The organism is Erwinia sp. 009765445 (genome assembly GCF_058137865.1).
The window spans coordinates 1-107,095 of the sequence record NZ_JBYUWC010000019.1 but is presented as its reverse complement, the minus strand read 5'-3'; the positions used below and the strand labels follow the sequence as shown (position 1 = coordinate 107,095).

Genomic DNA, 107,095 nt, shown 5'->3' with positions numbered 1-107,095 from the left:
AACTGACGAGAATTATCTGGCGTGTGCTGACAGATGGGGTTGATTTTAATATGCAGAAGGCCGTTGCGATGAATTAGCTAAAAACAGCAATTTACAGAAACTTATTTAACTGAGTTTGCAGGCACTGATGAGAAAACGGCTACCGTCCCTGTAACAGCCTGAAGTTGACCTGGGTAATCATATACCGGTGTAGTGATAAGGAAACAGGGCTCGGATAACATCATGGCGCGGGTAAATTAACCCACTAACGACGCCGGATATATGGTCGCAAACCGTATCGAACCAGTACTTGTAACACCCGGGGCGTCCATATATGGTCGGACTGTTCGCGCCACTGGTGGGTGGCCTGCTTGCCTGCTGGATGCTCAGCGCCAGCGGGCGCGCCAGCTTCCGTTTTTTCTCCATCTGGGTGATCTCCGAAGGCATCGGCATGCTGGCACTGGGTCCGGTCTGCCTGCTGTGGCAGCGGGACTATCTGCGTAAAGCCATCAACCAGAATCAGCTGTTTGAAACCCTGCTGACGCTGCTGAGCACGGTGGTGTGTTACTGCGTACTGCGCTATCTACCCTTGCCTTTCACCTTTGTGATGGTCGTCCTGTTCTACAGCGCAGTCCGGCTGCCGCGTCTTGAGGCGTTTATTGTCTTCCTCGCCACGCTCTCCATGATGATGCTGATGCTGGCGTTGAATCTGCTGGATATGAGTTCTGAAAATGGCGGCGTGGTCACTAATATCCCCTGGCTGCCGTTTCTGCTGGCAATTATCCCCAGCCATATGATGAGGAAATTGATGAAGTCAGTTTCCGCGCCGGACTGCACGATGACGATCTGATGGCCGCACTGGATCGCAAACTGGTGGTGGAGTTCTTCCAGCAATACGCTGCTGGTGTGATCGGCAAAGAACTGACTGTGATCCTGACACTCTCTGCTGCCGGTTTGCACGATGAGAGTTTTATTGCTGAAACGACAGCACTAAGCGGGCGCCAACCTGCCAGGGAAATGGTTGTATTTCTCGCTGCCGTCAGAGGCCCTGCTGAATGCGGATGAACAGACGCGACGAAACGTTGAGCACCTGCGGGAAAGTGGCTGTGGCATTGTGCTGAACAACTTTGGCCGCAATCTGGATGCCTTTAACCAGCTCCCCGTCGAACTGATTGACTATCTGATCCTGAGTCACGACCTGATTGCCAACGTCCACTGCAACCTGATGGATGAAATGATGGTGTCCATCCTGCAGGGTCACGCTCAGCGCCTGAATATCGCCACACTGGCTGGCCCGACCGAACTCCCTGTGGCGCTGACCACCCTCTCCACCATTGGCGTGGACAGCGTCTGGGGCGGAGCAATCGCCGACAGGCAGCCGCTCAGCGCGCTGCTGAACAACAGTTACTTTGCGATAAAATAGCGCAAGGTTCTTGCTCTCTTTTCGGGCCTGGGCTAAAGTCGCCCCCTTTTTTTCATAGCCAGTTGAGGGGGACGAATGTTTATCGGCTTTGATTACGGTACGGCAAACTGCTCGGTAGCCATTATGAGCGAAGGCATGCCAGCACTGCTGCCGCTGGAAAACGGTTCCACATTACTGCCCTCTATGCTGTGTGCTCCGACCCGCGATTCGGTCAGCGAGTGGCTGTTCCGTCACCACCAGGTGCCCACGCCGGATGCGGATACCCAGGCGATCCTACGTCGGGCCATCACACTCAACCGGGAAGAAGATATTGAAGTCATGCCAGCCAGCGTGCAGTTCGGTCTGGCCTCACTGGCTCACTATATGGCCGATCCGGAAGACGTCTGGTTCGTCAAATCCCCGAAATCCTTTCTCGGTGCCAGCGGCCTGAAGCCGCAGCAGGTGGCGTTTTTTGAGGATCTGGTCTGCGCGATGATGTTGCATATCCGCCAGACAGCAGAACAGCAGTTAAATGACAGCATCACCCAGGCGGTGATTGGCCGCCCAATCAACTTCCAGGGGCTGGGTGGCGATGAAGCCAACCGCCAGGCGCAGGGCATCCTGGCCCGCGCGGCCAGCCGTGCAGGATTTAAAGAAGTGGCGTTCCAGTTTGAACCGGTTGCTGCCGGACTGGATTATGAAGCGACCCTGCAGGCGGAGACGCGCGTGCTGGTTGTGGATATCGGCGGGGGAACCACCGACTGCTCGATGCTGCTGATGGGCCCGCAATGGCAGGATAAATCTGACCGCAACGGCAGCCTGTTGGGGCACAGCGGCTGCCGCGTGGGCGGAAACGATCTGGATATTATGCTGGCCTTTAAAGAGCTTATGCCGCTGCTGGGCCTGGGTGGCGCAACGGAGAAAGGTATCGCCCTGCCCGCGCTGCCTTGGTGGAACGCCGTGGCGATCAACGACGTTCCGGCACAGAGCGACTTCTACGCGACCACCAGCCGCAAGCTGATTCAGGATTTGATCCGCGACGCGCAGGAGCCGGAGAAGGTGAAGCGCCTGCTGAAAGTCTGGCAGCAGCGCCTGAGCTATCGTCTGGTCCGTGCGGCGGAAGAGAGCAAGATTGCGCTGTCTGAACAGCCGCAGACGCTTTCCTCGCTGAACTTTATTGAGCAGTCGCTGGCAACGGAAATCACCGTGGATACGCTGAAAGCCGCAATTGCGCAGCCGCTGGAAAGAATTCAGGAGCAGGTAAAACTGGCGCTGGACGAGAGTGGCACCCGGCCGGATGTGATCTATCTGACTGGCGGCAGCGCCCGCTCGCCGGTTCTGCGACAGGCGCTGCAACAGCAGTTGCCTGATATCCCGCTGACCAGTGGCGATGACTTTGGTTCCGTCACCGCCGGTCTGGCCCGCTGGGCTCAGGTGATGTTCCGCTGATAAAGCCCTTATTCAGCGGCTGACCCACTGAAGTTAGCCTGATTCAGTAACTACTGGCTTCCGACAGCTCGCGGATGTCATCATCACTGAGCTTCAGCGTGGCGGCTTTAGTCAGCTCATCGAGCTGCACCAGTGAAGTCACGCTGACGATAGGTGCGGTGATGCTCGGGCGGGCAATCTGCCAGGCCAGCGCAACCTGTGTTGGCGTGGCGTTATTCGCCTGAGCAACCTGATCAAGCGCTTCCAGAATACTCAGCCCACGCTTGTTCAGGTACTTCTGCACCACGCCGTCACCCCGCTTACTTTTGCTGGCATCTTCCGGCTTGCGGTATTTACCGCTGAGAAAGCCACTGGCAAGAGAGTAGTAGTTAATCACCGCCAGACCGTTATCGTGCGCAACTTTCTCCAGGCCGCTTTCATACTCTTCGCGGTCATAGAGATTGTATTCCGGCTGCAGGGTTTCATAGCGGGCAATCCCGTTGTCTTTGCTGACCTTCAGCGCTTCAGCCAGACGGCTGGCGGAATAGTTGGAAGCGCCAACCGCCCGCACCTTGCCTTCTTTAATCAGCGCATCAAAAGTCTTCAGCGTATCCTGCAGCGGTGTGTCACTGTCATCGCGGTGCGCCTGATATAAATCGATGTAATCGGTCTGCAGACGACGCAGCGAATCTTCCACTGACTGGCGGATGTAAGCCGGTGCCAGACCGGTTTTCCCCTCGCCCATATCCATACCGACTTTGGTTGCCAGCACTATCTGGTCGCGCTTGCCGCTCTGCTTCAGCCAGTTACCGATAATGGTCTCAGACTCGCCGCCTTTATTACCCGGTGCCCAGCGTGAGTACACATCAGCGGTATCGATGAAATACAACCCCTTCTCCACCAGCGCATCCAGCAGCGAGAAAGACGTTTTCTGATCGACTGTCCAGCCAAATACGTTGCCGCCAAAGGTCAGGGTGGGAACTTTGATGCCGCTGCGGCCCAGTGAACGGTGTTCTGATTGACTCATAATCACTCTCCTGAGTTGAATGGTTTCGTGCGTGACTACAGCGTAGCAAACCTGGGACAAACCGCTTCGTTGATTTGTGGCAAAAGATTTTCAGGTTGTGAATACTTACACGGACTGAACAGTTATCCTTATTTCCTTCAATTTTGAAGCCGTTAAACTCGCTAAACTAAAAAGCTTAGGGGTCGCCCTTTGCAGACCCTCGTGGATATCCAGACTTGCTACCGGAGAGCTAACAACAACTATGAACAGCAAAAGCCGTTCCCGTAAAATTTTACCGATCCTTGTGGTGGCCGCTGTCGCCGCCGGTGGCTGGTACTGGTGGCACAGCCACAATGCAACAGCGCCGGAAAGCAGTAAAGGGGCAGGACATCAACGGGCTGGCGGAGTTAAAGCGGACGGTGGCAGACGCGGCGGAACCGGCGCACTGGCCCCGGTACAGGCGGCTGAAGCCGTTCGTCAGAGCGTTCCTCAGTATCTTTCCGGTCTGGGCACCGTGACGGCAGCCAATACCGTCACCCTCCGCAGCCGCGTGGACGGCGACCTGATGGCGCTGCACTTTACGGAAGGGCAGGAAGTAAAAGCCGGGCAACTGCTGGCAGAAATAGATCCCCGTCCATATCAGGTCGCGCTGACTCAGGCGCAGGGGCAGCTGGCAAAAGATCAGGCCACGCTGGCTAATGCCCGCCGCGATCTCGTCCGCTATGAGAAGCTGGCAAAAACCAATCTTGTCTCACAGCAGGAAATGGATACCCAGCGTTCGCTGGTTAACGAAACGCTGGGCACCATTAAAGCCGATGAAGGCAGCGTCGCCAGCGCCCAGTTGAATCTGGCCTACAGCCGTGTCACTTCCCCAATCTCTGGCCGTGTCGGCCTGAAGCAGGTTGATATCGGCAATTACATCACCAGCGGCGACACCAACGGCATTGTGGTGATCACCCAGACTCACCCGATCGATCTGGTGTTCAGCCTACCGGAAAATGAAATCGGTACCATTCTGACCGCGCAGAAAACCGGCGAGCCCATTCCGGTGGAAGCCTGGGACCGCAGCAATAAAACCCTGCTGACCAGCGGCACGCTGCTGAGCATGGACAACCAGATTGATGCCACCACCGGCACGGTAAAACTGAAAGCCCGCTTCACCAATACCGACGACATGCTGTTCCCTAATCAGTTCGTCAATGCCCGCCTGAAGGTCAGCACCCTGCAGGATGCCATTGTCATCCCGGCTGCGGCGCTGCAGATGGGTAACGAAGGCAACTTCGTCTGGGTGGTGAACGAAGAGAACAAGGTCAGCAAGAAGCTGGTGACCACCGGGTTGCAGGACAGTCAGAAAGTGGTGATTAAAGCCGGTCTGGATGCCGGAGATAAAGTTGTCACCGACGGCATCGACCGCCTGACCGAAGGTGCGAAAGTCGAAGTGGTTGCGCCACAGTCCACTCCGCTGACTTCCGGTAAGATCGCCCAGCCTGCCAAAGGAGCCAGCTCCTGATGCAGGTCATGCCACCCAGCTCCAGCGGCGGGCCTTCCCGCCAGTTTATTCTTCGCCCGGTTGCCACCACCCTGTTGATGGTGGCGATCCTGCTTGCCGGGATCATCGGCTACCGCGCCCTGCCCGTTTCAGCCCTGCCGGAAGTGGACTATCCGACTATTCAGGTGGTCACGCTCTATCCCGGTGCCAGTCCGGATGTGGTGACCTCTTCGATTACCGCCCCGCTGGAGCGTCAGTTCGGCCAGATGTCAGGCCTGAAGCAGATGTCCTCGCAAAGCTCCGGGGGAGCCTCGGTGGTGACGCTGCAGTTCCAACTGACGCTTTCACTCGATGTCGCTGAGCAGGAAGTGCAGGCAGCGATCAACGCGGCCACCAACCTGCTGCCTTCCGACCTGCCCAACCCGCCGGTCTACAACAAAGTTAATCCGGCAGATCCGCCGATCATGACTCTGGCCGTTACCACCACCAGCATGCCGCTCACCCAGGTGCAGGATATGGTGGAGACGCGGGTGGCACAGAAAATCTCACAGGTTTCCGGCGTCGGCCTGGTCACCCTTTCAGGCGGTCAGCGTCCGGCCGTGCGGGTGAAACTGAATGCGCAGGCACTGGCCGCGCTGGGGCTGGACAGTGAGACCGTCCGCACCGCTATCAGCAATGCCAACGTCAACTCGGCGAAAGGCAGCCTTGACGGTCCGGAACGTTCGATCACCCTTTCCGCCAACGACCAGATGAAATCTGCCGAAGATTACCGCCAGCTGATCGTCTCTTATCAGAACGGTTCTCCGGTGCGGCTGCGCGATGTGGCAACCGTAGAACAGGGCGCGGAAAACAGCTGGCTGGGCGCATGGGCTAACCGCCAGCCTGCCATCGTGCTGAACGTTCAACGCCAGCCCGGCGCGAACATCATTACCACCGCCGACAGTATCCGCCAGATGCTGCCGGGACTCACCGCCACGCTGCCAAAATCCGTCGACGTAAAAGTACTGACCGATCGCACCACCAATATTCGCGCCTCGGTACATGACGTGCAGTTCGAGCTGATGCTGGCAATTGCGCTGGTGGTGATGATTATCTACCTGTTCCTGCGCAACGTCCCGGCCACCATTATTCCTGCCATGGCCGTGCCCCTGTCGCTGGTCGGCACCTTTGCAGCGATCTACTTCCTGGGTTTCTCGGTTAATAACCTGACGCTAATGGCGCTGACCATCGCCACCGGATTCGTGGTCGATGACGCGATAGTGGTGATCGAAAACATCTCCCGCTACATCGAAAAAGGCGAAAAGCCCATGGCCGCCGCACTGAAGGGTGCCGGGGAAATCGGCTTCACCATTATCTCCCTGACCTTCTCGCTGATTGCGGTACTGATCCCGCTGCTGTTTATGGGCGATATTGTCGGCAGGCTGTTCCGCGAGTTTGCCGTTACTCTGGCAGTCTCCATTCTGATTTCGGCCGTGGTCTCGCTGACGCTGACGCCAATGATGTGCGCCAGAATGCTCAGCGCTGAGTCGCTGCGTAAACAGAACCGCTTCTCGCGCGCCAGTGAGGCGATGTTTGACCGTGTGATTGCCGTATATGGCCATTGGCTTCGCCGGGTGCTGAACCACCCGTGGCTGACGCTCGGCGTGGCGCTGGGTACGCTGGCGATCACCGTGCTGCTGTGGATCACCATCCCGAAAGGCTTCTTTCCGGTACAGGATAACGGCATCATCCAGGGCACAGTGCAGGCTCCTCAGTCGATCTCTTACGCCAAAATGGCCCAGCGGCAGCAGGAAGTGGCCTCAATCATCATGAAAGATCCGGCGGTACAAAGCCTGACTTCATTCGTCGGCGTGGACGGGACCAACCCGGCGCTGAACAGCGGCAGGCTGCAGATCAATCTCAAGCCGCTTGATGAACGTGATGACCGGATCCCGGAAGTGATTAAGCGTTTGCAGGATGAGGTGTCACGGCTTCCGGGCATCAATTTGTACCTGCAGCCGGTGCAGGATCTGACGATCGATACCACCGCCAGCCGCACCCAGTACCAGTTCACGCTGCAGGCCGGATCGCTGGAGTCGTTGAGCCTGTGGGTACCGCAGCTGACCAGTGAACTGGCGAAACTGCCTGAACTGCAGGATGTCAGCAGCGACTGGCAGGATCAGGGGCTGGAAGCCTTTATCCGCGTCGACCGCGATAACGCCAGCCGCCTGGAGATCACCATGGCGGATGTGGATAACGCCCTGTATAACGCCTTCGGTCAGCGCCTGATTTCTACCATCTATACCCAGGCTAATCAGTATCGCGTGGTGCTGGAGGACGACACCACCGCCACGCCGGGGCTGGCTTCGCTGGATGCCATTCGCCTGAACAGCAGCACGGGTAGCGTGGTGCCACTCAGCGCAATTGCAAAAGTGGAACAACGTCACGGCGCATTGAGTATCAACCATCTCGACCAGTTCCCGTCCACCACCTTCTCGTTCAACGTCAGCGACGGCTATTCGCTGGAGCAGGCGGTCAACGCTATCATCAAGGCCGAGAAAGATCTGGCGATGCCGTCGGAAATCATGACCCAGTTCCAGGGCAGCACGTTGGCCTTCCAGGCCGCGCTCTCCAGTACCGTCTGGCTGATTGTGGCGGCAGTGGTGGCGATGTATATCGTGCTGGGCGTGCTGTATGAGAGCTTTATCCACCCGATCACCATTCTCTCCACGCTGCCCACTGCGGGCGTGGGGGCGCTGCTGGCGCTGATGATCGCTGGCTGCGAGCTGGATGTCATCGCAATAATCGGCATTATCCTGCTGATCGGCATCGTGAAGAAAAACGCCATCATGATGATCGACTTTGCACTAGCTGCGGAGCGGGAACAGGGCATGGCACCTTATGAAGCGATTTATCAGGCCTGCCTGCTCCGCTTCCGTCCAATTCTGATGACCACGCTGGCGGCCCTGCTCGGCGCGCTGCCGCTGATGCTGAGTAGCGGCGTCGGGGCCGAACTGCGTCGTCCGCTGGGCATCGCCATGGTGGGTGGCCTGGTGGTCAGCCAGGTGCTGACGCTGTTCACCACGCCGGTGATCTATCTGCTGTTTGACCGTCTGGCGCACGCGACCCGCCGCCGCTTTAAGCGGGAGGAAGCGCAGTGAAATTTTTTGCGCTGTTTATTCACCGCCCGGTAGCGACCATCCTGCTTACCATCGCCATTGCGCTGGCGGGTATTCTCGGCTTCAGGCTGCTGCCAGTGGCCCCGCTGCCGCAGGTCGATTTCCCGGTGATCATGATTTCGGCTTCGCTGCCGGGGGCTTCGCCGGAAACCATGGCCTCGTCAGTTGCCACTCCGCTTGAACGCTCGCTGGGCCGGATCGCTGGCGTGACGGAGATGACCTCCACCAGCTCACTCGGCAGCACGCGCATTATCCTGGTGTTTGATTACGACCGTGACATCAACGGCGCTGCCCGTGACGTGCAGGGTGCGATCAACGCGGCACAGAGCTTGTTGCCAAGCGGCATGCCGAGCCGTCCGACCTATCGCAAGGCCAATCCTTCCGATGCGCCGATCATGATCATGACGCTGACTTCGGACACTTATTCCCAGGGGCAGCTGTATGACTACGCCTCCACCCAGCTGGCGCAGAAATTGTCGCAAATTGACGGGGTCGGCGACGTCACCATCGGCGGCAGCTCGCTGCCTGCGGTGCGGGTGGAGCTGAATCCGCAGGCACTGTTTAATCAGGGCGTGTCACTGGATGCCGTACGACAGGCCATCTCCAACGCCAACCAGCGCCGTCCGCAGGGCGCGATTGAAGATCTCAACCAGCGCTGGCAGTTAAAAACCAACGATGAGCTGCAAACCGCCGCAGACTATCAGCCGCTGGTGGTGCACTACAGCAACGGCTCGGCGGTGCGCCTGCAGGATGTGGCAAACGTCACTGACTCGGTGCAGGACGTCCGCAACGCCGGTATGGCCAACGCGAAACCGGCCATCCTGGTGCTGATCCGCAAGCTGCCTGAAGCGAACATCATCGACACCGTGGACAGGATCCGCGCGGAAGTGCCGGAGCTGAGTAAAGTCATTCCGGCATCGATCCATATGAATGTGGCGCAGGATCGTTCGCCCACCATCCGCGCCTCACTGGCTGAGGTGGAACAGTCTCTGGTGATCTCCGTCGGATTGGTGATCCTGGTTGTGTTCCTGTTCCTGCGTTCCGGTCGCGCCACGCTGATCCCGGCGGTTGCCGTTCCCGTCTCGCTGATTGGCACTTTTGCAGCCATGTACCTGTGCGGCTTCAGCCTGAATAACCTGTCGCTGATGGCGCTGACCGTGGCTACCGGCTTTGTGGTGGATGATGCCATCGTGGTGCTGGAGAATATCTCCCGTCATGTGGAAGCCGGAATGAAGCCGCTGCAGGCTTCGTTGCAGGGCGTGCGTGAAGTGGGCTTTACCGTGCTGTCGATGAGCCTGTCGCTGATTGCGGTATTCCTGCCGCTGCTGATGCTGGGCGGCCTGATCGGGCGCTTCTTCAAAGAGTTCGCCCTCACCCTCTCGGTCTCTATCGCCATTTCGCTGGTGATCTCTATCACGCTGACGCCAATGATGTGCGCCCGTCTGCTGAAGGCACATCCACAGAAACGCGAGCAGCCGCGGCTGAAGGGCTTCGGCAAGCTTCTGGTGAAATTGCAGCAGGGCTATGGCCGCTCGCTGAACTGGGTACTGAACCACGCGCGCTGGACGCTGCTGGTGTTTATCGCCACTATCGGCCTGACAATGTACCTGTACGTTTCCATTCCGAAAACATTTATGCCCGAGCAGGACACCGGGCGGCTGATGGGCTTTATCCAGGCCGATCAGAGCATCTCGTTCCAGGCGATGCGCGGCAAGCTGGAAGACTTTATGAAAATCGTTCGCGATGACCCGGCGGTGGAAAGCGTGGTGGGCTTTACCGGGGGATCGCGCACCAACAGCGGCTCGATGTTTATCTCGCTGAAGCCGCTGACCGAGCGCAGTGAGAACGCCCAGGAAGTGATCGCCCGGTTGCGCACCAAGCTGGCGAAAGAGCCGGGAGCCAACCTCTATCTGCAGGCGGTGCAGGATCTGCGCGTGGGAGGACGAGAATCCAATGCCGGTTATCAGTACACGCTGTTGTCAGACAGCCTGGACGATTTGCGCCTCTGGGAGCCAAAAATCCGCCAGGCCTTCGCCGCGCTGCCGGAGCTGGCAGACGTTAACTCCGATCAGCAGGACAAAGGCTCGGAAATGGCGCTGACCTATGACCGCGAAAGCATGGCGCGGCTGGGAATTGACGTGTCTGACGCTAACAGCCTGCTGAATAACGCCTTCGGCCAGCGGCAGATCTCAACCATCTACCAGCCGCTGAACCAGTACAAAGTGGTGATGGAAGTGGATCCGCGCTACACCCAGGACATCAGCTCGCTGGATTTGATGTACGTGATTAACAATGACGGCAAGGCCATTCCGCTGTCGTACTTCGCGAAGTGGCAACCGGCCAACTCCCCGCTGTCGGTCAACCATCAGGGGCTGTCGGCGGCGTCCACCATCTCCTTTAACCTGCCGGAAGGCGTCTCGCTCTCTGAGGCTTCCGATGCCATTGACCGCAGCATGACTTCGCTGGGCGTGCCGAACAGCGTGCGCGGCAGCTTTGCCGGGACCGCGCAGGTGTTCCAGCAGACGCAGAGCAGCCAGCTGTGGCTGATTCTGGCCGCCATTGCCACGGTGTATATCGTGCTGGGGATACTTTATGAGAGTTACGTTCATCCGCTGACCATCCTCTCCACCCTGCCCTCGGCAGGCGTGGGAGCGCTGCTGGCGCTGGAGCTGTTTAATGCCCCGTTCAGTCTGATTGCGCTGATCGGTATTCTGCTGCTGATCGGCATCGTGAAGAAGAACGCCATCATGATGGTGGATTTTGCGCTGGACGCCCAGCGTAACGGCGATCTCACCGCCCGGGACGCAATATTCCAGGCCAGCCTGCTGCGTTTCCGGCCAATTATGATGACCACGCTGGCCGCGCTGTTTGGTGCCCTGCCGCTGGTGCTGACCTCCGGAGACGGTGCGGAGCTGCGCCAGCCGCTGGGGATCACCATCGTCGGCGGCCTGGTAATGAGCCAGCTGTTAACGCTGTACACCACGCCGGTGGTTTATCTCTACATGGACAAATTGCGGCGGAAGCCCGCACCCGAACTGGCGAGCGCAGAATAATCCGTGCCCAATAACTCAGGAATGCTTTAAAAAATGAATACGCTTCCCCCAACCGCGCGCTGGCAGCTGTGGATTGTGGCCTTTGGCTTTTTTATGCAGTCGCTGGATACCACCATCGTCAACACTGCCCTGCCCTCAATGGCGGTGAGCCTGAGCGAAAACCCGCTACATATGCATTCGGTAGTGGTCTCCTATGTGCTGACCGTGGCGGTGATGCTGCCGGTCAGCGGCTGGCTGGCGGACCGGTTCGGGGTTCGTAACATCTTCTTCAGCGCCATTATCCTGTTCAGCCCCGGGTCGCTGTTCTGCGCGATGGCGACCACGCTGGACCAGCTGATGGCGGCCCGCGTGCTGCAGGGGATTGGCGGGGCGATGATGGTGCCGGTCGGGCGACTGACGGTAATGAAGCTGGTACCGCGCGAGCAGTATATGGCGGCGATGACCTTCGTCACCCTGCCCGGCCAGGTTGGCCCGCTGCTCGGCCCAGCGCTGGGCGGTATTCTGGTGCAGTATGCCAGCTGGCACTGGATCTTCCTGATTAATCTGCCGGTCGGCCTGATTGGCGCGATAGCCACCCTGACGCTGATGCCCAACCTCAAACTGCCCCCCAGGCGGTTCGACTTTATCGGCTTTGTGCTGCTGGCCGCGGGAATGGTCACGCTGACTCTCGCCCTCGACGGACAGAGAGGGTTGGGCATTTCGCCTCTGATGCTCTGTCTGTTCATCCTGATTGGGGTCTTCGCCCTGCTGTTCTACCTGATGCATGCCCGCGGCAACGACCACGCGCTGTTCAGCCTGAAACTGTTTGATAACCGCATCTACTCCATCGGCCTGCTGGGCAGCTTCACCGGCCGTATCGGCAGCGGTATGCTGCCGTTTATGGCACCGATTTTCCTGCAGGTCGGCATGGGCTTCACTCCGTTCCACGCCGGGCTGATGATGATCCCGATGGTACTGGGGAATATGGGAATGAAGCGCATCGTGGTGCAAATCGTTAACCGCTTTGGCTACCGCAACGTGCTGGTCGGCTCAACGGTCAGCCTGAGCCTGGTGGTGCTGCTGTTCCCGGCGGTGGCGCTGATGGGTTGGGAGTGGCTGTTGCCGGTGGTGTTGTTCCTGCTGGGTATGGTTAACGCCATCCGCTTCTCTTCAATGAATACCCTGACGCTGAAAGAGCTGCCGGACGATCTGGCCAGCAGTGGCAACAGCCTACTGTCGATGATTATGCAGCTGTCGATGAGTATCGGCGTGACGCTGGCCGGGCTGCTGCTCGGCACCTTCGGCCATCAGGCCGTGGCCGACAGCCCTGCGGTGCACCAGGCCTTTATCTATACCTATTTGTGTATGGCGTTGATCATTATTCTGCCCGCGCTGGTGTTCTGGCGCGTGCCGACTGACGTCAGTAAAAACGTGGTTCTGAGCCGCCGCCGGAGGAGCTCCTGATGTTTGCAAAGTTGCGTATCGGCATTACCGTTAAGCTGTTTGCGGCGATCTTTTCCACCTGCATGCTGGTGCTGATCACCATGCACTGGGGCGTGCGCCTGAGTTTTGAGCATGGCTTTATCGACTACATCAAAAAAGGCAACGAACAGCGGCTGGTGATGCTCAGCGATGCGCTGGCCGACCAGTACGAACAGCACGGCAACTGGGAGTTTCTGCGCAATAACAACCGGCTGGTGTTTCAGATCCTGCGCTCGCTGGAGCAGAATCCCGATGCCAGCAACCAGCTGCCGCCGCATGGCTGGCGCACCCAGTTCTGGATTATCGACCAGCAGTATCACGTGATGATTGGTCCGCGCGCACCGGTGCCGCCGGAAGGCAACCGCCGCAATATCACCACCAGCGACGGGCATATCGTCGGCTGGGTAATTGGTTCACCACCGGAGCGGCTGACCCGCAGCGCGGATATCAACTTCGACAAACAGCAGGAGCGTACCAGCTGGATCATCGTGGGCCTGACCATGCTGCTGGCAGCAACGGTGACCTGGCTGATGTCGCGCGGCCTGCTGGCACCGGTTAAGCGCCTGGTGGAAGGTACCCATCACCTGGCCGCCGGGGATTTCACCAGCCGGGTGGAAGCCAACAACCGTGATGAGCTGGGACGCCTGGCGCAGGACTTTAACCGCCTTGCCAGCACGCTGGAGAAGAATGAAAGTATGCGCCGGGCGTTTATGGCTGATATCTCTCATGAGCTGAGAACACCACTGGCGATCCTGCGCGGCGAGCTGGAAGCCATTCAGGATGGGGTGCGCAAACTGACGCCGGAATCCATCGTTTCGCTGCAGGGTGAAGTCAGCACGCTGACCAAACTGGTAGATGACGTGCACCAGCTGTCGCTCTCCGATGAGGGTGCCCTCGCCTATCGCAAAAGCAATACCGACCTGGTACCGCTGCTGGAGGTGGTGGCAGCCAATTTCATCAACCGCTATCAGCAGCGTAACCTGAAGCTGACTCTGCTCCTGCCGGATCGGGCACCGCTGTTTGGCGATCCGGACCGCCTGATGCAGCTGTTCACCAATCTGATGGAAAACAGCCTGCGCTATACTGACGCGGGCGGCGGCCTGACTGTCACACTGGTGTCCCAGCCTGAACAGCAAATTCTCTTTTTCGACGATACCTCTCCCGGCATTACCGACGAGCAGCGCGGGCAAATTTTCGAACGATTTTTCCGCGCGGAAAGTTCGCGTAACCGGGCCAGCGGCGGCTCCGGGCTTGGCCTGGCGATCTGTCAGAACATTGTTGAAGCGCACGACGGCAGCATTAAAGCGGATCACTCCGATGCCGGAGGCCTGAGAATTACGGTACACTTACCCTGCAAAACCAATTGATGGAGGGGATTTCCCCTTTAAGCTGCGCAGGGAGTGTCATGACCCAGGAAACGTATGCCCCACTGATCTTAGTGGTTGAAGATGAACCCAAACTCGGCCAGCTGCTGGTGGATTATCTGCAGGCCGCCAATTATCGCACCCACCACCTGCTGCGGGGCGATGAGGTGCTGGAGTACGTTAAGCAGACCCCGCCGGATCTGATCCTGCTGGACCTGATGCTGCCGGGTCTGGATGGCCTGTCGGTCAGCCGCGAAATCCGCCGTTTCTCCGAGCTGCCGATCATTATGGTTACCGCCAAAACCGAAGAGATTGACCGCCTGCTGGGACTGGAAATCGGTGCCGATGACTATATCTGCAAGCCGTTCAGTCCGCGTGAAGTGGTAGCGCGCGTTAAGACGATCCTGAAGCGCTGTCAGCGCACGCCGGAAGAGGCCCAGAAAGCCTCGTCGCTGGTGGTGGATGAAGGCCGTTTCCAGGCCAGCTGGGAAGAGTCAATTCTGGACCTGACGCCTGCCGAATTCCGCCTGCTGAAAACGCTGGCGCAGGAACCGGGCAAGGTCTTCTCCCGCGAGATGCTGCTGAACCACCTTTATGACGATTACCGCGTGGTAACCGACCGGACTATCGACAGCCATATCAAGAACCTGCGTCGCAAGCTGGAGTCGCTGGATGCCGACCAGCCCTTTATCCGCGCGGTCTACGGCATGGGCTACCGCTGGGAAGCAGATGTCTGCAGATTGATCTAGCGCAATTTACATTCCCCCCGCCAGCTTTTACAATCCCCCACAATCTGCAAGGCCGCCTTTTCGGTGGCCTTTCTCGCAATATCTGACCTGACATCAGACAAAAATCGGAAACCCCCATGTTTAAACCGGAACTGCTTTCCCCTGCCGGCACCCTGAAAAACATGCGCTTCGCCTTCGCCTATGGCGCAGACGCCGTGTATGCCGGACAGCCCCGCTACAGCCTGCGCGTGCGCAATAATGAATTCAACCACCAGAACCTTGCTATCGGCATCAATGAAGCCCATGCACTGGGGAAAAAATTCTACGTGGTGGTCAATATAGCCCCGCATAACGCCAAGCTGAAAACCTTTATCCGCGATCTGGAGCCGGTGGTGGCGATGGGGCCGGACGCGCTGATCATGTCCGACCCTGGTCTGATTATGATGGTGCGGGAAGCGTTTCCGGAAATGGATGTGCACCTCTCCGTACAGGCCAACGCGGTGAACTGGGCAACAGTGAAGTTCTGGCAGCAGATGGGGCTGACCCGGGTGATCCTCTCCCGGGAGCTGTCGCTGGACGAGATTGCCGAAATCCGCCAGCAAGTGCCAGAGATGGAGCTGGAAATCTTTGTCCACGGCGCATTATGCATGGCCTATTCCGGTCGCTGCCTGCTCTCCGGGTATATTAACAAGCGCGATCCGAACCAGGGAACCTGCACCAACGCCTGCCGCTGGGAGTATAAGGTACAGGAAGGCAAGCAGGATGAGCTGGGGCAGATTGTGCATCAGTATCAGCCGATCCCGGTGAAGAACGTCGAGCCAACATTGGGCGAAGGCCAGCCGACCGATAAAGTGTTTATGATCGAGGAGTCAATGCGGCCGGGCGAGTATATGACCGCTTTTGAAGATGAACACGGCACCTACATCATGAACTCCAAAGACCTGCGCGCCGTGGCGCACGTCGGTCGCCTGACGCAGATGGGCGTGCACTCGCTGAAGATTGAAGGCCGTACCAAGTCGCACTATTACTGCGCCCGCACCGCCCAGGTTTATCGCCGCGCCATCGACGATGCCGCTGTCGGTAAACCGTTTGATGAATCGCTGCTGGAAACGCTGGAAGGCCTGGCCCATCGCGGCTACACCGAAGGCTTCCTGCGCCGCCACACCCACGACAGCTACCAGAACTACGAACACAGCTTCTCCGCTTCCGATCGTCAGCAGTTTGTTGGCGAGTTTACCGGCGAGCGCCGTGGAGAAATGGTCATGGTTGAGGTGAAGAACAAGTTCAGCGTCGGCGACAGCCTGGAGCTGATGACCCCGGCAGGCAACATCAATTTCCGACTGGAGAGAATGGAAAATCTGAAACTTCAGCCTGCAGAAGTGGCACCCGGTAACGGCCACTTTGTCTGGATCCCAATTCCGGAAGAGATTGACCTCAATTACGCCCTGCTGATGCGGAATTTCCCTGATGCACCGGTGAGCGCAGTGGAGACTGATTCGGCTGAGGTTAACAACTGAACCCTGCAGTGGAGGGTCGACAGTGACAATAAGTTCCAAACTGTACCGAAAACTGGAATCATTTCGTGCTGTAATTAGAATCCGATCACATAACCCTGTGCAATTCCCGGCTATGATGCGCAGGCTCAAAATGACTAATTCGAAACAGCAGTTTTTTCCTGAACCACCTCCTTGGCCCGCCCGGCTCCCCCGGTCGGGCTTTTCTTTTGCCACCACTTTCCCCCCGCGCCCCCTGCCGTTGGCAAAATGTGCTATAAATGAAGCAGTTTTGTATTTGAGTCCGTTCTGACAGGAAAAAAATCATGGACAAACATTCGCTTACGCTGGCGATCCTCAACGGTAAGGGGGCAGGCAACGAAGCCCTGCGCGCAGCCATTATGACGCTGCGCAAAGAAGGTGTGCCAGTTGAGGTTCGTGTCACATGGGAACACGGTGACGGAGAGCGTTACGTCAGGGAAGCCATGGCGCTGGGCGCGACTACCGTTGTCGCCGGTGGCGGCGATGGCACCATCAATGAGATTGCGACCGCGCTGGCAGGCCTTGAAGCGGCAGGTCGCCCGGTGCTGGGGATTATTCCGCTGGGGACCGCCAATGACTTCGCCACCAGCGCCGGGATCCCGGAAGAGATGGAGAATGCGCTGCGACTGGCTATCGTCGGCAAAGCCACGCCGGTCGATATCGCCAGAGTGAATCAGGATCGCTACTTCATCAATATGGCCACCGGCGGATTTGGCACCCGTATCACCACTGAAACCCCGGAAAAACTGAAGTCCGCACTGGGCGGTGTCTCCTATTTTATTCATGGGCTGATGCGCATGGATCAGCTTAAGGCAGACAGCTGTGAATTGCGCGGACCGGGCTTCAGCTGGCAGGGTGATGCACTGGTGATCGGTATTGGCAACGGACGTCAGGCCGGAGGTGGGCAGCGCCTCTGCCCGTATGCATTGATCAACGACGGCAAGCTGGAGTTGAGCATCGTCACCTCGAAAGAGATCCTGCCGACGCTGCTGAACTCAATGATTGGCGGTGACGATGATAACCCGAATATCATCCGCGCTTCCCTGCCGTGGCTGGAAATCCACGCCCCGCACGAGATGACGTTTAATCTCGACGGCGAGCCGCTGAGCGGCAAAATGTTCCGGATTGAGGTGATGCCGGATGCCCTCTCGTGCCGCTTGCCACCTTCGTGTGAACTACTGGCCTGATCCGCTGAAACTGGCACCGCGGTGACTTCCGCGTTGCCAGAAACTTTCCATTCAACCTCGTCTGCCTCCTCCTTACCACCATCGACATTCCCTCACACCGTTTTAATTCACAAAAAATTAACAGTTAAGACTGTGATCGCTCTCGCAGGTGAGCTCACCAACAACTTGTATGGTAGTAATCAAACCGGATATTTCCTTTCCAACACCAACAAGGGCTGCCAATGAGCGACACTCCAGTAACCTCTACTGCCGAAGAAAAGGCAGGCAATACTTCGCTGATCCGCCGGGTGGCGAGCGCATCCGCCATTGGTACCGCAGCGGAATATTATGATTTTTTTGCTTATGGCACCGCTGCCGTACTGTTTTTTGGCCATCTGTTCTTCCCCAGCAGCGATCCGCTGATCAGCACGCTGGCCGCGTTTGCCACCTACGCGGTGGGCTTTCTGGCCCGGCCGCTGGGCGGTATTGTTTTCGGCCATATTGGCGATAAAGTCGGCCGCAAAAAAGCGCTGGTCTTCACTATCCTGCTGGTCGGCCTTGGGACTTTCTGCATCGGCCTGCTGCCAACCTATGAAAAAATCGGCATCTGGGCACCGGTATTGCTGATCTTTATCCGCGTGTTGCAGGGATTTGGCGTCGGAGGAGAACAGGCCGGTGCGGTATTAATGACCGCTGAATATGCCGAACCTCGTCGTCGTGGCTTTTTCGCCAGCTGGGTGCAGATTGGCGCTCCGGTAGGCTTTCTGCTGCCGCTGGCACTGTTTGCCATCCTGACCGCCACGCTCTCTCCGGAGAAAATGATGGACTGGGGCTGGCGCATCCCTTTCCTGCTCAGCGCCCTGCTGGTGATTGTGGGCATGTTTATCCGCCTGCGCATTGATGAATCGCCAGTGTTTGCCCGCATTCGCGAAACGAAAGCCGCTGAATCCCGTCCGGTGATGGAAGTGCTGCGCGACTATCCCGGCATCATCGTGCACGGCGTGGCTGCCAAACTGATCGAAGCCTGTGCCTTTGCACTGTTCACGGTGATTATTCTGGCATGGGGCAAAGCCAACCATCTCAGCGATACCCTGCTGATGGAAACAATGATCGTGGCGGTGGTGCTGGAAATCATCGCCATTCCGCTGATGGGCCGCCTTTCGGATCGGATTGGCCGTAAACCGGTCTATATGATCGGTGCCCTGCTGATCACGCTGACCATCGTACCGTTCTTTATCGCCATGAGTCAGAACACCTTCTGGCTGGCGCAACTGGCGATGATTGTGGTACTGACGCTGGGCCACAGCATGTGCTATGCCCCACAGGCCGCCTGGTTCCCGGAACTGTTCCCCACGCATATTCGCTGCAGCGGGATCGCGCTGATCTGGCAAATCGGCTCGCTGATTGGCAGCGGCGTGTTGGGGCTGGTCGCGGTGAAGATATTACAGATGACGGGTGGCCATTATTACGGGCTGGCCATTTATGTGGTGGTGCTGGGCTTGCTGTCGCTCTATGGTCTTTCACGCCTGCCTGAGACGGCACCCGGCAAACGCGGCGCAGAGTTTCACTCCTGGGAAAAACATTAAAACGCCAGAATCACGCTTAAGGCTTAAAATGAGTCAGCAAGAGGGGTGTCGCCAGTCGCCCCTCTCCCACCTTCGAATACACCATTCCCGAAGCAATCCATTAACACCATGCTCAACTGTGATCCCCGTCGAAGATTCATGACAATCAGCTTGTATGGTAGTACGTCAATGCGTATTTTTTCATCATCGCACGATCAAAAAGGCCACCAGGATGAAAATTGTAAAAGCAGAAGTCTTCGTAACCTGCCCGGGCAGGAACTTTGTTACCGTCAAAATCACTACCGATGAAGGGCTGACCGGCATTGGTGACGCCACCCTGAATGGTCGCGAGCTGCCGGTCGCGTCATATCTTAAAGACCACGTCTGCCCACAGCTGATCGGTCGCAACGCTCACCAAATCGAGGACATCTGGCAGTACTTCTATAAAGGTGCCTACTGGCGTCGCGGTCCCGTCACCATGTCAGCAATCTCCGCCGTCGATCAGGCATTGTGGGATATCAAAGGCAAAGCGGCCAACATGCCGGTTTACCAGCTGCTGGGCGGCGCATCGCGCACTGGCGTAATGGTTTACTGCCACACTACCGGCCACAGCATCGACGAAGTGATGGACGACTACACGAAGCATAAAGAACTGGGCTTTAAAGCCATCCGCGCCCAGTGTGGCGTGCCGGGTATGAAAACCACCTATGGCATGGCGAAAGGTAAAGGGCAGGCCTACGAACCCGCCACTAAAGGCGACTGGCCGGAAGAGCAGCTGTGGTCGACCGAAAAATATCTCGACTTCACGCCAAAGCTGTTTGAAGCCATTCGTGACAAATTTGGCTTTAACGAACATCTGCTGCACGACATGCACCACCGCCTGACGCCAATCGAGGCAGCCCGCTTCGGTAAAAGCGTGGAAGATTACCGCCTGTTCTGGATGGAGGACCCGACACCTGCCGAGAACCAGGAGAGTTTCCGTCTGATCCGCCAGCACACCGTCACGCCAATCGCAGTGGGCGAAGTGTTCAACAGCATCTGGGATTGTAAACAGCTGATTGAAGAGCAGCTGATAGACTACATCCGTACCACCATCACTCACGCGGGCGGCATCACCGGCATGCGTCGTATTGCTGATTTCGCTTCGCTGTATCAGGTGCGCACCGGTTCACACGGACCGTCGGATCTGTCGCCAATCTGCATGGCTGCGGCACTGCACTTCGACCTGTGGGTACCAAACTTTGGCGTGCAGGAATATATGGGCTACTCCGAGCAGATGATGGAAGTGTTCAAACCTAACTGGACCTTCGAAAACGGCTATATGCATCCGGGCGACCTGCCGGGCTTAGGCATTGAGTTTGATGAAAAAGTGGCGGCACGCTACCCGTATGAACCGGCGTACCTGCCCGTTGCGCGTCTGGAAGACGGCACCCTGTGGAACTGGTAAGGAGACGAAAATGAAAAGTGTGGTAATCGAACGCCCCGGCGAGCTGGTACTGCAACAGCGCCCTGAACTGACGCCAGAGAAAGGCGAAGTCAGGGTTAAAGTCCAGTACGCCAGCATCTGCGGTTCCGATGTGCATATCTGGCACGGCCACAACCCTTTCGCCCGTTATCCACGGGTGATCGGCCATGAGTTTTTTGGCGTAATTGATGCGGTTGGCGTGGGTGTGGACAGCTCCCGCATTGGCGAGCGCGTGGCCGTCGATCCGGTGGTCAGCTGTGGCCACTGCTACCCTTGTTCAGTAGGACGCCCTAACGTCTGTAGCGAACTGCAGGTGATTGGTGTGCATCGCGACGGTGGCTTCAGCGAGTATGCCGTGGCTCCTTCATCCAATGCGTATCACCTGCCGGAAAGCATTCCCGACAAACTCGCCAGCCTGGTGGAACCGTTTACCATCGCCGCCAACATCACAGCCTTTCTCCAGCCTCAACCGAACGATGTGGCGCTGGTGTTCGGTGCCGGTCCGATGGGCCTGACCGCAATTCAGGTGCTGAAAGGCGTGTATAAGGTGCGCAAAGTGATCGTGGCCGACCGCCTGCCGGAACGTCTGGCGATGGCTACGGAAAACGGCGCGGATGTGGTACTGAATAACAGTGAAATCCCGCTGGCTGCCCAGCTTGAAGGCGAAAAACCCACACTGATCATTGATGCAGCCTGCCACCCGTCCATTCTGGCAGAAGCGGCAGCGCTGGCCTCACCTGCCGGACGGATTGGCCTGCTTGGCTTCTCCGGCGAGCCGTGCACGGTGACCCAGCAAAGCCTGACCAGTAAAGAGCTGTCGCTGTTTACCTCGCGTCTCAACAGTCATCGCTTCCCGCTGGTGATTGACTGGATGGAACAGGGGCTGATCCAGCCAGAAAAACTGGTGACGCACTACTTCCCGCTGAGCGAGATTGAACAGGCGATGACCCTGTTTGAGAAAGATCCCAAGAGCTGCTGCAAAGTCATTTTAGCTGTATGACACCAGACAGCCGGTTGGCGGCAGACTGAACCTGCCCCGACCGGTACAAACTACCCTGCGACTATAAATATAATGGAGTGACCATGTTTAAGAACCTCCGCTGGACTATCGTACTGTTGCTGTTCATGGTCTACATGATCAATTACCTCGATCGCGTGGCCCTCTCACTGACCGTGCCGATGATTGAAAAAGATCTGATGCTGAATGCCGAACAGTTCGGCCTGATTTTCGGCAGCTTCTTCTTCGGTTACGCGCTATTTAACTTTATTGGTGGCCTCGCCACCGACAAATTCGGCCCTACGCTGGTAATGGGCGCGGCCGTTGGCATGTGGTCGCTGTTCTGTGGCCTGACGGCCGTTGCCACCGGCTTCTGGTCCATGCTGATCCTGCGTGTGCTGTTTGGCATGGCGGAAGGCCCGATCTGCGCCTCAGCTAACAAAGCCATTAACGGCTGGTTCCCCAAAAAACAGGCGGCCACTGCGATGGGCTTACTCAGCGCCGGTTCGCCACTGGGCGGTGCAGTGGCTGGCCCGATCATCGGCTATCTGGCACTGGCTTTTGGCTGGCGTCCGGCCTTCGTGATCATCTGCTCCATCGGTATTGTGTGGATGGTGGTGTGGTTCCTGATTGCCGCCGATAATCCGCTGAAAAGCCGCCGCGTCAGCGAAGATGAGCGCCTGCTGGTGACGAAGCTGAAAGAGGAGCAGACCACCCCGGACGAAGAGCTGGCTCAGGCCGCGCACGGTCTTGGATACTATCTGCGCCAGCCGATTATCCTGGTCACCGCTTTTGCCTTCTTTTGCTATAACTACATTCTGTTCTTCTTCCTGAGCTGGTTCCCGGCCTATCTGGTGCAGGCGCATAACCTCGATATCAAATCGATGAGTATGACCACCATGATCCCGTGGATTGTCGGCTTTGTCGGTCTGGCGCTCGGCGGCTGGATCTCAGATAAGATCTTCAACATCACCGGTAAGCTGCTGCTTTCACGAAAAATTGTGCTGGTGGTCTCGCTGTTGGCCGCTGCTGTTTGCGTGGGTCTGGCAGGTTCTGTAAAAGGGGTTTACCCGGCAGTGATCCTGATGTCCGTGTCGATTTTCTTCCTGTATATCACGGGCGCTATTTACTGGGCGATTATTCAGGACGTGGTGCACAAGAGCCGCGTGGGCGGGATCAGTGGCTTTATCCACCTGATCGGCAGCATCTCCGGTATTATCGGCCCGATTGTCACCGGCTACATCGTGCATCACACCGGTAAATTCGACAGCGCCTTTATCCTTGCCGGCGTGGTAGCTGCCCTGGGCGCGATGCTGGTGCTGTTTGTGATTAAAAGTCCGAAAACGCAGAATAAAGCGGTTTCTGTTTGAAATAAGGTGCGCGGACAACCGCGCACTGACAAAGCGAAAGGATACTCTATGCTTTCCCCTGAACATCTGGCTGCGGGCGTTGCACGTCCGGAGTATGACCGCAAAAAATTACGCACCCGCATGGTTCATATCGGTTTTGGCGCTTTCCACCGCGCTCATCAGGCCGTCTGCTCCGACCGGCTGGCGAACGAGCACGGCAGCGACTGGGGCTACTGCGAGGTAAACCTCAACAGCGGGGAGCTGATCCAGGCACTGAAAAAGCAGGATTGCTGCTATACCGTAGCAGAGATGGCCGGTGATGACATGGCGCTGCGGGTGATCGGAGTGGTCACCTCGGCCCTGCACGGCAAGTCCGACGGCATCAACGCCGTGATTGATGCGCTCTGCCAGCCGGATGTGGCGATCGTCTCCATGACCGTGACGGAAAAAGGCTACTGCTATGAGCCGTCCAGCGGCAAACTGGATCTCGCCCACCCTTCAATCGTTCACGATATTGCTAACCCACAGGCACCGATCTCGCTGCCTGGCCTGATCCTCGCCGGGATTACCCACCGTCGCGAGCTGGGTCTGCCGCCGTTCAGCGTGATGTCGTGCGATAACATGCCGGAAAACGGACATGTGACGCGCAACGTGATTGTCGGGCTGGCGGAGAAACATAGCGCTGAGCTGGCCGAATGGATTGGCAAAAACCTCACCTTCCCTTCCACCATGGTGGATCGCATCGTACCGGCAATGACCGAAGAAACCCACGCCACACTGCGCGAAAAACTGGGCTGTGATGATCCGGTCAGCGTGGCCTGCGAACCATTCCTGCAGTGGGTGATTGAGGACAACTTCGTCAGCGGCCGCCCGCAGTGGGAAAAAGCCGGTGCAGAGCTGGTCAGCAATGTACTGCCTTATGAAGAGATGAAGCTGCGCATGCTGAACGGCAGCCACTCCTTCCTGGCTTATCTTGGTTACCTTGCTGGTTATCAGCACATCAGCGACTGCATGGCCGATATGCATTTCCGCCAGGCTGCCCGCCAGCTGATGATGGATGAACAGGCTCCCACTCTGCATACCAAAGGCGTTGACCTGGGTGCCTATGCCGATTCTCTGATTGCCCGATATGAGAATCTGGCGATCAAACACCGCACCGCGCAGATAGCTAACGATGGTACGCAGAAGCTGCCGCAGCGCTGGCTGGACAGCATCCGCTGGCACCTGAACAACGGCAGTGATTTTGATCTGCTGGCGCTGGGCGTGGCCGGATGGATACGCTATATGGGGGGCGTGAATGAGCAAGGCGAGCAGATTGAGATCCGCGACCCAATGCGCGACCTGTTGGCACAGCGTGTGGCAGAAACCGCTGAAGGCGAAGCCCGCGTAGCCGCACTGCTGTCGATCAAAGCAGTGTTTGGTGAGGATTTAGCCACCCGCACGCAGTTTGTCTCGCGAGTGAACCATTTCTATCAGCTTCTGCTGACAAAAGGTGCCAAAGAAGCGGTAAAACAGACGGTTGCCAGGGCTTAAACCAATAAGCGCTGGCGCAAAGCCAGCGCGCTGTTTTAGACTCAGGCTTTAACGCAGCGGGCCTTCAGCCCATCGCTATACGGATATTGCCGAATGTCTATTGCCTATACCATTACCGCCAGCGAGCCGGTGAATCAGCAGATTTATCGCTTTCTGCGTCAGGACATTGTGACCTGTGCAATCCCGCCCGGGTCGCTGCTGTCTGAAAAAGAAGTGTCTGCCCGCTTCAGCGTCTCCCGGCAGCCGGTGCGGGAAGCCTTTATCAAACTTGCCGAAGCTGGTCTGGTTCAGGTCTTGCCTCAGCGAGGCACCTTTGTCCGGAAAATCTCCGCCCAGCGCGTGGCCGATGGCCGCTTTATCCGCGAAGCGGTGGAAGTGGCGGTGATCCGCCGGGCAGCAGTGGAAGCTTCAGCGGAATCGCTGGCGCTGTTGCAGCACAATCTTCAGCTACAAAGGATCTCGGCAGAGCGTCATGACAGCCAGGGTTTTCTGCTGCTCGATGATGAATTTCACCGGCTGATTGCGCAGAGCATCAACTGCGAGCTGGCGTGGGAAACGGTAGAAAATATCAAAGCGGCAATGGATCGGGTCCGCTTCCTGACGCTGAGCAAAGTATCGCCACCGGAAAGTTTGATCCAGCAACACGAAGAGATTTACCAGGCGCTGGTCGCACGCGATGCGGGCGAAGCGGAGAAAGCGCTGCGCCGCCATCTGCAGGAGATGATCTTCTCCATCACCCCTATCGCCGAGCAGAACAGCGAGTGGTTTGAGAAACCGTAATTATCCCTGAAAACCGGCGTGTAAAGCGCCGGTCTTATTTGCCAAAGGTATCCCCCTTTTAGACCCTGCATTACGCCACCTGCGGTTCAGGCCAGCGCTGCGAGGGATAAAGCGCCATGCGGATATTGAACAGATAAAAAAGCGGCCGGAACAGCGCCATATCGCTGCGGCACTGCCCTTCCGTTCTGACCAGCAGCAGATCCAGTTCATCCAGCAGGGACTGTGGTGGCTCAATATAGATATTCTTCAGACGCTGTTTGAAATACTTGTTAATCTCAAACATCAGCGCACCGGACTCCAGCGCGTGCTCCCGGAGCAGCGCTTCATGGCGGGCGTAAAAGTCATAGCAGTTCACCCCCAACCAGATCTCAGTAATCAGGTTACCACCCAGCGCCACGCCAGGCGTCGGGTCAATTTTGTTACGGGGCAGAATGATATTGATCTTATCAATCTGGCTGGCAACGAACTGCTGGCGCGCCCGCAGTGAAGCGGTATTAATGTTGATCTCGCCGGTAAACTGCAGCAACTCTTTAATCCCCTTCCGCAACACGCGGCGGGCAGACCATGACGGCCTTTTGTTACGGATAATCGCCGTCACCACCGCCGCCAGCACGATGCCTGTAATGGTCGAAATCGAGGCGTTAATAATCGACAGTAAATCGGGCTTCAGGTCGTGAGACATCCCGATAAAACTCGGGATTTGCGTGGCAATAATCAGCCCGATAAAGTTGGTTGATGGGTTCGCGATCACCAGTCCCAGCGCCAGAAGGCCGGGGGCCAGGCAGATAATCAACGCTTCATAGCTGACCGCCAACGGGATAATCAGCCCGACGTACAGAATACTGATCAGAATGGCCATCAGCACCCCTTTCAGAAAGACCTGCATGGAGGCAACCGGGCTGTCGAGAGAGGCGAAAAATGAACAGACCACGGCGGCAATCATCGGTGCTGTTCCGCCATCCACCCAGCCGGTACCAATCCAGAACAGACAGCCGATCATGGTGGCGAAGAAGGCGGTAAAGCAGGACAGCAGGATCAACCCCTTGTCGCGGTGCTTTCTGATCAGCTTCAGCTTGCTGGGTTTCTTTTCGGTACCCAGCTGGCTGACGCGCGCTCTGGCGTTGAAATAGGACTCCGAGATGCGGATAAAGTTAAGCAGGCGCTCCATCAGACCGATAAATAACAGACCTTCTTCCGCCGTCATTTCTCCCTGGCTGTAAAGCGTTTTTATTCGCTCCTGCGAAGCCAGAATATCCTCCTGGATCGCCTGCGCCTGGCCGCTCTGCTCCGGGCTGTTCAGCCATACCAGGAAGTGGCTGAAGGATTCAGCCACAAAGTCGGGGAACACAATACCCTGCTCTGCCAGCAGGCTGAGACGCTTCTCAATCGCGGTCAGGGTCGGGATCAGATACGAGAGGTGTTGATACTGGGCACTGACCAGACGGATTAGCCTGCGCGCCTCATCCCCTTCATAGACGCAGTGGGTGATCAGCGTTTCGACGGATATCGGGTAGTTCGCCATCTGCACCAGGATCTGATCGCGTTCCGGCGTGCTCTGTTTCGATTCGCTGGTCAGCAGTTCGTTGCAGACATTTTTGGCGCTCTCAAACCAGTTGCTGACGCTGTTTTCCAGCATGTTGCGCATGGTCACCGGGAACACCAGCATATGCACCAGGCTGGAGCAGACAATGGCGACGGTAATCTCTTCAATACGGGAGATAACGGTATAGGTTATCGACAGCGGCGTGGTGACATCGGCAAAGCCCATGATCGCGGCACTGTAGCCCGCCAGCATAAAGATGTAGCTTTTCGGCGTCCGGTCATGCAGCGAGAGGTACAGGCAAAATGCCACCCACAGCGAAACGCTGAGGCTGAACAGGATCGGCGTGGTGACGGTCAGCGGATAGATTAAAAAGATAAAGATGCCGCCCAGCACGGTGCCGAGAAAGCGGAACATCGCTTTCGACAGCGTGGAAGCGGAATAGAGCTGTGAGATAACGTAAACCGACACCATTGCCCAGGCTGGTTTATCAAGGTTCAGTTTCAGGGCGATGTACAAAGCTAAAAATGCCGCGATGCAGGTTTTGATAGCGAACATCAGCGCATTTTTGGATAACCACTTCATTGCAGACTCAACAGCTCACCAGAAAGTAAAACGCTATTTTAGCTATTTCACTGCGGGGCGACAGCGTTTTGCTGATAGATAGTTTGTAACAAAATAATCACACTACGGGAAAGTATGCTCGCTAGCTATGACTCATGTCTGAATTTGTGCCGCGATTTCTTGACGGATTGATGAAAGGACAGTTGCTGGTATTTCATCCTGAATTGATTCTTCTCAGTGACTCAATTATTAACCACATGTACATTTCAGCAGAGCAAAAGCGCCGTTAAATTGGAAAGCTGTTGCCTTTTTTCTGAGACGCACCAGAAAGCCCATCATATCAGGAGGATAAGATGTTCAGACTTTTTGAAGTCAGCTACGATGAACTGAAAAACACAAATCCAGAAAACTTGTATAAGCTTAGAAAGAAAGTTTTTTATGACCGACTCGGCTGGGAGGTAATCTGCCAGAATGATATGGAATTTGATGAATATGACAAATCTGGCGCACGCTATATTATTGGCGTTTGTAACCGTAAGCTGATCTGCAGTGTTCACTTTGTCATGCTGGATTAACCTAATATGATTACACATACGTTCAAAAAATGTTTCAACAATGTTGATCTGCCAGCTAAAGGCATAGAATCAAGTCGTTTTTTTGTTGATAAACACCTTTCCAGACAATACCTGGGGTTTCACTACCCTGTCAGCGACGCCCTTTTTCTTGCCATGATTAATTTCTCGCGCCATTGGGATACTAATGGAATTTATACAATTATCAGTCACGCTATGCTTAAAATTATTGAGCGTTCTGGATGGAAAATCAGATTAATAAAAGAAGCGCAACTATCCTGTAATGAGAAAATCTATCTTGTCTTTCTTCCATCAGACGAAGCTAGCCAGATAAATATGTCAAAAAGGTTACAAGGGAAATTGAAAGTATCATGCTTGTCGCTATTAGAATGGCCAATGCGTTTACCAATCAATGAATTGACTTGACTTGACTTGACTTGACTTGACTTGACTTGATTAAATTCGGCTCAACGCTCAGTCCAATAGCCTGCCGGGCGTTGGTAACGCCCAATTTATTAACGCTATTCTTCACATGAAACTTTACTGTACTTAATGACACCCCAATAATGCTGGCTATATCTGCATAACTCTTACCTTTACTTATCCAATACATTACCTCATTTTCACGAGTTGTGAAAATGCTTTGTGAAGATTCATTACGTTTTTTTTCACCGCCTGAAAGCACGGCTTCACTCAAGTTATGCATTTGTTCATTTATTTCTATCAGCAACATCTGGAGTGAATTCCTCTCAGCTTTTAGGTATTTTTCACATTCACTTCGTTTATGATCGATAATTATAGAAAGAAGTGCAAGGTTATTCAAATGATCATGCAATACAAAGGTATAGCCGTTAACAATATTGTATTTCCTCGATAGCTGAGAAATTTTGTTAAATTTAATATCAGATATTAATGTTATGTTATCGTCCCATGCAAAAGGAGATGCTCGTCGGTATGCCGTAAATATCACCGGATCAACATTTTGAAAGTTATTCTCTTTATATAGCTTCACCCACTCATCCGGATAACTGGACACAATCAGTATTTTTGATGGATCTTTTTTATTTAATACGGTATATGCATACTCCAGATCTTTATAAGGCTCGAGTTTTCGACCAACAAAGCACTTAAATGTTTCCAGTAAAACTTCATTATTCATCAAAACAGAAAACATGTTAACTCCATTTAATCTTAGACTGCATTTAAGTACAGGAATCGCTGCACTTAAGTACAGTCTGATAAGTACTTATGTTTAATTGAATCAGGTAATGAATACTAATATTGTCATTTACAGAAAATCATAAATTAGAGGCAAGCGTAAAATACTTTAATTCATTTATAAAAAGTCCCTTCACATAAAAAGGAAGATAAAAAAAGCCTCAAGAAAAATATCAAACCAAAGATAACGACTGGCATCGTGCTGATATTATTTCTTCGATCAAAAAAACGGGTACCTCTTTGTCGGCGTTATCAAGAGAGCATGACCTGTCATCCTCAACACTTACCAATGCCCTTTACCGGAAATGGCCACGTGGTGAAAAAATCATCTCGGAGCACCTTAATGTTCCGCCCTGGGAAATCTGGCCCTCTCGTTATAAGATCATTAACCGCGGCCAGTGAATATGTCCGCTATCGAATTGAGTGGCTGTTTTGCTTAACAGCTATAACCAGTAAAAATTGTGTGGGATATTCTGATGATGACTGAGAATACGAATCAAGGTCATCCTTTGCCCTGGGGGCAGATTAAGCTCTTTCATTATTTTCCTGGTCCGGACCTCGCTTTAATCTGCTGCAAAAAAACTTCCTTATCCCAGGGTTCTGGCATACCGCTGCCGATCCCCTCAGCCAGCAAATCACGCAATGCCTGAAGCCGTGATTCTGCCTGCTTTTCACGTAACAACTACAGGGCATCGCGCAATACTTCACTCTGCGTTCTGTAATCGCCAGACGGAACCAGAGAGTCAATGAACTCACGAAGTTCATCACCAACATCAATAATCATGGTGCGAGCCATAAAGGCAGGGAGTCAGTTGCTCTCCCTGCCTTTTCACTCAGAAAGCAATTAAGCAATAGTTACATCTTTCGCCAGGTACACATCCTGCACAGAGTTGATCAGCGCCACGCCATCCTTCATTGATTTCTTGAAGGCTTTACGGCCAAGGATCAGCCCCATGCCACCAGCACGCTTGTTGATAACCGCTGTGCGCACGGATTCTGCCGTATCGGTTTCACCTGCAGCCGCACCGCCAGAGTTAATCAGCCCCGCGCGACCCATATAACAGTTCGCCAGCTGGTAACGCACCAGATCGATTGGGTTATCGCTGGTCAACTTGCTGTAGACGCGGTCATCAGTGGAACCGAATTTTACCGCAGTGTAGCCGCCGTTATTTTCTGCCATCTTCTGCTTGACGATATCCGCCCCGATGGTGGCTGCCAGGTGGTTAGCCTGCCCGGTCAGATCGGCGCTGGCATGGTAATCCACCCCGTCTTTTTTGAAGTCGTTATTACGCAGATACGCCCACAGCACGGTGACCATGCCCAGCTCATGCGCACGTTCAAACGCCACGGAGATCTCTTCCAGCTGGCGACGTGACTGTTCAGAACCAAAGTAGATGGTTGCGCCAACCGCAATCGCGCCCAGGTTAAACGCCTGCTCCACGCTGGCATACAGCGTCTGGTCATACTGCGTCGGGTAGCTCAGCGTTTCGTTATGGTTCAGTTTGACCATAAAAGGGATCCGGTGCGCATAGCGGCGCGAAACCGAAGCCAGCACGCCATAGGTCGAGGCCACACAGTTACAGCCTGACTCTATCGCCAGCTCAACGATATTTTTCGGATCGAAGTACAGTGGGTTCGCCGCGAAGGATGCGCCCGCGGAGTGCTCAACGCCCTGATCCACCGGCAGGATGGAAAGGTAGCCGGTGCCCGCCAGACGCCCTGTGTTGTACAGCGTCTGCATGTTGCGCAGCACCGCAGGAGAACGATTGTTATCGATCATCACGCGATCAACATAATCCGCGCCCGGTAAATAGAGGCTGTCCGCTGGAATGGTCATGCAGCGATGTTGCAGAAGAGTGTCCGCTTCTTTGCCCAATAACTGTACGATGTCCGTCATGATAACTCCTGTCTTAAGGTGGGAGGGCAGGCTAATCCCTGCCCCACTCATGTGAAAATCTGACCCCAAACAGCGTGGACCCATCACCCCACTTAACGCAAATTGCTGACTCCATTTTTCAGAACGATCCCTGTGAAAAATTTATAAAAAATCGCCTACCACCAACGATGAAAATGGTGCACCGGACCGTGTCCGCCGCCCACTTCCAGCGAATCAGCCTGTTCGAGCGCGTCCTGCAGCCACTGCTTCGCTTCCTGCAAGGTTGAGAACCAGTTATCGTGCCGTGGCCGCAGCGCCGCCAGAGCAGCAGAAAGCGTACAGCCCGTGCCATGAGTGTTTTTGGTGGCTATGCGGGGGGCCGTAAAACGTTCCTGATGGTCGCGGGTGAACAGCCAGTCCGGGCTCTCTTTATCGCTCAGATGGCCGCCTTTCATCAGTACCGCCTGGCATCCCATTTTCAGCAGCTTCTCTCCCTGCTGGCGCATCTCTTTCTCATCGCGAGCGACAGCACATTCCAGCAGTGCTGCGGCTTCCGGCAAATTTGGCGTGATAAGAGAGACCTGCGGCAATAGTCGCTCACGCAGCGTGGCAACAGCCCGGGGAGAAAGTAGCGGATCGCCGCTTTTTGCCAGCATCACCGTGTCCAGCACCACCCATGGGATAGCGGCTGAGATCAGTCCATCCGCCACCACTTCCACAATATCGCTCTCGCTGAGCATGCCGATTTTAACGCTGTCGGTACGCACATCACTGAGTACGGATGAGAGTTGCGCAGCCACGAAATCTGGCTCAACCCGACAGACCGACTGCACGCCACGGGTATTTTGTGCCACCAGCGCGGTAATCACGCTGGTGCCGTAAGCACCCAGCGCGGAAAATGTTTTGAGGTCGGCCTGAATCCCTGCTCCGCCGCTTGGATCGGTTCCGGCAATGGTCAGTGCATTAATCCGCTTCATACCATCACCTCCGCATCCAGGCCATACAGCGCGTCGAGGAACAGCGGTTCAAAGCTGCCAGGCCCCGCAGCAGCAGAGGCCGCCCTTTCTCCGGCCAGGCTCATCACACGACATGCGCTGGCAATGTGCGTCAGCCTGTCACCCGGCAGCGCGGAGAAACCAGCCACTACCGCCGATAATGCACAGCCGGTTCCCACCACGCGCGTCATCAGAGCTGAGCCTCCGGGGATTTCCAGCAGCCGTTGTCCGTCAGTGACGTAATCCACCTCCCCCGTCACTGCCACAATTGCACCACAGGTTTGCGCCAGCAGGCGGGCAGCCTCCAGCGCAGCGGCAGAACTGTGCAGGCTGTCAACACCGCGCCCTGCCACAGCCTGGCGTGCCAGCGCCATAATTTCTGAAGCGTTACCGCGAATGGCCGCCGGACGATGTTCCAGCAAACGCTGGCAGAAATCAGTCCGGAAAGTTAGTGCGCCCACCGCGACCGGATCCAGCGTCCAGGGATGGCCCACTTTATTCGCGGCCTTAACGGCAATCAGCATCGCTTCGCTGCGCGCGGCAGTTAAGGTGCCGACATTGATCAGCACACCATCAGCAATGGCGCTGAATTCAGCGGCTTCCTGCGGCTCAATAACCATCGCCGGAGAAGCCCCCAGCGCCAGCAAAACATTGGCGGTAAAAGTCTGCACCACATCATTGGTCAGGCAATGCACCAACGGCGCGGTGTGGCGGAAAAGAGTAAGTGAAGCAGCGGCCTGAGGGGCAGTGAAGAGATGAGGTTGGATCATGGTAACACTCCCAACCGGCGATCAAGAAGGCGATGCACTCCGGCATCTGACTTCCCTCCGCTGGCATTATCCAGTTCAGGTTCGACGGGTTTTTCTCAGCCCTTTCTTTGGAAAGAAACGGCACCCCGAGTCATTGATAAATCAGTAAATTTTTGATTATTCCACTTACCAAGTTAGATAAAGCATAAGTGACTTGATCCCACTTTGTAAACCACTTTTGATCCCACTTGTGATCCCATTTTTGAATCAGATTTCAGGCATAAAAAAGCCACCCTGAAGGTGGCTTATCATCGGCTTATTTATTCAACATCGAACTGCCCATATCAAATGTCAGGTTATCAATCCCGTTGTTATAAACTTCACTGGCAGTTGCCGATACAGCACTGCTGAATGCAGTTCCATCCGGCACAACACTGACCTGAATCCCCAAGTTGTTAGTAATAGGCGGGACTGCCATTTGTGCATTGGCAAACATGTTGCTCGCCTGAGGCTGCGCCTGTGCCATTGTCGCAATCTGGGATGACCCACCAGTTAAGAAGTTATAGGCCTGCTGAGCTTTCTCTACACCGTAACCGATTGGGGAGTCTGTGTAGTATGCTCCATTCTCCGAAAGATGCTGTTTTGTCCCGAATAGTTCAGTATTCATCCGGTTAGCCCATCCAGCTAATGCAGTTGACCATTCCAGCAGCTTCGCGGTTGTCTCCCCCGCCATGCTCCCCAGGCCTTCGATTAGCGGTTTAGCTGCTACAAAGGCGTCATCCAAACTTTTGGTCGATGCCCCGGCTGATTCTAGGGATTTTGCAAAACTCGCAGCGAAGGTGTCCTGCAATGAGTCTCCAACCTGATCCGCTTTTTGCCCAAGATTATTCAGAAAATCAACGTTTTTCTGTTGAGAAGCGTTTAGAATCTGGCCTGTGCTAACAAGATTATCAAGAGTATCGATAACGTTCTCACCATTATAACTAACTGATTTTGTAACATAAGAGAAGTCATTGACCACCTCTGACAGAGCGGTGAATTCTGACTCTGTAAGAGTCGCGGATTTTCTAAGTCCTTGCAAGAGCACCGCTAATTCCACAGGACCTTTTACTCCACGTAAAGTAGAACCAGCTCCTTCTCTACTGAAGCCACCACGTGTGGTCATTATTTTCAGCCAGTCAGACATTTCACCACCACCACTGAAGGCCCAAGATCCGTCTTTGGCTTGCTTCCATTGCCCTTGACTTAACTGCCCGATCTTGTCCTGGGTGTCCCTGGCAATATCAGAAATTTTTTCATAGGACAGTGAGAAATGATGTGGCCTTCACAACTCAGGTGCGCCATCAGCGCAAACTGCAGCAGGAAGGCGCTAACGACTGGTTGCTGGCTGGCGGCATTAATATTAACTTTTAATCCTCACATGCGCCGGGCAGACCTCCCCGCCCGGTGCGCTCAAGATCCAGGCTATCCAGAACATCCAGACGCCAGATTTCATGCATCGCCACAAACAGCAGACAGATCGTCTTGATCATCTTCAGCAACCCCGCAATACCCTAAGCGGCGGCCATGTCAGTTTTGTCTTTATTGACACTGGCCTGCCTTCCTGAAACCGTCAACTCAGATCCGGGAATGTTTGCCGTTCCTGCCCTTTTTGCTACAGTCCGGCTATAGATTACTTTGGGGCGACAGCTCGCCCACCGCACAGGCCACAATAAAACGAATTATGATCAGACCGCTTAATGAACAATATGGCATCAGCGTGGCGGCACTCAAAATGCTGCAATATCTGAAACAGATTTCACGCGGAGATCGCGGGTTTTCCATTCTTGATACCGCGCTGAACCACCGCTGCAACGTGACGCCACCCGATAATTTCAGGCTGCTCGATGAGCTTTTTGAGGCCGGCAAAATTGATTACGATTACTGCGGCACCGGACTGGATGGCGAGCGGCATGTTAAGCCGGTCTGGTAAGTCGCCGCAGATCGACAACCACCTGGTACCGCGTTAACCCGACTTTGCTAAAGAGATGACTATGGCCATACGCCCCTTCACCGAAGCCGATCGCCCCTTTTTACGCACGCTGTTTCTCGCTTCACGCAAGGCAAACTGGCACTGGCTGGACGGCAAAGAGTGGCGGCTGGAAGATTTTGATCGTGTGACACTGGGTGAGCGGGTTCTGGTCGCGGAAGACGATGGGCATCGCACCGGTTTTGCCGCCGTTCTGCCCAATGATAATTTCCTGCACAGCCTGTTTGTTGACCCCGCCTGGCAGGGTCGCGGCGTGGGTAGCGAACTGTTGAAAGCGGTGCAAGCTGGGTTTACCTCAACGGGTGCGCTGAAATGCCTGAAAGCCAATGTCAGGGCGCAGGCATTTTATCTGAAACACGGCTGGAAAGTGATCGGCAGCGGAGAAAGTGAACAGGGTGAATACCTGCTGATGCATTACGTGCTTTAAGTGCTTAATACCTTAGATTTGTGGGTTTTTTGGGTTTTTGGGTTTTTGGTTTTTTGGTTTTTTGGTTTTTTTAAGCAGACGATGCAGAAGCTTAAGGCGTGGGGAAGGCTGGCCGGGAATAAAGCGTCTCAGGCCAGGGACGGCCTGAGTCGGGCTGCCAGGGACGGCGCCTTTTGCGTCTTTATGAGCGGCCAACCTTCCCCTCGCAGGCACTGAATTTGCCTTTTTTAGTGCGACCTGCGTACCATTCGGGTACTTCAGAAACCTGCCTTACACTGCGCGGAACGCGATATCTTCGGGAATAACTTCCCCTTCCCAGTAAAGCTGCGCAGCCACCAGTCCTGCCAGTTGACGGTACATCATCGTGAACTCGCTCTCAGGACGGCGCACTACCGTTGGCTGACCGTCATCCAGATCTTCACGCAGGGTGATATGCAGCGGCAACTGGCTCAACAGACGGGTGTGATACTGCTCCGCCAGCTTTTCTGCCCCACCAGTGCCAAAAATCGGCTCATGATGACCACAGTTGCTGCAGATATGCATGCTCATGTTTTCCACCACCCCCACCACCGGCACATTGACCTTCTCAAACATCACAATGCCTTTACGCGCATCGATCAGCGCAATGTCCTGCGGCGTGGTCACCACAACGGCACCGGTGACCGGCACGTTCTGCGCCAGTGTCAGTTGGATATCCCCTGTGCCCGGCGGCATGTCCAGCACCAGATAATCCAGCTCCGGCCACAGCGTTTCATTTAGCAACTGCATCAGTGCCTTGCTGGCCATCGGCCCGCGCCACACCATAGCATTGTCATCGGTCACCAGATAACCGATGGAGTTGGTCGCCAGCCCGTGCGCGATAATCGGAGCCATGTGCGTACCATCCGGAGAGGTTGGTCGCTCATCCCGCGTGCCGAGCATATCCGGGATAGACGGGCCGTAAATATCAGCATCCAGCAGGCCCACTTTAGCCCCTTCAGCCACCAGCGCCAGCGCCAGATTCACGGCAGTGCTGGATTTCCCCACCCCGCCCTTTCCGGAACTGACCGCGATAATGTTCTTAACACCGTTCACTCCGGCATGATTTTTCACCCGCTTCAGCGTGGCAATGTTATGACTCAGCCGCCAGCTGATGGCGGTGGCATTGGTCAGGCGCAGCAGCTCGGCACTGGTCGCTTCCTTCAGGGCTTCAAATCCACTGTGCCAGACAAACGGCATCACCAGTTCAATATGCAGAGTATTGTCCATCAGCGCACAGTGGTGCAGCGCCTTCAGGGTGGTGAGATTATGCTTTAGCGTCGGATGTTCAAATGTGGTCAATACGCCCATGACCATAGCGCGCAGCGCTTCCGGAGAGTGCTGTCCCTGGGATTGTGATGTCATCCCGGCTCCTTTTTTGATTGTTGGTTCTGATAATCAGAGCATATCAGATGTGGCCGGACCTGGTCGCGACAGGCTGCAAAAAACGGCGGCCACCATGCAGGATTGTTTACGCAGGGAGGGGCTTTCGGTTACCATCTGAACCCCCTTTTTTAAACAGGTATGAGCGAAGTCTTACTATGACTCAAGTCGCGAAAAAAATAATGGTAACGTGCGCCCTGCCGTACGCCAACGGCTCAATCCATCTCGGCCACATGCTCGAGCATATCCAGGCAGATATTTGGGTCCGTTACCAGCGAATGCGCGGCAACCAGGTTTACTTCATCTGTGCTGACGATGCCCACGGTACGCCGATCATGCTGAAAGCTCAGCAGCTGGGTGAGGAGCCGGAGCAGATGATTGCCGAAATGAGTCAGGAACATCAGACCGACTTTGCTGGTTTCAATATCAGCTACGACAACTATCACTCAACGCACAGTGAAGAAAACCGTGAGCTGTCTGAACTGATCTATACCCGTCTGAAAGAGAACGGTTTTATCAAGAACCGGACGATTTCCCAGCTGTACGATCCGGAGAAAGGCATGTTTCTGCCTGACCGTTTCGTCAAGGGAACCTGTCCGAAGTGTAAATCACCGGATCAGTACGGCGACAACTGCGAAGTCTGTGGCGCAACCTACAGCCCAACCGAGCTGATTGAGCCGAAATCGGTGGTTAGCGGTGCCACGCCTGAGATGCGTGACTCTGAGCACTTCTTTTTTGACCTGCCAGAGTTCAGTGCCATGCTGCAGGCCTGGACCCGCTCCGGCGCACTGCAGGAGCAGGTTGCGAACAAGATGCAGGAGTGGTTCGAATCCGGCCTGCAACAATGGGATATCTCCCGCGATGCGCCGTACTTCGGCTTTGAAATCCCTGGCGCGCCGGGCAAATACTTCTACGTCTGGTTGGATGCGCCAATCGGTTACATGGGATCGTTTAAAAACCTCTGCGACAAGCGCGGAGATATCGATTTCGATGCTTTCTGGCATAAAGATTCTGACGCCGACCTGTATCACTTTATCGGCAAAGATATCGTCTATTTCCACAGTCTGTTCTGGCCAGCGATGCTGGAAGGCAGCAACTTCCGTAAGCCAACCAGCCTGTTCGTGCACGGCTATGTCACGGTGAACGGCGCGAAGATGTCCAAATCGCGCGGCACCTTTATCAAGGCCAGCACCTGGCTGCAGCATCTGGATGCCGACAGCCTGCGCTACTACTACGCGGCCAAGCTCTCTTCACGTATTGATGATATCGACCTGAATCTGGAAGATTTCGTGCAGCGCGTGAATGCCGACATCGTGAACAAAGTGGTGAACCTGGCTTCCCGTAACGCCGGTTTCATCAACAAGCGTTTTGGCGGCAAGCTGTCGGCCGAACTGGCTGACCCGGCGCTGTACAAAACCTTTACCGATGCCTCCGCCAGCATTGCGGAAGCCTGGAACAGCCGTGAGTTCAGCCGCGCTATTCGTGAAATCATGGCGCTGGCCGATGCGGCTAACCGCTATGTCGACGAGCAGGCTCCATGGGTGGTGGCAAAACAGGAAGGCCGCGATGCCGATCTGCAGGCGATCTGCTCTATGGGCATCAACATGTTCCGCGTGCTGATGACCTGGCTCAAGCCGGTGCTGCCTTTACTGACCGAACGCACCGAAGCCTTCCTGAATCATGAGCTGAGCTGGGATGGCATTGAGCAACCGCTGCTGGACCATACCATTTCTGCCTTTAAAGCACTGTACAGCCGCATTGAAATGGACAAGGTCAATGGCCTGATTGAAGCGTCAAAAGAAGATGCCGCTGCGGCAAACAAACCTGCGGTAACCGGCCCGCTGGCCGATGCGCCGGTTGCCGACACCATCAATTTTGATGACTTTGCCAAAGTGGATATGCGCGTGGCGCTGATCAAGACTGCCGAACTGGTGGAAGGATCGGACAAACTGCTGCGTCTGGTGCTGGATATGGGCGGCGAAACCCGTCAGATCTTCTCCGGTATCCGCGCAGCCTATCCTGATCCGTCCGTGCTGGAAGGTCGCATGACTGTGGTGGTGGCTAACCTGGCACCGCGTAAGATGCGTTTCGGCATGTCGGAAGGCATGGTGCTGTCCGCAGGCCCTGGCGGTAAAGACCTGTTTATCCTGGGTGCCGACAGCGGCGCACAACCGGGTATGCAGGTTAAATAAGCCTACCGGTCCGGGTGGAGTGAGTTCCGCCCGGCTGTTCGTGTATTCACCGTATCTGTAGTGGCGAACTGATTCGATTGAAAGAATTTGTTCGCCCTTTTTTCTTCCCCAGCCTTTTCCCCACACAAATCCCTGCTTCATGCCACGACTGTGACCGGTAGCACACTTATTCTTTTGATCGTATGATTAACGCACATAAAACCAGGAGCTTATCATGCGTAGCGCGCTCTCTGTTGGCTGGCGAATTCTCCGTGCCTTTATCATTATTTACCTCTGCCTGTATGCCGGAACCGGCCTCTCTGCCCTGTTACCGGTGACCATTCCTGGCAGCATCATCGGTATGCTGATCCTTTTCACCCTGCTGGCTTTACAGCTGCTTCCGGTGGAGTGGGTGAAACCCGGCAGCACCCTGCTGATCCGCTATATGGGCCTGCTGTTTGTGCCGATCAGCGTCGGGATCATGAGCTATACCGATGTCCTGAGCGCGCAGTTCGGTCCGATTGTCGTTTCTGTGGCGGTGAGCACCTTTATCGTGCTGCTGACTGTCGGGCTGGCCTCACACAAGTTGCATGGCAGAGCGCCAGCAAAACCTGGAGCCGTCGATGAGTGATATTTGGTGGTCGCTGCCGCTGACCATCGCGGTTTTCTTTGCTGCACGCCGGATTGCCGCGAAGGTGAAAATCTCGCTGGTCAACCCGCTGCTGGTGTCGATGGCGGTGATTATTCCTTTGCTGCTGCTGCTCCAGATGCCCTACGCCCGTTATTTTCAGGGAAGCTCAGTGCTGAATCAGCTGCTGCAGCCGTCAGTGGTGGCGCTGGCTGTTCCGCTCTATGAACAGATGCATCAGATCCGGGCGCGCTGGAAATCGATTATTGGCGTCTGCTTTATGGGCAGCATGACCGCGATGATTTCCGGTACCGCCATTGCTCTGTGGATGGGCGCAACGCCGCAAATTGCCGCCACTATTATGCCAAAATCTGTCACTACTCCGATTGCGATGGCGGTGTCCGGCACCCTTGGGGGCATCCCGGCCATCAGCGCAATCTGCGTATTAATAGCTGGCGTGCTGGGGGCTGTCTTCGGCCATATGCTGCTGAACCTGCTGAAAATCACCGGCAAGGCTTCACGCGGTCTGGCGATTGGCAATGCTTCACACGCACTCGGCACTGCGCGCTGTGCGGAGCTGGACTATCAGGAAGGCGCCTACAGCTCGCTGGCGTTGGTGATCTGCGGCATCATCACCTCGCTGCTGGCACCCTTCCTGTTCCCACTGCTGATGCATCTCTGGGGCTAAAACTTGCGATAAGTCGCGGATTTCACTGAACTATTTCATAAATTACATTGTTAATGTGACTAAAATCACATACAACAGCGTAACGGCTCGTCATCATAGGCGGCCGACCCAGTGAAAGAGGCCCGCTATGCATCCACGTTTCCAGACCGCGTTCACCACGCTGCCCACCCTGCTTCAGGCCGCCCTTCAGCCCATTATCGCTTGCGATGACTTTCCGGCTTTTTTCACCCCGGAGCAGGCAGACGAGCTGAAAAACCGCACCGGCCTGGACGATCGCGAGCTGGCCTTTGCCCTGCTGCCTTTAGCCGCAGCCTGTGCGGGGGCTCCCCTTTCCAACTTTAACGTTGGCGCGCTGGCCCGCGGGAAAAGCGGCCATCTCTATTTCGGTGCCAACATGGAGTTCACCGGCGCGACGATGCAACAAACCGTACATGCCGAGCAGAGTGCCATTACCCATGCCTGGATGCGTGGCGAAACGGCGCTGGAAGCCATCACCGTCAACTACACGCCATGCGGCCATTGCCGTCAGTTTATGAACGAACTGAACAGCGGCACCGCGCTGACCATTCATCTGCCAGGCCGCGAGCCTGCCACGTTGGGCGATTATCTGCCGGATGCGTTTGGCCCGCGCGACCTGGCGATCCAGACACTGCTGCTGGATGAGGTCGATCACGGCCTGCCGGTTAAAGGCGATCCGCTGGCGCAGGCGGCGCTGAAGGCCGCTAACCGCAGCCATGCTCCTTATTCACAGGCGTTGAGCGGCGTGGCACTGCAAACCGCTGACGGCGGCATTTTTGCCGGAAGCTATGCCGAGAATGCGGCATTTAACCCGAGCCTGCCCCCGTTACAGGCAGCCCTGAACCTGCTGAATCTGGCCGGGCACGACGTGCTGCAGATCCAGCGTGCCGTGCTGGCGGAAGCGCCGGATGCAAAGGTGATCCAGCGCCAGGCGACGGCTGCCACTCTGCAGGCCCTCGGCTGCAGCAATATCACCACCATTCCTCTGGTTTAATCCTGTCAGTTGCACAATTCCCGCAGCTTTTGTTATCAACTATTAACAAAAGCTGTACTTTCAGATGAATTATTTTAGGATTGGGCCACAACATCCCGATCCGAATGAGTATTGATTGCATGGAACTCGAATACGAAAGTAAACGACCGCTTTATATCCCTTATGCCGGCCCTATTTTGCTGGAATTCCCGTTGCTGAATAAGGGCAGCGCGTTCTCGGTTGAGGAGCGCAATGAATTTAACCTCCGGGGCCTGCTGCCGGAGACGGTGGAAACCATTGAAGAGCAGGCTCAGCGCGCGTGGCGTCAGTTCCAGGACTTTAAAAACGACAACGACAAGCACGTCTACCTGCGCAATATTCAGGACACCAACGAAACCCTGTTCTACCGCCTGCTGGATAACCATCTCGAAGAGATGATGCCGATTATCTACACCCCGACCGTCGGCGCAGCCTGCGAACATTTCTCTGAAATCTACCGTCGCGCCCGCGGTGTATTTATCTCCTACCCGAACCGCGGCAACATCGAAGATATGTTGCAGAACGCCACCAAGCAGAACGTGAAGGTGATCGTGGTGACCGACGGCGAACGTATTCTCGGCCTCGGCGACCAGGGCATCGGCGGTATGGGCATTCCAATCGGTAAGCTTTCTCTGTACACCGCCTGTGGCGGCATCAGCCCGGCTTACACTCTGCCAATAGTGCTGGACGTGGGCACCAATAATCAGCAGCTGCTGAACGACCCGCTGTATATGGGCTGGCGTCATCCGCGTATCACCGGCGAAGAGTACGAGAATTTTGTTAACGAGTTCATTCAGGCGGTGAAGAGCCGCTGGCCAAATGTGCTGTTGCAGTTTGAAGACTTCGCCCAGAAGAACGCCATGCCGCTGCTGGAGCGCTATCGCGATGAAGTCTGCTGCTTTAACGATGATATTCAGGGCACCGCAGCGGTCACCCTGGGCACATTGATTGCCGCCAGCCATGCGGCAGGCAGTAAGATGAGCGAGCAGAAAGTGGTGTTCCTGGGCGCGGGTTCAGCCGGTTGCGGTATTGCCGAGCAGATCATTGCCCAGATGAAGTCCGAGGGCCTGAGCGACGATGAAGCCCGTGCACGGGTATTCATGGTCGACCGTTTTGGTCTGCTGACCGACAAATTGCCTAACCTGCTCAGCTTCCAGAGCAAACTAGTGCAGAAGAGCGATAACCTGGGCAACTGGGATTCATCTTCCGATTCGCTGTCCCTGCTGGACGTGGTGCGCAACGCGCGTCCGGACATCCTGATTGGTGTTTCCGGTCAGCCGGGCCTGTTCAGCGAAGAGATCATCCGCGAGATGAACAAGCACTGTGCGCGTCCTATCGTGATGCCGCTGTCTAACCCGACCTCCCGCGTGGAAGCCACTCCGCAGGATATTCTGGCCTGGACCGACGGTGCCGCGCTGGTTGCCACCGGCAGCCCGTTCTCTCCTGTGATGTGGAAAGAGAAAACCTACCCTATCGCCCAGTGCAACAACTCCTATATCTTCCCGGGAATTGGCCTGGGCGTGATCGCGTCCGGTGCGACCCGCGTGACCGACAGTATGCTGATGGCGGCAAGCCGCGCACTGGCAGACTGCTCGCCACTGGTGAACGATGGCAATGGCCCGGTGCTGCCTGAAGTGAAAGATATTCAGGGCGTGTCGAAGGTGATCGCCATGGCGGTAGGTAAAGCCGCTCAGCTGGCTGGCGTGGCCGTGGTCACTTCTGAGGATGTGCTGTCAAAGGCTATCTCGGCCAACTTCTGGCTGCCTCAGTATCGTCATTACCGTCGTACTTCTATCTGACGGCAGAGGGCGGAATTCTTTCCGCCCCTTTCTCTTTCACCTGAATGGACAGAATAAATTCTGATTCCGGCCTTTTATACCCGTTTCGCTCAACGTATTGTGCGAAATGCCACCATATGGTGCACAGCGACTTGCTTCACCCCGCCGGGTAAAGTAGCCTTGATCCACCTTATAGCTTTACGTCTGAGCACCGTCCGGAATGGTAAAACGCTTGATTTATGGACTGATTATCATCTTCGTTCTGATGGTAATGACTGCGCTTGGCCTGGATCGCTGGATCAGCGTTAAAACCGCCTCCTATGTCTACGATGATTTGAAATCACTGCCGCATCGCCAGGTTGGTGTGGTGCTGGGCACGGCGAAATATTACCGTACCGGCGTCATCAATCAGTACTATCTCTACCGGATGCAGGGCGCGCTGAACGCCTACAACAGCGGCAAGGTCAACTACCTGCTGCTGAGCGGCGATAACGCCCAGCAAAGCTACAACGAGCCGATGACCATGCGTAAGGATCTGATGGCCGCTGGCGTACCGGCTTCGGATATCGTGCTCGATTATGCCGGCTTCCGCACGCTGGACTCGATAGTCCGCACCCGCAAAGTGTTCGACACCAACGATTTCATCATCATCACCCAACGTTTCCACTGCGAACGGGCGTTGTTTATCGCGCTGCATATGGGCATTCAGGCTCAGTGCTATGCCGTGCCATCGCCGAAAAATATGATGAACATCCGCATTCGGGAAGTTGGTGCCCGATTGGGTGCACTTGCCGACCTGTACCTGATGAAACGGGAACCACGCTTCCTCGGGCCGATGGTGCCGATCCCGGCCCTGCATGAGGTGCCAGAGGATACGCAAAGCTACCCGGCAGTGACCCCGGAGCAACTACTGGAACTGCAGCAGAAGCTGAAAAAGCCCATTTAAGTGCATCGGCCTAAGTAGTAGAGTTCAGCCCGGCGATTAAAAAACCGCCGCCCCTGTTACCAGAAAAAGGTGACAGGCCGCCTGAACTGACAAGGAGAGTTACGATGAAATGTCGACTGCTATTGTGGTTCTTGTCTCTGATATCTGATACTGATGGGATGTGTCGGGCAGGAGCACACTTCACCTTCAGAACATGAAGCCATCACCTCTGCCAAAAACGAAAAAAAAGAGTGGGACACATTTATCGCCCCTCTTTCAAAGAAAACGCTCTCTTCCGATCAAAGGCTACTTAATAAAATGGAAAATCAGCACGGTAAGTAAGTTCAAAAAGGTAGCGGCTGACTATCACCCGACTAATGAGCAAGTGCGTTTATCCTGCCCGTGGCTCTAAGGGGCGGATGGAAGGAGTTACTGACGGGTAACAGAGCCAGAAGCGGCAGGCCTCTGGCTCTACGTCGGAAATAATTACTTCTTACGGGCGTACTTCAGGGAATCCAGCGCCACCGCGAAGATTATGATGCCGCCCTTGATAATGTACTGCCAGTATGGGTTCACACCGATATAGGTCAGACCGTAGTTGATCACGGTGAAAATCAGCACCCCGGTCACCACCCCTGCCACGGTCCCCACGCCACCGGCAAAGGACACGCCGCCCACCACGCAGGCCGCAATCGCATCCAATTCGTACATAAAGCCCAGGTTGTTGGTTGCTGAGCCGATTCGCCCCGCTTCCAGCATCCCACCGAAGGCATAAAACACGCCAGACAGCGCATAAATCAGGATCAGGTTGAAGTTTACGTTCACACCTGACACCTTCGCCGCTTCCGGATTACCGCCGATAGCAAAGATGTTTTTACCAAAGCGGGTCTTGTTCCACAGGATCCAGACAAAGAAGATCGCAATGGCGGCATAGAAGGTTATGTACGACAGCTTAAAGTCGCCAAAGCGGATAAAGCCCTGGGCAAAGGTCGAAAACTTCTCGTCAAAACCGGCAATTGGTGAAGCACCCACATAGTCGTAATACAGAGAGTTAATGCCGTAAACGATAATCATCGTGCCCAGCGTGGTGATAAACGGCGTCACCTTCAGATAAGCGATAATCAGGCCGTTGACCAGACCAATCACCCCGCCGATCACGCAGACAATCAGGATCACCACCGGAATGGGCACCGTATCCAGATGCGGGAACACTTTGTTGGCGTTATCCATTGCCTGCAGCAGCGTTGCCGCCACGACCGCCGCCAGACCGACCTGGCGACCCGCTGACAGGTCAGTCCCCTGGGTGACAATTAACCCGGCAACGCCCAGCGCGATAATAATACGCACTGAAGACTGGGTTAAAATATTACTCAGGTTCATTAAGCTTAAAAATGTCGGGTCCTGGAAGATAATTATTGCCAGCAGAACCAGCAACACAACATATATCCCGCCCTCTTTTAACCAGGTGAGCGCACTTTTTTTATTCACAGCTTTCATGGTAACAGCCCTTACCTCATTAAAGGTGCTTCGATGCCAAACGTAAAATTTCGTTTTGCGTAGTCGTTTTGGTTTCAACAATGCCCGCAACCATGCCGTTACTCATTACCAGGATCCTGTCGGTAATGCCTAAAAGTTCCGGCATTTCGGAAGAAATAATAATGATGCCCTTCTCTTTCTTCGCCAGTTCAGAAATCAGCTGATAAATTTCAAATTTCGCACCGACGTCAATCCCACGAGTTGGTTCATCCAGCATCAGAATTTCCGGCTGAGTTAATAACCAGCGGCCAATAATGACTTTCTGCTGGTTCCCACCGGATAAAGAACCAATAGACGTTCTGTGCCCCGGTGTTTTCACCCGCATGGAGTCAATCACCCATTGGGTGTCGCTCTTCATCCGGCTGTTATCCAGCAGGCCGACGCTGTTTTTATATTTACGGATATTTGAAATCAGCGAGTTAAAACCGATATCTAAAAAGGCATAGATCCCGGTGGCCCGTCGCTCTTCTGTTACCAGGGCAAAGCCATGGTTAATCGCTTCGTTGGCGCTGTGGTTATTGATCTTTTTGCCGTGCAGCTTAATGGTGCCGCCTGACTTTTCGCGGATACCAAACAGGGTTTCCACAATATCGGTACGCTTGGCGCCCACCAGACCGGCCACACCGAGGATCTCGCCCTTGCGCAGATCGAAGGAGATATCGCGGATCGACGGCTGGCGCAGCGAGGTCAGGTTGCGCACTTCCAGGATGGTTTCACCAGGAACATTGGTCTTATCCGGGAAACGCTGGCTGAGCGAACGCCCTACCATCATGGCAATGATCTTATCCATATCCAGCCCTTCCAGCGGCTGGGTGGCAATCCACTGGCCGTCACGAAGGATGGTAATTTCATCACACAGCTGGAAGATCTCTTCCATTTTATGCGAGATATAAACGATGCCGCAGCCGCGATCTTTCAGTTTACGGATAATAGTGAACAGATGGTTCACTTCTTTCTCCGTTAATGAAGACGTCGGTTCATCCATGATGACAATTTTCGCATCATAGGAAAACGCTTTAGCAATTTCGATCATCTGCATCTGCGAAACGGAAAGCGTAACCACTTTGTCTCGCGGATCGATATCAATATCCAGTTCATCAAAAATGGCTTTGGTGTCGCGGTACATTTTGTCCTGATCGACAAAAAAACCTTTGCGCGGATAACGCCCCAGCCACATGTTATCCATCACCGTGCGTTGCAATACCAGGTTTAATTCCTGATGTACCATGGAAACGCCATTTTCCAGCGCTTCTTTCGAACTTTTAAAATCGATTTCCTTGCCCTGGAAAACGATGCTTCCCGTGTCTTTACTGTAGATACCAAACAGGCATTTTAATAACGTGGATTTCCCCGCGCCGTTCTCACCCATCAGGGCATGAACCGAATGAGGGCGGATTTTTAAATTCACGTTGTCTAACGCTTTGACGCCGGGAAACGATTTGCTGACGTCGGTCATTTCCAGCAGATAGTCGCGCTGAGTTTGCACTTTATCACTGCCCATAATTCTACCTGGCTTCTCGTTACTTGAAACCGGACGCTGATGGCAGGTCCGGAAAAGGGCGCAGCGGGAGGCTGCGCCCACACCGGTTATTTCGCGATCTGCGCCAGGTTATCTTTATCTACTGGCACATAGGCAACACGGACGACTTTGCCGTCAAGCTTGTAGTTGGTGCCTTCGGTGGCTGGTTTGCCTGCTGCCAGGTTTTTCGCCATGTCGAAGGTAGCTTTCGCCTGGTTTTGTGCATCGTTCAGCACGGTACCGGCCATCGCACCGGATTTCACCAGCGCCAGCGCTTCTGGCAGGGCATCGACACCAAAGACCGGAACGCTGGATTTGTTGTGCGCTTTCAGCGCTTCAACTGCGCCCATTGCCATCGCATCGTTGTTGGCAATAACCACTTCGATTTTGTTGCCGTTAGGACCGGACAACCATGCATCCATCTTGTCTTTTGCCTGAGCGGTATCCCACATGGCGGTATCCAGATGCAGCTGCTGCGTTTTCAGACCGTCTTTGTTCAGCGTGTCGATCACGTATTTGGTACGGGCTTCAGCATCCGGGTGGCCCGGCTCGCCTTTCAGCAGAACGAACTGGATCACGCCGTCTTTGTTCAGGTCCCAGTTAGCATTAGCTTTCCAGTGTTTCTCGATCAGTTCACCCTGCTTCACGCCGGACTCTTTAGAGTCGGTTCCAACGTAATAGGCTTTGTCATAGCTGGCCAGCGCTTTCGCCGTCGGTTCTTTGTTGAAGAACACGACCGGGATATCGTTCGCTTTCGCTTTGCTGATCACCACCGCAGCCGCAGCCGGGTCGACCAGGTTGATTGCCAGCGCCTTAACGCCCTTCGCTACCATCACGTCAACCTGGTCATTCTGGGTTGACTGGCTGTTCTGCGAGTCGTTCATCAGTAGCTGAACGTCCGGGCTGTTTTTTGCCTCTTTCTCAATATCTTTACGCACGACGGACATAAAGTTGTCATCGTATTTGTAAATGGTCACGCCGATACGGGTATCCGCTGCGTGAGCTGTTGCACCGAACATCATGCTGGCAACCAGGGCGGTGAGGGTGAAAGCCTTCTTCATATTATCTCCGGTTTTTTTGTAGGGTCGTACTCAGCGTCACGCCATCATGGCGGGCGGGACGTTAATTTCCGGCGAGGCGATAATGTTGCAACAACGTTACGCAAAGCCGACTATTTGTTAAAACAAAACCCGACTTCCCTGTACAGTACCGCTGTCCTGAACGCTGTGTAATGAACTGTTTCACGGAGGCTGAAACTTGCGGTTCAATGGGATTGTCCCGCGTTACATAATGTTTCATCCTGGTCAACTGGCTGTCATCATAAGGAAGGCGATGTTAATTAACTGTGAATTTACTCACAAATTGAAAACGGTTACACCGCTGAATCGCTCGGGTTAGTGACGGGCTCCACACTTTGACGAGAAGCGACCGAATGGCGACGAACCAGCGTCGGCATAAAGCAGTGCTGGGCGCTGTCATCCAGCAACCCTGCTGCCCCTTTGAGGGCCAGTTCAGTAGCAAGTTTTGCCATAGAAACAATGGGGTAGCGTACGGTGGTCAACTGTGGGTCGGTGTAACGCGAAATTGGAATATCATCGAAGCCGATCACCGATAAATGCTGTGGCACCGCAATACCGTTGTCTTTCAGCGCGGCCAGCGCACCGGCAGCCATGCTGTCGTTATAGGCAAAGACCGCCGTCAGGTGCAGGTTACGCCCCAGCAGTTCCACCATTGCAGCTTCCCCGCCCTGCATATCAGGCTCGGCACTGGCGACCCAGCTTTCCGGCGGCGTGATGTCCTGCTCTGCCAGCGCCTGTCGCCAGCCCGTCCGGCGCTGGTCCACATCTTCAATCGGGTGGCTGGAACCGAGATAGCCTATGCGCTGATGCCCCTGCTGCTGCAGCATTCTTGTCGCCATCAGCGCGCCACTGACGTTATCAAGGCAAACGCAGCGATGGGCATAACCTGGCACTACCCGGTTGATTAACACCATTCCCGGCACCTGGTCCATCAGCGAGGCGAGTTCTTCGTCCCCCAGCGCCTTGGCATGCACCACCAGCGCGTTGCAGCGCTGACGGATCAGCACCTCAATGGCGTGGCGCTCTTTGTCGGCCTGATGGTAAGAGTTGTTGATAAGGACATGTTTTTGCATGCGCTGGGCGACGGTATCAACCGCCTTAACCAGCGCGCCAAAGAAGGGATCGGACACATCCATCACCACCACGCCAATCGTGTCACTGACCTGCGAAGCCAGCGCCTGCGCGTTGGCATTAGGCCGGTAACCCAGTGAGTCAACGATGCTCAGCACCATCTCACGGGTTTCCGGCGTCACCGCGCTGCTGTTATTCAGCACGCGCGACACCGTTGCCACCGACACTCCGGCCTCCCGGGCCACATCGCGGATGGTAATCATGGTTGTTTACCAGAGGAAATTAAAAGTTGCATAGCCGTTCCTGACCCAGTATGTCTGGCGGCTATTCTGGCAGGGGCTGAGGCGGGGCTACGTGAATCTCGTCACACCAATGAAAACGGTTACATACAATTCTGCAACATTTGTGACCGCCGTCATCATCAGGACGGGCTTTTTTCCAGCGGCTGCCCGCCCCCCAGCACGGTCAGCTTACGCCAGAGCCATTCCATCGGCCCCTGACGGAAATAACGCAGCCACAGCACAGAGAACAGGATATTGATCAGCCAGACTACCGGCACCACGACCAGCAGCTGCAGCCGGTCAAGCTGGCTGAACCAGCCCAGCCGGTTGAACAGCGTTGTGCAGATCACCGTCTGCAGCAGATAGTTAGTCAGCGCCATGCGCCCGACACAGCTGACGGCATGGGTGATTTTCAGGCGGGAAAGCGTTGGCCAGTAACCGAAGCATAGCGCGGCATAGCCCACGGCCTGCAGCGGTGCACCCAGCTCCGGCGGCAGCTGCAGAAAAAATCCTGCCCAGCGAAAGTCCCAGCCGGTTATCCATTGCAGATAAATGCCTGGGATCTGAATCAGCCAGGCGGTGCCAATCAGCATCAGCGCAGTACGACGGTAATGCACCTGGCTGAAGGTGCCCCGCAGCCAGCCGCTGCGCATCAGCGCCGCGCCAATCATCATCAGTCCCGCCAGCTGCCAGCCATACTGCACCGCCAGTGAGATCAGACCCGATGAGAACAGATCCAGCCGGTTGATAATGGCTTCCCAGCCGCCGCGCGTTTTCCAGAACGTCTCAAACTGTACTTCAGCGAAATCTGGCAGCCACGAACTGTTGGCCTGATGCCCTGAAGCCATACCCAGCACCAGCAGCGTACAGCTGCCGATGATATACAGCAGCACGCCAGTATTGAACAGCTGTCGGCAGGAGCCGACATCCCGGATCATCCGCCAGACCACCAGCCCAATCAGGCCGTAATCCAGCAGGATATCGCCATCCCACAGCAAGATGCTGTGAATAAAGCCAAACAGTACCAGCCAGGTCAGCCGCGCCTGCAGCCAGCGTTTGCCACGCGGTAGCAGCATCTGCAACCCGGCACCAAACAGCAGGGCAAACAGCGCGAGGAATTTGATTTGAGCAAACAGATCGACAATCGCCCAGCTCCAGGCATCATGCAGTGAAGGCTGACCGTGCCAGGCAGGATTAAGGTAGGCGGCGTGGGGCAACCCGAAGGCAATAATATTGAGCAGCAGGATCCCCAGAATGGCGAGCCCCCGGATAAAATCCAGCGTATGGATGCGCGGCATTCTGGGATCCAGTGAAGATTAGCTGTGGCGGACGGCGCGCAGGAATTCCTGACGGGTATTCTGGCTCGACTTGAACAGGCCACCCAGTGAAGTGGTGGTGGTGGCGCTGGTCGCATCACGAATACCACGCGCTTTCACGCAGTAGTGAACGGCATCAATGGAAACCGCCACGTTGTTGGTGCCGAGCAGGGTCTGCAGCGCCACCAGGATCTGCTGGGTCAGACGTTCCTGAACCTGCGGACGTGACGAGAAGAACTGCACGATACGGTTGATCTTCGACAGGCCAATCACTTTGTCTTTCGGGATATAAGCCACGGTGGCTTTGCCGTCGATGATCACAAAATGGTGCTCACAGGTGCTGGTCAGGGTGATATCCCGCACCGTCACCATCTCATCCACCTTCATCTTGTTTTCAATGACGGTGATTTTTGGGAAGTTGGCGTAATCCAGCCCCGAGAAAACCTCGTTGACATACATTTTGGCAATGCGATGCGGCGTCTCACGCAGGCTGTCGTCTTCGAGATCGAGATTCAGCAACTGCATTATCTCGGTCATATGTCCGGCAATCAGACGCTTACGGGTTTCGTCATCCATTTCACGCGCAGGCGAGCGTAACGGGGTTTCCAGTCCACGGGCAAGCAGCGCATCGTGTACGAGTGTGGCTTCCTGACTTAACGTAGCCATGGCGATCTCTTCTCCGGCAGGTAATACTCCGATCCCGGACGGGACCGGCATAAATTCTGAGGCGGTATTTTGGTACACAACGCGCCGTTAATCCAGTGAATCAATTTAAACGACCGTGAAACAGTTTCACACAGCCGCCGGATCGCGCCGCCACACCAGCATCCCGGCCACCACCAGCCCTGCCCCGGCCACGTACAACGCCGGTTCCAGCTGATGCGTTAAGGCCGTTGAAATGGCGGATAACAGCGGTCCCACAAGTTGCCCGACGGCATAGCCGGTGGTCAGCAATCCGGCCATATAGCGGGTATGCTGCGGTGCCAGCTCACGGGCATATTGCAGAGAGAGTTGCACCACGCAAAGGAAGCCGCCACCGATAAATACCGCACCCAATACCAGCCCACTGATACCAGGAACCAGATCGGCACAGAATACGCCCAGTGCCTGGATCCACAGGGTGACAGCCAGCCGCATATTGGCGTGACCAAGGTGCCGCGTGAGAATGCCCAGCCCAATGCCGATAACCGCTGCACCGCCGAAAATCGGCCAGACAAACTGCGAGAACGGGCTGCCGGGAAAGCGCGACACGGCCAGCTGGGACAGGAAAGTCGCGGGCAGGATGTAGCCAAACCCCGCCAGGCTGTAGCTCCAGACCAGCTTTTTCAGCCCTGTAGTTAATACCAGCGGTTCCGGAGCCACTTCCGGCCGGTGCAGCTCGCCTTTGCGCGGCAGGTTACGCGCCACCAGCGCCACCAAAACCAGCGCCAGCACGCCATAAGCACTCCAGGCCCAGGCGGCACTGACGCTCTGGGTGTGTAAGATCCACGCCAGCATTCCGCTGAGGAAAATCCCGGTGCCCGGCCCGGTAAACACCGCTGCGCTCAGTCCGGGGCGGCCATGCTTGTGAAGTTGCTCGTTGCTCCAGGCGGCAATCAGCACCATACCCCAGCCGCTGGCCCAGCCGATAAAGAAGCGGATAATACCGTGCAGCCACGGGCCGGAAACGCAGGCCGAAAGCAATGTCAGGATCACCGCGCCCCAGATTCCAACCTGCAGTCGACGTTCAACATGCCGGGTCGCCCGCATCGCATCATAAGACCCGCAGAGATAACCGAGATAGTTAAAAGCCGCCACCACAGCCGCGCTGGTCAGCGACAGCTGATGCTCACCAATCATCAGCGGTACCTGAGGAGTGAAGGCAAATCGCCCGATCCCCATTGCCACTACCAGTGCGATAAATGCGCTCAACGCCACGCGAAAAGCCATACCCTACTCCTTAACCTGAATGAGCGAAGACCGGCATCGTTGCCGGTAAGTGTTGCCAGTATCCTGCCTGAAGGTTAAACTCACGGAAAGTGAATAATAATGACCAAGTTGCTTACGGTAAGAGAATAATGGATCTGACCCAGCTGAAAATGTTCTGTTCGGTGGCCGAAACGGGTTCGCTGGCACGTGCCGCGGAGCTGCTGCATCGCGTGCCGTCCAACCTGACCACGCGCCTGCGCCAACTGGAACAGGAGCTGGGCACCGATCTGTTTATCCGCGAGAAGCAGCGTCTGCGCCTGTCGCCAGTCGGCCATAATTTTCTCTGCTATGCCCAGCGTATTCTGGCCCTGAGCGAAGAAGCATTGAGTATGACGCACAGTGGCGAACCCGGCGGGAATTTTGCGTTGGGTTCAATGGAGAGCACGGCCGCCACCCGGCTGCCGGCACTGCTTTCCGCGTACCATCAGCAACACCCCAACGTCACCCTGTCTTTGATCACCGGCACTTCTGGCGAGATTATTGAGCGTGTGCGTGAGGGAACGTTGTCAGCCGCGCTGGCCGACGGGCCGGTTAACGTTAATGAACTGAACAGCTGCAAAGCCTTTGACGAGCGGATGGTGCTGATCTCCAGCCTCAGCCATGCGCCCATCATGCAACCTGCAGATGCGGCTGGCGATACGCTTTTCGCATTCAAGCCGAGCTGCTCCTATCGCCTGCGCTTTGAAAACTGGTTCCGCAGCGCGGGCGTTCAACCCGGCACTTTTATGGAGATCCAGTCTTATCACGCCATGCTGGCCTGCGTGGCCAGCGGGGCCGGGCTGGCGCTGCTGCCGGAGTCGGTGCTGGCTCAGCTGCCAGCCGCTGAACGTATCCAGCGCCATAAGATCCCCGCTGATGTCAGCGAGACCGCCACCTTCCTGGTGTGGCGGCGCGATGCCTTCACGCCGAATATCAAAGCCCTGAAATACCTTATTATCGGCCAGTTTGATCAAGCCGCTGACGCCAGCGAAGCCTTAGCCGACTGAAAATTCGTCCATACTTACAACACTGTTTTCTGACCATAGCGGATCACACCTAAAGGAAAAAACATGCAAATGATTAAAACTCGCGCCGCAGTTGCCTGGGCTGCCGGTGAACCTCTTTCAATTGAAGAAGTTGATCTGATGCCGCCGCAGAAAGGCGAAGTGCTGGTCCGTATCGTCGCCACCGGCGTGTGCCATACGGATGCCTACACCCTGTCCGGTAAAGATCCTGAAGGCGTGTTCCCGGCAATTCTCGGCCACGAAGGCGGTGGTATCGTTGAAGCGGTCGGCGAAGGTGTCACCAGCGTGGCGGTTGGCGATCATGTGATCCCGCTGTACACCCCGGAATGTGGCAAATGTAAATTCTGTCTGTCCGGCAAAACCAACCTCTGCCAGGCAATCCGCACCACTCAGGGTAAAGGCCTGATGCCGGACGGTACCACCCGCTTCTTTAAAGATGGCAAGCCAATCTTCCATTACATGGGAACCTCAACCTTCTCCGAGTACACCGTGATCCCGGAAATTTCACTGGCGAAAATCAGCAAAGAAGCGCCGCTGGAAGAAGTGTGCCTGCTGGGTTGCGGCGTCACCACCGGCATGGGCGCCGTGATGAATACTGCCAAAGTGAAAGAGGGCGACACTGTGGCCATCTTTGGTCTGGGTGGCATTGGCCTGTCGGCTATCATCGGCGCGAAAATGGCGAAAGCCGGCCGCATCATCGGTATCGATCTCAACACCAGCAAGTACGATCTTGCGACCAAACTGGGTGCCACAGATCTGATCAATCCAAAAGACTTCGACAAGCCGATTCAGGATGTGATTGTGGAAATGACCGACGGCGGCGTGGACTTTTCCTTCGAGTGCATCGGCAACGTCAACGTGATGCGTTCCGCGCTGGAGTGCTGCCACAAAGGCTGGGGCGAATCCGTGATTATCGGCGTGGCCGGTGCCGGTGAAGAGATCGCCACCCGCCCGTTCCAGTTGGTCACCGGTCGCGTGTGGCGCGGCTCCGCATTCGGCGGCGTGAAAGGCCGTTCCCAGCTGCCGGGCATCGTGCAGCGCTATATGGACGGCGAGTTCCAGCTGAACGATTTCATCACCCACACTATGCCGCTGGAAGAAATTAATGAAGCCTTCGATTTGATGCATGAAGGGAAATCGATTCGTTCCGTGGTACATTTCAACAAATAATCAGGAGGATTGATGGCATCCACTCTGGAGCTACTGGAAGAACATCGCCTGTTTGGCGGCTGGCAGCAGCGCTACCGCCACCCGTCCGCCACGCTGAATTGTGCCATGACCTTCAGCATTTTTCTGCCAGGGCCAAAGCGTGATACGCCGCCGCCGGTGCTGTTTTTCCTCGCCGGACTGACCTGCACCGACGAGAACTTCTCCACCAAATCCGGCGCGCAGCGCGTGGCAGCGGAGCTGGGAGTGATACTGGTGATGCCAGACACCAGCCCGCGTGGAGAAGGCGTACCCAACGATAATGGCTACGATCTCGGCCAGGGAGCGGGATTTTATCTGAATGCCACCCAGGCACCGTGGGATCGGCATTTTCGCATGTACGATTATCTGAATGAGGAGCTGCCCCGGCTTATCGCCAGTAATTTCCACGTCAGCGATCGTCAGGCGATTATGGGCCATTCGATGGGCGGCCATGGCGCGATTATGCTCGGGCTGCGTAATCCGCAGAAATTTACTTCGGTTTCTGCTTTTGCACCAATCGTGAACCCGGCAGAAGTCCCGTGGGGACAAAAAGCCTTCACCGCTTATCTGGGTGAGAACAGCCTGGCCTGGCGCGAGTATGACAGCTGCTGGCTGATGCAACAGACAACGGCGAAAGTGCCGATGCTGATCGATCAGGGCGACACCGACCAGTTCCTCGCCGATCAACTGCATCCCGAGCGGCTGGAAGCGATCGCCAGTGAGAAAGGCTATCCGTTAACCGTGCGCATCCAGCCTGGCTACGATCACAGCTACTTCTTTATCGCCAGCTTTGTGGAAGACCATCTGCGGTTCCATGCTCAGCATCTGCTGGCTTAAGCAACCGCTGAGGTAACAACGCTCCCATCACGGGAGCGTTTTTTATTGGTCTGGCAGTAAATGCCCGCCGCAAGCGGCGTCAGTCATTCTGTTAACAGCGCCTGCGTCACCCATGCTTTGTTTTCTGGCAGCTTCTGATACACCCTTTCTATCTGCTCCCTTCCCTGTTCCAGCGCCTGATACATCTTCAGCAGATTTTTTCGCTGCTGTTTCAGCAGAGAGGCTGCCCGATCCTGGTCTGTCACTTTCATTTTGTCATCCTTCGTTTAACAATCACATCCGGAACAGGCTGGCGACAGTGCTGCTCGCCAGCCCGGTGAGACCCGTATTTATTACGGTGTATTTTTTGTGATTCCCTGGTGTGCATTTTCTCCGGCCCGCAGACCGGAGCGGTTTGGATCAGAAACTGCGGCTTACGTTGAGCATAAAGCCCTTGTCGCTCGCGCTGTCCTCCTTCCACTGGTAAGCATTGAATCCCATGGTGGTGTTGTGCTGCTGATAATTCACACCTGCCACCGCCTGGCCGTTCAGGCCACCCGACTTCCTGTTGTTGTCGACGTTGAAACGCTGGCCGGACAGCCCCTGCAGCGAAGCCTGCGCCTGCGTGGCATGGCTGCTCAGGTTCGGATCCGCTTCAAGGCGCAGGCTGGCCGCCCAGCCGTTGTCACCCGCATAGTCCAGCGTCATCCCGGCCACTGCATCCACCGCAGTTTCACTGTAACTGCTCATGGTCAGGTTGAAGTCACCCGCGCCGTGCTCACTGTAGCCATCAACCTTGTAATGGCGCATTTTCATGCCCGCGTACGGTGCCAGCGTAACGCCTTCGTTCAGCTCAAACTGCTTCGTTCCCTGGCTGCGAAACTCAAGATACTGCCGGCTGCCGGAAGTGCTGGCGACACGGTTCACACCAGCGAAGTTGAGGTGGCGACGGCTTTCCAGCTGATACTGGTCGTAGCGCAGACTGTTGTCCCAATTGATGTCCGCCGTCAGCGGCAGGCTGTGGGTCAACCCCATAAACTGGCCGTAGCCACCGGTCAGACCGTTGTCGCCCGCGCGGGTGCTGTCGTTACCACCGTTGCCGGTCAGGCGAGCCATGCCCCAGGTCGCCGTCAGTTTGCCCAGCCCGGTGTCAAACTGCTGGCCCAGCGCCATCATGTCGTAGCTGACCTGGTTATCCATCTCAGCACGCCTGTCGCCCTGTGCCACCACGTTAAATGACAGGCCGCTCTCAGCAATCCCGGGGCCGTTTCCGCCAACCTGCTGAAACGTTCGCCGAGGATACGGGTTTCGCGGTTCAGATTTGTCGCCTGGCTGCCGGAGATCTGCTTCAGCGCGCTGGTCAGTTCGCCAGAAGTGGCAAGGTTCAGACTGCTGAACAGGCTGTTGTTGGTATAGCCGTTGTCCAGCGCCGCTGCCACGCTGTGCACGCTGGCACCGGCAACCGATGCATAATCATTTTTACTCATGGTCACGTCGACATTGCCCTGAGCGTTTTTGCTGGGGCTGGCCTTCCACACCACGCTTTCAGAGCCGATATTTTGCTCTCCGCTGATGCTGTCCGCCTGGATCACATTGCTGAAAGTCACGGCCTTGGCTGATGTGCTGCTGGCAAAACCGGTATCCACCGTCACATCGTTATCAATCACCAGGCTACGTGCAGACAACGTGCCCGCCGTGCCATCACTGTTAGTCCCGATCACATAACTGGACAGGCGCAGCGGGCTGTCAGCAGGTAATTTGGGGATGGAAATAGTGGGTGTGCTGTCCGGTGTGGGAACCGGTGTGTCGCTCCCTTTCTGTCCGCTGACGCCATCCTGAAAAATGCCACAACCGCTTTCGCACTTCAGATTGACTCTCCCGTTGTTGTAGATTTTGGCACTGGTGCTGATACTGGCGAAGGCCACCGAGTCATTGGCCCAGACGTTGATCACCCCATCAAGGGTGTTGTTGATGATGTTACCGCTGCCCTGAGCCAGGATCCCCACCAGCCCGGTGCCATTAGTGCCATTCGCTTTGCCTTCTTTGGTGCCGACGTTAATCACTCCGGCATTCACCGCATAAACATTGTAATTTGAGGCCCCCATGCCTATGGCAACGGCGTTATCACCGGTGACGTTAATTTCTCCGGCATTAAGGAAGCCGTAGCCCCGGGTCAGGTTGATCAATGGATTAACGGGAGAATCGCCACTGATTTTTCCGGTTTCGGTGTTGTACAACCATTTGATGGCGTTGTTGGCATTAGTGGCCGCCAGACTGATAGCGTTATAACCGTTACTGGCGATCAGTTCACCACGGTTGTACAGGTTAAGGCTGTCCAGTGTGTAGGTAATATTGATCAATGAGTTAGCACTGCCGTCCACTGTGCTGCCCGTATTGCGGATAATGCCACCCGCTTCGTTATAAACCACTAACGCTCCACTGATTACGGCTGCTCCGTCCTTCGTGCCGGTAATTTCGCCCTGGTTGACCAGGTTGTTGGTATTGCTGGTGCCGTTAATCTGACCGGTAGCGATCGCCCCATCTTTATAGTTGACCAGGTTGCCCGTCACATTGAGCGCATCGGCAGTGATGCTGCCATGGTTATGCAGGTTGGCGCTGGTCAGTTTTGCTGAGGTAACGCTGCCGCTGTTCAACAGGCTGTCGGTGGTGGTGACACTGTTGGCGTTCAGCGTGCCGGTATTATTGATCTCTGCAGAGGTCACGGCACTGGTCGAAGCGAGCTGACCACTGTTTTGCAGCCAGCCCGCAGCCGTTAGCGTACGGGAATAAGTGACGCTGCCGTCATTATCGACATTCGCAGAAAGATACCATCTGCCACCCGAACCACTGGCCGTTATCGTCTGCGTATCTCCAGCCGCAGTAATCACCGTGTTATCAAGAAAATCACCGGTGAAAGGCGTGTCCACACTGCCCCAGTTGTTGTCGGTGTTGGTGATTGCCGTACCGCTCAGATTCACCGTTCCACGGTTGATTATCCGGCCGTTACCCTCGGAGTAAAATGCGTAACCTTTATCGGTGTTGATATTAATTACGCCATCGGTATCGTTCAGCGCCATGCCATTATTCACTGCCGCCATGGCATACAGCGCATCCGCATCCGCATTATCCGACGTCAGGGTAATCACCCCGCGATTTATCGCCGTGCCGTCGCTGGCCACCATGCCCATTCCGGCATTGTTGACCGAAATCTCACCTGAGTTGATGACCACCGATGTGGGTGAGTTTGCCAGCATGGCAATGCCACGGCGGTAGTCGGTTGCCTGGTTCCACAGGCCCGTTTCATAAATAACATTGCCATCGCCGTCCAGGTCATTTGACATAGCATTGAGCGATATCAGGCCGTTATTAGTGGCAGTCCCATTATTACCAGCGGCCATCCCATAAGCATTCTGCCCCCTGACGTTGATGGTGCCCTCATTAAGTGCTGAACTGTCCACGGCGTTGACGCCATAGAGGCCAGAGAGATAATCAATCGACTCTTTTTCGGGATAGTAATGCAGGCTGTTCACCGCATCCTGAACTGACACTACATCCAGCAATCCGTCACTTCCATTCTGAAATTGCGAGCCTTCAAGCCAGACCAGCGAGGAAGACCTTATTTCCTGCACCTGTGCCGTACGAAAGCTTAAGTCTCCATTATTTATAATGGTCGCATTGGCACCGGATATTGTCTTACCCCCACCCCGTGAAATAACAATCGAACCTTTGTTTATCAGCGTGGAACCATCTATAAATATCGCGGAAATATCCGCTCCAGTCGCGGCGGGGACTATATCGTGTGCATAGAAATTCAGTTCGCTGTCATCATCCAGCAAAAATGTATTGCCCTTGCCGGTGACGTTGATATACCCCAGCATACGACTGTAGGGAGAGAAGGTACCAGTAACGGTGACGTCAGACGCGCCCCCCAGAGTAATAGTATTATTTTCACCCGCGACATCCAGAGCATAGACACTGACATTGTGACTCTGTAAAGCTTCCTCAACATACTCACGGCCCGCGTAGTTAAGATTCAGGCCACCAGTTATGGCCATGGTGTTATCTGAACCATTGACCACCACACCTTTTTGCCAGTTTTTATTATCGGGCTGCGGATATTTATTTCCCTTGAAGTTAAGGGACACGGTGCCATCCAGAGTAACCTGATTGTGACTACCGCTCAGCAAAATACCGGTGGCGCTGTCCGATACATAAATATTGCCATTATCATTCAGCGAGGCATTATCCGAGCTGATTTTCAGCCCTACTGAATCGGAATCACGTACCGTGATATTACCCGTGTTGTTCAGGACGGCACGGTTGCCCAGCATATTTATCCCTGTTGCCCCACCGGTCACCTGCAGACTGCCGTTCTGCGCCACCGCGTTGTCCTCTCCGGTAACCAGAAGCCCAGTTCCACCAGCATCGACAGTCATATCCCCATTCAGTTTAATTCTGGCGTTGTTACCGCTAACAGCAATCCCCGTTCCGCCATCGATCTCCAGATCGCCATTCTGCCTGACGCTGGCACCGTTGCCATTAACGACCAGACCGGCAGATCCTTCGCCACTAACAACGCTGTAACCATCAATGATGGTGCTGGTGTTGTCTCCTTCAACGACCGTGCCCTTTCCACCCTCACTGACGCTGGTATTCCCGGTAACAGTGGTAACGGTGTTGTTACCAGTAATCAGTTGCCCTACAGTACCTGCACCCGCCGCGACGTCACTCTCAAGCCGGTTTTCACGGCCATCCCCGGAGAGCGTTTCCCCCACCTTCCACTCTTTCCACGGGCTGGCAGCATCAGGCTGCTGCGGTGAATCCGGTGAGGGCTGAAGATCGGGGTCCGGCTGCTGTGAATCCGGGTCAGTTTGCGGTTCTGGCTGTGAGTCCGGAGCAGAGTCTGAAGAAGAGTGATGACCGGAGGATCCGCCCCCTCCGCTGCTGACTACCGCAATGGTTGCCGCTACTGCCGCGATGCCCGCCGCGCTGAGCGGCACGGCATGTTCCACTGCCCACTGCGAGGCACTTTTCTCAACCTGGCATTCAGCAGGCAATGAGGCATATTCTTCAGGACTCAGTCTGGAAGGATCGGCCGGGCAGGCATCAGAAACGGCTGCGGACCTGGAGATAATTGGGTTATCAGCCATGGCACCATGACTGATTGCCAGAGCAATACAAGATGATAATGCTTTTATATTAGCCTTGCCTTTTTTATTGTTCATTAAATCCCGCCTTTATTTTTTGGTAATAATTAGCAAACCCATGGCTGATGATATTTAACCAGAACCTACACCATTAAAGGCGTTAATTAGCAACAAAAAACATTCCAGATACTGGATAAACCCAGAATTTAAAAAAATCTTAAATTTATGTTGGAGTCTGATTATACCTGTAAGAAAAACTTAATTTTCCGGGAAAAATCTATTAAGAAAAGTTCAACATTAGAGAGTAACAATTAAAGTTCTTTACTATTTTCACTACGCGAACAATATAATAACCTGCGAGGTAAAATGAAGTCGACATAAATCAAATTAGTTCATTATCATCACCGAAAGGCGTTCCTGAAGCATTCAATACAAACATTAACTCAACATAATAATTACCTTGTTATTTTTCCCAACGTGCATTATTTGAGTTAAATTAAAAAGAAAAACCACCAGCCAGATTAAATACCCCCCAGACCTGATATTTCGAATGGCTTTAACAATAAGAAATACGCAATATTGTGAAACATCACCGCGTAAAATGACTATTTGAAATTTGGGATATCACTCATCATGACAAAAAAAACCGAACCCTGAAGGGTTCGGCCTGGAGAACATCATCTTCATATCGGGATATTTTCAGAATTAACTAAAGTTCTCCGACAAGATCAGAATGTATAGTCCACCGCAGCAAAATAACGGCGACAATCTTCACTATAACTGTAGCTGTCGCGACTCAGTTCCTTATCCGTCAGGTTCATCACCCCTGCCCGCAGCTTAACGGCTTTGGTTGCCTGCCAGGATCCACCGGTATTCCACAGCACATAACCCCCCGGTGTTGCACCATCATTATTCAGTGTGCGGCGTTGACCAGAATAATTAGCCTGAAGATAGAAAGACCAGTCCTGTAGCGGCGTCCAGTCCAGCGTGCTGTTGGCGGTATGCAGCGGCATCTCTTCCAGCGGCTTGTTGCCACCGTTGCTCAAATCACGCCCGTCGGTATAGGTGTAGTTCAGCGTCAGTTTCCACTCATCACTGAACGGGACTTTAACCTCCGTTTCCACCCCATTGATTCGGGCTTTATCGACGTTGTAATAGCGGAATACCGGACGCCCGTTTTCGTCAAAGCCTACAAAGTTGCTGTAACCAGGAGCCAGCGCCGTTGAGGCAGTCCGTGAGATGTTGATCATATCATCAACGTTGTTCTGGAAAGCAGTGATGCTGCCGGTAATACCGTCCAGCCAGCCTTCATCACCCGTGTAGTAGATCCCCAGTTCAAAACTCTCGCTGGTTTCCGGCTTCAGATCTTTACTGCCGACAATCGCACAGCTGCCACGGCAGGAGTTGGTCTGCCAGTCAGGACTGAGCTGCAGCAATGAAGGGGCTTTAAAGGCATTGGCCCAGCCCCCTTTCAGCGTCACAGTGTCCGTTGCGCTGTAAACCAGATAGGCTCGCGGACTCCAGTGGTCACCATAGGTCTGGTGATCATCCATACGGACGCCGGTGGTCAGCGCCAGCGCATCGAAAATCCGCCATTCGTCCTCCACAAACAGCGCATACTGACTGGCAGAGGTTTTGCCGCTGCCCTGCAGATTGACCGGATCTTCCAGCTTGTCGTGCCGGGCTTCCCCGCCGAAAGTCAGCAGCTGGTTCAGATCGCCCAGTGGCAGGATCAGCTTGCCGTCCAGCGAGTTATTTTTGGAAACAATGTTGTCGCCACTGGTGTAATTATCCACCCGGTCGCCATAAAAGCGCAGCTCGGTGTTTCCCCAACCCCAGCGACCATTGTGACCCAGCGAGTAGTTCTGCCGCTCCAGGCGATTTTTATCCAGCGAGTCGGACGAACGATCCTGGCGGTTAAAACCGTAGCCAAAGGTCATATCCTGAGTTTTGCCGGGTGTCAGGGAGAACTCTACGTTGCCGTCGCGAGTGGTATAGCCTTCAATACCCGGCGTCAGGCCCGTGGCAGAAGTGACAGAAGGTTGCTGACCGTCTTTTTCCCGCTTGCCCAGACTGCCGTAGACTTTCACCCCCAGCAAATCGTCAATCAGTGGCCCGCCAGTGAAGAAATTTCCGTTATAGCTGTCGCCCCGATCGCGATGCTCCTGCACGGTAGTATCCACACTGAAAGTCCCGTGCCAGGCTTTACCCACCTTACGGGTGATAATGTTCACCACGCCGCCAAGTGCATCCGAGCCGTACAGTGAGGACATCGGACCGCGCACCACTTCTATACGTTCGATAGCGTCGGCGGGGATCCAGTTGAGGTCAAAATCATTATGGCGGAAGACGGCGTTGCGGGAATTCACGCGCTTGCCATCGATCAGGATCAGCGTATAGCTGCTGTCCAGACCGCGCAGGCTGATGCCTTTACGGTTGTCCCCTTCGTTGGTCAACTGCACGCCGGGCACGTCGCGCAGCACCTCACGCAGGTTCTGCACCGGCTTACGTTTAATCTCTTCCGCAGTGATCACACTGATGCTGGCGGGGGCATCTTTGAGGTTCACTTCCGTGGCGGAAGCCGTGACCACCATCACATCGTCTTTCTCTTCCCGCTCGTCAGCAACAACGGGGAAACTGAAGGCCAGCGCGGACGCGCACAGCCCGCAATTTACGGCAGGGTTCAACCTGAGCATGCTATTCTCCTTGAGGCGCATATAAACTAAAAAAGTGTTTTCAATACCTTTTGCTCACACTTAAATCACAGAGTTACCCCTGTTAAATTCCGGATATTTTTCCGGTTAACTATTCAGTCTTCTCTGAGTGGAAATACAGAGGCGAAATAAATTCCGCCCCCGGATTCAGAAACCTGGCTCAGTCACCAGGCCATCAATCAATACCTGTGGCGTGCCCTGAGAACAGCGCTCGATACGGCCTTTCACGCCGTAGACTTTCGCCAGACTTTCCGGGGTAATCACTTCTTCCGGCAGGCCGTCTGCGATCAGCTCGCCGTTTTGCAGCATTAACACATGCTCGCCGTGACGCAATGCAATATTAATATCATGCACCACGACAACGGTAATAATGTTGCGCTTGCGGGTTTCACGGCGCACTAAATCCATCACGTGAAACTGATAATTTAAATCGAGGGCACTCAGCGGCTCGTCCAGTAATAAAAGCTCAGGACGACGGATCAGCGACTGCGCCAGCCCCACCAGTTGCTTCTGTCCGCCAGAAAGCTGATCGAGAAAGCTCATAGCCAGATGCGCAATCCCCAACCGTTCAAGCAGCTCCATCACCTCCGCTTCACCGGATGCGCTGCTGCGCCCACCGGAAGCACGCTGCGCCACGATAATCGATTCCAGCACGTGCAGATGGACTCCGGCAGGCAGGGACTGCGGCAGATAAACCACTTTCTCAGCCCGGCGGGCAAACGGCAGCCCCATCATCTCGTGACCATTAAGCCACAGCTCTCCCTGAGCACGATTTAATCCGGCCAGAGAACGCAGCAACGTGGATTTGCCGCAGCCGTTCGGTCCCAGCAGCACGGTGATTTTGCCACGCGGCAGCAGCGGAACGTTGAGGTTGCTGATGATTTTGCGTTTCGGGTAACCGGCATGGAAGCCACTGATTTTCAGGCCGTCCATCAGACATTCCCCCGGTGGCGCAGAATAATACTCAGGAAGAACGGCACGCCCACCAGCGAGGTGACGATGCCCACAGGAATGATCACGCCCGGCACCAGATTTTTCGAGACCACAGAGGCCAGCGACAGCACCAGCGCACCGGTCAGCGCACTGGCAGGCAGATAGAAGCGGTGATCTTCGCCAAATACAAGCCGGGCAATGTGCGGTGCCACCAGGCCGATAAAACCAATCGGGCCGACAAAGGCCACCGCCAGCGCGGACAGGATGCTGATACGCAGCAACGTCGCCAGGCGCAGACGGCGCACGTCAATCCCAAAGCTCACCGCCCGGTCCTCACCCAGGCGCAGCGCGGTCAGCTTCCACGAACTCATCATTGAGAACGGCACCAGGATGGCAAAGGCCAGCGTCAGCACGCCCAGCTTCTGCCAGGAGGCGCGGGCCAGGCTGCCCATGGTCCAGAACACTAACCCCTGCAGCGTGTCTTCGCTGGCGATAAACTGCATCATCGAAACCAGCGCATTAAAGGTAAACACCAGCGCGATGCCGAACAGCACCACGCCGGAGCTGGCTACACGGGTCCAGCGCGTCACACCGTCCAGCATCAATGCCGCAAACAGCGCGAAGAAAAAGGCGTTCGCCGAGATAAACCACTGATCGGGTATGCCGGGGATACCAATCCCCAGCACGATTGCCAGCGCCGCACCAAATGCCGCTGCTGAAGAGACGCCCAGCGTGAACGGGCTGGCCAGCGGGTTATTCAGGATAGTCTGCATCTCTGCCCCGGCCAGGCCGAGAGCCAGCCCCACCACCACCGCCATCAGCGCGTAGGGTAAACGGATATCCCAGACAATGACGCGGGTTCCGGCATCCACGCTCTCCGGCGACAGCAGCGTTTGCCACAGCGTGGAGAGAGACAGACCGGCCGGACCAAGAGTGAAATCTAGCAGCAACGAAGCCAGGATCGCCAGCACCAGTACGCCCATGATCAACAAACGGTGGCGAAGCACCTGATGATAACGGCCCATCACCTGGTTCTGCTCCTGAGTGGCGTATCGGCCTGTGTCGTGGGTCAAACTCATCGTTGTACCTGGAAAAAGGGGGAAAAGTCAAGGCGGTAACATTAAAGCAAATGATAATAGTTATCAATAATATTTGTAAACGGGTATTACCGACGCCAGAAAAGGCAAAAGGCGCGGATTTCCGCGCCTTTATCACAGAGCGTTGATCTTATCCCTTAAACTTCGGGAACGCCATTTCGCTGTACTTCACGAAGCGGGTTTTCTTCGTCAGCTTATAACCGAACCAGATAATCAGGAACAGCGGAATACCGATATAAGTCGCTGCCACGCCGTACCAGTCAATGCGGTCCGCGAGGAACGCCTGGTAGTTCTGCCCCAGCGTAATGATCAGACACAGCACGAAGGCAAAGATCGGTCCCAGCGGGAAGAAACCTGAACGGTACGGCAGATCCGCCACATTCAGGCCCTGCTTCACATAGCCGCGACGGAAGCGATAGTGGCTGATAGCGATCCCCAGCCAGGCGATAAAACCGGTCATTCCGGAAGTATTCAGCAGCCACAGGTAGACTTCCTGATTACCAAACATAGAGGTCAGGAAACAGAGAGCCGCAACCACTGTGGTGGCATACAGCGCATTACGCGGCACTCCACCCTTAGACAGTTTTCCAAAAATACGCGGCGCTTTGCCTTCGCGGGCCAGGGTAAACAGCATACGGGTGGAAGCGTACATTCCTGAGTTACCGGCAGACAGCACCGCCGTCAGGATCACCGCATTCATCACCGCTGCTGCGGAGAGCAGACCTGCGTGTTTGAAGACCAGCGTGAACGGGCTGACGCTGATATCCTTCACGTCATTACGCAGCAGGCTCGGGTCGGTATAAGGAATGATCAGGCTGATCACCAGGATCGCCAGCACGTAGAACAGCAGAATACGCCAGAACACCTGACGCACCGAACGGGGGATATTTTTAGCCGGATCCTCGGATTCACCCGCGGCAATACCGATCAGCTCGGTGCCCTGGAAGGAGAAGCCGACGATCATCGCCACACCAATCATCGCTGAGAAGCCGCCCGCGAACGGTGCATCACCAATGTGCCAGTTTGCCCAGCCGGGAACTTCCTGACCGCCACGGAAAATGCCGACAATCATCATCACGCCGACCACAATAAAGATCACCACGGTGACAACTTTAATCAGCGAGAACCAGTATTCCGCTTCGCCAAACCCTTTTACCGAAATGTAATTCAGCAGGAAGATCACGCAGAGGAACACCGCGCTCCAGATCCAGCCTGGCGTGTCCGGGAACCAGTAGGTCATTACCAGCTGTGAGGCCACCAGGTCGACCGCGATGGTCACTGCCCAGTTGTACCAGTAGTTCCAGCCCAGCGCGAAGCCAAAGCCCTCTTCCACATAGCTGGAACCATAGGTGGAGAACGAACCTGAGACCGGCATAAAGGCGGCCAGCTCACCGAGGCTGGTCATCAGGAAGTACACCATCAGGCCGATCAGGGCGTAAGACAACAGTGCGCCACCCGGACCCGCCTGGGAAATCGTCGCCCCTGACGCTACAAATAAACCGGTTCCAATGGAACCCCCAATGGCGATCATCGTCAGATGACGTGCCTTTAACTCACGCCTTAACGCAGGTTGTTGTGTTGTTGTTTTATCCTGAACCATCTTGAAATGCTGTACTCTGGCTAAAATGAGGCGCGATTGTAGCAAACTACCCTGACAGCGATAGTGATTCCGCAACGTTATAAGATAGCTTCATGATCGGCGGGAAATTATTAGCCTGAACGAAATTGCCCTGAGAATTGTCCGGGGCTATCCGCAGATTTCCCCAAACAAAGCTACTCGGTGCAGTAGCTCAGAAAGCGCTGCAACGCTTTGGACAGGTGCTTCTGGCGGTGGTGAATACGGTACAGCGTACGTCTGAGTTGTGGCAGCGGTAATGGCACTTCCCTCAGCGTTCCCACCGTCAGCTGCTCTTCAATCACCCGGCGTGACAGGCAACTGATCCCCATACCGTGACGAACGGCATGCTTGATCGCTTCGGAGTTACCCAGTTCCAGTGCGAGGTGGAACTGCGGCAAATGCGACAGGAGCAGGTAGTCGACGATCTCGCGGGTACCCGAGCCGTGTTCGCGCAGGATCCACGGAGCCGCTGCCAGGCTCTCCAGGGTGATCGGGTGTTGGAAGATTTCCGCATCCGGCGCGGCAAACACCACCAGCTCATCCTCCAGCCAGGGCTCGCTGATCACGTCAGTCATGTGGCACGGTCCCTCAATCAGGCCAATATCGACGCGGAAATCAGCCACCGCATTAATCACATCCTGACTGTTGCCAACGCTCAGCTCCAGCGGCAAATCCGGGTAATCCCGCCGCCATCCGGCAATCATGCCCGGCAGCAAATAGTTACCAATTGTGCTGCTGGCATAAACCCGTAGCGCTCCATTATCTTCACGGAACAGCTGCTCGATTTCCGTGGCCTGTTCCAGCAGCGCCACGGCGCGCGGATAAAGCAGACGACCGTGCTCATTGACGACCAGCCGCTTGCCGACCCGGTCGAAAAGCTGCACGCTCAGCTGGCCTTCAAGATCCGCCAGCGCGGCGCTGACTGCCGACTGCGACAGAGCCAGTACCTGAGAAGCCTGAGTGGTGGAGCCACTCTTCAGCACCTCGGTGAACACTTCAATTTGTCTTAGCGTAATATGCATTGCCCATCACCAATATTACTTATTCTGGTTAATTATAAATATATAATCAATTTCTCTTTTAAGCCAGTACGCCGCATCCTGTCAGCACTGAACAGGAGCACTGCTATGGCCGATCTGACACTCTATCATCCTCATCAACATCCGTTTCGCTTCAATGCCGGGTTGCTGCTGGTTTTATCACTGGCGCTTTTCGCCAGTTGGCTGGGCAATCAGGCCTCCATCGCCGCACTGGGCCTGAGTGCATTAACCCTCGCTATCATCGCCGGTATTCTGGTCGGTAACACACTTTATCCCCGTTTCGCTAATCGGTGCGATCCTGGCGTTTTGCTGGCAAAGCAGCACCTGCTGCGCATCGGGATTATTCTTTACGGCTTCCGGCTGACCTTGCAGCAAATCGCTGATGTCGGTCTGAGCGGCATAGTGATTGATATTCTGACACTCAGCTCCACCTTCTTTATGGCCTGCTGGCTGGGCCGCCGCGTCTTTGGTCTGGATCGCGATACCGTCTGGCTGATTGGTGCAGGCAGCAGCATCTGTGGTGCCGCTGCGGTTCTGGCCACTGAACCGGTGATCAAAGCGGAGGGTTCAAAGGTCACCGTGGCAATAGCCACCGTGGTGATCTTCGGCACGCTGGCAATTTTTATCTATCCCCTGCTCTGGATGCTGGTCAGCCCGCATCTGCCTTTTATCACCCTGAGCCGCTGGGGCGTCTTTACCGGTTCTACAATGCACGAGGTAGCTCAGGTTGTCGCGGCTGGTCACGCCGTCAGCCCGGAAACGGAGAATGCGGCAGTGATCAGCAAGATGCTGCGCGTGATGATGCTGGCTCCGTTTCTGTTATTGCTGAGCGCAAGATTGAGAAACAGCCAGAGCGCCTCAGGGATCGCGCCGGGAAAAATGGCCTTCCCGTGGTTTGCCCTGATTTTTATCGGCGTGGCGCTGTTTAACTCCCTGCATCTGCTGCCGCTACCGCTGGTAAACCGCCTGAACCAGCTGGATAACCTGTTGCTGGCAATGGCGATGGCGGCACTCGGTCTGACCACGCACCTCAGTTCTCTGAAGAAGGCGGGACTGAAACCCATCCTGCTGGGCCTGCTCCTGTTTATCTGGCTGATCCTTGGCGGCGGTGCAATTAACCTTGGGATCCAGCATTTGATGGCATGATTTCCCGCCGTTTCCGGTTATCATTGCCCGCAAGGTGATATAACCCCTAACAGGAGAGACGGCATGAAATATATCGGTGCCCACGTCAGTGCTGCCGGCGGCGTGGATCAGGCGGTGCTTCGCGCACATGAACTTGAAGCAACAGCTTTTGCGCTTTTTACCAAGAATCAGCGCCAGTGGCGTGCTGCTCCGCTGACTGATGAAGTGATTTCCGCCTTTCGCGCGGCCTGCGAGAAATATAACTACAGCTCCGCACAGATCCTGCCGCACGACAGCTATCTGATTAACCTTGGTCACCCGGTAGAGGAAGCGCTGGAGAAGTCGCGCGAAGCTTTTATTGATGAGCTGAGCCGCTGTCAGCAACTGGGCCTCTCCCTGCTCAACTTCCATCCCGGCAGTCACCTGCATCAGATTGAGGAAGCGGAGTGCCTGAAACGCATCGCCGAGTCGATCAATATCGCACTGGATAAAACCGAGGGCGTGACTGCGGTGATTGAAAATACTGCCGGTCAGGGCAGCAATCTCGGGTTCCGCTTTGAGCATCTGGCCGCCATTATTGACGGCGTGGAAGACAAATCCCGCGTTGGCGTCTGCATCGATACCTGCCACGCCTTTGCCGGAGGTTATGACCTGCGTAGCGAAGAAGAGTGCGTGAAAACCTTCGCGGAATTTGAACGGATTGTCGGTTTTAACTATCTGCGCGGCATGCACCTGAACGATGCGAAAAGTGAATTCGCCAGCCGCGTTGACCGCCATAACAGCCTGGGCGAAGGCAACATCGGCAAAACGGCGTTCAGCTGGATGATGAAAGACAGCCGCTTTGACGGCATACCGATGATTCTGGAGACCACCAATCCGGATATCTGGAAAGATGAAATTGCCTGGCTGAAGTCCGAGCAGAATTGAGTTCATATCCAACCCGCGCCGTCCGGGGCGCGGGGCGCTTTCACCGCCATCATAAAGAATTTTCTTACTGATCAAGATCAATATAAATTCACTTCCTCCTTCTCTGAACAAATATTCCCCTCGCAAGAGAACTGGTTTATTACCGGTTTATCTGCCGCCCTTTATTATTGCTCTTATTTTCACCACAAAAATCATATCACATTGATTTTAAGAGAGTTTATAAAGTGTTTAAGTTTTCTGGCAAGGTGTCAGCCCTCGCGTTACTGATTGTCAGCGCCGGAGCTTATGCGAGCGAAATAAATTTATACTCCATCAATACAGGTTCATTTGTTTACCATCTGACGGGCAACCACGGTCAATATAACGAGAATTTTAATAATCAGTTCTATTCTGTAGAAGGTAAATTCTCTGAGAACTCAAAATACAGCGCGCTGGTCGGGACTTTAAAGAACAGTTTTGACGATCGCTGCCTGTCGCTGGCGCTGAGGAGAGACTGGCAGTCCTGGGATTCAGGCTGGGTTTTCAAAGGGATATACGGCTATACCGGGGAGTTCTTTTTTGATGCTTTCAGCCATTGTGGTGACAGAGGGTCCTATCACACCTTTAAGAAAGTCACCGGCGTTGGCTTTTCACCCTATCTTTACCATGGCGTACAGTACAACTTTACCCGCCAGGTGGGCGTTGAAGCCGGGATCATTTTCCCTACGATCTTCGCCGCGAGCGTGCAGTGGAGCTTCCGCTGACAGCAAATAATAAGGGCAGGTACTGAGGTAATGTCGCTGACTGGTTTCAGTCGCTCATCACCCTTTGTACCTGCCTTTTTTTGTCACAGGATTATCCCGCGCTTTCGTTTACTGCCTTAATCAGGCTTTTGCCAGCTCCGCTTCAGGACGCTTCAGAACCGCATAAGCCAGACCTGCCACTACCGTTCCCACCACAATCGCCATCAGGTAACCCAGTACCGGGGTGATTGCACCAGGGATTAACAGCACGAACAGTCCACCGTGCGGTGCCATCAGTTTAGCCCCTACCGCCATAGAGATAGCGCCAGTCAGCGCACCGCCGATAATGCAGCAAGGCAGCACACGCATCGGGTCACGGGCAGCAAACGGGATTGCACCTTCAGAGATAAAGCACAGCCCCAGAACCAGCGCCGCTTTGCCGCCTTCCTGCTGACCTTTATTGAATTTCTTGCGGGCCACCAGCGTTGCCAGCCCCATCGCCAGCGGAGGAACCATCCCTGCCGCCATGATGGCTGCCATCGGAGCGTAAGTCTGGGAACTCAGCAGCCCAACACCAAAGGCGTAGGCCACTTTGTTCACCGGACCGCCCATATCGGTACACATCATGCCACCGAGGATTGCGCCCAGCAGAACCGCATTTGCCGTGCCCATGTTAGCCAGCCAGTGAGTCAGGCCTTCCATGATTTTCGCGACCGGTGTACCTACCACATAGATCATCAGCAGACCGGTGATCAGGCTGGCGACCAGCGGAATAATGAGGATCGGTTTCAACGCCTCCATACTTTGCGGCAGTTTCACCTTCGAACTGATCAGTTTGGCTGCATAACCGGCAATAAAACCGGCGATGATACCGCCGAGGAAACCGGCATTGATGCTGGTAGCGATCATCCCGCCAATCAGACCCGGCGTCAGGCCCGGACGGTCAGCAATCGAGAAGGCGATAAAACCAGCCAGCACCGGCACCATCAGGGCGAAGGCGCTGCCGCCGCCAATCTGCATCAGCGCCGCGGCCAGCGTACCCTGCTCTTTAAAGGCGGTGATACCAAAGGCGAAGGAGAGCGCAATGCTCAGGCCGCCCGCCACCACCATTGGCAGCATGTAAGACACACCGGTCAACAGGTGACGATAGGCTCCGGCACTCTCTTTCTTCTCTTCAGACTGAGCAGAAGACTGGCTGCCGCCTTTCGGCTGGTAAGGTCTGGCTTCGGCTACCGCTTTGTCCAGCTCCTGGGCGGTTTTTTTCAGCGCCAGGCTGGTGGAAGTCCGGTACATCGGCTTACCGGCAAACTTCGCCAGGTCCACCTCAATGTCCGCCGCCACGATCACCAGATCCGCAGCCGCCACTTCTTCCGGAGTGATCGCATTACCTGCTCCCACTGAGCCACGGGTCTCAACTTTCACCCACCAGCCGCGTTTTTTCGCTTCGGTGTCGATAGCTTCTGCCGCCATAAAGGTATGAGCCACCCCCGTCGGGCAGGCAGTCACCGCGACAATACGTTTCGGGCCATTGCCTGCCGCAGCAACCGGTGCCGCTGCTGCTGCAGAAGCCGCCGGAGCATGCCAGGTTGTGGCGCCCGTCTGCGCCTGCTCAAGTACCATTTCCGGCTGACGCAGCAACTGCCCGATGTCCGCCAGATAAATGGCTTTCCCGTCCAGACTGCTGTCAGCTGGGATCTGTTTCCCGGCCACAATGATCTGGTCAGCTTCGGCCAGGTTCTCCGTCAGCGTCAGCCCTTTCGCGGCCGCCGCAGCGGTAGTGATATTTTTTGCCAGATAGCCAGTGGCCAGCCCCAGCGAAGAATCAATTATCAGCAGCGTTTTCATTATGCTCTCCTGCTGTCAGTTAAAAGGTTGTAGGTCGACTCGCGCCATCATCGCGGCCAACTGAGTACGATCGGTAACGCCTACGTTGCTCTGGCTCACGGCCATGGCGGCCACTGCTGTTGCAAGACGCAGCGTATGCTCGCTGGACTCGCGCATCAGCAGGCCATAAATCAACCCGCCAACCATAGAATCCCCGGCACCTACGGTGCTCACCACCTCACAGGCTGGTGGTTTGGCAATCCATTCGCCTGAAGCGTTCACCCACAGCGCGCCTTCCGCACCCAGGGAGATCACTACATGGGCAATCCCCTGCTCGCGTAGTGAGTGAGCAGCTTCAATTACGTCCTGCAATGTCGGCAGTTTGCGCCCGGCCCAGATTTCCAGCTCGCGGCGGTTTGGTTTTACCAGCCACGGCGCGGCTTTCAGACCGGCCACCAGCGCCTCGCGGCTGCTGTCAAAAATGATGCAAGGGCAGTGAGTGCGCAGCGCGCTCATCCACTCGGTAAACGCATCCGGGTTCACACCGGCAGGCAGGCTGCCGCTGACGCAGACCATGTCGAACTGACCGAGCCAGCTCAGGGAGTCAGTGGAAAAACGCTCCCAGTCCTGGGCGGTAACGTTAAAGCCGGAGAAGTTCAGATCGGTCACTTCACCGTCTTTCTCGGTCAGCTTGACGTTGATGCGGGTACGTCCTTCAACCACCTGAAAACGGTTAGCGATACCCAGCTCGCTGAACAGGTGCTGAAATCCGTCCTGATTCTCTTTGCCCAGGAAGCCGCCAACGGTGACGTCGATACCCAAATCTTTCAGCACTTTGGCGACGTTGATCCCTTTACCGGCCGCGTGCAGGCCAGTGGTTTTGACCAGGTTAACTTCACCACGCTCAATTTCCGGGGTGTAACCTACCAGGTCATACGCCGGGTTCAGCGTGATAGTGGCAACACGTCTGCTCATGCTGCCCCCTCGCCGAGACCGGCAGCAATCGCTTCACCCACCGCATCCAGTGCGGCACGGGCATCTTCACCGCTGGCGGTAAAGCGCAGGCGATGACCTTTTTTCACGCCCAGCGCCACCACTTTCATCAGGCTGCGGCCGTTTGCAGGTTTGCCGCTGCCGTCGAGGTTGGTGACAGTGACATCACAATTAAACTGTTTGATTACGCTGACCAGCGCGGTTCCCGGACGGGCATGCAGGCCATGCTCGTTACGGATCGTGAACTCTTCGGTCAGCACATCAGCCTGCTCAGACACTTCGCTGGTCAGCAACGCCAGGATCCCGGCAGCATCAGCGCTCAGCAGACGGTCGGCTTTCTGCTTGTACAGCAGGTCACTAACGTAATTCAGCACGTTAAGCGGCTGGTCATCAGTCACGGAAACGGTCACCAGCAGCGCGGCTTTTTCGCCTTCCACTTCAAAAGGCGCGGCGCTGCGGCTGACGGCCACGGCGCTACCGAGATTCCCTTCGGTGCTGTCGCTCAGCCAGATACCCTGCCCGAGGTTCAGTGGACGTGAGGAGATCACGCGGCTGACGAAGGTGGCATCCACCGCACCCGCCTGCTGCAAACGACCGGCATTCAGCGCCTGCAGGGTCATCAGATCGCTGGTGGCCACGTCGGTAGCGATCAGCGAAGTATCAAATTTAAATTCAGTGCCCAGCTTTTCGCCCATCAGCAGGCTGCGCAGCGTTTCTGCCGAGTCGGTGGTTTTCAACTGCTCTGCCACGCTGTCATCGCTCAGTACGTGAGTCAGCTGACGCAGCAGCGCAAGGTGTTCATCGGATTTCGCCGCGATACCAATCACCACATACGCGGTCTGGTCGTCACCCCAGGCAATGCCCTGTGGGAACTGATAAACCTGCACGCCGGTTTTTAAAACCAGATCGCGAGTGTCAGTGGTGCCGTGTGGGATAGCGATACCGTTACCCAGGTAGGTAGAAGTCTGCTGCTCGCGGGCCAGCATACCGTTAACGTACCCTTCCCCGACGTTACCTGCAGCAGTCAGCGCCGCAGCAACCTGGCGAATGGCATCTTCTTTCTCACCGGCGGTAGCACCGGGATGAATGGCGGACAGTTCAAGCTGGAACATAGCTCTCCTCGCTGCTGAAATTGAATCGTTTCAGCTAATTTGAGAAAAAAAGCGTTTTCTGTGATTTAAGGAGCTGAACAGAAGACGCTGAAACGTTTCAATGAGTTTGGTCCTGTTGCCCCGAAGGTGGCAAGTATTACCGTTAACGGCGTAGCAGATTTTTGACGCCACGCACATTTTGTCAGCTCTTTTCGGAAAAAGACGCTTTACCCGCTGCGCTTGCTGAAGAAGTGCTGACACCTGCAGGGCGGCGATAAACACTTTCAGCTTTCCGGCTTCAGCTATTCAGTGAGACGGCTTTTTTTGCTGAAGCCGTGTCGGAAGCCCGTGCAGGAAATGCGTTTTTCTGCTGATTTCAGACTCCCTGTTTGAAACAGCTTTTTAAAACGCATCCGCAGGCGTAAAATTCCGGCGTTTTTTCAAACAATGGTTGTTTACCCCATGCAAACCCCAGTTGTCCGCGCGCGCGTGCTGCCGGACAGCCAGTCGCTGGCTTTCCTGATTGTGACGTTTGTCTCCGGCCTTGCCGGTGCGTTACAGACCCCAACTCTCAGCCTGTTTCTCTCGACTGAAGTTCACGCCCGCCCTTTTATGGTGGGCCTGTTTTTTACCGTTAATGCGCTGGCGGGGATCCTGGTCAGCCAGCTGCTTGCGCGCTACTCTGACCGTCAGGGCGATCGCAAAACGTTGATTCTGGTCTGCTGCCTGGTAGGCGCCGTTGCCTCTTTGCTGTTTGCCTGGAACCGCAGTTACTTCATTCTGTTACTGCTGGGGGTGTTGCTGTCCGCATTCGGGACCACCGCCACACCACAGATGTTCGCCCTCGCCCGTGAGCACACGGATAAAAGTGGCCGCAACAGCGTTATGTTTACTTCAGTGATGAGGACGCAGATTTCTCTGGCGTGGGTGATTGGGCCACCGCTGGCTTTTATGCTGGCGCTGGGATACGGCTTCCGCAATATGTACCTGTGCGCTGCGATGGCCTTTGTGGTCAGTGCTGTTGTTGTCAGTTACATGCTGCCTTCAATGCGCAAAACGCAGATCGCAACCACCGCGCCGTTGCAGGCTCCACGCCGCAACCGCCGGGACACGCTGATGCTGTTCACTGGCTGCACATTAATGTGGGCCTGTAACGGCCTGTATCTGATTGCGATGCCTTTATATGTCGTTGGCACGCTGCATCTGCCAGAAAAACTGGCCGGAATGCTGATGGGAATGGCGGCCGGGCTGGAGATACCGGTGATGCTTGTGGCCGGTTTTTATGCCAGACGCATCGGTAAACGCCCAATGATGCGGATCTCAGCGATAGCGGGCCTGCTGTTTTATGGCTCAACGCTCTGTTTCACCAGTGAAATCCCACTGCTGGCTATCCAGCTGCTGAATGCCATCTTTATCGGCATAATGGCCGGGATCGGCATGATCTATTTTCAGGATCTGATGCCGGGCCAGGCCGGTGCCGCTACCACCCTCTTTACCAACTCCACCCGCATGGGCTGGATTATTGGCGGTTCGCTGGCAGGCGTGGTGGCAGAGATCTGGGGAAATTCGGCGGTATTTTGGTTCGCCGTGGGAATGATGGTGCTGGCAGTGGGCTGCGTCTGGCGGCTGAAGGAAGTTCAGCCTGCGGCAATTGCTGGTTGACCCCCAACAAATAGTGGCTACAGATCTCCGCTGGACAACAGAAATCGCAGTCGGAAATCGGCAGTAAAAGCTGAATTCGCAGGCTAAAAGTTGACCATGGCACCGCGCTTTATGGTGCGGTCAGCCTCTCCAGATCCAGCAGCCAGGTCATTGCCTCTTCCCGGCTGGTGCCACACATCTCCCTGCCCGCTTTCAGTCCGGCACAAACCGCAGGACGCAGCGGCGAAGTGAAGATTTTGCAGCGCTGATGCTCATCAAGCTGAATGCAGCGAGTATTGGCTGGTTTACCGTTGGGCATACCAGGGATAGGTGTCGAAATTGAAGGCGCGGTACAGCAGGCCCCACAGGCAGAACGGCACTCCATCTTTATCCCCTCATTCAGAAAGCGCGACAATAGCAGGCGTCAGAAAGGAATACTATCCTTATTAGCGGGCATGTTTTTGCGCAAAGTTTACGGTAATTCTTCGCGACCTTAGCAGGTCAGTGCTTGCCTGAATCCGTCAGCCGGAGTAAGTTGACGCGAGAATTTTCCACCCCCCGTTTATCGAGACTTAAGAATGCCAAGAGCGAACGAAATTAAAAAAGGTATGGCCGTCAGCTTTAACGGCAAGTTGCTGTTAGTTAAAGATATTGACGTTCAGAGCCCCAGCGCCCGCGGCGCTTCCACGCTTTATAAGATGCGTTTTACCGACATCCGCACCGGCCTGAAGGTGGAGGAGCGTTTCAAGGGCGACGACATCATTGACACCATTTCGCTGAGCCGCCGCCAGGTGACCTTTTCTTATATCGACGGTGACGAATACGTCTTTATGGATGATGAAGATTACACCCCGTACGTGTTCAAGAAAGAGCAGATTGAAGAAGAACTGCTGTTTATTCCGGAAGGGGGCATTCCTGGCATTCAGGTACTGACAATGGACGGGCAGATCCTGGCGCTGGAACTGCCGCAGACGATGGATATGGAAATTGTCGACACCACGCCGGGTATTAAAGGCGCATCGGCCAGTGCCCGTACCAAACCCGCCACCATGAGCACCGGGCTGGTGATTCAGGTTCCGGAATATCTTAGCAGCGGCGACAAAATTCGTATTCACATCCCCGAGCGCCGCTACATGGGCCGCGCTGAGTAATCTGCACTAAAAAACCGGTGATGTATCCTGCATCGCCGGTTTTGTTATGTTATAACCCTTTCCTGCGTCCATTAATTATAGCTGACCGTCATAATCCCCTGTTTTTGGTGCTGATCCAGCCAGCGAACATCCGATTTTCCAATATTGGTTGGAATAAATTCTCGCTTGCCTTTCAGGGAAGAGACCGTAGTCCGGGTTTTTCCGTCCCGATAACAGGACGATGTGATCTGATTCTGCTGCAACTCCATATCGCAGCCAGGTTCAACAATTGCACCACGGAACTGAATGATTCCGGAACTGGAATCCGCTGCCTGTGTGCTACTCGTCCATGAGGTGAAAAGCATAACAATCACTGCTAATTTAATGCCGTTCATAGAGACCTCATTAATTAGTTGCTGCTTTAATAACATAGTCATAACTTTCGCATTGTGTGCTTTGTTACAGAGATTTCATCGGCACTACCGGTAAAAAGTTTAATGATTGAACAAGTTAAAAATTGAAGGGGGAGAGAAATGACCCGGGTAAATCTGATTACCGGCTTTCTGGGCAGCGGCAAGACCACCACGCTGCTGCATCTGCTGGCCAGCAAACCTGCCGGTGAGAAGTGGGCGGTGCTGGTGAACGAGTTTGGTGAAATTGGCATCGACGGCGCTCTGCTGGCAGAAAGCGGTGCGGTGCTGAAAGAGATCCCCGGCGGCTGCATGTGCTGCGTGAACGGCCTGCCGATGCAGGTAGGGCTGAACATGTTGCTGAAGCAGGCAAAACCGGATCGGCTGCTGATTGAACCCACCGGTCTGGGTCATCCGAAACAGATCCTGGATATGCTGGGCGCAGAGTTTTACCGCCCGTGGCTGGAACTGAATGCGTCGCTCTGCCTGCTCGACCCGCGCCAGCTTGCCGAGGCGAAGGTGGTGGAAAATGAAAACTTTCGTGACCAGCTTGCTGCCGCTGACATCATTGTGGCCAATAAAGAAGATCGCTGGGAGCCACAAACCCGCCAGGCACTGGCATCATGGCAGGCTCAGGATCAGGCTGAACGCCAGGTCGTCACCACCAGTTTTGGCAAAATTGATCCCACCCTGCTGGATTTGCCCAGGAAAAATTTTCGCGATCTGCCTCACGGGCACCACCATCACCCGCAGCCGCCGTCCCAACTGGCCGCTCTTTCACTAAACCAAAATACCCGCTGGCGCCGGTCGCTGAATCAGGGCCAGGGCTACTTCTCCTGCGGCTGGGTTTTCAATGAAGAAACCATCTTTGATACTGTCGGCCTGCTTGAGTGGGTCAGGCTGGCTCCGGTCACCCGAATTAAAGGCGTCATGCGTATCCGGGAAGGGCTGGTAAGCGTGAATCGTCAGGGCGAAGATTTTCGCATCGAGACCCGACAGAGCACGCCGCCGGACAGTAGGCTCGAAATTATCCACGAGTCTCAGGCCGACTGGAACGCGCTGCAGGCAACTTTGTTGAAGCTTCGTTTAAGTTATCCGGTATAATCTGCAACGTTACTTTCTTAATTTATCCTTAAGCTGCAATGACTACTAAACGTTTACTGAGCATCCTGGTGCTGAACATGCTGGGATTTGCGCTATTTTTCTCATGGTATCTTCCTGAAAATCATGGGTTTTGGTTCAGCATCGATAAAGCTATATTTTACTGGTTCAACGATCGCCTGGAAACCAATAAAGTGCTGCTGTGGGGATTGGCGATCACCAATTTCCGCCTGTTTGATGGCGTTGCATTATTAGCAATGGGTGCGCTTTACCTCAGTTTCTGGCGCCGCGAAACCCCACAGGGTCGCCGCCGGATGTTTGCTATTGGTATTGCGATGCTGTTAAGTGCAGTGGTGCTCAATCAGCTTGGACATTTAATTCCGGTGTCTCATCCCAGTCCGACCAAGTTCTTCCCGGACGTACATCACGTTGCCACTCTGACCGGTATTCCAGCCAAAGATGCCTCTGCCGACAGTTTTCCGGGTGACCACGGCATGATGCTGATGATTTTTACCTGCTTTATACTGCGCTATTTCACCCGCCGGGCCTTTATTACCAGCGTGATAATTGTGCTGCTCTTTGCCAGCCCGCGCATAATGATTGGTGCTCACTGGTTCACTGATGTGGTGGTGGGTTCTCTTTCTATTGTGCTGGTGGGAATGAGCTGGTTGCTAATTACGCCAGCCAGTGATTATTTAGTGAACGCTTTATATCGCCATCTGCCTGGAAAATATAAGCCCGCTAAGTAATTCTGGAAACGGTGACTTTTTTAATCCGGCAATAAAAAGGTATTTTTAGCCTCTTATTGCCGGATACCGTTATCCCTGACTCATTCATAAAATCGCCCACAAAAGATTTCTTTATGGTTTCTGGGGAGTGAAACCGACTGCCAGCCCGCATTGAACAGCGATCTTTATCTGTTCTGTGAATAAGTTACCGATTTTCTCCCTTTTCCTGCTCTCTTACCCTTAAGTTTTCTCCACAAATGTCGATAACGTGGCCGCTATGTGACGTTCCTGTTTCATATCATAAAAACCTATAAAAAAGTCGTTAAAACCCCTCGCCATGCGGCTTGTAATCGGGTAACCTCGGTTTCAGTCAGCCAGAATCAGTAAAATATTTCTGAGATTTACACTTAAAACTGTGCCCGATGACACGTTTTAAGTATTCAGGAATTGTCTTACCTCCCTGCGCTAATTAATCTCGTTCCGTTTCGTAACTTAATCTGGCGACATTGTCGTTAAGGACTTCAAGGGATCACAAACATAATGGTCAAGTCTCAACCGATTCTGAGATATATATGGCGGGTCATCCCCGCGGTCGCATTAGCGACCCTGTTGTCAGCCTGTAGCTCAACGAATACCAGCAACAATGCACAAACTGATACTCATGCAGTTAAAGACAAGAACGGTTTTTTACTGCAAGCGTCTCAGGATGAATTCGAACAGATGGTCCAGAATGTGGATATCAAATCCCGTCTGATGGATCAGTATTCGGACTGGAAAGGCGTTCGTTACCGCCTTGGCGGTACCAGCAAACGCGGCATTGATTGTTCAGCATTTGTCCAGACCACCTTCCGTGAGCAGTTTGGTCTGGATCTTCCCCGCTCCACCTATGAGCAGGAAGATACGGGAAAAAGCATTCAGCGTGGCAAGTTACGCCCGGGTGATTTAGTGCTGTTCCGCGCCGGTTCTACCGGTCGCCACGTCGGTATCTATCTCGGTAACGATAACTTCGTTCATGCTTCTACCAGCAGTGGCGTGATGATTTCTAATCTGAACGACTCTTACTGGAAAAATCGCTACCGCGATGCGCGTCGGGTTCTGAGCCGAACGCAAAGCTGATTTCAGATCCCTGAAGTCTGCGAAACGAGAGAAAGAACGCTGCCACGGCAGCGTTTTTTTTTGCTTCAGGAAAAGGGCGGCGAGAAAAAGTCTAAAACGCATTTTGAACCAGAATTATATGAAGACTATTGCGGCCGACCGTTATATCCTGCCTGGCTTATACCAGAACATGGTTTGACAGAGTAATAATAAAAACAGGCACAAACGGGAGACAAACCCAATGCCACTTTCTACAACAGTCACGCGGCATGTTCCCAATCCGCGCAAAATTGCCTGCTACAGTGCGACCGTTGGTTTACTCATTTTTCTGCTTTTTATTATCATTACCCTGACTGTTATCTGGCACCGTCGCTGTGAAAGCCATGACAGGCTGGCAAGGAATACCCAAAGCTTTGTTGAGAAAAGCATTGCTGAATTACACCGCAGGCTTGCCCCGCTGGAAAACGCCACTCAGCTCAGTTGCGAAAGTATCAGTAGCGATCTGACCCAGCGAGCTGCTTTTACCCTGAATATCCGCGCCATCCTGCTGGTCGCCAGCAAAACAGCCTTTTGTTCTTCCGCCACGGGCAGTATGCAGGTAAACATTGCGCAAATCTCCCCGGAAACCGATACCTGCAAAGACGTTGATCTTCGCCTGATCGCGCAGACGCCAATGGTACCCGGCAAGCCAGCACTGGTAATGTGGCTGAGAGATCCACGCTTCCCTGACAGTGGCGTAATGACGACTATTGATATCAACCTTACCTCCTATCTGTTGCTGGCCTCCCGCCAGCCGGAAATCAGCGGAATTGCCATCGTCGCCGGAGATAAAGCCCTGACCAGCTGGGAGCAAAAGGTCAACGACCTCAGCACTCTGCCCCCCCATCCACTGCGAACCGTGACCATTCCAGGCTATCCGATCACCCTGCTGCTGTATGGCGAGACTCTACCTCTGCGTGACATCTGTATGGTGCTGCTGGCCGGGTTGCTGCCAAGCCTGCTCGGTGCTGGTATTTTTTCCCTGCTGCTCACGCTGCGCATGCGCCCTGGTAAAGAGATCCTGCTGGGGATTAAGCGCGGCGAGTTTCACGTTGAATACCAGCCGGTGATTGAGGCCGCAACGGGTAAAACCTGCGGTCTGGAAGCGCTGCTGCGCTGGACCCATCCGACTGAAGGCCGCATTCCGCCGGATAGTTTTATCAGCTATGCGGAAAGCAAAAACCTTATTGCCCCGCTCACCCGTCACCTGTTTGAGCTGGTGGCGCGGGACAGTTATAAATTCAGACATGCCGTGCCTGCCGGAACAGATCTCAATCTTAATCTATCCCCCAATCATCTGGCCGATAACAATTTCTGCCGTGATGTGTCCAACTGGCTGCAGGCGATGCCCCAGGACCACTTCAGTTATGTGTTTGAAATCACCGAGCGGAGCATGGTGGCTGAACATGATGCCATCGAAATGTTTGACTGGATCCGCAATCAGGGGATTAGCATCGCCATTGATGATTTTGGAACTGGCCACATTGCCCTGATTTATCTTGAGAAATTCAATTTCGATTACCTGAAAATCGATCGTGGATTTGTCCAGAGCATCGGCCATGAAACGTTGGCCTCCCCCGTGCTGGATGCCGTGCTGACGCTGGCGAAAAAACTGGAGCTGCATACCGTCGCGGAAGGTGTGGAAACCAGCGAACAGGCCCGGTGGCTGCTGCGGCGCGGCGTTTCTCGCCTGCAGGGCTATCTGTACAGCCCCCCGTGCACCGTTTCCCAGCTGATTGAATATTTTCAGCATGAAAGCAGTCGTGAGCCGCTGGTCAGCTAATTAAATCACTTTTGCAATGTCTGAAAGCGTAAAGTGCTGATTTGACGCATTGCCACGGCCATAATCCTGCTGCTACCCTTGAAGGTAAGATTGCATTTTGGTTTCCGGAGTTGAATAACATAATGATATTGCGCTGGTTTGCCCTGATAGTCTTCAGTTTAACTGCCCCGGCAGTGCTGGCTGAAAATATCAATGAGAGTTACGCCTTTGCCCAGCTTGGCGAACCGAAATACGCGACGGATTTTACCCATTATGATTATGCCAATCCAGCAGCGCCGAAAGGTGGCAGCATTACGCTTTCCGCAATTGGGACCTATGATAACTTCAACCGTTTCTCGTCACGCGGTAATCCTGGCGTGGGCACCGATGCGCTGTATGACACTTTGTTCGTCAGCCCGGATGATGAAGTCGGGACCTGGTATCCGCTGATTGCAGATTTTGCCCGTTATCCTGACAGCTATCGCTGGGCGGAAGTGACCCTGAATCCACAGGCACGCTTCCAGGATGGCAGCCCCATTACCGCTGAAGATGTGGCTTTCACCTTTAATAAATTTATGACCGAAGGCGTGCCACAGTTTCGCGTTTTTTATAAAGGAACCACCGCTAAGGCTATCTCCAGACTGACCGTGCGCTTTGAACAGCCCACCGCCGACCGCGATAAGATGCTCTCCTTATTCAGTCTGCCGGTCTTTCCGGAAAAGTTCTGGAAAAACCATAATCTCAGCGAACCTCTGCCTGCCCCCCCCCTTTCGAGCGGCCCTTACCGCATAACCAGTTATAAAGTCGGCCAGTCGATTACCTATTCGCGGGTGAAGGATTACTGGGCGGCCAATTTGCCGGTGAACAAAGGACGCTTTAATTTCGATACCCTGCGCTACGATTATTATCTGGATGACAATGTCGCTTTTGAGGCGTTTAAGGCGGGCGCGTTTGATTTTCGCTCTGAGGGTTCAGCGAAGAAATGGGCCACGCAGTATCAGGGCAAGAATTTTGCCAGCCACTTTATTGTAAAGGATGAGCAGCCAAATACTGTGGCAACCGCCAGCAGCTGGCTGGCGTTCAACGTGCAGAAACCGCAGTTCAGCGACAGGCGGGTGCGCGAAGCCATTTCGCTGGTGCTGGATTTTGAGTGGATGAATAAAGCGTTATTTTATGGTGCCTATAAACGCACCACCAGCTACTTCCAGAACACCGAATACGCCGCACGGGGATATCCGGAGGCAAAAGAGCTGGAGATCCTGGCACCGTTCAAAGGGAAGATACCGGATGAAGTGTTTTCACAAATCTGGCAGCCATCCCATACCGACGGCAGCGGATACGACCGCACTAATCTGCTGAAGGCGCTGGACTTACTCAAACAGGCTGGCTGGGAGCTGAAAAATCAGCAGCTGATCAATGTGAAAACCGGGGCTCCTTTCAGTTTCGAAATGATGCTACGCAGCGGCGGTAACGACCAGTGGGTGCTACCTTTCCAGCACAATCTGGCCCGTCTGGGGATCAAACTGAATATCCGGCAGGTCGACAGCTCGCAATATCTGGCGCGCCTGCGTAAAAGTGATTTTGATATGGTGATGTCGCCGTACCCGGCGATGCCTTTCCCGGACAGTAACCTGCAGATTTACTGGGCCACGGCTTATATCAACTCCAGTTATAACCGACCGCATGTCTCCAGCCCGGTGATTGACGAGCTGGTTAATCAGATCAATCAGCATCAGGGCGATAAAGAGGCGTTGCTGCCGCTGGGCCGCGCCCTTGACCGGGTGCTGCTGTGGAACTATTACATGATCCCGATGTGGTTTAACGGCGAAAACCGTTACGCTTACTGGAACAAGTTTTCCATGCCTGCCACACGTCCGACCTATGCTTTAGGCTTCGACAGCTGGTGGTACGATGTTAACAAAGCCGCGCAGCTGCCGGCCCAACGCCGTTAAGGAGTCGAGTTTGGGCGCTTATCTGCTTCGCAGACTTTTACTGATTATTCCCACCCTGTGGGCGATTATCACCATCAACTTCTTTATCGTTCAAATCGCGCCGGGCGGCCCGGTCGATCAGGCACTGGCAAACATCGAGTTTGGCCAGACCACGGGAATGCCTGGTTCCGGCAGCAATGCGCAAAGTCAGGGTCGTAACACGCTGAACGTTAACCCTGCTGACGGTCAGTATCGCGGTTCACGCGGGTTAGATCCGGAAGTGGTGGCTGAGATCACCAAACGCTATGGCTTTGATAAGCCAATCTACGAGCGTTACTTCACCATGCTGTGGAACTATGTGCGCTTTGATTTTGGCGACAGTCTGTTTCGAAGCAGCTCGGTAATCCAGTTGATCAAAGAGAGCCTGCCGGTTTCCGTCACGCTGGGCCTGTGGAGCACATTGATTATCTATCTGGTGTCGATCCCGCTGGGGATCAAAAAGGCCGTGCGTAACGGCAGCGCCTTCGATGTCTGGAGCAGCACGCTGATCATCGTCGGCTATGCCATTCCCGCCTTCCTGTTCGGAACCCTGCTGATCGTGCTGTTCGCCGGAGGCAGCTATCTGGACTGGTTCCCGCTGCGGGGGCTGGTCTCCGCCCAGTTCGACAGCCTGCCGTGGTACGGTAAAATCACCGACTACCTGTGGCATATCATCCTGCCCGTAACTGCAACTGTGATTGGCGGTTTTGCCACGCTGACCATGCTGACCAAAAACTCGTTTATGGATGAGATCCGCAAGCAGTACGTGGTCACCGCCCGCGCCAAAGGGCTGGACGAGAATAAAATCCTCTACCGCCACGTGTTCCGCAATGCCATGCTGCTGGTGATTGCCGGGTTCCCGGCCACTTTTATCAGCATGTTCTTTACCGGCTCGCTGCTGATTGAAGTGATGTTCTCCCTGAACGGTCTGGGGCTGCTGGGCTATGACGCGACCATCCAGCGCGACTACCCGGTGATGTTCGGCACGCTGTATATCTTCACCCTGATCGGGCTGCTGCTGAATATCCTCAGCGATATTACCTACACGCTGGTCGATCCGCGCATTGATTTTGAGGCACGATGATGAGCCGTTTAAGCCCCGTCAATCAGGCCCGCTGGGCGCGTTTTCGCAACAACCGTCGCGGCTACTGGTCGCTGTGGATTTTTGCCATTCTGTTTATTCTCTGCCTCGGTTCAGAGCTGCTGGCGAATGATAAACCGCTGCTGGTGCATTATCAGGACCGCACTTTCTTCCCGCTGCTGGTGAATTACAGCGAGACTGATTTTGGCGGCCCGCTGGCGACCGCGGCCGATTATCAGGATCCGTGGCTGAAGTCGCGCATTGAGCAGCAGGGCTGGGCCATCTGGGCCCCTATCCGCTTTGGCGACGGCACCATTAACTTTGCTTCCAGCACCCCCTTCCCTTCTCCGCCTTCCGCGCAGAACTGGCTGGGGACGGACGCCAACGGCGGCGACGTGCTGGCCAGATTGCTGTATGGCACACGAATTTCGCTGCTGTTCGGGCTGATGCTGACGCTGGTTTCCAGCGTGATTGGCGTGGTGGTCGGTGCCTGCCAGGGCTATTATGGTGGCCGGGTGGATTTATGGGGCCAGCGCTTTATCGAAGTCTGGTCCGGCATGCCGACGCTGTTTCTGATTATCCTGCTATCCAGCGTGATCCAGCCAGGATTCTGGTGGCTGCTGGCGATTACCGTGCTGTTCGGCTGGATGCAACTGGTGGGCGTGGTGAGGGCTGAATTCCTGCGAACCCGTAACTTCGACTATATCCGCGCTGCGCAGGCGCTGGGCGTCAGCGATCGCAAAATAATCTCCCGGCATATGCTGCCGAATGCGATGGTGGCGACCCTGACCTATCTGCCATTTATTCTTTGCGGTTCGATCACCACCCTGACCTCGCTGGATTTCCTCGGTTTTGGCCTGCCAATTGGTTCCCCTTCACTGGGCGAACTGTTGCTGCAGGGCAAGAATAACCTGCAGGCACCGTGGCTCGGAATTACGGCCTTCTTCTCTCTGGCGATCCTGCTGTCGCTGTTAATTTTTATCGGTGAGGCGGTTCGTGACGCCTTCGATCCCAGTAAGGTGCACTGATGTCGCTGCTGACCGTCAAAAATTTAAGCATCGCCTTCCGTCAGGGTGGCGTCGACCGCCAGGTGGTGGACAATCTTTCCCTGTCGGTGGAGGCCGGTGAAACGCTGGCGCTGGTCGGCGAATCAGGTTCCGGCAAAAGCGTAACGGCGCTGTCGATGATGCGCCTGCTGCCTACGCCCCCAGTGCTCTATCCGCAGGGCGAGATCCTGTTCGCCGGTCAGGATGTGCTGAATGCGGATGAGCGCACCCTGCGCGGGCTGCGGGGCAATCGTATGGCGATGATTTTCCAGGAGCCGATGGTTTCGCTTAACCCGCTGCACAATATTGAAAAACAGCTGTATGAGGTGCTTTCCCTGCATCGCGGCATGCGAAAAGAAGCCGCCCGCGCGGAAATGCTCACCTGTCTTGATCGCGTAGGCATTCGACAGGCGAGTCAAAGGCTGAATGACTTCCCGCACCAGCTCTCCGGTGGCGAGCGCCAGCGCGTGATGATCGCCATGGCGCTGCTCACTCAGCCGGAGTTGCTGATCGCCGACGAACCGACCACCGCACTGGACGTCACCGTTCAGGCCCAGATCCTGGTGTTGCTGAAAGAGCTGAAGCAGGAGATGAATATGGGCCTGCTGTTTATCACTCACAACCTGAATATCGTCCGTCAGCTGGCAGACAACGTGACGGTAATGCGCAATGGTCAGGGCGTGGAGAGCAACAGCACGCGGCAACTGTTCAGCGCCCCGCAGCATCCTTATACCCGCGCGCTGCTGGATTCAGAACCGGAAGGCCGTCCGGCACCGGCGGATACTGAGGCTCCGCCTCTGCTGAGAGTTGAGCAGCTCAAAGTCGCTTTCCCGATTAAAAAAGGCCTGATGCGGCGGGTTACCGGTTACCACGATGCGCTAAAGTCGCTGAGCTTTGAGCTTCGTCCGGGAGAGAGTCTGGGCCTGGTGGGCGAGTCCGGTTCGGGCAAAAGCACTACCGGTCTGGCCCTGCTGCGGCTGATTGAGTCGCAGGGGGAAATCTGGTTCGCTGACCAGCCATTGCACCAGTGGGATCGTCGCAGAATGCTGCCGGTTCGCCGCCAGGTGCAGGTGGTCTTTCAGGATCCCAATTCCGCGATGAATCCCCGCCTGACGGTGCTGCAAATTATTGCGGAAGGCCTGCTGGTGCATCAGCCAGATCTGACACCGCAACAGCGGGAAGAGAAAGTGATTGAGGCGATGCGCGAAGTGGGGCTCGATCCCGAAACCCGCAATCGCTACCCTGCGGAGTTTTCCGGTGGCCAGCGCCAGCGTGTAGCGATTGCGCGGGCGGTGATCCTGCAGCCGCAGCTAATCGTCCTTGATGAGCCAACCTCTTCACTGGATCGCTCGGTGCAGAAGCAGATCCTCGCCCTGCTGAGAAAACTTCAGCAGGATCACCGGCTGGCCTATATTTTTATCAGCCACGACCTGCAGGTGGTGCGCTCACTCTGCCATCAGGTGGTGGTGCTGCGCCAGGGAGAAGTGGTGGAACAGGGAGAGTGTGAGCAGATTTTCGCATCGCCGAAAGAGGCCTATACGCAACAACTGCTGACGCTGGGCTGAAGAGGCTCTACCTGAATGCTCTCAGGCAGAGGCGTCTTTGAAAGGCTCGGCGATGCCAACGCCAAAATTCTTCAGGCGGCAGGTGGTGGCGCACTCATCGTGACGTGAGACAAACAGACAAGGCTCCCCTTCCCATTCCACCACCGAGCAGTCGAGCTGGATTTCCGCCAGCGCGTCTTTAATCATCTGCATCACATCCCACGCCTGCTGGCCGTGATGGCTTAGCAGAGTCAGCCCGATTAGATCGTCATCCGCATCAATGTTGCTGAGCAACAGCGGTTCCACGCGCGCGCCTGCGGTGCCACCACCCCAGCGATAGCTAAGTGGTAAACGATGGACCACTGAATGTTGTAGTGTATTCACCCGTACTCCCCAGACCGGTACCTGAACCCAGCTCTGACAGCGCATGCTGACAGGCTGGCTTCAGCTCAGTCATTCAATTGACTTACTCTCTTTATCGGCCGCGATGGCACTTAATTTGAGAGCTGACTCTCATTTTAACATTATATTTACCGTTTTAGCGGTGCGATAACAACCATTATTGTTGCGCAAAGGTAACTTTTCGCACGGTTACTTTTACATTGTAGCAACAAGACGATCAAAAAGGAGCAGGAACGCTCACCGGGAGCGCTCCTGTTGCGGAGAGGAGTTTATGCTGTCGCGCCTTTACGCGGGCGGGTTGCGTAGATAAAGAGCATGATTGAAAGCGTGGCGCAGATAAAAATGGAGCCAACCATTGGCCAGGCACTGTTAAACGACAGGGTGGATAGCAGCGCGCCGACCAGCGCACCAACGCCGAAGCGCAACGTTCCGGCCAGCGAGGAGGCTGTACCGGCCATATGCGGAAACTCTTCCAGGATCACTGCCATCGCATTTGATGACACCATCGCCACACAGCCAATAAACATCGCCACCCCGAAGACCAGCGGCAGGAACCCGAGATTAAACGTGCTGACCACTACCATCCACACTGCCATGGTGAACTGCACCAGCAGACCAAAGCGGAACATTGCCAGCGGGCCGAAGCGGCGCACCGAGCGGCTGTTAATCAGCGTCATCAGGAACAGAAACACCACGTTCAGGGCAAAGTAGTAGCCAAAATCCTGCGGTGAAATATGGTTCAGCTCGATATAGACAAACGGCCCGGCATTGAGGAAAGAGAACAACCCGGCAAAGGAGAAGCCGCTCGCCAGCATATAGCTGAAGACCCGCTTGTGGCGGAACAGCGACAGAAAGTTGAACAGCGTGGTGCGCAGATGAAATTTATGGCGTTTATTAGCCGGTAGCGTCTCTTTAATCTGGGTGACCACCAGCACCGTGGTGACCACGGCAGCAATCGAGATGGTCCAGAAGATGGCATGCCAGCTCCACAGCAGCAGCAGCCAGCCACCGACAATCGGTGCCATTAGCGGCGCGATGGTGGTGACCAGCATCACAAACGACATCATGCGGGAGAACTCCTCTTTCGAGTAGCTGTCACGCATCAGGGCGCTAATTACCACGCTACCCGCTGCTGCCGAGAGACCATGCAGCAGGCGCATAAAGATCAGCTGATCAATGGTTTGTGCCATCGCACAGGCCGCCGCGGCCACCGCAAAAATCAGCGTACCCAACGCAATCACCGGTTTACGGCCAAAGCTGTCAGCCAGCGGGCCATAAACCAGCTGGCCCAGTGCAAAACCCAGAATGTAGATATTCAGCGTCATCTGCACGCTGCCCGCAGACACGCCAAACTCGCGGGCAATTTGCGGAAGCGCAGGCAGATACATATCAATCGACAACGGCATTAACATGGCCAGCAGACCGAGGATCACTACCAGTCCAACCGACGAGTTCTTTTCCTTACGCACCCTCATTGCTTCAGCCTTATTATTATGATTTTGTCAGTTCTGTTGGCACGCCAACGCTGGCGATCTCTTCTTCCGTCAGCGGGCGATATTCCCCAGGTTCCAGCTCTTCATCCAGCACGATAGCTCCTATACGTTCACGGTGCAGCGCCACCACGTGGTTACCCACGGCGGCAAACATGCGTTTAACCTGATGGTAGCGCCCTTCACTGATGGTCAGGCGAACCTGAGAGTCGCTGACCACTTCCAGCGTGGCGGGTTTGGTGAGACCTTTTTCGTTATGCAACTGCACGCCAGCGGCAAACTGCTCCGCCGTATCGTCCGCTAACGGCGATTCCAGCGTCACCAGATAGGTTTTTTCGCAGTGGTGACGTGGCGAAGTAATGCGATGCGACCACTGGCCGTCATCGGTCATCAGCACCAGTCCGGTGGTGTCGATGTCCAACCGCCCCGCCGCATGCAATTTATAAGCGGTAGGCTCTTCCAGAAAGTACAGCACGGTCGGATGATCCGGATCGTCGGTGGAGCAGACGTAGCCCTGCGGCTTGTTGAGCATAAAGTAGCGTGGCCCCAGTTGGAGTTGCAGCGGATTGCCGTCATATTCCACTTCGCTTTCCGGGCTCAGTTTGAAGGAGCCATCCCGGACCACTTCCCCATCAACGGTGACCTTACGTGCCCGCAGCTCACGGGCAGCAATCGCCCGGCTGACTTCCAGTTGCTGAGATAAAAATTTATCAAGTCGCATTAAATCTGCACTGCCTGTTTGATTGAAATTGAAACGACGCTCCCGACCGCGGAACGTTTGAAAAGAGAGTCGATTGAGTGCGCACAGAGTCTTTGAAGCGCTGCGCGCGTTCAAGAGCTGGCGAACTCCAGTATACCTGGAGTTGCTGCTGACGCCCAGAGGCAGACAGGCGCGAAGCGTGCTTTCGTGGCATAATGCGGTTTTGCTCCCGGATTGCCTGAAAATTCATGTCGTTTACCCTTCGCCCCTACCAGCAGGAAGCGGTTGATGCCACGCTCAGCTACTTCCGCCGTTCCCACCAGCCTGCGGTGATTGTTCTCCCTACCGGGGCGGGCAAAAGCCTGGTGATCGCCGAACTGGCAAGGCTGGCTCGCGGCCGGGTGCTGGTGCTGGCCCACGTCAAAGAGCTGGTGGCGCAGAACCACAGCAAATACCAGGCTTACGGGCTGGAGGCCGATATTTTTGCCGCCGGGCTGCAACGCAAAGAGAGCCGCAGCAAAGTGGTATTTGGCAGCGTGCAGTCGGTGGCGCGCAATCTGGCACAGTTCGACAGCGAATTCACCCTGCTGATTGTCGACGAGTGTCACCGCATCAGTGACGCCGACGACAGCCAGTATCAGCAAATCCTTGGGCATCTTCGGCTGCGTAATCCGCAACTGCGGCTGCTGGGACTGACAGCAACCCCTTATCGTCTGGGTAAAGGCTGGATTTACCAGTTCCACTATCACGGGATGGTGCGGGGCGATGAACGTGCTCTGTTTCGCGACTGCATTTACGAGCTGCCGCTGCGCTACATGATCAGACATGGCTTCCTGGTGCCGCCCGAAAGGCTGGATATGCCTGTGGTACAGTATGATTTCAGCCGCCTGATCGCCAATGAGAGCGGTCTGTTCAGCGAGGCCGATCTCAACCGCGAGCTGAAACAGCAGCAGCGCATCACGCCACACATCATTCAGCAGATCGTCGAATTTGCTCAGGATCGTCAGGGAGTGATGATCTTCGCCTCAACCGTTGAACACGCGAAGGAAATTCTTGGATTACTGCCGGACAGCAAGGCTTTAATCAGCGCGGCAACACCGGGAGCCGAGCGCGATGCGTTAATCACCGCTTTCAAAGCGCGTCAGCTGCGCTATATGGTCAACGTAGCAGTGCTCACGACCGGTTTTGATGCGCCCCATGTCGATCTGATTGCCATCCTGCGCCCGACTGAATCCGTCAGCCTCTATCAGCAGATTGTCGGTCGCGGTCTCAGGTTATGCCCCGGAAAAACTGACTGCCTGATCCTCGACTACGCCGGTAATCCCCACGATATCTTCACTCCGGAAGTCGGCTCACTGAGGGGCAAAAGCAACAATAAACCGGTGCAGGTTTTCTGCCCTGCCTGCGGCTTCGCCAATACCTTCTGGGGGAAAACCACCGAAGACGGCACGATAATCGAACACTTTGGCCGCCGCTGCCAGGGTTTGCTGGAAGATGACGAGGGGGAACGCGAGCAGTGCGATTTCCGTTTCCGCTTTAAGAGCTGCCCAAACTGTAATGCCGAAAATGATATTGCCGCCCGCCGCTGTCACGACTGCGACGTGGTGCTGGTGGATCCGGATGATATGCTGAAAGCCGCACTAAAGCTGAAAGACGCGCTGGTGTTGCGCTGTGCGGCGATGGTGCTGGAAAACGGTGCCGATGAAAAAGGCGAGTGGCTGAAGGCCCGCTACTTTGATGAAGAAGCGACGGAAGTGAGCGAGCGTTTCCGTCTGAACACACCTGCTCAGCGAACCGCTTTCGAACAGATTTTTCTACGCCCCCATCAGCGCGCACCGGGCGTACCGCTGGGCTGGCAGAGTGCGGCGGATATCGTGACGCTGCAACCTCTTCTGCGTCATCCTGATTTTGTGGTAGCACGTAAACAGCGCCATTACTGGCAGATCCGCGAAAAAGTTTTCGATTATCAGGGGCGTTACCGCCGTGCTAACGAGCTTCGTTAGAGCATTACCGGTTTATTACGTTGCCCGCATGGCGGAGTCGGGCTATAATGCGCCCCGCTTTTGCACTCGCAAAAGCTGAAACTCCAACCTGTTGCTGGGTCGCCTGTAGCAGGATAATTACTTTAAGAGACTGAACAATGTTCACTATCAATGCAGAAGAACGTAAAGAGCAGGGTAAGGGTGCGAGCCGCCGCCTGCGTACAGCTAACAAATTCCCGGCCATCATTTATGGCGGTAAAGATGCAGCTGTTGCCATCGAACTGGATCACGACTCCGTAATGAACATGCAGACTAAGCCTGAGTTCTATACTGAGGTTCTGACTCTGGTTGTTGGTGGTAAAGAAACCAAAGTAAAAGTGCAGGCTGTTCAGCGTCACCCGTTCAAGCCAAAACTGCACCACATCGACTTCGTTCGCGCTTAATTGCCTGACCGTTTCGTGTGAAAGAAACACCGCTTAATGCGGCGTTTCTGGCTGTTGAGACCCCACATTTTTATGTGGGGTTTTCTTTTTGCAGGATGGAATGAAATCTGGCGTTACGGGAGCCTCTGAGGCGCAGAGTTAAACTCCCTGATGGCCGGAACAAAACTTGTTGCGACTGTCGCAGCCACGACGGCAGCAGCACAGGCCAGTAGCAGAGGTTTACTACCAAAATGCAGGGCAAGCGGTCCCGCAGCCAGTTCGCCGAAAGGAATGGCCACAAACGAACCCATCGCATCCCAGGCATAGACACGTGCCAGTTTATCGGCAGGGATATACGTTTGCAGATAGTGTGCCCAGATAACGCCAAATTGCCCAAACCCCACGCCAGCCAGAAAGAAAGCCCCCATCAGGAGTAACGTGGAAGTCCCCATGCCCAGCAAAAAGACCGGGACGGCGCAAAGGGCAACCAGAATGACACCAGCCAGCATGTCGCGCCGCGGCCGCCAGCGCAGCGCAATGAAAGAACCGGCGATCAGCCCCACGCTCTGAGCCGCAATACTCATTCCCCAGCCGGTTCGCCCAATGGAAGCATCTGCCACAATGGGACCCAGAACCATGACCACACCGCTGAAAACCGCATTAACGATGGTGAATTGCACCACTACCGACCAGACCCAGGCGCGGGCAGTAAACTCCTTCCAGCCCTCCCGTAAGTCCTGAAGGATATGGGCATGTGGCCCTGAAGCCTGCGCCGCGCAGATCCGTACACAGAAATAGAGCGGAGCAGAAGCTGCAAATCCCAGGGCATCAACAGCCAGACCCCAGCCTGGGCCGATGGCACCCACCAGCACCCCACCCAGTGAAGCCCCCGCCACTGTCCCGACATAAACGCCCAGCTGGATAAAAGCGTTGCCCTGCCTGAGATATTGGGTCGGAAGAGTTTGTGGAACGAGTGCTGAAGAAGCGGGCAATGCAACACCTGCAGCCGCACCATTTACCGTCCCCAGCATCATCAGCCCGGTGAGCGTGGCGGTATCGCTCAGTACCAGCCAGGCCACCATTCCCTGAGATAGCGCAGCGATAAGGGATGAGCAGAGCAACACTTTATTCCGGGAATAGCGATCGCCCAGCACGCCTCCCAGTAATAAGAAAGCGACATTGAATACCGAGCGGGATGCCACGACCATGCCTAAATCGGCAGCCGAACCACCAATATCCAGCACGGAAAAAGCAAGGGCAACAGGTGCAATGGCATTACCGGTTACGGTGAGGATACGGGCCAGAAACAGGTTTCTGAATGGCGCAAAGTGCAGGGCATGTCGGGGGCGGCAAACGATGGCCATTTCAAGTATCCTTACCGAAAAGTCCGTGGTGTATGCACATTTATAACCTACACAAAAAACAGGAAGTTAAAATATGACCACCTTCGAGAAAACCATGCTGGTTAATTTCAGCCAGAACCAGATGTATAACCTGGTAGCAGATGTCTCCGCTTATCCGGAATTCCTGCCCTGGTGTCAGCAGGTTGAGATCCTGGAAGACCAGCCCGGCAGCAAGGTGGTGCGCATTGGGATCAGCCACTCGCGATTACCCCGGCTGAATCTCACCACGCGCGCGACCTTTCATCCTGACACATCTCTTCTGCTGAAACAGGTATCGGGATCATTTCTGGCGGCTTTTGAAGGCCACTGGCAATTTGCCTGCAATAACAATGCTGATGGTGTGGACAGTATGCACCAGTGCTCGGTGACCTTTACCGTCAGTTACCGCTTTTCAAACGCGCTGATGAAGCTGGCGCTGTCACCATTTTTCGCGGTACTGGTCCGGATGCTGCCAGAGTTGTTCGTTCAGCGAGCAGCTCAAGTCTATGCCCGGTGATAACAATCTCCCGGTCAGCACCTTTTCGACTATTTACTGCTGCTGCGACGCTGGAGCTGGTCACGCAGATTTGGCGGCGTGCCTTTGATAGTCAGCGTGTCAGTAGCCGGATCCCAGAAGATTCGCTCGCCCAGTAACATGGCATCGAAATTCAGCGTCATTCCCCCGCCACTGCCGGCGAATTTGGTCAGCTGGCGCAAGGTGCTGCGATCGGCCGGGAAGCTCTCTTCCAGCTCGTAACCCTGCTCCTGAGTAAAGGCCTGGAAGGTTTTCTCCCCAATCGGGGCCAGTTCTTCAGACAGCCCCTGCAGTTCGATCTCTTCGCCCGCCTGCAGCTGTTCGTTGCAGTAGCTGTAAACCTGCTGACGGTAGTTCTGGCGCTCGTTTTTATCGAGGCTGGCTTCAGAACAGTAGTCATCCACTGCCTGCAGTAACCCTTTGTTCTGCGCTTTGGTATCCAGCCCGACGCTGGCTCCAAGGAAGTCCATAAAGAAGTCGGCTACTTTGCGCCCGACTCGGCCACGCAGGAAGGTCAGATAGCGGGTAGAGTCCGGGTTAGTTTCCCACTCGGTCAGGTCGATACGGGCCACGATATCGGCATGATTAATATCCAGATAGTGCGTGCTACTGATATCCAGCTCTTCGTTCACACGCATGCTGCTCTGGCTGCTGAGCACCGCAACCAGCAGATATTCCACCGCCAGGTAACGATAGTGACCAAACAGCACAATACCGCCGTCAGCAAACGGGTATTTGGCTAACTCATCGCGCAGGCGCCCAGTGGCTGCCCGGCTGAACGCGAGGAAATCATCCTCGCCTTTGCGGCAGTTTCGCAGCGCATCGGCCAGCTCGCTCTCTTCATTAAAAAGACCGTAAGCCTTGCTCTTGGCACTGTAGACGCGATGCAGCTCTTCCATCATCGCCGTGACCGGGCCGTTGGCAGGCAGTAGCGACTCGCGCAGCACCAGTTCCAGCGTCTGTTCATCGCGCTTGATCATCTGGTGAAGGGCAATCTGGTCGATATCCAGACTCATGTTAGACTCTCCTTTTAACGTAGTCGCGTATTCAATCATCAGCCGTCGCTGCGATCAACAGGCAACAACATTAACCGTTATCTTGCGATAAAAGTGCAGAAAAAATCGCGCATTTACGGTAAGATAGCGCCCTTTAATACTCAACAAATTTGACTTTATGCCACAATCATCCCGTTACAGCGACGAGCGCGTGGAGAAACTCCTCGCCGACATGGTCAATATTCTTGAAAAAGGTAAGGCCCCTACCGATCTTTCCCTGATGGTTTTGGGAAATATGGTGACTAATTTGATCAATACCAGCATCTCTCCGGCTCAGCGCCGCTCGCTGGCACGTTCATTTGCTGAAGCCCTGCAGGCATCGGTAAATGAAGATAAAGCCCATTAATGTGATGATCCTGACTCTGTTATGGTAACAAATCGGCAGCGCTACCGTGAAAAAGTCTCCCAGATGATTGGCTGGGGGCACTGGTTCGCCCTGTTCAATATTATCTTCGCCTTCATTCTGGGTAGCCGCTACCTGTTTGTTTCCGACTGGCCGGCTTCGCTGGCCGGGCGCGTATACGCCTTCACCAGTTGGATTGGCCATTTCAGTTTCATCGTCTTCGCAGCCTATCTGCTGATTATCTTCCCGCTGACCTTTGTGGTGATGTCGCAGAGGCTGCTGCGCTTTCTCTCGGCCATTATTGCCACCGCCGGGTTGACGCTGATCCTCGTTGACAGCGCGGTATTTAACCGTTTCCACCTGCACCTTAATCCGGTGGTGTGGGAGCTGGTCGTTAACCCCGATCAGAGTGAGATGGCGCGTGACTGGCAACTGATGTTTATCAGCGTACCCGCCATCTTCCTTGTCGAAATGCTGTTCGCTACCTGGAGCTGGCAGAAGCTACGCAGCCTGAACCGGCGCAGCTTTGGCAAGCCGCTGGCCGTGCTGTTTATCGTGGCGTTCTGTACCAGCCACGTGATGTACATCTGGGCCGATGCGAACTTTTACCGTCCGATTACCATGCAGCGATCTAACCTGCCCCTCTCCTATCCGATGACGGCGCGCCGTTTCCTTGAGAAGCATGGCCTGCTGGATGCTCAGGAGTATCAGCGCAGGCTGGTCGAACAGGGAAATCCGGAAGCGGTCTCGGTCGCCTATCCGCTCAACAACATCACCTTCCGTGATAGCGGAACGCGCAGCAACTTGCTGGTGATTACCGTGGACGGTCTGAACGAAGCAACAGTGGCAAAAAACCTGCCGCACCTGGCCCAGTTTGCCGGTGAGAACGTCAGTTTCAACCAGCACTTCAGCGCAGGCAGTCATGCTGACAGCGGGCTGTTTGGCCTGTTCTACGGCATTTCGCCTAGCTATATGGATGGCGTGCTATCAGCCCGTGTGCCTTCTGCCCTGATCGATGCGCTGAGCAAACAAGGTTATCAGTTCGGCCTTTTCGCCTCAGACGGCTTTGCTTCACCACTGTACCGGCAGGCGCTGCTGGCTGACTTCTCTCTCCCTGCTTCGCAAAGCCAGCCGAATGCGCAGACCACCGCCCAGTGGCAGCGCTGGCTGGAAGGCCAGAAGAACAGTCAGTCGCCATGGTTCTCTTATCTTTCCCTCTCCGGGATTGATGAGGCCAACAGCACGGCGAAAGAAATGGCCCGCCACTATCCACGTAATGCGGCAGATGTGGACAAGCAGATTCAGACCGTGCTGACCACCCTGCATGATAAAGGGCTACTGGATAACACCGTGGTAGTGATCACCGCGCAGCATGGCGTGGCACTGAACGGCGATACCAACATGGGCAACCGCGCCAACCTGCGCGTACCGTTGGTGATCCACTGGCCAAATACTCCGGCGCAGCAGGTTAACAAGCTTACCAATCATCAGGATGTGATGACCACGCTGATGCAGCGTCTTCTGCACGTCAGCACCCCATCCAATGACTATTCGCAGGGTGAAGATCTGTTCGCTGCCCAGCGCCGCCATAACTGGGTTTCCGGCATTAACGATCGCCAGCTGGTGATCACTACGCCGCAAGTGACGCTGGTACTGGATAACAATGGCAGCTATACCGCCTGGGACAGCGAAGGCCACCAGCTGAAGGACCATAAACCACAGCTGACGCTGCTGTTACAGGTGCTGACTGAAGAAAAACGCTTTATTGCTAACTGAGCCACAAAGCATACATGCTGTTTAATTTCATAGCAGTCAACATGTTAGGTGCTTGCAATCGCAGCAGATTTGCGTACTATTAGCCCAACGTGTCGGCACGTAGCGCAGCCTGGTAGCGCACGGTCATGGGGTGTCCGGGGTCGGAGGTTCAAATCCTCTCGTGCCGACCAAATACATATTCTGTTAGTACCGTTTACTGATGGAAACCCCGCTTAAAACCGCATCCTCATTGAGTTTGCAGTTTTTTTGTTGTCTGTAACTATCGGTATTGACCGTTTACAGACGGAAATTTTAGCTATATGGTTAGTTATATCTTCTCCTATAGCTAAACCCCGTATAACTATGGCACGTATAACCAACCCTCTAACCAACACTGAAATCAGGGCAGCCAAGCCTGCGGGCAAAGATTACACCCTGCAAGATGGCAATGGGCTTTACCTGCTTGTAAAACCCAGTGGTGCCAAAATCTGGCGATTTTCATATTATCGTCCAACCGACAAGAAGCGTGCGTTGGTGAGTTTTGGCTCACTGGATAGTGTTTCACTGTCCGATGCCAGAAAGAGGCGTGAGGAGTACCGCTCTTTGATTGCTGGTGGTACTGATCCACAGCACCACCAGCAACAAAAACGCGAAGCCGAAGAATTACGCCGGGGAAACACCTTCCAGAAAGTAGCGGCTGACTGGTACGAGATGAAGAAAAGCCAGAATCTGGCGGCCAACACGATCAAGGATATCTGGCGTTCTCTGGAAAAGTATGTCTTTCCGGACATTGGCAATATCCCCATCAACGAACTGACCGCCCGTAAATTCGTTACCCTGCTGGAACCGATCAAGGCGCGTGGCAATCTTGAAACTCTGAAACGGGTGTTACAACGTATCAATGAGGTTATGGATTTTGCAGCCAATAGCGGACTGATTGAGATAAACACCGCTACCAACGTCAGAAAGGCCTTCCCTACCCCGGTTAAAAAACATATGCCAACCATCAGGCCGGAACAGTTACCGGATCTGATGAACTCTCTCTCGATAGCCAGCATAGAACGGCAAACGCGCCTGCTCATTGAATGGCAGTTACTGACAGTCACCCGCCCAGTTGAAGCGGCTGAATGTCGTTGGGAAGAGATCAATCAGGCAGATAACACCTGGACGATACCTGCCGGACGAATGAAGATGCGCCGTGACCACGTGATCCCCTTGTCCGTTCAGGCACTGGCTGTGCTGGATGCAATGAAACCAATCAGCGCCCACCGTGAATATGTTTTCCCCAGTTTTAAAGCCCCCACTAAGCCGATGTGCAGCCAGAGTGCCAATGCTGCATTGCGCCGTATGGGTTATCAAGGTGTGCTTGTGTCTCATGGACTCCGCGCAATATTCAGCACCGCAGCCAATGAGGAAGGATTCGAGCCAGACGTGATTGAAGCCGCCCTCGCCCATGTTGATACCAACGAAGTACGCCGGGCGTACAACCGCAGTAACTATCTGGAAAAACGTATTGTGCTTATGCGCTGGTGGGGTGAGTTTGTCGAAAATGCAGCTACTGGCATAACAATTGCCAACGGTACTCGCGGAATAAGGGCCGTTTTATGACAGATAACATTATCAATTTACCAAATCATATCCGCCGCCAGCGGACCGTAAGCGCTGAACAGGTTGCCCTGGCTATGGCGGGTGTTTATGATTGTCTTCATTTAAGAGACTTAGATCCACATTCGGATATTCATAATGTGGCAGTTTCATATTGGCAGATAATTCTTTATGAGGTTCGCTCTGGAAACTTATCTTTCAAAAATAAATGGCAGGATATTGCTGAAAATATAATAGGTGCAGAATTCAACTCTAATGAAATATGGCCCTGGGCTTTAAAAGAACTTTCTGATGAAAGTCCCTGGTATTCACCTACCGGGTCTGTTCCGCCAGCACCAAAATCGAATTCATTATATCCTCGTGACATGCCCACAACGTTAAGAAAAAGATTTCCTCCTCAACACGCGGCACTCCTGCTTATAGCAGCCCTTACACGGGCCTTAGCTGGTAAGCACCAAGGTGTTTACTCTTGGGGAAAAGACATGAACAAAAGCAAAATTGCGCAAGATACAGCAGAGGCAATAGCTGGCTTCATGGATGGATATACAAATGACAAAGCGGAGTCGTTTAGAAAACTCATTGCCGAAACACTACAAGTCTACCCTGAAAACCCTGAAGATTATTAACTAACCATATGCAAGGATGCTTTTTATTACCAAACTTTCAACATAAAATTTTTTTCTTTCCCAAACCTCCCCTCTGACGCAGCAATTAAATAAAAAATTACCAATCATCAATTTTTCTCACCAACTTTATTTTTTTACCACCACACTTTTCATCACTTTTTCGGTTAACTACTTGTACTGACCGGATGCTACCGGTTTTAGTGGAGATAAAGAGTTATGAACCTTTTAGACCGAAAAATACTACTGAAGAAAGAAGTTAAAGCGATCCTGCGCTTGAGTTCTGACAGTTCCTTTCAGGAGATGATTAACGCTGGTGAATTTCCAAAAGGATTTCGTGTGGGGTTGCGCCGCGTGGGCTGGTTTGAAGATGAAGTTTCTTCCTGGCTGGAAAAACGTCTGGCAGAGCGTGAGTAATCAATGAGGTTATCATGATGAATAATCGAACAAATATCCATGATATTCAGACAGAGTCAGCCTCCGGTATCTTTGGCATAAGCAAAACAACAATTATCACTAAAGCAACAGTTCAATCTGGACAAACGCGCGCGTGCGCGAGGAAGGCTCGCGGGAAAAGTATTTTTTTCAGTAAAAATGCATACTGCGACCACAGCGAAAACTCATGGCTTCTGGTAAAAAACTGGCGGTACTTCTTGCTTCTTCACGCTGACGGGGGCTATAGTTTCTTTGCTGGTGTAAATCCACCAGCCGGGTTTGACAGCCTGAATGCTAATGCGGACAACCGCAAACAATCCGTAATGCGGTATTTTTATGTCCGTAATAAACCGAGTTACGCCCAAATTATGGTGGGGCGTGGCGGGGGAGCCTCGCGGCTCGCTGGTTTCATTAGCGCCAGTCTGTCAACCCTGCTACGTCTCACCACCTCGTTTGACAGCGGTTTGGTGAGGTTAGTTAACTTTGCTAATGAGGCCGCCGCTATGGTTGCTACCCCTGCCCAGACTTACCCCAAATTTACCTGGCTATTTCTTGCCACGCCGAAAGGCCACACCTGCACACCCATTGTGTTACGCACCCAGGCCAGCACAGAAGACGCGGCGCGGGAAACCTTCCCCGGCTGGGATCTGACCTTTGCCGCCAAAATCCGTACTGACTGCCCGCTGTCGGCCATATGGAGCGATCCGGATTCATCAACGTTATGGTCGCTGACTGGCGGCGATATCTCCGGCGCTAAGGTCACGGCCTACGGGGCCGCGAGACAACCGAGACGCCTGAGACAACCATTTTTTGCATATGTATACACAACGGCATAAATCAGAGAGGAAAACATGAACCCGAATCACTGCAAACCTCACGGGATGAACGACAGTACCGCCGAACGGCTGGAACAATGCGGACTCTGGCGGCGTGCTGCCAGCCGCTGGCTTGACGTGCTTGACAGAACGGCTAATGAGAAATTACGGGAAGCCGTAGTACAGCGTCGTAACCACTGCCAGCGTATGGCGACCGGCGCTAAACCTGACAACCGGATTACGGAGGTATGAACCATGCCGGACGATACCGGACAGCGAGAGTGCCAGCCCCTGAATAAACGGCAGCGAAAAAGCTGCACGAACCGCCGACGATGGCTTGAACGCCTCACGGAAATGTGGCCGCAGGCGTTCGATCTGAAAAAACCCCGCCCGCTGGCCGTGGGGATAACTCAGGCCATCACAGCAGAACTCACGAAAAACGGCGCTGGCGGTCGTGGTGCCGTGCGGTATGCCATGCGCAGCTATACCAGCAATATTCGCTATATCCGTGCGCTGGCCGCTGGTGGGGCGCGTTATAACCTCAACGGCAAGCCAGAGCCGAAGTTACCGCAGAACAGCGCCAGCGGGCCGCACAGGCGCTTAAGGCGATGAGGTCAGGGAAGCGCATGTTTTTTGATAACGTCACATCAGAGCAGTGCTGACGGCGGAATACGGCGGGTGCGCCGCAGATTATCCGGATGAAGCCACCAGCAGTGGCGGCAGCGCGAGCCAGTGTGCCAGCGATAACCGCAATGTCGCTCGCCTTTTTTAAAGGGGGTCAAAATGGTTCATTTGAATATCAGTCTCTGACCACGGCACCGGAGCTGGCGCGGTTAACTTAAAATCAATATTCATGCTTGCCGGTGTTGCGTGTTCAGGCCACCAGCAAAAAAACAGCAGGAGAAAAGCCATAATGCTAATGAGCAAATCAGCCTATGCAAAACATCGCGGCGTCAGTCGTCAGACCGTCTACGACTGGATAGCGAAGGGCGAAATTGTGATGTCCGGAAGCAAAATTGATGTGGATGCAACACAACAGCAGGGCAGCAAGGGGGAGGATGTCGCCCAGTGGGATCGCCGGACCCTTGCAATGACGTGGGGGGAACTCTGGAATGCGGTACAGGCCGGAGACGGCAAAGCTCCACCACCGGCCACAGATGAAGAAATACGGCAGTGCCTGGAAAATGCCGCCGATGAATTAGGCTGGTCAGTGGCGTTCCTGGAGGATGGCGGGATTTATCTCGATGACGGTGACGCAGAGCATTACGTAATCCGGTATGACTTCACCGGCAATGCGGAGATAGCCATTCAGCTGATAAGGAATGAGTTACGCAGCACCGCCAGTAAGCACACAGATGAACCGGATAACTGGAGTCCGGCAGGATTAAAGGCCTTATCGACCTGGTGCAGCACTGATGTGAAAACGAAGCGTAAAGGTTAACACTTTACCCTGAACACAAAAAAAACTGTCAACCAACCCGCAAAGCCCGCCATTGCTGAGTTTTTGAAAATTTTATCTGGTTCGGATGTACAGATTTGTTAAGGTTTTTCCCGACCAAATGCAAAAAGTGTCAACCGGCGATATAGAGATTTATAGAGGTTTTTTTGCCGCCTGAATGAGAAAGAGTAAAGCTGAGATACAGAGATTTATAAAGGTTCCCGGCCGTTCCCCCTCATGCTGTAAGGCACGGTTTCGATCCGACCAAAATAGACCGACCAGAGATGCCGACCACAAAAAGTGTCAACTTCTGCCCCGGTACCATCGCTGTAAGCCGCGCCGTGACTGAATCCGACCGTTTATTGACCGCGCGTAACACTGCGTAAATTCGCAATTTACTGTTTAATGATTTCGGAAATTATTTTCTGCATGGGGGGCGAAAAAATCAGACATCTCAATGTATGCCATGTCACCACAAAACCGCATGGTTACTCCATTAACAGATCCGAAAACTTCCGCATATCCTCACCGCAAAAAAGTAAATGCGCATTACTGCCCTTACCCCATGGGATGTATAGAAATGTTAAGGTTTTTTGAAGATGGATAACAAAGAAAAAGTCCGCCTGCTGGTGCTGCACAGTGAGGTGGGCAGGCGTAACTATGAATCTTTCAGCCAGTACCACCGGCGCCGGGAGAATGACGAAAGAGAACGTTTTTTCGCACAATTCCGCCCGGGTAAGCATGTGCGTTACGTTCACCCGGAAAAACCGGAATATGAGCCTTATCCCGATATAAGTGGGCTGACCTGTGGTGCCAGAACGCGCAAGGGAACGCCGTGTAAAAACAGGGAACTCAGTCTGAACGGGCGCTGTAAGTTTCATGGCGGCAAAAGTACCGGGGCCAGAACGAAAGCCGGTATCAGGCGTCAGCGTGCAGGCTACCGGGCATGGCTGGAAAAACAGCGGGCCAGCAAAGCAGGCAGGAAGCGCACCAGAACCTACACGGACGACGCTCCGCAGCTGGGCCGCGCCACACTGGCGGAAATAAGCACCAGCGCACCGGGGGACGATTTACAGCCCATAAGCGGTATGGCGTTGCGCCGGATGGATAACATTCAGCTGAGGGCAAACCTTCCGGGGGGCGAAATCGCAGCAATCGGACTGGCGACTACCGTCCCGCATTTTGGTGGTGCGCGCTGGTGGTACGTTTGCCCGTGCTGCCAGACGCGGCGAACGGCGCTGTATCTGAGTAATAACACGCTGGTATGCCGCCAGTGCGGCAGGTTTCATTACGCCAGCCAGAGTGCAGAAAAACCATGAGCCGGGAAACGACAATATTTGCCCTTTTCTGAAGAGGGAGGGCTAAACCCTGGCCGGTTGATCCACAAGACCGCCCGCCCCGGTTTACGTGCTCAACCGCGTATTGAAAAGTTTTTTCCTGGGGAGGGGGAGATCAGATTTCTACAGCTCTACCTTTCCCGGACTGCCCGCCCCGTCAAATTTTTATACCCGCGAAATAAGAAATTTAATTTCCATAATATTTAACATTTAAAGCCCCGGCAGGAACTGCGCCCCAGCTATCGTCCGAAGCCCGCCGCCGCACGCACAGAACCGGCCTTATGTGGCGGAAAATGGCGCATACAGAAAGGCCGGCAGTGGAAAAAGGGAGTCGGTAAGTTGGTGGCCTGATTGCATTACTGAGCCACCAACATTGGGGACACAGACGATTGATTCACGCGGGCCGGCTTACTGAAACGATGGGGCGCTTCATGAACCGGGCGAAATTCTCAATTTCCCTGCACGGCACAACCAATATTTACAGACAGTTTTAGCAGGGTATGATTTGTAACGCTGTAAATAACCTTATGGACCATTACAAACAAGGAAGCGAAATCGTGTCAGCGCTACAATTCCCCTGTACCATTTTCAAAACTCAAAAACGGATGGACGATTACAGCGCCAGTGATATGCACTGCGGTGATCTGTCCGAAGCACAGTTAAAAGCGCACTATCATCTGGTGGATGTCTCCACCAGGGCAAATCCTTATACACTGACGAAAATCACCCCATTCAACCAGCCACAGTCTATGTTTTATGGTTCGCGCGGCGACGGCCAGAAAATTACCCGGCAGGAGTGCGCCCGCATTCTCTTTGATGAGTTCCGCCACCTGTCGCGGCCATTTGCCACTTACGGACCATACCGACACCTGATTGAAAAAATGATTACCCATATGCAAAACGGCAATGGCACGCCCTTTCGGGATGTATCGTTGGACAGGGCATTGAGGGAACAGATCCTGAACGATAGATCGAGCGAGAACAGTACTCGTTTACGTCTGGAAAGTGTTTTTAAAAAAAATATAGATTGGCAAAATAAATGCTATCCAAATGACAAAAGAGATGAGCTCATGGATGCAATTTTAAGTAGCAAGCTCCCTAAATTTGACAGATTTAAGGACAATTATAATGGTATGGGTATCACCGTTCACGATACTTGGGCAACACATATTACGGTTAAATCCTTACAAATTGAGAACAATCGCTTTCTGGCAATTATTCATTATAAGATTCAGGATCACTTCGGTCTGGATAGTGATGATATTTCGAAATTTAAATTTAACCAGTTTCGTTTCTTTCGAATATGGTTTGTGCTTCAACGATACAAAGAGTTTTCTTTTAAACCATTCATAACTAATATGGAAGCTACAGTTGAAATTACTGGGGAATACAATGAAAGCAAAAAATAAAAAAATCAGCTATGCACTATTGCTATTTACTTGTGTACTATTAGGCTATGTCTTATGGTTAGCTATTCGACCAGTAGAAATTATTGCGGTTCATCAGAGGCGTAATTATAGTGATGTTTTAGTTAAAAGCTTCCCTTTCACTACCAAAGGAAAAATAAACTGGTGGTTAGAAAATAAAGAGATGTTGAAAGAAAAATATGACATCCCAAAACCTGCATCTTATGGAGGATTTACTATAATTTTTTGGTACTTTGGTGATGGTTATAAAGAGGAAGGGAAATATGACAGATTTTGCTTTGAAGATATGAAAGCAAAGGAAAATTGTATAGAAAAAGAACACGCTTTTGAAGTTAGCTTCAGTGATAATATGGGAATAACGTTTACTGTTGACAGCGGAACATATCGTCTAAAGAAAAACGGTGAGATTGCAAAAACCGACCTTTAATAATATAGGTTGCATTTAGTGCAGTAAGGCTTCCCCGGTGAGAGTCGCCTCAACAGCATATCCCCGCTATCCACAGCAGATAGCGGGATGGGTAAGTTAAACGAAGATCAGATACAACGAGGTATCAATGTGCCTGTTCTCTCCAAGATTTTCCAGGCATCACTATGCGCGCGCCAGAACTCATGTTTTTCAGCAGTCAACCTGCTCTCTCAGCCAAGACAGACAGGGTGACATACTGCGTGGATTTGACCCTATATATCCAGACGTCTTTTCTCTCTTACGGTTGCGATAACTTCCTGCGTATATATTCCCGTGGT

The 107,095-nt window shown here is 54.5% G+C and carries 91 protein-coding genes, 1 tRNA gene, 3 pseudogenes and 1 riboswitch; of the genes and pseudogenes, 60 read left to right on the top strand and 35 right to left on the bottom strand.

The genetic code is table 11. The features are described 5' to 3' along the window. Positions 1 to 313: 313 nt before the first annotated feature. From AC3Y5R_RS19520 to yegD, 4 genes are all read left to right on the top strand, one after another. On the top strand, positions 314 to 829 hold the full coding sequence (locus AC3Y5R_RS19520) for a hypothetical protein (protein ID WP_489922708.1): 516 nt from the start codon (positions 314 to 316) through the stop codon (positions 827 to 829). Continuing rightward, on the top strand, positions 829 to 1,044 hold the full coding sequence (locus tag AC3Y5R_RS19515) for a hypothetical protein (protein ID WP_489922707.1): 216 nt from the start codon (positions 829 to 831) through the stop codon (positions 1,042 to 1,044). Before AC3Y5R_RS19520 ends, AC3Y5R_RS19515 begins: the two co-directional genes overlap by 1 nt. Next, on the top strand, positions 1,001 to 1,402 hold the full coding sequence (locus tag AC3Y5R_RS19510) for an EAL domain-containing protein (RefSeq protein ID WP_489922706.1): 402 nt from the start codon (positions 1,001 to 1,003) through the stop codon (positions 1,400 to 1,402). The genes AC3Y5R_RS19515 and AC3Y5R_RS19510 overlap by 44 nt, the downstream gene beginning before the upstream one ends. A gap of 75 nt (positions 1,403 to 1,477) precedes the next feature. Beyond that, positions 1,478 to 2,830: a molecular chaperone gene (yegD, locus tag AC3Y5R_RS19505; RefSeq protein ID WP_489922705.1), complete on the top strand. Its 1,353-nt coding sequence runs from the start codon at positions 1,478 to 1,480 to the stop codon at positions 2,828 to 2,830. Between the two features lie 43 nt (positions 2,831 to 2,873). Here yegD and AC3Y5R_RS19500 read toward each other — a convergent pair whose 3' ends face one another. Beyond that, positions 2,874 to 3,836, bottom strand: coding sequence for an aldo/keto reductase (locus tag AC3Y5R_RS19500; protein ID WP_489922704.1), 963 nt, complete (start codon positions 3,834 to 3,836; stop codon positions 2,874 to 2,876). A gap of 241 nt (positions 3,837 to 4,077) precedes the next feature. On the opposite strand from AC3Y5R_RS19500, the gene AC3Y5R_RS19495 reads away from it, so the two are divergent. The 14 genes from AC3Y5R_RS19495 to AC3Y5R_RS19430 all read left to right on the top strand — a co-directional run bounded on the left by AC3Y5R_RS19495 (position 4,078) and on the right by AC3Y5R_RS19430 (position 25,458). Further along, complete coding sequence (locus tag AC3Y5R_RS19495; RefSeq protein WP_489922703.1) at positions 4,078 to 5,325, top strand: MdtA/MuxA family multidrug efflux RND transporter periplasmic adaptor subunit; 1,248 nt, start codon at positions 4,078 to 4,080, stop codon at positions 5,323 to 5,325. After that, positions 5,325 to 8,444 carry an MdtB/MuxB family multidrug efflux RND transporter permease subunit gene (locus AC3Y5R_RS19490; RefSeq protein WP_489922702.1) on the top strand — a complete coding sequence of 1,040 codons (3,120 nt, stop codon included), beginning with the start codon at positions 5,325 to 5,327 and terminating at the stop codon, positions 8,442 to 8,444. Before AC3Y5R_RS19495 ends, AC3Y5R_RS19490 begins: the two co-directional genes overlap by 1 nt. Next, on the top strand, positions 8,441 to 11,515 hold the full coding sequence (mdtC, locus tag AC3Y5R_RS19485; protein WP_489922701.1) for a multidrug efflux RND transporter permease subunit MdtC: 3,075 nt from the start codon (positions 8,441 to 8,443) through the stop codon (positions 11,513 to 11,515). Before AC3Y5R_RS19490 ends, mdtC begins: the two co-directional genes overlap by 4 nt. Before the next feature lie 33 nt (positions 11,516 to 11,548). After that, the gene (locus tag AC3Y5R_RS19480) at positions 11,549 to 12,958 is read left to right on the top strand and encodes an MFS transporter (RefSeq protein ID WP_489922700.1); all 1,410 of its coding nucleotides are present in this window, start codon (positions 11,549 to 11,551) and stop codon (positions 12,956 to 12,958) included. Continuing rightward, on the top strand, positions 12,958 to 14,343 hold the full coding sequence (gene baeS / locus AC3Y5R_RS19475) for an envelope stress sensor histidine kinase BaeS (protein WP_489922699.1): 1,386 nt from the start codon (positions 12,958 to 12,960) through the stop codon (positions 14,341 to 14,343). Before AC3Y5R_RS19480 ends, baeS begins: the two co-directional genes overlap by 1 nt. A 38-nt stretch (positions 14,344 to 14,381) precedes the next feature. Next, on the top strand, positions 14,382 to 15,089 hold the full coding sequence (gene baeR, locus AC3Y5R_RS19470) for an envelope stress response regulator BaeR (protein ID WP_489922698.1): 708 nt from the start codon (positions 14,382 to 14,384) through the stop codon (positions 15,087 to 15,089). Positions 15,090 to 15,205: 116 nt separating this feature from the next. Then, the gene (gene trhP / locus AC3Y5R_RS19465) at positions 15,206 to 16,585 is read left to right on the top strand and encodes a prephenate-dependent tRNA uridine(34) hydroxylase TrhP (protein ID WP_489922697.1); all 1,380 of its coding nucleotides are present in this window, start codon (positions 15,206 to 15,208) and stop codon (positions 16,583 to 16,585) included. A gap of 302 nt (positions 16,586 to 16,887) precedes the next feature. Further along, positions 16,888 to 17,790 (top strand): lipid kinase YegS, encoded by a 903-nt coding sequence (gene yegS, locus AC3Y5R_RS19460; RefSeq protein WP_158783564.1) that lies wholly within the window; start codon positions 16,888 to 16,890, stop codon positions 17,788 to 17,790. 221 nt (positions 17,791 to 18,011) lie between these two features. Next, complete coding sequence (locus AC3Y5R_RS19455) at positions 18,012 to 19,355, top strand: MFS transporter (protein ID WP_158783565.1); 1,344 nt, start codon at positions 18,012 to 18,014, stop codon at positions 19,353 to 19,355. Between the two features lie 211 nt (positions 19,356 to 19,566). After that, the gene (gene manD, locus AC3Y5R_RS19450) at positions 19,567 to 20,781 is read left to right on the top strand and encodes a D-mannonate dehydratase ManD (protein ID WP_489922696.1); all 1,215 of its coding nucleotides are present in this window, start codon (positions 19,567 to 19,569) and stop codon (positions 20,779 to 20,781) included. A gap of 10 nt (positions 20,782 to 20,791) precedes the next feature. Beyond that, positions 20,792 to 21,799 carry a Zn-dependent oxidoreductase gene (locus AC3Y5R_RS19445; RefSeq protein WP_489922695.1) on the top strand — a complete coding sequence of 336 codons (1,008 nt, stop codon included), beginning with the start codon at positions 20,792 to 20,794 and terminating at the stop codon, positions 21,797 to 21,799. Between the two features lie 83 nt (positions 21,800 to 21,882). Then, a complete protein-coding gene (locus tag AC3Y5R_RS19440) occupies positions 21,883 to 23,166 on the top strand; it encodes an MFS transporter (RefSeq protein WP_489922694.1) in 1,284 nt (427 codons plus the stop codon). Between the two features lie 48 nt (positions 23,167 to 23,214). After that, a complete protein-coding gene (locus tag AC3Y5R_RS19435; RefSeq protein WP_489922693.1) occupies positions 23,215 to 24,678 on the top strand; it encodes a mannitol dehydrogenase family protein in 1,464 nt (487 codons plus the stop codon). Between the two features lie 93 nt (positions 24,679 to 24,771). After that, entirely contained in the window at positions 24,772 to 25,458 is a 687-nt protein-coding gene (locus tag AC3Y5R_RS19430) for a GntR family transcriptional regulator (RefSeq protein ID WP_489922692.1), read from the top strand. Positions 25,459 to 25,528: 70 nt separating this feature from the next. On the opposite strand, the gene AC3Y5R_RS19425 is transcribed toward AC3Y5R_RS19430, so the two are convergent. Further along, positions 25,529 to 27,583, bottom strand: a complete 2,055-nt coding sequence (locus AC3Y5R_RS19425) for an FUSC family protein (protein ID WP_489922691.1) — start codon at positions 27,581 to 27,583, stop codon at positions 25,529 to 25,531. A 332-nt stretch (positions 27,584 to 27,915) separates the two neighbouring features. Here AC3Y5R_RS19425 and AC3Y5R_RS19420 point away from each other — a divergent pair. Further along, positions 27,916 to 28,560, top strand: a pseudogene (locus AC3Y5R_RS19420) (acyl-homoserine-lactone synthase). Here AC3Y5R_RS19420 and AC3Y5R_RS19415 read toward each other — a convergent pair. Continuing rightward, positions 28,544 to 29,308, bottom strand: a complete 765-nt coding sequence (locus AC3Y5R_RS19415; RefSeq protein WP_489922690.1) for a helix-turn-helix transcriptional regulator — start codon at positions 29,306 to 29,308, stop codon at positions 28,544 to 28,546. The pseudogene AC3Y5R_RS19420 and the gene AC3Y5R_RS19415 overlap by 17 nt on opposite strands. A gap of 245 nt (positions 29,309 to 29,553) precedes the next feature. Between AC3Y5R_RS19415 and AC3Y5R_RS19410 the strand changes: the two are divergent. Beyond that, a pseudogene (locus tag AC3Y5R_RS19410) lies at positions 29,554 to 29,754 on the top strand (helix-turn-helix domain-containing protein); the annotation flags it as partial. Between the two features lie 136 nt (positions 29,755 to 29,890). Here the strand turns inward: AC3Y5R_RS19410 and AC3Y5R_RS19405 are convergent. The 6 genes and pseudogenes from AC3Y5R_RS19405 to AC3Y5R_RS19380 all read right to left on the bottom strand — a co-directional run bounded on the left by AC3Y5R_RS19405 (position 29,891) and on the right by AC3Y5R_RS19380 (position 34,504). Then, a pseudogene (locus AC3Y5R_RS19405) lies at positions 29,891 to 30,148 on the bottom strand (type II toxin-antitoxin system ParD family antitoxin). 48 nt (positions 30,149 to 30,196) lie between these two features. Continuing rightward, positions 30,197 to 31,249, bottom strand: a complete 1,053-nt coding sequence (gene fbaB / locus AC3Y5R_RS19400) for a class I fructose-bisphosphate aldolase (protein ID WP_158783572.1) — start codon at positions 31,247 to 31,249, stop codon at positions 30,197 to 30,199. Between the two features lie 155 nt (positions 31,250 to 31,404). Then, positions 31,405 to 32,205, bottom strand: a complete 801-nt coding sequence (thiD, locus tag AC3Y5R_RS19395; RefSeq protein WP_489922689.1) for a bifunctional hydroxymethylpyrimidine kinase/phosphomethylpyrimidine kinase — start codon at positions 32,203 to 32,205, stop codon at positions 31,405 to 31,407. Continuing rightward, positions 32,202 to 32,993, bottom strand: coding sequence for a hydroxyethylthiazole kinase (gene thiM, locus AC3Y5R_RS19390; RefSeq protein WP_489922688.1), 792 nt, complete (start codon positions 32,991 to 32,993; stop codon positions 32,202 to 32,204). The genes thiD and thiM overlap by 4 nt, the downstream gene beginning before the upstream one ends. A gap of 35 nt (positions 32,994 to 33,028) precedes the next feature. Further along, a riboswitch (TPP riboswitch) is annotated at positions 33,029 to 33,131 on the bottom strand. 157 nt (positions 33,132 to 33,288) lie between these two features. Further along, on the bottom strand, positions 33,289 to 34,158 hold the full coding sequence (locus AC3Y5R_RS19385; RefSeq protein WP_489922687.1) for a hypothetical protein: 870 nt from the start codon (positions 34,156 to 34,158) through the stop codon (positions 33,289 to 33,291). Between the two features lie 223 nt (positions 34,159 to 34,381). Then, positions 34,382 to 34,504 (bottom strand): hypothetical protein, encoded by a 123-nt coding sequence (locus AC3Y5R_RS19380; RefSeq protein WP_489922686.1) that lies wholly within the window; start codon positions 34,502 to 34,504, stop codon positions 34,382 to 34,384. A gap of 191 nt (positions 34,505 to 34,695) precedes the next feature. On the opposite strand from AC3Y5R_RS19380, the gene AC3Y5R_RS19375 reads away from it, so the two are divergent. Together AC3Y5R_RS19375 and AC3Y5R_RS19370 are read left to right on the top strand one after the other, a co-directional pair. Then, entirely contained in the window at positions 34,696 to 34,944 is a 249-nt protein-coding gene (locus AC3Y5R_RS19375) for a hypothetical protein (RefSeq protein ID WP_489922685.1), read from the top strand. Between the two features lie 61 nt (positions 34,945 to 35,005). Further along, positions 35,006 to 35,428 carry a GNAT family N-acetyltransferase gene (locus tag AC3Y5R_RS19370; protein ID WP_489922684.1) on the top strand — a complete coding sequence of 141 codons (423 nt, stop codon included), beginning with the start codon at positions 35,006 to 35,008 and terminating at the stop codon, positions 35,426 to 35,428. A gap of 270 nt (positions 35,429 to 35,698) precedes the next feature. On the opposite strand, the gene apbC is transcribed toward AC3Y5R_RS19370, so the two are convergent. Further along, positions 35,699 to 36,811 (bottom strand): iron-sulfur cluster carrier protein ApbC, encoded by a 1,113-nt coding sequence (gene apbC, locus AC3Y5R_RS19365; RefSeq protein WP_489922683.1) that lies wholly within the window; start codon positions 36,809 to 36,811, stop codon positions 35,699 to 35,701. 47 nt (positions 36,812 to 36,858) lie between these two features. On the opposite strand from apbC, the gene metG reads away from it, so the two are divergent. The 6 genes from metG to sanA all read left to right on the top strand — a co-directional run bounded on the left by metG (position 36,859) and on the right by sanA (position 44,070). Beyond that, positions 36,859 to 39,021, top strand: a complete 2,163-nt coding sequence (metG, locus tag AC3Y5R_RS19360; protein ID WP_489922682.1) for a methionine--tRNA ligase — start codon at positions 36,859 to 36,861, stop codon at positions 39,019 to 39,021. Between the two features lie 214 nt (positions 39,022 to 39,235). Beyond that, a complete protein-coding gene (locus tag AC3Y5R_RS19355) occupies positions 39,236 to 39,631 on the top strand; it encodes a CidA/LrgA family protein (protein WP_489922681.1) in 396 nt (131 codons plus the stop codon). Further along, positions 39,624 to 40,316: a CidB/LrgB family autolysis modulator gene (locus AC3Y5R_RS19350; protein ID WP_489922680.1), complete on the top strand. Its 693-nt coding sequence runs from the start codon at positions 39,624 to 39,626 to the stop codon at positions 40,314 to 40,316. The genes AC3Y5R_RS19355 and AC3Y5R_RS19350 overlap by 8 nt, the downstream gene beginning before the upstream one ends. Positions 40,317 to 40,443: 127 nt before the next feature. After that, positions 40,444 to 41,328 (top strand): cytidine deaminase, encoded by an 885-nt coding sequence (gene cdd, locus AC3Y5R_RS19345; protein ID WP_489922679.1) that lies wholly within the window; start codon positions 40,444 to 40,446, stop codon positions 41,326 to 41,328. Between the two features lie 119 nt (positions 41,329 to 41,447). Beyond that, the gene (locus AC3Y5R_RS19340; RefSeq protein ID WP_489922678.1) at positions 41,448 to 43,145 is read left to right on the top strand and encodes an NAD-dependent malic enzyme; all 1,698 of its coding nucleotides are present in this window, start codon (positions 41,448 to 41,450) and stop codon (positions 43,143 to 43,145) included. 199 nt (positions 43,146 to 43,344) lie between these two features. Further along, positions 43,345 to 44,070: an outer membrane permeability protein SanA gene (sanA, locus tag AC3Y5R_RS19335; protein WP_489922677.1), complete on the top strand. Its 726-nt coding sequence runs from the start codon at positions 43,345 to 43,347 to the stop codon at positions 44,068 to 44,070. Positions 44,071 to 44,535: 465 nt separating this feature from the next. Here the strand turns inward: sanA and mglC are convergent, their stop codons facing one another. From mglC to AC3Y5R_RS19300, 7 genes are all read right to left on the bottom strand, one after another. After that, positions 44,536 to 45,546: a galactose/methyl galactoside ABC transporter permease MglC gene (mglC, locus tag AC3Y5R_RS19330; protein ID WP_158783585.1), complete on the bottom strand. Its 1,011-nt coding sequence runs from the start codon at positions 45,544 to 45,546 to the stop codon at positions 44,536 to 44,538. A 19-nt stretch (positions 45,547 to 45,565) separates the two neighbouring features. Then, the gene (mglA, locus tag AC3Y5R_RS19325; protein ID WP_158783586.1) at positions 45,566 to 47,086 is read right to left on the bottom strand and encodes a galactose/methyl galactoside ABC transporter ATP-binding protein MglA; all 1,521 of its coding nucleotides are present in this window, start codon (positions 47,084 to 47,086) and stop codon (positions 45,566 to 45,568) included. Between the two features lie 86 nt (positions 47,087 to 47,172). Next, complete coding sequence (gene mglB, locus AC3Y5R_RS19320; RefSeq protein ID WP_489922676.1) at positions 47,173 to 48,165, bottom strand: galactose/glucose ABC transporter substrate-binding protein MglB; 993 nt, start codon at positions 48,163 to 48,165, stop codon at positions 47,173 to 47,175. Between the two features lie 311 nt (positions 48,166 to 48,476). Beyond that, on the bottom strand, positions 48,477 to 49,517 hold the full coding sequence (gene galS / locus AC3Y5R_RS19315; protein WP_489922675.1) for an HTH-type transcriptional regulator GalS: 1,041 nt from the start codon (positions 49,515 to 49,517) through the stop codon (positions 48,477 to 48,479). A 158-nt stretch (positions 49,518 to 49,675) separates the two neighbouring features. Further along, the gene (gene yeiB, locus AC3Y5R_RS19310; protein WP_489922674.1) at positions 49,676 to 50,833 is read right to left on the bottom strand and encodes a DUF418 domain-containing protein YeiB; all 1,158 of its coding nucleotides are present in this window, start codon (positions 50,831 to 50,833) and stop codon (positions 49,676 to 49,678) included. A gap of 18 nt (positions 50,834 to 50,851) precedes the next feature. After that, positions 50,852 to 51,517: a GTP cyclohydrolase I FolE gene (gene folE, locus AC3Y5R_RS19305; protein WP_158785346.1), complete on the bottom strand. Its 666-nt coding sequence runs from the start codon at positions 51,515 to 51,517 to the stop codon at positions 50,852 to 50,854. A 126-nt stretch (positions 51,518 to 51,643) separates the two neighbouring features. Continuing rightward, the gene (locus tag AC3Y5R_RS19300) at positions 51,644 to 52,780 is read right to left on the bottom strand and encodes a YbfB/YjiJ family MFS transporter (protein ID WP_489922673.1); all 1,137 of its coding nucleotides are present in this window, start codon (positions 52,778 to 52,780) and stop codon (positions 51,644 to 51,646) included. A gap of 128 nt (positions 52,781 to 52,908) precedes the next feature. On the opposite strand from AC3Y5R_RS19300, the gene ptrR reads away from it, so the two are divergent. The 3 genes from ptrR (at position 52,909) to fghA (ending at position 55,848) form a co-directional block, all read left to right on the top strand. Then, positions 52,909 to 53,805: a putrescine utilization regulator PtrR gene (gene ptrR / locus AC3Y5R_RS19295; protein ID WP_489922672.1), complete on the top strand. Its 897-nt coding sequence runs from the start codon at positions 52,909 to 52,911 to the stop codon at positions 53,803 to 53,805. A 63-nt stretch (positions 53,806 to 53,868) separates the two neighbouring features. Further along, positions 53,869 to 54,993 carry an S-(hydroxymethyl)glutathione dehydrogenase/class III alcohol dehydrogenase gene (locus AC3Y5R_RS19290; protein WP_489922671.1) on the top strand — a complete coding sequence of 375 codons (1,125 nt, stop codon included), beginning with the start codon at positions 53,869 to 53,871 and terminating at the stop codon, positions 54,991 to 54,993. Between the two features lie 12 nt (positions 54,994 to 55,005). Then, entirely contained in the window at positions 55,006 to 55,848 is an 843-nt protein-coding gene (gene fghA / locus AC3Y5R_RS19285) for an S-formylglutathione hydrolase (protein ID WP_489922670.1), read from the top strand. An 83-nt stretch (positions 55,849 to 55,931) separates the two neighbouring features. Here the strand turns inward: fghA and AC3Y5R_RS19280 are convergent, their stop codons facing one another. From AC3Y5R_RS19280 to yieE, 8 genes are all read right to left on the bottom strand, one after another. Beyond that, positions 55,932 to 56,099 carry a hypothetical protein gene (locus tag AC3Y5R_RS19280; protein ID WP_489922669.1) on the bottom strand — a complete coding sequence of 56 codons (168 nt, stop codon included), beginning with the start codon at positions 56,097 to 56,099 and terminating at the stop codon, positions 55,932 to 55,934. 148 nt (positions 56,100 to 56,247) lie between these two features. Continuing rightward, on the bottom strand, positions 56,248 to 57,027 hold the full coding sequence (locus AC3Y5R_RS19275) for an autotransporter outer membrane beta-barrel domain-containing protein (RefSeq protein WP_489922668.1): 780 nt from the start codon (positions 57,025 to 57,027) through the stop codon (positions 56,248 to 56,250). Next, positions 57,000 to 61,052 carry a beta strand repeat-containing protein gene (locus AC3Y5R_RS19270; RefSeq protein ID WP_489922667.1) on the bottom strand — a complete coding sequence of 1,351 codons (4,053 nt, stop codon included), beginning with the start codon at positions 61,050 to 61,052 and terminating at the stop codon, positions 57,000 to 57,002. The genes AC3Y5R_RS19275 and AC3Y5R_RS19270 overlap by 28 nt, the downstream gene beginning before the upstream one ends. A gap of 650 nt (positions 61,053 to 61,702) precedes the next feature. Further along, complete coding sequence (cirA, locus tag AC3Y5R_RS19265) at positions 61,703 to 63,670, bottom strand: catecholate siderophore receptor CirA (RefSeq protein ID WP_489922666.1); 1,968 nt, start codon at positions 63,668 to 63,670, stop codon at positions 61,703 to 61,705. A gap of 165 nt (positions 63,671 to 63,835) precedes the next feature. Then, on the bottom strand, positions 63,836 to 64,621 hold the full coding sequence (locus AC3Y5R_RS19260; RefSeq protein ID WP_489922665.1) for an ABC transporter ATP-binding protein: 786 nt from the start codon (positions 64,619 to 64,621) through the stop codon (positions 63,836 to 63,838). Further along, a complete protein-coding gene (locus AC3Y5R_RS19255) occupies positions 64,621 to 65,700 on the bottom strand; it encodes a FecCD family ABC transporter permease (protein WP_489922664.1) in 1,080 nt (359 codons plus the stop codon). Before AC3Y5R_RS19255 ends, AC3Y5R_RS19260 begins: the two co-directional genes overlap by 1 nt. Before the next feature lie 148 nt (positions 65,701 to 65,848). Beyond that, a complete protein-coding gene (locus tag AC3Y5R_RS19250; protein ID WP_489922663.1) occupies positions 65,849 to 67,318 on the bottom strand; it encodes an amino acid permease in 1,470 nt (489 codons plus the stop codon). Between the two features lie 173 nt (positions 67,319 to 67,491). After that, positions 67,492 to 68,358, bottom strand: coding sequence for a DNA-binding transcriptional regulator YeiE (yieE, locus tag AC3Y5R_RS19245; RefSeq protein ID WP_158783600.1), 867 nt, complete (start codon positions 68,356 to 68,358; stop codon positions 67,492 to 67,494). 105 nt (positions 68,359 to 68,463) lie between these two features. Between yieE and AC3Y5R_RS19240 the strand changes: the two genes are divergently transcribed. The 3 genes from AC3Y5R_RS19240 to AC3Y5R_RS19230 all read left to right on the top strand — a co-directional run bounded on the left by AC3Y5R_RS19240 (position 68,464) and on the right by AC3Y5R_RS19230 (position 71,171). After that, a complete protein-coding gene (locus tag AC3Y5R_RS19240; RefSeq protein WP_489922662.1) occupies positions 68,464 to 69,522 on the top strand; it encodes a YeiH family putative sulfate export transporter in 1,059 nt (352 codons plus the stop codon). Positions 69,523 to 69,585: 63 nt separating this feature from the next. Further along, positions 69,586 to 70,428 (top strand): deoxyribonuclease IV, encoded by an 843-nt coding sequence (gene nfo, locus AC3Y5R_RS19235; protein WP_489922661.1) that lies wholly within the window; start codon positions 69,586 to 69,588, stop codon positions 70,426 to 70,428. Between the two features lie 224 nt (positions 70,429 to 70,652). Then, positions 70,653 to 71,171 (top strand): hypothetical protein, encoded by a 519-nt coding sequence (locus AC3Y5R_RS19230; RefSeq protein ID WP_489922660.1) that lies wholly within the window; start codon positions 70,653 to 70,655, stop codon positions 71,169 to 71,171. Positions 71,172 to 71,291: 120 nt separating this feature from the next. Here the strand turns inward: AC3Y5R_RS19230 and fruA are convergent, their stop codons facing one another. From fruA to fruB, 3 genes are read right to left on the bottom strand one after another with little or no spacing between them, the layout of a single operon-like run. Then, entirely contained in the window at positions 71,292 to 72,995 is a 1,704-nt protein-coding gene (gene fruA, locus AC3Y5R_RS19225; protein WP_489922659.1) for a PTS fructose transporter subunit IIBC, read from the bottom strand. 15 nt (positions 72,996 to 73,010) lie between these two features. Further along, positions 73,011 to 73,949 (bottom strand): 1-phosphofructokinase, encoded by a 939-nt coding sequence (gene fruK, locus AC3Y5R_RS19220; RefSeq protein WP_489922658.1) that lies wholly within the window; start codon positions 73,947 to 73,949, stop codon positions 73,011 to 73,013. Beyond that, positions 73,946 to 75,079: a fused PTS fructose transporter subunit IIA/HPr protein gene (gene fruB / locus AC3Y5R_RS19215; RefSeq protein WP_489922657.1), complete on the bottom strand. Its 1,134-nt coding sequence runs from the start codon at positions 75,077 to 75,079 to the stop codon at positions 73,946 to 73,948. The genes fruK and fruB overlap by 4 nt, the downstream gene beginning before the upstream one ends. Positions 75,080 to 75,520: 441 nt before the next feature. On the opposite strand from fruB, the gene AC3Y5R_RS19210 reads away from it, so the two are divergent. Next, positions 75,521 to 76,720 carry a sugar efflux transporter gene (locus tag AC3Y5R_RS19210; RefSeq protein ID WP_489922656.1) on the top strand — a complete coding sequence of 400 codons (1,200 nt, stop codon included), beginning with the start codon at positions 75,521 to 75,523 and terminating at the stop codon, positions 76,718 to 76,720. Positions 76,721 to 76,829: 109 nt separating this feature from the next. Here the strand turns inward: AC3Y5R_RS19210 and AC3Y5R_RS19205 are convergent, their stop codons facing one another. Further along, positions 76,830 to 77,084, bottom strand: a complete 255-nt coding sequence (locus AC3Y5R_RS19205; protein ID WP_158783607.1) for a YkgJ family cysteine cluster protein — start codon at positions 77,082 to 77,084, stop codon at positions 76,830 to 76,832. 193 nt (positions 77,085 to 77,277) lie between these two features. On the opposite strand from AC3Y5R_RS19205, the gene yeiP reads away from it, so the two are divergent. Beyond that, positions 77,278 to 77,850, top strand: a complete 573-nt coding sequence (gene yeiP / locus AC3Y5R_RS19200; RefSeq protein WP_489922655.1) for an elongation factor P-like protein YeiP — start codon at positions 77,278 to 77,280, stop codon at positions 77,848 to 77,850. A 71-nt stretch (positions 77,851 to 77,921) separates the two neighbouring features. Here yeiP and AC3Y5R_RS19195 read toward each other — a convergent pair whose 3' ends face one another. Then, entirely contained in the window at positions 77,922 to 78,224 is a 303-nt protein-coding gene (locus AC3Y5R_RS19195) for a hypothetical protein (protein ID WP_489922654.1), read from the bottom strand. Positions 78,225 to 78,362: 138 nt separating this feature from the next. Here AC3Y5R_RS19195 and AC3Y5R_RS19190 point away from each other — a divergent pair, with 138 nt between their 5' ends. From AC3Y5R_RS19190 to yejF, 8 genes are all read left to right on the top strand, one after another. After that, complete coding sequence (locus tag AC3Y5R_RS19190) at positions 78,363 to 79,343, top strand: CobW family GTP-binding protein (RefSeq protein WP_489922653.1); 981 nt, start codon at positions 78,363 to 78,365, stop codon at positions 79,341 to 79,343. Between the two features lie 38 nt (positions 79,344 to 79,381). After that, positions 79,382 to 80,089: a phosphatase PAP2 family protein gene (locus tag AC3Y5R_RS19185; RefSeq protein WP_489922652.1), complete on the top strand. Its 708-nt coding sequence runs from the start codon at positions 79,382 to 79,384 to the stop codon at positions 80,087 to 80,089. A 519-nt stretch (positions 80,090 to 80,608) separates the two neighbouring features. Further along, the gene (gene mepS / locus AC3Y5R_RS19180; RefSeq protein ID WP_158783612.1) at positions 80,609 to 81,184 is read left to right on the top strand and encodes a bifunctional murein DD-endopeptidase/murein LD-carboxypeptidase; all 576 of its coding nucleotides are present in this window, start codon (positions 80,609 to 80,611) and stop codon (positions 81,182 to 81,184) included. Positions 81,185 to 81,404: 220 nt separating this feature from the next. Next, positions 81,405 to 82,985 (top strand): cyclic di-GMP phosphodiesterase, encoded by a 1,581-nt coding sequence (locus AC3Y5R_RS19175; protein ID WP_489922651.1) that lies wholly within the window; start codon positions 81,405 to 81,407, stop codon positions 82,983 to 82,985. A 122-nt stretch (positions 82,986 to 83,107) separates the two neighbouring features. Then, positions 83,108 to 84,916, top strand: a complete 1,809-nt coding sequence (locus tag AC3Y5R_RS19170; RefSeq protein ID WP_489922650.1) for an extracellular solute-binding protein — start codon at positions 83,108 to 83,110, stop codon at positions 84,914 to 84,916. A 10-nt stretch (positions 84,917 to 84,926) separates the two neighbouring features. Continuing rightward, positions 84,927 to 86,018 (top strand): microcin C ABC transporter permease YejB, encoded by a 1,092-nt coding sequence (locus AC3Y5R_RS19165; RefSeq protein ID WP_489922649.1) that lies wholly within the window; start codon positions 84,927 to 84,929, stop codon positions 86,016 to 86,018. Beyond that, positions 86,018 to 87,043 carry a microcin C ABC transporter permease gene (locus AC3Y5R_RS19160; protein WP_489922648.1) on the top strand — a complete coding sequence of 342 codons (1,026 nt, stop codon included), beginning with the start codon at positions 86,018 to 86,020 and terminating at the stop codon, positions 87,041 to 87,043. Before AC3Y5R_RS19165 ends, AC3Y5R_RS19160 begins: the two co-directional genes overlap by 1 nt. Next, positions 87,043 to 88,626: a microcin C ABC transporter ATP-binding protein YejF gene (gene yejF, locus AC3Y5R_RS19155; RefSeq protein WP_489922647.1), complete on the top strand. Its 1,584-nt coding sequence runs from the start codon at positions 87,043 to 87,045 to the stop codon at positions 88,624 to 88,626. Before AC3Y5R_RS19160 ends, yejF begins: the two co-directional genes overlap by 1 nt. A 21-nt stretch (positions 88,627 to 88,647) precedes the next feature. Here the strand turns inward: yejF and AC3Y5R_RS19150 are convergent, their stop codons facing one another. The 3 genes from AC3Y5R_RS19150 to rsuA form a co-directional block, all read right to left on the bottom strand. Then, a complete protein-coding gene (locus AC3Y5R_RS19150) occupies positions 88,648 to 89,034 on the bottom strand; it encodes a YejG family protein (protein WP_489922646.1) in 387 nt (128 codons plus the stop codon). Between the two features lie 242 nt (positions 89,035 to 89,276). Continuing rightward, positions 89,277 to 90,476, bottom strand: coding sequence for a Bcr/CflA family multidrug efflux MFS transporter (locus AC3Y5R_RS19145; protein WP_489922645.1), 1,200 nt, complete (start codon positions 90,474 to 90,476; stop codon positions 89,277 to 89,279). Positions 90,477 to 90,498: 22 nt separating this feature from the next. Further along, a complete protein-coding gene (gene rsuA, locus AC3Y5R_RS19140) occupies positions 90,499 to 91,218 on the bottom strand; it encodes a 16S rRNA pseudouridine(516) synthase RsuA (RefSeq protein WP_489922644.1) in 720 nt (239 codons plus the stop codon). A 227-nt stretch (positions 91,219 to 91,445) separates the two neighbouring features. Between rsuA and radD the strand changes: the two genes are divergently transcribed. Together radD and rplY are read left to right on the top strand one after the other, a co-directional pair. Next, the gene (gene radD / locus AC3Y5R_RS19135) at positions 91,446 to 93,200 is read left to right on the top strand and encodes a DNA repair helicase RadD (RefSeq protein WP_489922643.1); all 1,755 of its coding nucleotides are present in this window, start codon (positions 91,446 to 91,448) and stop codon (positions 93,198 to 93,200) included. A 137-nt stretch (positions 93,201 to 93,337) separates the two neighbouring features. Further along, entirely contained in the window at positions 93,338 to 93,622 is a 285-nt protein-coding gene (rplY, locus tag AC3Y5R_RS19130; RefSeq protein WP_158783622.1) for a 50S ribosomal protein L25, read from the top strand. A 113-nt stretch (positions 93,623 to 93,735) separates the two neighbouring features. On the opposite strand, the gene AC3Y5R_RS19125 is transcribed toward rplY, so the two are convergent. Beyond that, on the bottom strand, positions 93,736 to 94,965 hold the full coding sequence (locus tag AC3Y5R_RS19125; protein WP_489922642.1) for an MFS transporter: 1,230 nt from the start codon (positions 94,963 to 94,965) through the stop codon (positions 93,736 to 93,738). 73 nt (positions 94,966 to 95,038) lie between these two features. Between AC3Y5R_RS19125 and AC3Y5R_RS19120 the strand changes: the two genes are divergently transcribed. Beyond that, the gene (locus AC3Y5R_RS19120) at positions 95,039 to 95,500 is read left to right on the top strand and encodes a type II toxin-antitoxin system RatA family toxin (protein WP_489922641.1); all 462 of its coding nucleotides are present in this window, start codon (positions 95,039 to 95,041) and stop codon (positions 95,498 to 95,500) included. A gap of 29 nt (positions 95,501 to 95,529) precedes the next feature. On the opposite strand, the gene yejK is transcribed toward AC3Y5R_RS19120, so the two are convergent. Next, positions 95,530 to 96,534 carry a nucleoid-associated protein YejK gene (yejK, locus tag AC3Y5R_RS19115; protein WP_489922640.1) on the bottom strand — a complete coding sequence of 335 codons (1,005 nt, stop codon included), beginning with the start codon at positions 96,532 to 96,534 and terminating at the stop codon, positions 95,530 to 95,532. A gap of 157 nt (positions 96,535 to 96,691) precedes the next feature. On the opposite strand from yejK, the gene AC3Y5R_RS19110 reads away from it, so the two are divergent. From AC3Y5R_RS19110 to AC3Y5R_RS19050, 13 genes are all read left to right on the top strand, one after another. After that, entirely contained in the window at positions 96,692 to 96,919 is a 228-nt protein-coding gene (locus AC3Y5R_RS19110; protein WP_489922639.1) for a YejL family protein, read from the top strand. 21 nt (positions 96,920 to 96,940) lie between these two features. Next, positions 96,941 to 98,692 (top strand): LPS biosynthesis-modulating metalloenzyme YejM, encoded by a 1,752-nt coding sequence (gene yejM / locus AC3Y5R_RS19105; RefSeq protein WP_489922638.1) that lies wholly within the window; start codon positions 96,941 to 96,943, stop codon positions 98,690 to 98,692. 93 nt (positions 98,693 to 98,785) lie between these two features. Next, positions 98,786 to 98,862: transfer RNA gene (locus AC3Y5R_RS19100), tRNA-Pro, on the top strand. Between the two features lie 172 nt (positions 98,863 to 99,034). Further along, complete coding sequence (locus AC3Y5R_RS19095; RefSeq protein ID WP_489922637.1) at positions 99,035 to 100,279, top strand: integrase domain-containing protein; 1,245 nt, start codon at positions 99,035 to 99,037, stop codon at positions 100,277 to 100,279. Next, on the top strand, positions 100,276 to 100,902 hold the full coding sequence (locus AC3Y5R_RS19090; protein ID WP_489922636.1) for a hypothetical protein: 627 nt from the start codon (positions 100,276 to 100,278) through the stop codon (positions 100,900 to 100,902). The genes AC3Y5R_RS19095 and AC3Y5R_RS19090 overlap by 4 nt, the downstream gene beginning before the upstream one ends. Before the next feature lie 216 nt (positions 100,903 to 101,118). Beyond that, complete coding sequence (locus AC3Y5R_RS19085) at positions 101,119 to 101,316, top strand: helix-turn-helix transcriptional regulator (RefSeq protein ID WP_489922635.1); 198 nt, start codon at positions 101,119 to 101,121, stop codon at positions 101,314 to 101,316. A gap of 14 nt (positions 101,317 to 101,330) precedes the next feature. Continuing rightward, positions 101,331 to 102,170: a host cell division inhibitor Icd-like protein gene (locus AC3Y5R_RS19080; protein ID WP_489922634.1), complete on the top strand. Its 840-nt coding sequence runs from the start codon at positions 101,331 to 101,333 to the stop codon at positions 102,168 to 102,170. A 15-nt stretch (positions 102,171 to 102,185) separates the two neighbouring features. Continuing rightward, the gene (locus AC3Y5R_RS19075; protein WP_489922633.1) at positions 102,186 to 102,401 is read left to right on the top strand and encodes a PerC family transcriptional regulator; all 216 of its coding nucleotides are present in this window, start codon (positions 102,186 to 102,188) and stop codon (positions 102,399 to 102,401) included. Positions 102,402 to 102,404: 3 nt separating this feature from the next. Beyond that, positions 102,405 to 102,761, top strand: a complete 357-nt coding sequence (locus tag AC3Y5R_RS19070) for a ProQ/FINO family protein (protein ID WP_489922632.1) — start codon at positions 102,405 to 102,407, stop codon at positions 102,759 to 102,761. Between the two features lie 301 nt (positions 102,762 to 103,062). Next, a complete protein-coding gene (locus tag AC3Y5R_RS19065; RefSeq protein WP_489922631.1) occupies positions 103,063 to 103,590 on the top strand; it encodes a hypothetical protein in 528 nt (175 codons plus the stop codon). A 596-nt stretch (positions 103,591 to 104,186) separates the two neighbouring features. After that, complete coding sequence (locus tag AC3Y5R_RS19060; protein ID WP_489922630.1) at positions 104,187 to 104,906, top strand: HGGxSTG domain-containing protein; 720 nt, start codon at positions 104,187 to 104,189, stop codon at positions 104,904 to 104,906. Between the two features lie 575 nt (positions 104,907 to 105,481). Next, positions 105,482 to 106,333 (top strand): YPO3983 family protein, encoded by an 852-nt coding sequence (locus AC3Y5R_RS19055; RefSeq protein WP_489922629.1) that lies wholly within the window; start codon positions 105,482 to 105,484, stop codon positions 106,331 to 106,333. After that, positions 106,317 to 106,778, top strand: coding sequence for a DUF943 family protein (locus tag AC3Y5R_RS19050; protein ID WP_489922628.1), 462 nt, complete (start codon positions 106,317 to 106,319; stop codon positions 106,776 to 106,778). The genes AC3Y5R_RS19055 and AC3Y5R_RS19050 overlap by 17 nt, the downstream gene beginning before the upstream one ends. Positions 106,779 to 107,095: the final 317 nt, after the last annotated feature.

Coding starts and splice junctions, on each gene's coding strand:
- mglA (WP_158783586.1), bottom strand. CDS start 47,086: ATGGGCAGTGATAAAGTGCAAACTCAGCGCGACTATCTGCTGGAAATG.
- AC3Y5R_RS19385 (WP_489922687.1), bottom strand. CDS start 34,158: ATGTCTGACTGGCTGAAAATAATGACCACACGTGGTGGCTTCAGTAGA.
- AC3Y5R_RS19190 (WP_489922653.1), top strand. CDS start 78,363: ATGACCCGGGTAAATCTGATTACCGGCTTTCTGGGCAGCGGCAAGACC.
- AC3Y5R_RS19350 (WP_489922680.1), top strand. CDS start 39,624: ATGAGTGATATTTGGTGGTCGCTGCCGCTGACCATCGCGGTTTTCTTT.
- AC3Y5R_RS19125 (WP_489922642.1), bottom strand. CDS start 94,965: ATGGCCATCGTTTGCCGCCCCCGACATGCCCTGCACTTTGCGCCATTC.
- AC3Y5R_RS19085 (WP_489922635.1), top strand. CDS start 101,119: ATGAACCTTTTAGACCGAAAAATACTACTGAAGAAAGAAGTTAAAGCG.
- AC3Y5R_RS19340 (WP_489922678.1), top strand. CDS start 41,448: ATGGAACTCGAATACGAAAGTAAACGACCGCTTTATATCCCTTATGCC.
- fbaB (WP_158783572.1), bottom strand. CDS start 31,249: ATGACGGACATCGTACAGTTATTGGGCAAAGAAGCGGACACTCTTCTG.
- radD (WP_489922643.1), top strand. CDS start 91,446: ATGTCGTTTACCCTTCGCCCCTACCAGCAGGAAGCGGTTGATGCCACG.
- AC3Y5R_RS19150 (WP_489922646.1), bottom strand. CDS start 89,034: ATGCGCTGTCAGAGCTGGGTTCAGGTACCGGTCTGGGGAGTACGGGTG.
- baeS (WP_489922699.1), top strand. CDS start 12,958: ATGTTTGCAAAGTTGCGTATCGGCATTACCGTTAAGCTGTTTGCGGCG.
- yegS (WP_158783564.1), top strand. CDS start 16,888: ATGGACAAACATTCGCTTACGCTGGCGATCCTCAACGGTAAGGGGGCA.
- rsuA (WP_489922644.1), bottom strand. CDS start 91,218: ATGCGACTTGATAAATTTTTATCTCAGCAACTGGAAGTCAGCCGGGCG.
- AC3Y5R_RS19255 (WP_489922664.1), bottom strand. CDS start 65,700: ATGAGTTTGACCCACGACACAGGCCGATACGCCACTCAGGAGCAGAAC.
- AC3Y5R_RS19050 (WP_489922628.1), top strand. CDS start 106,317: ATGAAAGCAAAAAATAAAAAAATCAGCTATGCACTATTGCTATTTACT.
- AC3Y5R_RS19065 (WP_489922631.1), top strand. CDS start 103,063: ATGCTAATGAGCAAATCAGCCTATGCAAAACATCGCGGCGTCAGTCGT.
- AC3Y5R_RS19375 (WP_489922685.1), top strand. CDS start 34,696: ATGATCAGACCGCTTAATGAACAATATGGCATCAGCGTGGCGGCACTC.
- manD (WP_489922696.1), top strand. CDS start 19,567: ATGAAAATTGTAAAAGCAGAAGTCTTCGTAACCTGCCCGGGCAGGAAC.
- AC3Y5R_RS19425 (WP_489922691.1), bottom strand. CDS start 27,583: ATGAAGTGGTTATCCAAAAATGCGCTGATGTTCGCTATCAAAACCTGC.
- nfo (WP_489922661.1), top strand. CDS start 69,586: ATGAAATATATCGGTGCCCACGTCAGTGCTGCCGGCGGCGTGGATCAG.
- AC3Y5R_RS19205 (WP_158783607.1), bottom strand. CDS start 77,084: ATGGAGTGCCGTTCTGCCTGTGGGGCCTGCTGTACCGCGCCTTCAATT.
- baeR (WP_489922698.1), top strand. CDS start 14,382: ATGACCCAGGAAACGTATGCCCCACTGATCTTAGTGGTTGAAGATGAA.
- AC3Y5R_RS19430 (WP_489922692.1), top strand. CDS start 24,772: ATGTCTATTGCCTATACCATTACCGCCAGCGAGCCGGTGAATCAGCAG.
- yejF (WP_489922647.1), top strand. CDS start 87,043: ATGTCGCTGCTGACCGTCAAAAATTTAAGCATCGCCTTCCGTCAGGGT.
- rplY (WP_158783622.1), top strand. CDS start 93,338: ATGTTCACTATCAATGCAGAAGAACGTAAAGAGCAGGGTAAGGGTGCG.
- AC3Y5R_RS19170 (WP_489922650.1), top strand. CDS start 83,108: ATGATATTGCGCTGGTTTGCCCTGATAGTCTTCAGTTTAACTGCCCCG.
- AC3Y5R_RS19110 (WP_489922639.1), top strand. CDS start 96,692: ATGCCACAATCATCCCGTTACAGCGACGAGCGCGTGGAGAAACTCCTC.
- cirA (WP_489922666.1), bottom strand. CDS start 63,670: ATGCTCAGGTTGAACCCTGCCGTAAATTGCGGGCTGTGCGCGTCCGCG.
- AC3Y5R_RS19260 (WP_489922665.1), bottom strand. CDS start 64,621: ATGGACGGCCTGAAAATCAGTGGCTTCCATGCCGGTTACCCGAAACGC.
- yieE (WP_158783600.1), bottom strand. CDS start 68,358: ATGCATATTACGCTAAGACAAATTGAAGTGTTCACCGAGGTGCTGAAG.
- cdd (WP_489922679.1), top strand. CDS start 40,444: ATGCATCCACGTTTCCAGACCGCGTTCACCACGCTGCCCACCCTGCTT.
- AC3Y5R_RS19455 (WP_158783565.1), top strand. CDS start 18,012: ATGAGCGACACTCCAGTAACCTCTACTGCCGAAGAAAAGGCAGGCAAT.
- AC3Y5R_RS19090 (WP_489922636.1), top strand. CDS start 100,276: ATGACAGATAACATTATCAATTTACCAAATCATATCCGCCGCCAGCGG.
- AC3Y5R_RS19175 (WP_489922651.1), top strand. CDS start 81,405: ATGCCACTTTCTACAACAGTCACGCGGCATGTTCCCAATCCGCGCAAA.
- AC3Y5R_RS19290 (WP_489922671.1), top strand. CDS start 53,869: ATGCAAATGATTAAAACTCGCGCCGCAGTTGCCTGGGCTGCCGGTGAA.
- AC3Y5R_RS19445 (WP_489922695.1), top strand. CDS start 20,792: ATGAAAAGTGTGGTAATCGAACGCCCCGGCGAGCTGGTACTGCAACAG.
- apbC (WP_489922683.1), bottom strand. CDS start 36,811: ATGACATCACAATCCCAGGGACAGCACTCTCCGGAAGCGCTGCGCGCT.
- AC3Y5R_RS19495 (WP_489922703.1), top strand. CDS start 4,078: ATGAACAGCAAAAGCCGTTCCCGTAAAATTTTACCGATCCTTGTGGTG.
- AC3Y5R_RS19075 (WP_489922633.1), top strand. CDS start 102,186: ATGAACCCGAATCACTGCAAACCTCACGGGATGAACGACAGTACCGCC.
- AC3Y5R_RS19435 (WP_489922693.1), top strand. CDS start 23,215: ATGCTTTCCCCTGAACATCTGGCTGCGGGCGTTGCACGTCCGGAGTAT.
- thiM (WP_489922688.1), bottom strand. CDS start 32,993: ATGATCCAACCTCATCTCTTCACTGCCCCTCAGGCCGCTGCTTCACTT.
- mglC (WP_158783585.1), bottom strand. CDS start 45,546: ATGAAAGCTGTGAATAAAAAAAGTGCGCTCACCTGGTTAAAAGAGGGC.
- AC3Y5R_RS19280 (WP_489922669.1), bottom strand. CDS start 56,099: ATGAAAGTGACAGACCAGGATCGGGCAGCCTCTCTGCTGAAACAGCAG.
- yeiP (WP_489922655.1), top strand. CDS start 77,278: ATGCCAAGAGCGAACGAAATTAAAAAAGGTATGGCCGTCAGCTTTAAC.
- trhP (WP_489922697.1), top strand. CDS start 15,206: ATGTTTAAACCGGAACTGCTTTCCCCTGCCGGCACCCTGAAAAACATG.
- mglB (WP_489922676.1), bottom strand. CDS start 48,165: ATGAAGAAGGCTTTCACCCTCACCGCCCTGGTTGCCAGCATGATGTTC.
- fruK (WP_489922658.1), bottom strand. CDS start 73,949: ATGAGCAGACGTGTTGCCACTATCACGCTGAACCCGGCGTATGACCTG.
- AC3Y5R_RS19480 (WP_489922700.1), top strand. CDS start 11,549: ATGAATACGCTTCCCCCAACCGCGCGCTGGCAGCTGTGGATTGTGGCC.
- AC3Y5R_RS19380 (WP_489922686.1), bottom strand. CDS start 34,504: ATGATCAAGACGATCTGTCTGCTGTTTGTGGCGATGCATGAAATCTGG.
- AC3Y5R_RS19370 (WP_489922684.1), top strand. CDS start 35,006: ATGGCCATACGCCCCTTCACCGAAGCCGATCGCCCCTTTTTACGCACG.
- AC3Y5R_RS19060 (WP_489922630.1), top strand. CDS start 104,187: ATGGATAACAAAGAAAAAGTCCGCCTGCTGGTGCTGCACAGTGAGGTG.
- AC3Y5R_RS19185 (WP_489922652.1), top strand. CDS start 79,382: ATGACTACTAAACGTTTACTGAGCATCCTGGTGCTGAACATGCTGGGA.
- metG (WP_489922682.1), top strand. CDS start 36,859: ATGTGGCCGGACCTGGTCGCGACAGGCTGCAAAAAACGGCGGCCACCA.
- AC3Y5R_RS19070 (WP_489922632.1), top strand. CDS start 102,405: ATGCCGGACGATACCGGACAGCGAGAGTGCCAGCCCCTGAATAAACGG.
- AC3Y5R_RS19210 (WP_489922656.1), top strand. CDS start 75,521: ATGCAAACCCCAGTTGTCCGCGCGCGCGTGCTGCCGGACAGCCAGTCG.
- AC3Y5R_RS19500 (WP_489922704.1), bottom strand. CDS start 3,836: ATGAGTCAATCAGAACACCGTTCACTGGGCCGCAGCGGCATCAAAGTT.
- AC3Y5R_RS19275 (WP_489922668.1), bottom strand. CDS start 57,027: ATGGATAACCAGGTCAGCTACGACATGATGGCGCTGGGCCAGCAGTTT.
- mepS (WP_158783612.1), top strand. CDS start 80,609: ATGGTCAAGTCTCAACCGATTCTGAGATATATATGGCGGGTCATCCCC.
- AC3Y5R_RS19095 (WP_489922637.1), top strand. CDS start 99,035: ATGGCACGTATAACCAACCCTCTAACCAACACTGAAATCAGGGCAGCC.
- AC3Y5R_RS19355 (WP_489922681.1), top strand. CDS start 39,236: ATGCGTAGCGCGCTCTCTGTTGGCTGGCGAATTCTCCGTGCCTTTATC.
- AC3Y5R_RS19415 (WP_489922690.1), bottom strand. CDS start 29,308: ATGTTTTCTGTTTTGATGAATAATGAAGTTTTACTGGAAACATTTAAG.
- AC3Y5R_RS19120 (WP_489922641.1), top strand. CDS start 95,039: ATGACCACCTTCGAGAAAACCATGCTGGTTAATTTCAGCCAGAACCAG.
- thiD (WP_489922689.1), bottom strand. CDS start 32,205: ATGAAGCGGATTAATGCACTGACCATTGCCGGAACCGATCCAAGCGGC.
- fruB (WP_489922657.1), bottom strand. CDS start 75,079: ATGTTCCAGCTTGAACTGTCCGCCATTCATCCCGGTGCTACCGCCGGT.
- AC3Y5R_RS19440 (WP_489922694.1), top strand. CDS start 21,883: ATGTTTAAGAACCTCCGCTGGACTATCGTACTGTTGCTGTTCATGGTC.
- AC3Y5R_RS19300 (WP_489922673.1), bottom strand. CDS start 52,780: ATGGCTTTTCGCGTGGCGTTGAGCGCATTTATCGCACTGGTAGTGGCA.
- AC3Y5R_RS19240 (WP_489922662.1), top strand. CDS start 68,464: ATGGCCGATCTGACACTCTATCATCCTCATCAACATCCGTTTCGCTTC.
- yejK (WP_489922640.1), bottom strand. CDS start 96,534: ATGAGTCTGGATATCGACCAGATTGCCCTTCACCAGATGATCAAGCGC.
- ptrR (WP_489922672.1), top strand. CDS start 52,909: ATGGATCTGACCCAGCTGAAAATGTTCTGTTCGGTGGCCGAAACGGGT.
- sanA (WP_489922677.1), top strand. CDS start 43,345: ATGGTAAAACGCTTGATTTATGGACTGATTATCATCTTCGTTCTGATG.
- fghA (WP_489922670.1), top strand. CDS start 55,006: ATGGCATCCACTCTGGAGCTACTGGAAGAACATCGCCTGTTTGGCGGC.
- fruA (WP_489922659.1), bottom strand. CDS start 72,995: ATGAAAACGCTGCTGATAATTGATTCTTCGCTGGGGCTGGCCACTGGC.
- yegD (WP_489922705.1), top strand. CDS start 1,478: ATGTTTATCGGCTTTGATTACGGTACGGCAAACTGCTCGGTAGCCATT.
- AC3Y5R_RS19080 (WP_489922634.1), top strand. CDS start 101,331: ATGATGAATAATCGAACAAATATCCATGATATTCAGACAGAGTCAGCC.
- yeiB (WP_489922674.1), bottom strand. CDS start 50,833: ATGCCGCGCATCCATACGCTGGATTTTATCCGGGGGCTCGCCATTCTG.
- AC3Y5R_RS19250 (WP_489922663.1), bottom strand. CDS start 67,318: ATGGTTCAGGATAAAACAACAACACAACAACCTGCGTTAAGGCGTGAG.
- folE (WP_158785346.1), bottom strand. CDS start 51,517: ATGGCTACGTTAAGTCAGGAAGCCACACTCGTACACGATGCGCTGCTT.
- AC3Y5R_RS19490 (WP_489922702.1), top strand. CDS start 5,325: ATGCAGGTCATGCCACCCAGCTCCAGCGGCGGGCCTTCCCGCCAGTTT.
- AC3Y5R_RS19270 (WP_489922667.1), bottom strand. CDS start 61,052: ATGAACAATAAAAAAGGCAAGGCTAATATAAAAGCATTATCATCTTGT.
- AC3Y5R_RS19160 (WP_489922648.1), top strand. CDS start 86,018: ATGAGCCGTTTAAGCCCCGTCAATCAGGCCCGCTGGGCGCGTTTTCGC.
- AC3Y5R_RS19195 (WP_489922654.1), bottom strand. CDS start 78,224: ATGAACGGCATTAAATTAGCAGTGATTGTTATGCTTTTCACCTCATGG.
- AC3Y5R_RS19515 (WP_489922707.1), top strand. CDS start 829: ATGGCCGCACTGGATCGCAAACTGGTGGTGGAGTTCTTCCAGCAATAC.
- galS (WP_489922675.1), bottom strand. CDS start 49,517: ATGATTACCATCCGCGATGTGGCCCGGGAGGCCGGAGTGTCGGTGGCA.
- yejM (WP_489922638.1), top strand. CDS start 96,941: ATGGTAACAAATCGGCAGCGCTACCGTGAAAAAGTCTCCCAGATGATT.
- AC3Y5R_RS19520 (WP_489922708.1), top strand. CDS start 314: ATGGTCGGACTGTTCGCGCCACTGGTGGGTGGCCTGCTTGCCTGCTGG.